The sequence below is a fragment of the Sphingopyxis sp. genome, from assembly GCF_035998905.1.
Lineage (GTDB): Bacteria > Pseudomonadota > Alphaproteobacteria > Sphingomonadales > Sphingomonadaceae > Sphingopyxis.
The window spans coordinates 169,403-277,621 of record NZ_DASYHG010000029.1 but is presented as its reverse complement, the minus strand read 5'-3'; the positions used below and the strand labels follow the sequence as shown (position 1 = coordinate 277,621).

Annotated in this window: 121 protein-coding genes (2 of these 121 only partly in view); 76 read left to right on the top strand and 45 right to left on the bottom strand. The window is 66.0% G+C overall.

The annotated features are described in order from the left end of the window. The 4 genes in view from VGN62_RS18610 to VGN62_RS18595 are tightly spaced (at most 17 nt apart) and all read left to right on the top strand, a layout consistent with a single transcriptional unit that may run on beyond the window. On the top strand, positions 1-154 hold the 3' portion of the coding sequence (locus VGN62_RS18610; protein WP_327456662.1) for a cell wall hydrolase. The gene continues 512 nt to the left of window position 1, outside the view; the window shows 154 of its 666 coding nt (coding positions 513-666); its start codon lies beyond the left edge, outside the window; the stop codon is at positions 152-154. Positions 155-171: 17 nt separating this feature from the next. Continuing rightward, positions 172-858 carry a DUF4136 domain-containing protein gene (locus tag VGN62_RS18605; protein WP_327456660.1) on the top strand — a complete coding sequence of 229 codons (687 nt, stop codon included), beginning with the start codon at positions 172-174 and terminating at the stop codon, positions 856-858. Continuing rightward, complete coding sequence (locus VGN62_RS18600; protein WP_327456658.1) at positions 855-1,964, top strand: M14 family metallopeptidase; 1,110 nt, start codon at positions 855-857, stop codon at positions 1,962-1,964. Before VGN62_RS18605 ends, VGN62_RS18600 begins: the two co-directional genes overlap by 4 nt. Then, on the top strand, positions 1,964-2,437 hold the full coding sequence (locus VGN62_RS18595; protein ID WP_327456656.1) for a GNAT family N-acetyltransferase: 474 nt from the start codon (positions 1,964-1,966) through the stop codon (positions 2,435-2,437). Before VGN62_RS18600 ends, VGN62_RS18595 begins: the two co-directional genes overlap by 1 nt. Before the next feature lie 64 nt (positions 2,438-2,501). Here the strand turns inward: VGN62_RS18595 and VGN62_RS18590 are convergent, their stop codons facing one another. Next, complete coding sequence (locus VGN62_RS18590) at positions 2,502-2,957, bottom strand: Hsp20 family protein (protein WP_327456654.1); 456 nt, start codon at positions 2,955-2,957, stop codon at positions 2,502-2,504. 190 nt (positions 2,958-3,147) lie between these two features. On the opposite strand from VGN62_RS18590, the gene gpmA reads away from it, so the two are divergent. After that, positions 3,148-3,834, top strand: coding sequence for a 2,3-diphosphoglycerate-dependent phosphoglycerate mutase (gene gpmA, locus VGN62_RS18585; RefSeq protein ID WP_327456652.1), 687 nt, complete (start codon positions 3,148-3,150; stop codon positions 3,832-3,834). Positions 3,835-3,858: 24 nt separating this feature from the next. On the opposite strand, the gene VGN62_RS18580 is transcribed toward gpmA, so the two are convergent. Continuing rightward, positions 3,859-5,949: a TonB-dependent receptor gene (locus VGN62_RS18580; protein WP_327456650.1), complete on the bottom strand. Its 2,091-nt coding sequence runs from the start codon at positions 5,947-5,949 to the stop codon at positions 3,859-3,861. A 237-nt stretch (positions 5,950-6,186) separates the two neighbouring features. On the opposite strand from VGN62_RS18580, the gene VGN62_RS18575 reads away from it, so the two are divergent. Continuing rightward, a complete protein-coding gene (locus VGN62_RS18575) occupies positions 6,187-8,196 on the top strand; it encodes a DUF3857 domain-containing protein (RefSeq protein ID WP_414713299.1) in 2,010 nt (669 codons plus the stop codon). Between the two features lie 18 nt (positions 8,197-8,214). Here the strand turns inward: VGN62_RS18575 and dapD are convergent, their stop codons facing one another. Both dapD and VGN62_RS18565 read right to left on the bottom strand, forming a co-directional pair. Then, a complete protein-coding gene (gene dapD, locus VGN62_RS18570) occupies positions 8,215-9,057 on the bottom strand; it encodes a 2,3,4,5-tetrahydropyridine-2,6-dicarboxylate N-succinyltransferase (protein ID WP_327456646.1) in 843 nt (280 codons plus the stop codon). Continuing rightward, entirely contained in the window at positions 9,054-9,731 is a 678-nt protein-coding gene (locus tag VGN62_RS18565; protein ID WP_327456644.1) for a pyrimidine 5'-nucleotidase, read from the bottom strand. Before VGN62_RS18565 ends, dapD begins: the two co-directional genes overlap by 4 nt. Positions 9,732-9,981: 250 nt before the next feature. On the opposite strand from VGN62_RS18565, the gene VGN62_RS18560 reads away from it, so the two are divergent. Both VGN62_RS18560 and VGN62_RS18555 read left to right on the top strand, forming a co-directional pair. Beyond that, entirely contained in the window at positions 9,982-12,366 is a 2,385-nt protein-coding gene (locus tag VGN62_RS18560) for a S8 family peptidase (protein ID WP_327456642.1), read from the top strand. Between the two features lie 42 nt (positions 12,367-12,408). Further along, on the top strand, positions 12,409-13,710 hold the full coding sequence (locus VGN62_RS18555; RefSeq protein ID WP_327456639.1) for a metal-dependent hydrolase family protein: 1,302 nt from the start codon (positions 12,409-12,411) through the stop codon (positions 13,708-13,710). Here VGN62_RS18555 and VGN62_RS18550 read toward each other — a convergent pair whose 3' ends face one another. Continuing rightward, positions 13,711-14,205: a DNA-deoxyinosine glycosylase gene (locus tag VGN62_RS18550; protein WP_327456638.1), complete on the bottom strand. Its 495-nt coding sequence runs from the start codon at positions 14,203-14,205 to the stop codon at positions 13,711-13,713. It lies immediately after the preceding gene. 306 nt (positions 14,206-14,511) lie between these two features. Here VGN62_RS18550 and rpsL point away from each other — a divergent pair, with 306 nt between their 5' ends. The 28 genes from rpsL (at position 14,512) to VGN62_RS18410 (ending at position 32,028) form a co-directional block, all read left to right on the top strand. Continuing rightward, complete coding sequence (gene rpsL, locus VGN62_RS18545) at positions 14,512-14,883, top strand: 30S ribosomal protein S12 (protein ID WP_037515637.1); 372 nt, start codon at positions 14,512-14,514, stop codon at positions 14,881-14,883. A gap of 73 nt (positions 14,884-14,956) precedes the next feature. Beyond that, on the top strand, positions 14,957-15,427 hold the full coding sequence (gene rpsG / locus VGN62_RS18540) for a 30S ribosomal protein S7 (RefSeq protein WP_058818022.1): 471 nt from the start codon (positions 14,957-14,959) through the stop codon (positions 15,425-15,427). A gap of 108 nt (positions 15,428-15,535) precedes the next feature. Next, on the top strand, positions 15,536-17,629 hold the full coding sequence (gene fusA / locus VGN62_RS18535) for an elongation factor G (RefSeq protein WP_327456635.1): 2,094 nt from the start codon (positions 15,536-15,538) through the stop codon (positions 17,627-17,629). A 118-nt stretch (positions 17,630-17,747) separates the two neighbouring features. Beyond that, positions 17,748-18,941, top strand: a complete 1,194-nt coding sequence (tuf, locus tag VGN62_RS18530; RefSeq protein WP_037556362.1) for an elongation factor Tu — start codon at positions 17,748-17,750, stop codon at positions 18,939-18,941. A gap of 147 nt (positions 18,942-19,088) precedes the next feature. After that, positions 19,089-19,400: a 30S ribosomal protein S10 gene (gene rpsJ / locus VGN62_RS18525; protein ID WP_003042199.1), complete on the top strand. Its 312-nt coding sequence runs from the start codon at positions 19,089-19,091 to the stop codon at positions 19,398-19,400. A 299-nt stretch (positions 19,401-19,699) separates the two neighbouring features. Beyond that, a complete protein-coding gene (gene rplC, locus VGN62_RS18520) occupies positions 19,700-20,473 on the top strand; it encodes a 50S ribosomal protein L3 (RefSeq protein ID WP_327456632.1) in 774 nt (257 codons plus the stop codon). Positions 20,474-20,475: 2 nt separating this feature from the next. After that, on the top strand, positions 20,476-21,102 hold the full coding sequence (rplD, locus tag VGN62_RS18515) for a 50S ribosomal protein L4 (RefSeq protein ID WP_062186277.1): 627 nt from the start codon (positions 20,476-20,478) through the stop codon (positions 21,100-21,102). Then, entirely contained in the window at positions 21,095-21,403 is a 309-nt protein-coding gene (locus VGN62_RS18510) for a 50S ribosomal protein L23 (RefSeq protein WP_242772916.1), read from the top strand. Before rplD ends, VGN62_RS18510 begins: the two co-directional genes overlap by 8 nt. Before the next feature lie 22 nt (positions 21,404-21,425). Further along, positions 21,426-22,262, top strand: coding sequence for a 50S ribosomal protein L2 (rplB, locus tag VGN62_RS18505; RefSeq protein ID WP_327456622.1), 837 nt, complete (start codon positions 21,426-21,428; stop codon positions 22,260-22,262). Positions 22,263-22,265: 3 nt separating this feature from the next. Beyond that, complete coding sequence (rpsS, locus tag VGN62_RS18500) at positions 22,266-22,541, top strand: 30S ribosomal protein S19 (RefSeq protein ID WP_037556370.1); 276 nt, start codon at positions 22,266-22,268, stop codon at positions 22,539-22,541. Further along, positions 22,541-22,921 carry a 50S ribosomal protein L22 gene (rplV, locus tag VGN62_RS18495; RefSeq protein ID WP_037515650.1) on the top strand — a complete coding sequence of 127 codons (381 nt, stop codon included), beginning with the start codon at positions 22,541-22,543 and terminating at the stop codon, positions 22,919-22,921. The genes rpsS and rplV overlap by 1 nt, the downstream gene beginning before the upstream one ends. 1 nt (position 22,922) lies before the next feature. Then, positions 22,923-23,630: a 30S ribosomal protein S3 gene (gene rpsC / locus VGN62_RS18490; protein ID WP_054589691.1), complete on the top strand. Its 708-nt coding sequence runs from the start codon at positions 22,923-22,925 to the stop codon at positions 23,628-23,630. A gap of 11 nt (positions 23,631-23,641) precedes the next feature. Further along, positions 23,642-24,073, top strand: a complete 432-nt coding sequence (rplP, locus tag VGN62_RS18485) for a 50S ribosomal protein L16 (protein WP_037515653.1) — start codon at positions 23,642-23,644, stop codon at positions 24,071-24,073. A gap of 4 nt (positions 24,074-24,077) precedes the next feature. Then, complete coding sequence (gene rpmC / locus VGN62_RS18480) at positions 24,078-24,281, top strand: 50S ribosomal protein L29 (protein WP_054589693.1); 204 nt, start codon at positions 24,078-24,080, stop codon at positions 24,279-24,281. An 11-nt stretch (positions 24,282-24,292) separates the two neighbouring features. After that, entirely contained in the window at positions 24,293-24,562 is a 270-nt protein-coding gene (gene rpsQ, locus VGN62_RS18475; protein WP_039578283.1) for a 30S ribosomal protein S17, read from the top strand. 60 nt (positions 24,563-24,622) lie between these two features. Beyond that, positions 24,623-24,991 (top strand): 50S ribosomal protein L14, encoded by a 369-nt coding sequence (gene rplN / locus VGN62_RS18470; protein ID WP_011543078.1) that lies wholly within the window; start codon positions 24,623-24,625, stop codon positions 24,989-24,991. A 2-nt stretch (positions 24,992-24,993) separates the two neighbouring features. Continuing rightward, complete coding sequence (gene rplX, locus VGN62_RS18465; RefSeq protein ID WP_037556376.1) at positions 24,994-25,311, top strand: 50S ribosomal protein L24; 318 nt, start codon at positions 24,994-24,996, stop codon at positions 25,309-25,311. Continuing rightward, positions 25,304-25,882, top strand: coding sequence for a 50S ribosomal protein L5 (rplE, locus tag VGN62_RS18460; protein ID WP_137892237.1), 579 nt, complete (start codon positions 25,304-25,306; stop codon positions 25,880-25,882). The genes rplX and rplE overlap by 8 nt, the downstream gene beginning before the upstream one ends. 50 nt (positions 25,883-25,932) lie before the next feature. Then, positions 25,933-26,238, top strand: a complete 306-nt coding sequence (rpsN, locus tag VGN62_RS18455; protein WP_293645745.1) for a 30S ribosomal protein S14 — start codon at positions 25,933-25,935, stop codon at positions 26,236-26,238. Between the two features lie 12 nt (positions 26,239-26,250). Further along, positions 26,251-26,655, top strand: coding sequence for a 30S ribosomal protein S8 (gene rpsH, locus VGN62_RS18450; RefSeq protein ID WP_054589697.1), 405 nt, complete (start codon positions 26,251-26,253; stop codon positions 26,653-26,655). Continuing rightward, positions 26,655-27,188, top strand: coding sequence for a 50S ribosomal protein L6 (rplF, locus tag VGN62_RS18445; protein WP_327456610.1), 534 nt, complete (start codon positions 26,655-26,657; stop codon positions 27,186-27,188). Before rpsH ends, rplF begins: the two co-directional genes overlap by 1 nt. Positions 27,189-27,191: 3 nt before the next feature. Beyond that, positions 27,192-27,545, top strand: coding sequence for a 50S ribosomal protein L18 (gene rplR, locus VGN62_RS18440; RefSeq protein WP_293645749.1), 354 nt, complete (start codon positions 27,192-27,194; stop codon positions 27,543-27,545). 2 nt (positions 27,546-27,547) lie between these two features. Next, a complete protein-coding gene (rpsE, locus tag VGN62_RS18435) occupies positions 27,548-28,246 on the top strand; it encodes a 30S ribosomal protein S5 (protein WP_327456605.1) in 699 nt (232 codons plus the stop codon). Between the two features lie 4 nt (positions 28,247-28,250). Then, positions 28,251-28,436, top strand: a complete 186-nt coding sequence (gene rpmD, locus VGN62_RS18430) for a 50S ribosomal protein L30 (protein ID WP_037515666.1) — start codon at positions 28,251-28,253, stop codon at positions 28,434-28,436. Positions 28,437-28,491: 55 nt separating this feature from the next. After that, positions 28,492-29,013 carry a 50S ribosomal protein L15 gene (gene rplO, locus VGN62_RS18425; RefSeq protein WP_327456602.1) on the top strand — a complete coding sequence of 174 codons (522 nt, stop codon included), beginning with the start codon at positions 28,492-28,494 and terminating at the stop codon, positions 29,011-29,013. Positions 29,014-29,220: 207 nt separating this feature from the next. Then, a complete protein-coding gene (gene secY / locus VGN62_RS18420) occupies positions 29,221-30,594 on the top strand; it encodes a preprotein translocase subunit SecY (RefSeq protein ID WP_327456600.1) in 1,374 nt (457 codons plus the stop codon). 55 nt (positions 30,595-30,649) lie between these two features. Continuing rightward, positions 30,650-31,297, top strand: coding sequence for an adenylate kinase (locus VGN62_RS18415; protein WP_327457027.1), 648 nt, complete (start codon positions 30,650-30,652; stop codon positions 31,295-31,297). A gap of 53 nt (positions 31,298-31,350) precedes the next feature. Beyond that, positions 31,351-32,028: a hypothetical protein gene (locus tag VGN62_RS18410; RefSeq protein ID WP_327456598.1), complete on the top strand. Its 678-nt coding sequence runs from the start codon at positions 31,351-31,353 to the stop codon at positions 32,026-32,028. Here VGN62_RS18410 and VGN62_RS18405 read toward each other — a convergent pair. Both VGN62_RS18405 and VGN62_RS18400 read right to left on the bottom strand, forming a co-directional pair. After that, positions 32,025-32,552 (bottom strand): DUF177 domain-containing protein, encoded by a 528-nt coding sequence (locus tag VGN62_RS18405; RefSeq protein ID WP_327456596.1) that lies wholly within the window; start codon positions 32,550-32,552, stop codon positions 32,025-32,027. The genes VGN62_RS18410 and VGN62_RS18405 overlap by 4 nt on opposite strands. Beyond that, positions 32,549-33,079, bottom strand: coding sequence for a ubiquinol-cytochrome C chaperone family protein (locus VGN62_RS18400; protein WP_327456594.1), 531 nt, complete (start codon positions 33,077-33,079; stop codon positions 32,549-32,551). Before VGN62_RS18400 ends, VGN62_RS18405 begins: the two co-directional genes overlap by 4 nt. A gap of 195 nt (positions 33,080-33,274) precedes the next feature. Here VGN62_RS18400 and VGN62_RS18395 point away from each other — a divergent pair, with 195 nt between their 5' ends. Then, complete coding sequence (locus VGN62_RS18395) at positions 33,275-33,760, top strand: outer membrane protein assembly factor BamE (RefSeq protein ID WP_327456592.1); 486 nt, start codon at positions 33,275-33,277, stop codon at positions 33,758-33,760. 63 nt (positions 33,761-33,823) lie between these two features. Here the strand turns inward: VGN62_RS18395 and VGN62_RS18390 are convergent, their stop codons facing one another. After that, a complete protein-coding gene (locus VGN62_RS18390) occupies positions 33,824-36,088 on the bottom strand; it encodes an NADP-dependent malic enzyme (protein WP_327456590.1) in 2,265 nt (754 codons plus the stop codon). A 133-nt stretch (positions 36,089-36,221) separates the two neighbouring features. Between VGN62_RS18390 and mutS the strand changes: the two genes are divergently transcribed. Together mutS and VGN62_RS18380 are read left to right on the top strand one after the other, a co-directional pair. Further along, entirely contained in the window at positions 36,222-38,882 is a 2,661-nt protein-coding gene (gene mutS / locus VGN62_RS18385) for a DNA mismatch repair protein MutS (protein ID WP_327456588.1), read from the top strand. A gap of 15 nt (positions 38,883-38,897) precedes the next feature. Further along, the gene (locus VGN62_RS18380) at positions 38,898-41,657 is read left to right on the top strand and encodes a [protein-PII] uridylyltransferase (RefSeq protein ID WP_327456586.1); all 2,760 of its coding nucleotides are present in this window, start codon (positions 38,898-38,900) and stop codon (positions 41,655-41,657) included. On the opposite strand, the gene VGN62_RS18375 is transcribed toward VGN62_RS18380, so the two are convergent. The 5 genes from VGN62_RS18375 to VGN62_RS18355 form a co-directional block, all read right to left on the bottom strand. Continuing rightward, positions 41,654-42,211: a methylated-DNA--[protein]-cysteine S-methyltransferase gene (locus VGN62_RS18375; RefSeq protein ID WP_327456584.1), complete on the bottom strand. Its 558-nt coding sequence runs from the start codon at positions 42,209-42,211 to the stop codon at positions 41,654-41,656. The genes VGN62_RS18380 and VGN62_RS18375 overlap by 4 nt on opposite strands. 71 nt (positions 42,212-42,282) lie before the next feature. Continuing rightward, the gene (locus VGN62_RS18370) at positions 42,283-43,242 is read right to left on the bottom strand and encodes an alpha/beta hydrolase (RefSeq protein WP_327456582.1); all 960 of its coding nucleotides are present in this window, start codon (positions 43,240-43,242) and stop codon (positions 42,283-42,285) included. 36 nt (positions 43,243-43,278) lie between these two features. Continuing rightward, a complete protein-coding gene (gene pheT / locus VGN62_RS18365) occupies positions 43,279-45,666 on the bottom strand; it encodes a phenylalanine--tRNA ligase subunit beta (protein ID WP_327456580.1) in 2,388 nt (795 codons plus the stop codon). Beyond that, positions 45,663-46,763, bottom strand: a complete 1,101-nt coding sequence (gene pheS, locus VGN62_RS18360) for a phenylalanine--tRNA ligase subunit alpha (protein WP_327456577.1) — start codon at positions 46,761-46,763, stop codon at positions 45,663-45,665. The genes pheT and pheS overlap by 4 nt, the downstream gene beginning before the upstream one ends. A gap of 168 nt (positions 46,764-46,931) precedes the next feature. Next, complete coding sequence (locus VGN62_RS18355) at positions 46,932-47,834, bottom strand: helix-turn-helix domain-containing protein (protein WP_327456575.1); 903 nt, start codon at positions 47,832-47,834, stop codon at positions 46,932-46,934. Positions 47,835-48,272: 438 nt separating this feature from the next. Between VGN62_RS18355 and VGN62_RS18350 the strand changes: the two genes are divergently transcribed. After that, the gene (locus VGN62_RS18350) at positions 48,273-48,512 is read left to right on the top strand and encodes a hypothetical protein (protein ID WP_327456573.1); all 240 of its coding nucleotides are present in this window, start codon (positions 48,273-48,275) and stop codon (positions 48,510-48,512) included. A gap of 76 nt (positions 48,513-48,588) precedes the next feature. Here VGN62_RS18350 and rplT read toward each other — a convergent pair whose 3' ends face one another. Together rplT and rpmI are read right to left on the bottom strand one after the other, a co-directional pair. Continuing rightward, on the bottom strand, positions 48,589-48,954 hold the full coding sequence (gene rplT, locus VGN62_RS18345; RefSeq protein ID WP_093509889.1) for a 50S ribosomal protein L20: 366 nt from the start codon (positions 48,952-48,954) through the stop codon (positions 48,589-48,591). Positions 48,955-48,967: 13 nt separating this feature from the next. After that, a complete protein-coding gene (rpmI, locus tag VGN62_RS18340; protein ID WP_106000796.1) occupies positions 48,968-49,171 on the bottom strand; it encodes a 50S ribosomal protein L35 in 204 nt (67 codons plus the stop codon). A gap of 153 nt (positions 49,172-49,324) precedes the next feature. Here rpmI and VGN62_RS18335 point away from each other — a divergent pair, with 153 nt between their 5' ends. Continuing rightward, a complete protein-coding gene (locus VGN62_RS18335; protein ID WP_327456566.1) occupies positions 49,325-49,732 on the top strand; it encodes a VOC family protein in 408 nt (135 codons plus the stop codon). A gap of 28 nt (positions 49,733-49,760) precedes the next feature. Here VGN62_RS18335 and VGN62_RS18330 read toward each other — a convergent pair whose 3' ends face one another. The 5 genes from VGN62_RS18330 to VGN62_RS18310 all read right to left on the bottom strand — a co-directional run bounded on the left by VGN62_RS18330 (position 49,761) and on the right by VGN62_RS18310 (position 54,436). Then, complete coding sequence (locus VGN62_RS18330) at positions 49,761-50,111, bottom strand: GFA family protein (protein WP_327456564.1); 351 nt, start codon at positions 50,109-50,111, stop codon at positions 49,761-49,763. A gap of 16 nt (positions 50,112-50,127) precedes the next feature. Continuing rightward, positions 50,128-50,907, bottom strand: coding sequence for a histidinol-phosphatase (gene hisN, locus VGN62_RS18325; protein ID WP_327456561.1), 780 nt, complete (start codon positions 50,905-50,907; stop codon positions 50,128-50,130). A 54-nt stretch (positions 50,908-50,961) separates the two neighbouring features. After that, on the bottom strand, positions 50,962-52,506 hold the full coding sequence (locus VGN62_RS18320) for a phospholipase D family protein (RefSeq protein ID WP_327456559.1): 1,545 nt from the start codon (positions 52,504-52,506) through the stop codon (positions 50,962-50,964). 153 nt (positions 52,507-52,659) lie between these two features. Continuing rightward, positions 52,660-53,595: a ribose-phosphate pyrophosphokinase gene (locus VGN62_RS18315; RefSeq protein WP_037515690.1), complete on the bottom strand. Its 936-nt coding sequence runs from the start codon at positions 53,593-53,595 to the stop codon at positions 52,660-52,662. A 73-nt stretch (positions 53,596-53,668) separates the two neighbouring features. After that, a complete protein-coding gene (locus tag VGN62_RS18310) occupies positions 53,669-54,436 on the bottom strand; it encodes a LytTR family DNA-binding domain-containing protein (RefSeq protein WP_327456557.1) in 768 nt (255 codons plus the stop codon). Between the two features lie 151 nt (positions 54,437-54,587). Between VGN62_RS18310 and VGN62_RS18305 the strand changes: the two genes are divergently transcribed. From VGN62_RS18305 to rpmG, 7 genes are all read left to right on the top strand, one after another. Next, positions 54,588-55,079 carry a DUF2306 domain-containing protein gene (locus VGN62_RS18305; RefSeq protein ID WP_327456555.1) on the top strand — a complete coding sequence of 164 codons (492 nt, stop codon included), beginning with the start codon at positions 54,588-54,590 and terminating at the stop codon, positions 55,077-55,079. Positions 55,080-55,111: 32 nt separating this feature from the next. Beyond that, complete coding sequence (locus VGN62_RS18300) at positions 55,112-56,785, top strand: NAD+ synthase (RefSeq protein ID WP_327456553.1); 1,674 nt, start codon at positions 55,112-55,114, stop codon at positions 56,783-56,785. A 15-nt stretch (positions 56,786-56,800) separates the two neighbouring features. Beyond that, positions 56,801-57,220, top strand: a complete 420-nt coding sequence (locus tag VGN62_RS18295) for a DoxX family protein (RefSeq protein ID WP_327456551.1) — start codon at positions 56,801-56,803, stop codon at positions 57,218-57,220. 4 nt (positions 57,221-57,224) lie between these two features. Next, the gene (locus VGN62_RS18290) at positions 57,225-57,428 is read left to right on the top strand and encodes a hypothetical protein (RefSeq protein ID WP_327456549.1); all 204 of its coding nucleotides are present in this window, start codon (positions 57,225-57,227) and stop codon (positions 57,426-57,428) included. Between the two features lie 33 nt (positions 57,429-57,461). Continuing rightward, on the top strand, positions 57,462-58,772 hold the full coding sequence (gltX, locus tag VGN62_RS18285; protein ID WP_327456546.1) for a glutamate--tRNA ligase: 1,311 nt from the start codon (positions 57,462-57,464) through the stop codon (positions 58,770-58,772). A 146-nt stretch (positions 58,773-58,918) separates the two neighbouring features. Beyond that, positions 58,919-59,653 (top strand): energy transducer TonB, encoded by a 735-nt coding sequence (locus VGN62_RS18280; RefSeq protein WP_327456544.1) that lies wholly within the window; start codon positions 58,919-58,921, stop codon positions 59,651-59,653. 220 nt (positions 59,654-59,873) lie between these two features. Next, positions 59,874-60,041, top strand: coding sequence for a 50S ribosomal protein L33 (rpmG, locus tag VGN62_RS18275; protein WP_058818055.1), 168 nt, complete (start codon positions 59,874-59,876; stop codon positions 60,039-60,041). 118 nt (positions 60,042-60,159) lie between these two features. On the opposite strand, the gene VGN62_RS18270 is transcribed toward rpmG, so the two are convergent. Next, positions 60,160-60,645, bottom strand: a complete 486-nt coding sequence (locus VGN62_RS18270; RefSeq protein ID WP_327456538.1) for an Lrp/AsnC family transcriptional regulator — start codon at positions 60,643-60,645, stop codon at positions 60,160-60,162. 145 nt (positions 60,646-60,790) lie between these two features. On the opposite strand from VGN62_RS18270, the gene VGN62_RS18265 reads away from it, so the two are divergent. After that, on the top strand, positions 60,791-60,949 hold the full coding sequence (locus VGN62_RS18265; RefSeq protein ID WP_327456536.1) for a hypothetical protein: 159 nt from the start codon (positions 60,791-60,793) through the stop codon (positions 60,947-60,949). A gap of 54 nt (positions 60,950-61,003) precedes the next feature. Here VGN62_RS18265 and VGN62_RS18260 read toward each other — a convergent pair whose 3' ends face one another. Continuing rightward, positions 61,004-61,366 (bottom strand): response regulator, encoded by a 363-nt coding sequence (locus tag VGN62_RS18260; protein WP_327456534.1) that lies wholly within the window; start codon positions 61,364-61,366, stop codon positions 61,004-61,006. Between the two features lie 90 nt (positions 61,367-61,456). Between VGN62_RS18260 and VGN62_RS18255 the strand changes: the two genes are divergently transcribed. The 4 genes from VGN62_RS18255 to VGN62_RS18240 are packed head-to-tail and all read left to right on the top strand — an operon-like array spanning position 61,457 to position 63,998. Continuing rightward, on the top strand, positions 61,457-61,720 hold the full coding sequence (locus VGN62_RS18255) for a DUF3572 domain-containing protein (RefSeq protein ID WP_327456532.1): 264 nt from the start codon (positions 61,457-61,459) through the stop codon (positions 61,718-61,720). Beyond that, the gene (locus tag VGN62_RS18250) at positions 61,717-62,358 is read left to right on the top strand and encodes an HAD family hydrolase (protein WP_327456530.1); all 642 of its coding nucleotides are present in this window, start codon (positions 61,717-61,719) and stop codon (positions 62,356-62,358) included. The genes VGN62_RS18255 and VGN62_RS18250 overlap by 4 nt, the downstream gene beginning before the upstream one ends. Positions 62,359-62,373: 15 nt before the next feature. After that, positions 62,374-62,838 carry a RidA family protein gene (locus VGN62_RS18245; protein WP_327456528.1) on the top strand — a complete coding sequence of 155 codons (465 nt, stop codon included), beginning with the start codon at positions 62,374-62,376 and terminating at the stop codon, positions 62,836-62,838. Between the two features lie 8 nt (positions 62,839-62,846). Next, on the top strand, positions 62,847-63,998 hold the full coding sequence (locus tag VGN62_RS18240) for a GNAT family N-acetyltransferase (RefSeq protein ID WP_327456526.1): 1,152 nt from the start codon (positions 62,847-62,849) through the stop codon (positions 63,996-63,998). Here VGN62_RS18240 and VGN62_RS18235 read toward each other — a convergent pair. Then, entirely contained in the window at positions 63,995-64,309 is a 315-nt protein-coding gene (locus VGN62_RS18235; protein ID WP_037515851.1) for a sel1 repeat family protein, read from the bottom strand. The two genes, VGN62_RS18240 and VGN62_RS18235, sit on opposite strands and share 4 nt — an antisense overlap. 142 nt (positions 64,310-64,451) lie before the next feature. Beyond that, positions 64,452-65,291: a pantoate--beta-alanine ligase gene (gene panC, locus VGN62_RS18230; RefSeq protein ID WP_327456524.1), complete on the bottom strand. Its 840-nt coding sequence runs from the start codon at positions 65,289-65,291 to the stop codon at positions 64,452-64,454. Between the two features lie 87 nt (positions 65,292-65,378). Here panC and VGN62_RS18225 point away from each other — a divergent pair, with 87 nt between their 5' ends. From VGN62_RS18225 to VGN62_RS18200, 6 genes are all read left to right on the top strand, one after another. After that, the gene (locus VGN62_RS18225) at positions 65,379-66,200 is read left to right on the top strand and encodes a division plane positioning ATPase MipZ (RefSeq protein WP_327456522.1); all 822 of its coding nucleotides are present in this window, start codon (positions 65,379-65,381) and stop codon (positions 66,198-66,200) included. A gap of 27 nt (positions 66,201-66,227) precedes the next feature. Then, positions 66,228-67,610, top strand: coding sequence for a phosphoglucomutase/phosphomannomutase PgmG (pgmG, locus tag VGN62_RS18220; protein ID WP_327456520.1), 1,383 nt, complete (start codon positions 66,228-66,230; stop codon positions 67,608-67,610). A gap of 111 nt (positions 67,611-67,721) precedes the next feature. Next, positions 67,722-68,537, top strand: coding sequence for an LPS export ABC transporter ATP-binding protein (lptB, locus tag VGN62_RS18215; protein WP_327456518.1), 816 nt, complete (start codon positions 67,722-67,724; stop codon positions 68,535-68,537). Positions 68,538-68,552: 15 nt separating this feature from the next. Beyond that, positions 68,553-70,019: an RNA polymerase factor sigma-54 gene (gene rpoN, locus VGN62_RS18210; RefSeq protein WP_327456516.1), complete on the top strand. Its 1,467-nt coding sequence runs from the start codon at positions 68,553-68,555 to the stop codon at positions 70,017-70,019. Positions 70,020-70,111: 92 nt separating this feature from the next. Then, positions 70,112-70,237, top strand: coding sequence for a type B 50S ribosomal protein L36 (gene ykgO, locus VGN62_RS18205; protein ID WP_003046794.1), 126 nt, complete (start codon positions 70,112-70,114; stop codon positions 70,235-70,237). 97 nt (positions 70,238-70,334) lie between these two features. Continuing rightward, the gene (locus tag VGN62_RS18200; protein ID WP_327456513.1) at positions 70,335-70,943 is read left to right on the top strand and encodes an HAD family phosphatase; all 609 of its coding nucleotides are present in this window, start codon (positions 70,335-70,337) and stop codon (positions 70,941-70,943) included. On the opposite strand, the gene VGN62_RS18195 is transcribed toward VGN62_RS18200, so the two are convergent. From VGN62_RS18195 to VGN62_RS18185, 3 genes are all read right to left on the bottom strand, one after another. Then, positions 70,931-71,914, bottom strand: coding sequence for a S41 family peptidase (locus VGN62_RS18195; RefSeq protein ID WP_327456511.1), 984 nt, complete (start codon positions 71,912-71,914; stop codon positions 70,931-70,933). The genes VGN62_RS18200 and VGN62_RS18195 overlap by 13 nt on opposite strands. Next, a complete protein-coding gene (locus VGN62_RS18190; RefSeq protein WP_327456509.1) occupies positions 71,911-72,372 on the bottom strand; it encodes a helix-turn-helix domain-containing protein in 462 nt (153 codons plus the stop codon). Before VGN62_RS18190 ends, VGN62_RS18195 begins: the two co-directional genes overlap by 4 nt. Before the next feature lie 98 nt (positions 72,373-72,470). Then, complete coding sequence (locus VGN62_RS18185; RefSeq protein ID WP_414713305.1) at positions 72,471-74,621, bottom strand: S9 family peptidase; 2,151 nt, start codon at positions 74,619-74,621, stop codon at positions 72,471-72,473. Positions 74,622-74,704: 83 nt separating this feature from the next. Between VGN62_RS18185 and VGN62_RS18180 the strand changes: the two genes are divergently transcribed. From VGN62_RS18180 to VGN62_RS18160, 5 genes are all read left to right on the top strand, one after another. Next, positions 74,705-76,543, top strand: a complete 1,839-nt coding sequence (locus tag VGN62_RS18180) for an aminopeptidase P family protein (RefSeq protein ID WP_327456507.1) — start codon at positions 74,705-74,707, stop codon at positions 76,541-76,543. A gap of 7 nt (positions 76,544-76,550) precedes the next feature. Beyond that, on the top strand, positions 76,551-77,012 hold the full coding sequence (locus tag VGN62_RS18175; protein WP_327456505.1) for a thioesterase family protein: 462 nt from the start codon (positions 76,551-76,553) through the stop codon (positions 77,010-77,012). Positions 77,013-77,311: 299 nt separating this feature from the next. After that, positions 77,312-77,773: a hypothetical protein gene (locus VGN62_RS18170; RefSeq protein WP_327456503.1), complete on the top strand. Its 462-nt coding sequence runs from the start codon at positions 77,312-77,314 to the stop codon at positions 77,771-77,773. A 34-nt stretch (positions 77,774-77,807) separates the two neighbouring features. Continuing rightward, on the top strand, positions 77,808-78,752 hold the full coding sequence (gene ribD / locus VGN62_RS18165; RefSeq protein WP_327457023.1) for a bifunctional diaminohydroxyphosphoribosylaminopyrimidine deaminase/5-amino-6-(5-phosphoribosylamino)uracil reductase RibD: 945 nt from the start codon (positions 77,808-77,810) through the stop codon (positions 78,750-78,752). A gap of 9 nt (positions 78,753-78,761) precedes the next feature. After that, a complete protein-coding gene (locus VGN62_RS18160) occupies positions 78,762-79,391 on the top strand; it encodes a riboflavin synthase (protein ID WP_327456501.1) in 630 nt (209 codons plus the stop codon). Here the strand turns inward: VGN62_RS18160 and VGN62_RS18155 are convergent. Genes VGN62_RS18155 through VGN62_RS18130 form a run of 6 tightly spaced genes read right to left on the bottom strand, consistent with a single transcriptional unit; the run spans position 79,388 to position 84,194 of the window. After that, entirely contained in the window at positions 79,388-79,855 is a 468-nt protein-coding gene (locus VGN62_RS18155) for an MmcB family DNA repair protein (protein WP_327456499.1), read from the bottom strand. The genes VGN62_RS18160 and VGN62_RS18155 overlap by 4 nt on opposite strands. 16 nt (positions 79,856-79,871) lie before the next feature. After that, positions 79,872-80,402 (bottom strand): single-stranded DNA-binding protein, encoded by a 531-nt coding sequence (gene ssb, locus VGN62_RS18150; RefSeq protein WP_327456497.1) that lies wholly within the window; start codon positions 80,400-80,402, stop codon positions 79,872-79,874. 32 nt (positions 80,403-80,434) lie between these two features. Beyond that, positions 80,435-82,297, bottom strand: a complete 1,863-nt coding sequence (gene feoB, locus VGN62_RS18145) for a ferrous iron transporter B (RefSeq protein ID WP_327456495.1) — start codon at positions 82,295-82,297, stop codon at positions 80,435-80,437. Next, positions 82,294-82,554, bottom strand: coding sequence for a FeoA family protein (locus VGN62_RS18140; protein ID WP_327456493.1), 261 nt, complete (start codon positions 82,552-82,554; stop codon positions 82,294-82,296). The genes feoB and VGN62_RS18140 overlap by 4 nt, the downstream gene beginning before the upstream one ends. Positions 82,555-82,611: 57 nt before the next feature. Beyond that, the gene (locus tag VGN62_RS18135) at positions 82,612-83,277 is read right to left on the bottom strand and encodes a COQ9 family protein (RefSeq protein ID WP_327456491.1); all 666 of its coding nucleotides are present in this window, start codon (positions 83,275-83,277) and stop codon (positions 82,612-82,614) included. Positions 83,278-83,282: 5 nt separating this feature from the next. Further along, the gene (locus VGN62_RS18130) at positions 83,283-84,194 is read right to left on the bottom strand and encodes a DMT family transporter (protein ID WP_327456489.1); all 912 of its coding nucleotides are present in this window, start codon (positions 84,192-84,194) and stop codon (positions 83,283-83,285) included. Between the two features lie 114 nt (positions 84,195-84,308). On the opposite strand from VGN62_RS18130, the gene VGN62_RS18125 reads away from it, so the two are divergent. After that, positions 84,309-85,394 carry an alkene reductase gene (locus VGN62_RS18125; protein WP_327456487.1) on the top strand — a complete coding sequence of 362 codons (1,086 nt, stop codon included), beginning with the start codon at positions 84,309-84,311 and terminating at the stop codon, positions 85,392-85,394. Positions 85,395-85,429: 35 nt separating this feature from the next. Here the strand turns inward: VGN62_RS18125 and VGN62_RS18120 are convergent, their stop codons facing one another. Genes VGN62_RS18120 through VGN62_RS18105 form a run of 4 tightly spaced genes read right to left on the bottom strand, consistent with a single transcriptional unit; the run spans position 85,430 to position 88,420 of the window. Then, positions 85,430-86,050, bottom strand: coding sequence for a hypothetical protein (locus VGN62_RS18120; RefSeq protein WP_327456485.1), 621 nt, complete (start codon positions 86,048-86,050; stop codon positions 85,430-85,432). Then, positions 86,043-86,468 carry a 6,7-dimethyl-8-ribityllumazine synthase gene (gene ribH, locus VGN62_RS18115; RefSeq protein WP_327456483.1) on the bottom strand — a complete coding sequence of 142 codons (426 nt, stop codon included), beginning with the start codon at positions 86,466-86,468 and terminating at the stop codon, positions 86,043-86,045. Before ribH ends, VGN62_RS18120 begins: the two co-directional genes overlap by 8 nt. After that, the gene (ribB, locus tag VGN62_RS18110) at positions 86,468-87,742 is read right to left on the bottom strand and encodes a 3,4-dihydroxy-2-butanone-4-phosphate synthase (RefSeq protein WP_327456481.1); all 1,275 of its coding nucleotides are present in this window, start codon (positions 87,740-87,742) and stop codon (positions 86,468-86,470) included. The genes ribH and ribB overlap by 1 nt, the downstream gene beginning before the upstream one ends. A 57-nt stretch (positions 87,743-87,799) precedes the next feature. Continuing rightward, positions 87,800-88,420, bottom strand: a complete 621-nt coding sequence (locus VGN62_RS18105) for an ankyrin repeat domain-containing protein (protein WP_327456479.1) — start codon at positions 88,418-88,420, stop codon at positions 87,800-87,802. A gap of 88 nt (positions 88,421-88,508) precedes the next feature. Here VGN62_RS18105 and VGN62_RS18100 point away from each other — a divergent pair, with 88 nt between their 5' ends. The 3 genes from VGN62_RS18100 (at position 88,509) to VGN62_RS18090 (ending at position 90,567) form a co-directional block, all read left to right on the top strand. After that, positions 88,509-89,153 (top strand): SCO family protein, encoded by a 645-nt coding sequence (locus VGN62_RS18100; RefSeq protein ID WP_327456477.1) that lies wholly within the window; start codon positions 88,509-88,511, stop codon positions 89,151-89,153. Between the two features lie 270 nt (positions 89,154-89,423). After that, positions 89,424-89,855, top strand: coding sequence for a YcgN family cysteine cluster protein (locus VGN62_RS18095; RefSeq protein WP_327456475.1), 432 nt, complete (start codon positions 89,424-89,426; stop codon positions 89,853-89,855). Beyond that, on the top strand, positions 89,836-90,567 hold the full coding sequence (locus tag VGN62_RS18090; protein ID WP_327456473.1) for a M48 family metallopeptidase: 732 nt from the start codon (positions 89,836-89,838) through the stop codon (positions 90,565-90,567). Before VGN62_RS18095 ends, VGN62_RS18090 begins: the two co-directional genes overlap by 20 nt. A gap of 6 nt (positions 90,568-90,573) precedes the next feature. Here the strand turns inward: VGN62_RS18090 and VGN62_RS18085 are convergent, their stop codons facing one another. The 5 genes from VGN62_RS18085 to VGN62_RS18065 all read right to left on the bottom strand — a co-directional run bounded on the left by VGN62_RS18085 (position 90,574) and on the right by VGN62_RS18065 (position 96,234). After that, a complete protein-coding gene (locus tag VGN62_RS18085) occupies positions 90,574-92,763 on the bottom strand; it encodes a transglycosylase domain-containing protein (RefSeq protein ID WP_414713298.1) in 2,190 nt (729 codons plus the stop codon). 68 nt (positions 92,764-92,831) lie between these two features. Continuing rightward, on the bottom strand, positions 92,832-93,239 hold the full coding sequence (msrB, locus tag VGN62_RS18080; protein ID WP_327456471.1) for a peptide-methionine (R)-S-oxide reductase MsrB: 408 nt from the start codon (positions 93,237-93,239) through the stop codon (positions 92,832-92,834). A 94-nt stretch (positions 93,240-93,333) separates the two neighbouring features. After that, complete coding sequence (locus tag VGN62_RS18075) at positions 93,334-94,440, bottom strand: NAD(P)/FAD-dependent oxidoreductase (RefSeq protein ID WP_327457019.1); 1,107 nt, start codon at positions 94,438-94,440, stop codon at positions 93,334-93,336. 13 nt (positions 94,441-94,453) lie between these two features. Further along, positions 94,454-95,167 (bottom strand): methyltransferase domain-containing protein, encoded by a 714-nt coding sequence (locus tag VGN62_RS18070; protein ID WP_327456469.1) that lies wholly within the window; start codon positions 95,165-95,167, stop codon positions 94,454-94,456. Beyond that, positions 95,164-96,234 (bottom strand): type III polyketide synthase, encoded by a 1,071-nt coding sequence (locus VGN62_RS18065; protein WP_327456467.1) that lies wholly within the window; start codon positions 96,232-96,234, stop codon positions 95,164-95,166. The genes VGN62_RS18070 and VGN62_RS18065 overlap by 4 nt, the downstream gene beginning before the upstream one ends. A gap of 95 nt (positions 96,235-96,329) precedes the next feature. Here VGN62_RS18065 and VGN62_RS18060 point away from each other — a divergent pair, with 95 nt between their 5' ends. Continuing rightward, on the top strand, positions 96,330-96,845 hold the full coding sequence (locus VGN62_RS18060) for a DUF4402 domain-containing protein (RefSeq protein WP_327456464.1): 516 nt from the start codon (positions 96,330-96,332) through the stop codon (positions 96,843-96,845). Between the two features lie 77 nt (positions 96,846-96,922). After that, entirely contained in the window at positions 96,923-97,288 is a 366-nt protein-coding gene (locus VGN62_RS18055; RefSeq protein ID WP_327456462.1) for a VOC family protein, read from the top strand. Between the two features lie 24 nt (positions 97,289-97,312). Here the strand turns inward: VGN62_RS18055 and VGN62_RS18050 are convergent, their stop codons facing one another. After that, entirely contained in the window at positions 97,313-97,975 is a 663-nt protein-coding gene (locus VGN62_RS18050; RefSeq protein WP_327456460.1) for a YggS family pyridoxal phosphate-dependent enzyme, read from the bottom strand. A 56-nt stretch (positions 97,976-98,031) separates the two neighbouring features. Here VGN62_RS18050 and VGN62_RS18045 point away from each other — a divergent pair, with 56 nt between their 5' ends. After that, positions 98,032-98,673 carry a thiamine phosphate synthase gene (locus VGN62_RS18045; RefSeq protein ID WP_327456458.1) on the top strand — a complete coding sequence of 214 codons (642 nt, stop codon included), beginning with the start codon at positions 98,032-98,034 and terminating at the stop codon, positions 98,671-98,673. On the opposite strand, the gene VGN62_RS18040 is transcribed toward VGN62_RS18045, so the two are convergent. Then, positions 98,646-99,308: a hypothetical protein gene (locus VGN62_RS18040; RefSeq protein WP_327456456.1), complete on the bottom strand. Its 663-nt coding sequence runs from the start codon at positions 99,306-99,308 to the stop codon at positions 98,646-98,648. The two genes, VGN62_RS18045 and VGN62_RS18040, sit on opposite strands and share 28 nt — an antisense overlap. A 332-nt stretch (positions 99,309-99,640) precedes the next feature. On the opposite strand from VGN62_RS18040, the gene VGN62_RS18035 reads away from it, so the two are divergent. From VGN62_RS18035 to holA, 4 genes are read left to right on the top strand one after another with little or no spacing between them, the layout of a single operon-like run. Then, positions 99,641-100,102 carry a DUF3576 domain-containing protein gene (locus VGN62_RS18035; protein ID WP_327456454.1) on the top strand — a complete coding sequence of 154 codons (462 nt, stop codon included), beginning with the start codon at positions 99,641-99,643 and terminating at the stop codon, positions 100,100-100,102. Positions 100,103-100,155: 53 nt separating this feature from the next. Continuing rightward, a complete protein-coding gene (gene leuS, locus VGN62_RS18030; RefSeq protein ID WP_327456452.1) occupies positions 100,156-102,705 on the top strand; it encodes a leucine--tRNA ligase in 2,550 nt (849 codons plus the stop codon). Then, the gene (gene lptE / locus VGN62_RS18025; protein WP_327456450.1) at positions 102,705-103,253 is read left to right on the top strand and encodes an LPS assembly lipoprotein LptE; all 549 of its coding nucleotides are present in this window, start codon (positions 102,705-102,707) and stop codon (positions 103,251-103,253) included. Before leuS ends, lptE begins: the two co-directional genes overlap by 1 nt. Then, positions 103,250-104,281, top strand: coding sequence for a DNA polymerase III subunit delta (gene holA, locus VGN62_RS18020; protein WP_327456448.1), 1,032 nt, complete (start codon positions 103,250-103,252; stop codon positions 104,279-104,281). The genes lptE and holA overlap by 4 nt, the downstream gene beginning before the upstream one ends. 86 nt (positions 104,282-104,367) lie before the next feature. Here holA and VGN62_RS18015 read toward each other — a convergent pair whose 3' ends face one another. Then, on the bottom strand, positions 104,368-107,079 hold the full coding sequence (locus VGN62_RS18015) for a TonB-dependent receptor plug domain-containing protein (protein WP_327456446.1): 2,712 nt from the start codon (positions 107,077-107,079) through the stop codon (positions 104,368-104,370). Positions 107,080-107,485: 406 nt separating this feature from the next. Here VGN62_RS18015 and VGN62_RS18010 point away from each other — a divergent pair, with 406 nt between their 5' ends. Continuing rightward, positions 107,486-108,219: the 5' portion of a DeoR/GlpR family DNA-binding transcription regulator gene (locus VGN62_RS18010; RefSeq protein ID WP_327456444.1), read on the top strand. The gene runs 40 nt beyond the window's last position; only the first 734 of its 774 coding nucleotides appear in the window; its start codon is at positions 107,486-107,488; its stop codon lies off the right edge, out of view.

Here is a 108,219-nt window from a genome sequence, read left to right as displayed (position 1 = left end):
GTGGAACAACGCCGTCGCGATCGCGCAGATCGCGCGCGACGGCAGCTGGAAGAATCACGCCCCGGGCGCGCTTTTCTTCCACGCGCGCTATGTCTCGCCGGGCTGGCGCAAGACGCGTATCGCGCAGATCGACAACCACATCTTCTATCGCTGATCGGCTGATGAGGCGGGATGCGCGCGCGCATCCCGTTCATTGCCAAGCCAGAATTGCTGGCGCATGATGCGCGGATGACGCGTCATCTTTCCGTCGCCCTGCCCTTGGCAGCGGCGCTCGCTCTCGGCGGCTGTGCCACCGCGGTTCCCCCGGTCGAAGTCACGCGCTTCCACACCAATGCGGCGCCGAGCTGGGCGCCGGGGACGCGCTACGCCATCGCCACCGCGCCGCTCGATGCGCCGGGGGCAGGCGTTCCGGGCGCGGCGATGCCGTCGCTCGAATGGAACAGCTATCGCACCGCGGTCGACCAGCAGCTCCAGCGGCAGGGTCTTGTCGCGGCGGGCAGTAATGAACGCGCCCCGCTCCTCGTCCGCATTTCCTTCGACCGCAGCGAACAGCTCGCCGAAGCCCGCCGCTCGCCCGTCTCGGTCGGGGTCGGCGGCTCGACCGGCAGCTATGGGTCGGGGGTCGGACTCGGAATCGGGATCAACCTCGGCGGGGGTCCCAAAAGGATGGCCGATCTCCAGCTTTCGGTGCGCATCGACGATGCCGCGAGCGGCAAGGCGCTCTGGGAAGGCCGCGCGCTGACCGCGGTGCCGGTGAAGGCGCCCGCCAACCAGCCGAGCCTCGCCGCGGCGAAATTGGCCGAGGCGCTATTCAAGGACTTCCCCGGCGAATCCGGACGCACTATCAGCGTCCCATGACCATCACCATCAACGCCGCTTTCGACAGCGGCAATATCGTCGTGGAGGCCATCGACGGCACCTCCGCCCGCTTGTCGATCCGTAAGGATCGCGACTCGGACTTTTTCCAGTGGTTCCATTTCCGCGTGTCGTGCGCGGTGGGCGATGCGCTCGACCTCGCGATCACCGGACTCGCCGATTCGGCCTACCCCGACGGCTGGCCGGGCTATGCCGCGTGTGCGAGCACCGATCGCGAAACCTGGTTCCGCCTCGACACCAGCTATGATGCAGGCACGCTGACGATCCAGCATACCGCCGAAAGCCCGATCCTCTATATCGCCTATTTCGCGCCCTATTCGATGGAGCGCCATCACGACCTCGTCGCGCAGATCGCCGAATGCGAAGGCGTGACCTATCGCTGCCTCGGCACCAGCCTCGAAGGCCAGCCGATCGATTGCCTCGAACTCGGCACCGGCGAGACGCAGGTCTGGCTCTATGCGCGCCAGCATCCGGGTGAGAGCATGGCCGAATGGTGGATGGAGGGCGCGCTCGAAAAGCTCGTCGATCCCGCCGACCCCCACGCGCGCTCGCTGCGCGCCAAATGCCGCTTCCACATCGTGCCGAACATGAATCCCGACGGGTCGTGCCGCGGGCACCTGCGCACCAATTTTGCCGGGGTGAACCTCAACCGCGAATGGCACGAACCGACCGCCGAGCGCAGCCCCGAAGTGCTGTGCGTGCGGAACGCGATGGATGAGACCGGCGTCGACTGGGCCATGGACGTCCATGGCGACGAGGCGATCCCCGCGGTCTTCCTCGCGGGATTCGAGGGCATCCCGTCGCTCAAGGCCGAACAGACCGAAAAATATAAGGCATTCGAGGCGGCGCTCGCCGCGAACACTCCCGATTTCCAGCTCGACCTCGGTTATGAGCAGACCGCGCCAGGGCAGGCAAATCTGTCGATGTCGACAACGCAGCTCGCCGAACGCTTCGGCGCGGTGTCGATGACGCTCGAAATGCCGTTCAAGGACAATCGCGACCTGCCCGATCCCGTCGCCGGCTGGTCGCCCGAACGCTCGAAGCTGCTTGCGCACGCGTGTCTCCAGACGCTGGACCAGCTGCTCTGATGCCCGGCGCGGGCGCCTGGCGGATCGTCGAGGACGATCTGTCGGGCGCCGCGATCCGTGCGCTGCTCGAAGTGCATTTCGCGGGCATGCTCGCAAACTCGCCGGCCGAAAGCTGTCATTTCCTCGATTTTGAAGGATTGCGCGCCGACGGTGTGACCTTCTGGTCGATCCACCGCGGCGACGAGCTTGCGGGCTGCGGCGCGCTCAAGATGCTGGACAGCGCACATGGCGAGATCAAGTCGATGCGCACCGCCGAAGCCTTTCTGCGGCAGGGCGTCGCCGCGCATATGCTCGATCATATCATCGATGAGGCGCGGACCCGCGGGCTCGAACGCCTCAGCCTCGAAACCGGATCGAGCGGCGCTTTCGAACCCGCGGTCGCGCTTTACCAGCGTTATGGCTTCACCGCGTGCGAACCCTTCGCCGATTACCAGCCCGACCCGTTCAGCCGTTTCATGACGCGGGTACTTTAGGTACGAAAACGGGGCCCGGAAGGGACTCCGGACCCCGTGTTCAAATCGGTCAATCGGGCGTCGCTTACGCGGCCTTCTTGTCCTCGATCACCGGCTGTGCGCCGCCGATCGCGATCTTGTGCGGCTTCATCGCCTCGGGCACTTCGCGCACCAGGTCGATGGCGAGCAGCCCGTCGGACAGGTCGGCCTGCTCGACCCGCACGAAATCGGCGAGCTGGAAGCGGCGCTCGAACGCGCGCGTCGCGATACCGCTATACAGGAGCTGGCGCCCCTCGCCTTCGGCGACCGGTGCCTTGCGGCCGCTGACCGTCAGCATATTCTGCTGCGCGGTGATGTCGATCTCGTCGGCCTTGAAGCCCGCGACCGCAACGGTGATGCGGAAATGGTCGTCGGCGAGTTTTTCGATGTCGAAGGGCGGATAATTTTCGGCGCCCGAACCGCCGGTTTCGAGGAAATCGAAGAGCCGGTCGAACCCGACGGTCGAACGGCGATAGGGGGTCCAGTCGAAGCTGTTGCGCATGGTCTTTCTTCCTTTTCAAAAGCGAAGCAAAGGGACCGCGGGGGACGTACCGCGATCGCCGCCCGGCCCCGTGTCGGCGGCCGGACAGGGTCAATCTGGTAGCCCTCGAAACCATTTCAAGAGGGGCGTTGGCCTTTACCGAAAACCCGCGCTAAAGGGCGGCACATCTCCTCCAGCGCAAGGATCCGAAATGCCCCAGCTCATCCTCATCCGTCACGGCCAGTCGCAGTGGAATCTCGAAAACCGCTTCACCGGCTGGTGGGATGTCGATGTCACCGAAAAGGGCGTCGCCGAAGCGGTCGCGGCGGGCGAGCTGATGAAGGCAAAGGGCATCGCCCCCGACACCTGCTTCACCTCGGTCCAGTCGCGCGCAATCAAGACATTGAACCTCGCGCTCGAGGCGATGGGCCGCCTCTGGCTTCCCGTCACCAAGGACTGGCGCCTCAACGAGCGTCACTATGGCGGGCTCACCGGGCTCGACAAGGCCGAGACCGCGGCGAAGCATGGCGACGAACAGGTCAAGATCTGGCGCCGCAGCTTCGACATCCCGCCGCCGCCGCTCGAAGCCGGTTCGCCGTGGGACCTGTCGACCGACCCGCGCTATGCGGGCATCGCGATCCCGTCGGCCGAAAGCCTCAAGGACACGATCGAACGCGTGCTGCCCTATTATGAAGCCGCGATCGTCCCCGAACTCGCCGCGGGCAAGACGGTGCTGATCTCGGCGCACGGCAACAGCCTGCGCGCGCTCGTCAAGCATCTCTCCGGCATCTCGGACGCCGACATCACCGGGCTCGAAATCCCGACGGGCCAGCCGATCGTTTACGAGCTGAACGACGATCTCAGCGCGCGCGAACGCTATTATCTCAGCGAGCGTTGAGGTTCACGCGGCGGCGGTGGGCGCCTAAAGCGTCCCCGTCACCGTCAGCTGGAAAAACCGCCCGAATCTGCGTAGCCTTCGCTCGCTGAACGCGACCGGCCCATCGCGCCGGTCGACGAACACCGTCCGGTTGAACCCGTCCTTCATGTTCGCGAGGTTGCGGTACGACAGTTTCACCGTGAAGCCCGCGACATTCTTATGCTCGATAAAGGCGGTGGCGAACGGCCCGTCGGTATATTCCTTCTCGATCGCACCGAGCCGCAAATTCGGGCTGAATCGCTCGTCGAAATAGCCCGCGCCCCACGCAAGGTTGGTGTGCGGGATGTCGTGGCGCAGGCTGAGGTCGACGACATATTCCTGCCCCTCGCTCTGGTCGCGCCACAGGTCGGTGAGCGGATCGCGTACGCGGTTGCGGCGCCAGGTGACATCGCTGTTGATCCGCGCGCCCTTCCATCCCAGCCGGTCGAGCAGCAGGGTCGCCTTCGAACTGATGCGATACAGGTGCGCGGGCGGCAAATTGCCGCGCCCTTCGGTCGTCGGTGAGAGCGGTACCTGGTCGACGAGGTCCTGCGCATAAGCATAAGCGAAGGCGATCGACGCATTGCCCCACCCGCCCATGTCCTGCACGACCTCCAGCTCGGTGCGGTTGAGGACCGGTGGCACGAGCAGGCCGTTGCCGCCATTGCCCTGCCCGTTCGCGACGTCGACCGAGCTTGCGAAATCGAAGAAGTCGAGCTGGTCGACGCGGCGCTGGACGAACCAGTTGATCGTCGTCTTTTCGCCGACCTTCCACGCCAGCGCCAATTTGCCCTTTGGCCGGACGAAGCGGCGCGTCAGCCCGTCCGGGCCCGACGAGGTGAGCTCGCTATATTCGGCGCCAAGGTTGAGCTGCGCGGTCAGGTTCGAAGCCAGCGAACGCCCCCACGTGAGCGAGGCCTCGCCGCGCTTTTCCTCGACCTTCGTGCGCTCGCCGCCGAAAACGACGGGGCGGAAACTGCCGTCGGGTTGCAGCACCGCAAATTCGGAATCGACGTCGAGCGTGTTGTAAGCGCCTTCGAGCGCGACCTGCCAGTCGGTGCCGCCGGCGGTGCGCCAGCTATATTCGCCGCGCAGGATCGATTCGCCCTCGTCGGCAGTCTGCTTGAACCGCTCGCCGGTGCGTCCGCCAATCTCGCGGTCGACGATGAAGCTGTCGACGAAGGGGCTGTGCTCGAAGCGATAGAGCGTGATCAGCTTCAGCCGCTCCTTGCCCAGCCCCAGCTCATAATCGCCGCCGATGTCGAAATTATATTCGTCTTCGGTGAATTTGAACGTCTCGCGCACCGTGCCGGCGACGGGCCGCTCCGACACGCTGTCGACGCGCTCGTCGAGGAGCTGGAGCTGGCCGCCAAGGTTCAGATTCCATTTGTTGCCGTTCGCGGTCGTGCGCGCGAGCGCCGCCGACAGCCGCGGTCGGTCGCCATTATAGGCGCCGAACTCGTCGCGCGTGAACAGCAGCGCACCGTTTCCGTCATAGACGCGCTCGGGCCCCCAATGGCCCTGCCGGTTCGCCTCATTCTTGAGGCTCAGCGTCAGATTGGTGCCGCCGATCCTGCCCGTCGTCGAAATTTCGCCGTTCAGCCAGTTCTTGTCGAGCCGCGGCCGCCATTCGGGCTGCCAGCGGACCGTCGTCTGGAACCCGCCGCTCCCCGCGCCGGCGACGAGCACGACATTGGCGACCTGTCCGGTCAGTCCCGGCACGTTCAGCCCGGCGCCGTCGACGATATCGATATAGGCGACTTCGGCCGCGGTGATGCGCGCCAGCGCGGTGCGCGCGTCGGTCGACTTGTTCGCGATGCGCTCGCCGTTGATCAGCACATTCTCGGTCGCCGCGCCCAGCCCGCGCTCGCCGCCGTTGGTCCCGGTGACGATCAGGAATCCGGGCACCTTTTCGACCATGTCGAGCGCGGTGCGCGGTGCAAAGCGGGTAAAGTCGACGGGCGCATAACGCTGCGCGCCGTTCGCGGGTGTCGGCACGGCTGGCGGCGCATCGCCCGTCGGCTCCTGCGCTGCAGCCGGCGCGACCGACAGCAGCGCCGCAATGGCAAGCGATGACGCATGAAAAACGGCCGGCATATTTCCCCCTCGCAGCCGCCATGAAACAAGCGCAGCGCACAATCGCGAATAGTTCGCAATAATTATCCGGCGCCATATTGTCTACCAACGGTTGGCGTCATTCGACGAGGGCATGGCGACGCGCTTCGGCCCCGCTTTTGGCGAGGGTCCCGGGTCTCTTCTTGCATCGCGGTGAATTCACGACATTATGCCGCGCAGTTGCGGGGGGTTATAGTGCGCTTTCCAGTTTCGATATTCATGGTGGCTGTGCTCGCGCAGGCGCCGGTTCGTGCCGAAGACAATCGGATACAGCGGGGTCCGGTGCCCGACTGGGCGGTACCATCCGATCTGATGGCGGTTCCCGATGACGCCGGCGGGATGTTCTTCACGCGGCGTCAGGACGTGCTCATTCATCTCGACGAACAGGGACAGGCGCAATATTTGGGCTATCGCATCCGGATCCTCCATCCGAACGCGTTGCAGATCGGCAATGTCTCGACCGCCTGGAATCCCGCGTCGGGCGCTCCCATGGTGCATCTGGTCAAGGTTCATCGGGGCGACGAGACGATCGACGTTCTCGAAAAGACATCGTTCGAAATCCTCCGCCGCGAGGATCAGCTGGAAGCCGCGAAGCTCGACGGCGTCCTCACCGCGGTGCTTCGCGTGCCCGACCTGCGCGTCGGCGACGAGCTCGAGGTCGGGCTGACGACGCGATCGAGCGACCCCACGCTCGGAAAGAATGATTCGGGGCTTCTCTTTCTAGCGCCCAGCCCGGCGCCCGGCCGCTACCGGCTGGGGCTGAGTTGGGACAAGGGGCTGAAGCCCGCGGTCCGGATGACCTCCGACATGACGGCGATCGGCGTATCGCGCGACGGCGGCATCGACTTCCGGTTCGACAATCCGGCGCTGCTGACGCCGCCGAAGGAGGCGCCGGCACGCTTTCAATGGCAGCGGATCGTCGAATTCACCGACTTCGCCGACTGGGCGACGATTTCGCGGCACTTCGCTCCGCTGTACGCAAAGGCCGCGGCGATCGCCGATGGCTCGCCGCTCGACAAGGAGGCGCAGCGCATTGCCGCCGCGCACGCAAAGCCGCTCGACCGTGTCAACGCCGCGCTGAAACTGGTGCAACAGGATGTGCGTTACATCTATGTCGGGCTGGACAGCGGAAACCTGACCCCTGCCACCGCCGAGGAAAGCTGGCAGCGGCGTTACGGCGACTGCAAGGGCAAGACCGCGCTGCTGCTGGGGTTGCTCGGCAGGCTAGGGATCGATGCCGAGGCTGTCCTCGCCAACAACAGCGGCGCCGACGACGGCCTCGATGAACGCCTGCCCAATCCGGGGATGTTCGACCATGTGCTGGTGCGGGCAAAGATCGACGGTTCCGCCTATTGGCTCGACGGCACGCTCCCGCCGGTCGTTCCGGCCGCCGCCACGCCGGCGATTCCCTATCGCTGGGTCTTGCCGGTGACCGCGAAGGGCAGCGCGCTTCAGAAACTCGAATGGCGGATGGCCAGTAAGCCGAACGAAATCACCCTCTATGACATCGACGCGCGCGCGGGCTTCGACCGGCCGGCGCGGGTGACGAACACCAGCATCGTTCGCGGCATCCCGGGGCTGCAACAGCAGGTCGAGCTGTCCGGATTGACCGCCGATCAGTTGCGCGACGGCATGCGCCAGCAGCTGGTGGGGGGAACGTGGGAGACGGTCGACGACGTCAAATGGCGCTACGACCAAAAGGCCGAAGCGAGCATTCTCACGATCACCGGCACATGGACGGTCGACTGGAAGGATGACGGGGACGGCGACAAGTCGGTCGCGCTTCCCGGCGGCGGATTCAGCCCGCCCGAACGGCGCGCGCGCGCGGCGGACCAGAATCAGGATCTGCCCTATTACAGCGCCCCCGAATTCGACTGCCGCGTCACGACGCTGCGGCTGCCGGCGACGACAAACGCCGCGAACTGGTCTTTCAAATCGGGTTATGACACGCGCATTTTCGGCAAGAATTATTATCGCGCCATCGATGTCCGCGACGGCTCGATCCGGATGGTTCGCGGCTTGCGCGTCGAACAACCCGAAATCGATGCAGTCAGCGCACGACGCGACAATGGCCGGATCGCGGGCTTCGACAACAGCATGGCATGGGTCTTTTACAAGCCCGCCGTCGCCAAGCCGCTGGTGCCCGGCAGCCGGGTCGTACCCGCGACCGACGAGATCGACTGGACCGCCGACACCGTCCCGTGCCTGTCGCCCGCCACGATGCGCTGATCGCGGCGCGGGCGGCGATCAGTCGCGCAGCAGCTCGTTGATCCCGGTCTTCGCGCGCGTTTTCGCATCGACGCGCTTGACGATCACCGCGCAATAGAGCGACGGCCCCGGCGTCCCGTCGGGCAAGGGCTTGCCCGGCAGCGCGCCCGGCACGACGACCGAATAAGCGGGAACTTCACCCATGAAGACCTCGCCGGTCGCGCGATCGACGATCTTGGTCGAGGCGCCGAGGTAGACACCCATCGACAGCACCGCGCCCTCGCGCACGATCACGCCCTCGGCGACCTCGGCGCGCGCGCCGATGAAGGCGCCGTCCTCGATCACCACCGGCCCCGCCTGCAGCGGTTCCAATACGCCGCCGATCCCCGCGCCGCCCGACAGATGGACGTTCGCGCCGATCTGCGCGCAGCTGCCGACGGTGGCCCAGGCGTCGACCATCGACCCCTCGCCGACGCGTGCGCCAATATTGACGAAGCTCGGCAGCAGGACCGCGCCCTTGGCGATATGCGCGCCATGGCGGACGATCGCGCCGGGAACGGCGCGGAAGCCCGCGTCGCGGAAACGATTCTCGCCCCAGCCGGCGAATTTCGACGGCACCTTGTCCCACCAGCGCGCGCCGCCGGGGCCGCCTTCGATGAGTTCCATGTCGTTGAGGCGGAAGGACAGCAGCACCGCCTTCTTCAGCCACTGGTTGACCTGCCAGGTCCCGCCCGCGTCCCGCTCGGCAACGCGATAGCTGCCGTCGTCGAGCCCCGCGAGCGCGGTTTCGACCGCCTCGCGCACCGCCCCGGTCGTCGTCAGCCCCAGCGCGTCGCGGTCATCCCAAGCGGCTTCGATCGTCGATATGAGGTCGGTGGTCATGAAATTCCCCAAGGTAAAGGCAGGTTGTCGAGCCAGTCGGCGATGTCGGCTGCGTGAAAATCGACATGTTCCGGCAGGTGGTCGCGATGACCGCTTTCGCTGCCATTGTCCAGCCAGACGGTCGTCATGCCGAGCGCTTTCGCGGGCGTCAGGTTGCGCGCCATATCCTCGACGAAGACGCTCTTCGCCGGATCGACCCCCAGATGCGATATCATCATCGTATAGGCGGCGGGGTCGGGCTTGGGCGTATAGCGCGTGACGCGGATGTCGCAGATGCCGTCGAACAGGTCGGCGATCCCGCGCGCGGCGAGCACGCGCGCCGCATAATCGGCATCGGCGTTGGTAAAGACCAGCTTGCGCCCGGGCAGGCGCTCGAGCCCGGCGCGCAGCCGCGTATCGACGCCCAGCCGGTCGAGCGCGATATCATGGACGTCGACAAGGAAATCCTCGGGCTGCACGCCGTGATGGCGCATCAGCCCCGCCATCGTCGTGCCATGGTCGTGGAAATATTGCTTCTGCACGCGCCGCGCCTCGACCGCGTCGACATTCAGCAGCCGCATGATGAAGGCGCCCATCCGCTCGTCGATCAGATCGAACAGCTTCGCCGACGGCGCATAGAGCGTGTTGTCGAGATCGAAGATCCAGCTGTCGATATGGTCGAGCGGGGCGGACATGCGGGCCGCATAGGGGTTCACGAAGATGTCGGCAACGAAAGATCCTCCCTGCGGCGGAGCCGTGGGGAGGTGGCAGCGCAAAGCGCTGACGGAGGGGCCGCGACGTTTTCGCCCCTCCACCGTCTTTGGCGGTCCCCCTCGCCACCGCTTCGCGGCAGGGAGGATCGGGAACGTGCAATTAACCGCATGATGCTACCCCTCCTTTCTCCGCTGCGCTAAGAGGCGGATATCAGGGCAAAGGGGAACGGCCATGGCCGACGCGAACCGACGCAGCCGCATCCACCGGATGGCTGGACGGTCTTTGTCCCTTTTGCTCGGCTTCGCGGCGCTGTCGCTGGCGGCTTGCGGCGGGGGTGGCGGCGGCGCCCGTCCCTCCCCGACACCTGCACCTCCGCCCGCTCCCGCCCCGACACCGACGCCCGCGCCAACCCCCACGCCGACCCCGCCGCCCACGGGCAATTTCAATACCGCCGAAACCCGCATGTCCGACGGGGTCAATTTCCACGGCGCGATCACCGCCTATCAGGCGGGCGCGACCGGACAGGGCATATTGGCGGGGGTCATCGACGACGGGATCGACGAGGACAGCCCCGAATTTGCCGGCCGCATCTCGCCCCAGTCGGCCGACCTGGCGGGGACGCGCGGGATCAACGGCGAAGGGACGCACGGGACCAACGTCGCGCAGGTTCTGCTCGGCGGAAAAAATGACGCCGGGACCTTCGGCATCGCGTTCAACGCCAACCTCCTCGTGCTGCGCGCCGACCGGCCGGGCAGCTGCGCGACCGAGGATCCGTCGAACGATGAAAGCGGCTGCCGTTATCCCGAAACCGCGATCGCGGCGGGGCTCGACCGCGCGGTCAGCGCGGGCGCGCGCGTCGTCAATATCTCGCTCGGCGGCCAGGATCCGCCGGGTACGACGCTGCGTGCGGCGGTCGCGCGCGCGACGGCTGCGGGGATCATCGTCATCGTCTCGGCGGGTAATGACGGCGATACGACCGCGAACGGCAATGACCCGAACAACCCCGATCGTTTCGCGCAGGGTTTGCGCGATGCGGGCGGCGGACTCATCATCATCGCCGGATCGGTCAATGAAAATGGCGTCAGCTCGGCGTTCAGCAACCGCGCCGGCGCTTATGCCGCTTCCTATTTATCGGCGCTCGGCGAAGGCGTGTGCTGCGCCTATCAAAATGGCGTGCTCAAGACCGAGGGCAATTTTGTCTTCGTGCTCAACGGGACCAGCTTTGCCGCCCCGCAGGTCGCAGGCGCGGTCGCGCTGATCGCGCAAGCCTTTCCCAACCTGTCGAGCCAGCAAATCGTGCAATTGCTCTATCAATCGGCGCGCGATGCGGGGGCGACGGGCGACGATGCGGTCTATGGGCAGGGCATTCTCGATATCGCGCGCGCTTTCCAGCCGATGGGTGCGACCGCGCTCGCCGGCACGTCGACCGCAGTGGCGCTCGATGCGCCGCTCGGGATACTCGGCGGCCCGATGGGCGATGCCGGCCGCGTCGGTACGATGGGGCTGGTCACCGACAGTTTCGGCCGCGCCTTCAACGTCGATTTCGGCCAGTCGCTCGCGCGGCGACGCCCCGACTTCAAGCTGTCGGGGGCGATCGGGGGGCTTGTCCGCCAGCAAAGTGCGGCGAGCCGGGCGACCGCGCTGTCGCTCGTCACCGCGCCGGGCACGGGCGGCAGCGATGCGCTCGCCGGCCTCTCCTTCCACGACGCGCAGCGTGCGCGCACCATCGCCGCCTCGGTCGTCACGCGCCTCGATGCGCACACGCGCATCGGCTTCGCCGCCGGGCGCGGCACCGGCGGCCTGCTCGCGGGCGAGCGCGGCGACAGCGGCCATGCGATGCTCATCGGCGACGGCGCGCATGAGGGGCTGGGCTTTGCATCGAGCCCCGGTATTGGAACCCTAATCCGACATAATATTACTACTAATCAATACGTTAATATATATGCGGAAAGCGGCTGGGTGTCGGGTTCGCGCTGGCAGGACGACCCCCTGCTCCGCTATCGCTCGGGCCGCGACAGCCGCTACCAGCGCTTCGGCGCCGCGTGGGATGCGCGCTTCGGTCCCGTCCGCGCCGCGCTCGGCGCCAGCTGGCTGCGCGAATCGGACAGCCTCCTCGGCGCGCGCCTCGGCCCCGTTTTCGGCGCGGGCGGCGCGACCAGCCTCGTCGGCGACGCCAGCCTCATCCTCGATATGCGCGATGATTGGCAAATTGCAGCCGCCTGGCGCCAGATGCGGACGCGCGCCGACAGCCGCGGCCTCGTCGCTGACGGCCTGCTCTGGTCGTCGGCCTTCTCGTTCGACATCGCGAAGGCGAATCTGGTGCAGCCGGGTGACCGCGCCGCGCTCCGCTTCGCGCAGCCACTGCGCGTCGCGCGCGGTGGCATCGACCTGACGCTTCCCGTCGCGCATGACTATGCGAGCGGCCGCACCGACTTCAGCCGCCGGACCTATCATCTGGCGCCAACGGGACGCGAACTGGTGGTCGAGGCGAGCTATGCGATGGCGCTGTTCGGCGGCGATCTGGTCGCCAACACATGGTGGCGCCGCGATCCCGGCCACATCGCCGCGATGCCCGACGACCAGGGTGCGGCGGTGCGCTTTACGATGGGCTTCTGATCGGCTTTAACGCTCCCCAAATCCAAAACAGGGGATGCCAGAATGAAGCCGATTCACCTTCTTCCGTTCGCGCTTGTCGGTGCGGCGCTCGCGACGCCGCTCGCCGCGCAGGCGCCGGCGCGCACCGTCATCCACGCCGGCCAATTGCTCGCCGAACCCGGCAAGCCTGCGCGCGGCGCCTCGACGATCGTCGTCGAGGGCGGCCGGATCGTCGCGATCGCCGACGGTTTCCAGCCCGCCGACCCTGGCGCGACGCTGATCGACCTCAAGGACAAATATGTCCTCCCCGGCCTCATCGACAGCCACGTCCATCTGACGAGCGACGCCGGCGGCATCGCGGGCCAGCTCGAAGAGGTCACGCTCAGTCCCGCGGCGCAGGCGTTCAATGCCGAGGCGAACGGGATGAAGACGCTCCGTGCGGGTTTCACTACCGTCCGCAACCTCGGCGACGGCGACGGCGCGACATTGGCGCTGCGTGACGCGATCCTCGACGGCAAGGTGCAGGGCCCGCGCATCGTCGATGCGGGCAACAGCATCTCGGGCAGCGCGGGGCATATGGACGGTTCGCTCGGCTATCGCGACGAGCTCCGCCCCTTCTTCGCGGGCGCGGGCAATACCTGCAACGGCGCCGACGATTGTCGGCGTGCGGTGCGGCTCCAGATCGGCCGCGGGGCCGACGTGATCAAATTCGCCTCGACCGGCGGCGTGAACAGCCGCATCGGCGCGGGCCTCGGCAAGCAGATGTTCGACGACGAGGCGCAAGCGATCGTCGATACCGCGCATCTGTTCGGCAAGAAGGTCGCGGTCCACGCGCACGGCGCCGACGGCATCCGCCTCGCGCTGACCGCGGGCGCCGACTCGATCGAACATGGCACGATCCTCGACGAGGCGACGATCAGCCAATGGGCGAAGTCGAAGACCTATTATGTCCCGACGCTGTCGACGGTGAACGGCTACAAGGAACGGCTCGCGGCGAATGCGAACGCGTACGAACCCGACGTGCTGGCCAAGATCAAATGGCGGATCGAAATCACCGGCAAGAGCCTCCAGCAGCTCGTGCCCAGAGGCGTGCGCATCGCGTTCGGCACCGATGCCGGCGTGTCGAAGCACGGCCGCAACGGCGACGAGTTCGAACTGATGGTCCAGAACGGCATGACCCCGGTCGAAGCCCTAAAGGCCGCGACGGTCAACGCCGCCGACCTGCTCGGCCTGTCGAACGAGATCGGCACGATCGCGCCGGGCAAGAGCGCCGACATCATCGCGGTCGCGAGCGATCCGGTCGCCGACGTGCGCGTGCTCAAGAAGGTCGATTTCGTGATGGCGCGCGGCAGCGTCGTCGACTGATCAGAGCGCGCCGCGCAGCGCCAGCCAGCGGTCGCGCTTCTTGTCGAAGCCGATCGTATGCGCGGCGCTGCTCGACGGCAGGTCGACGAGCGTAATGCCTTCGAGCGGCGGCAGTTGCTTTCGCCCGATTGCCGCGGCCTTGCCGCCGTTGAAGGCGATCATGCAGAGGTCGGGCAGATCGGCGATCAGCGCTGCAAGGTCGTGCGCTTCGGCCTCGCGGATCAGCGCGTCGCTGCTCGTGCGCCGCTCGGCGCTGCGGATCACGTCCCACAGCCCGACCTTTGCCGCGCGCAGCGCCGCCAGCCGGTCGTCATAGGGCATATCGGCAAGCGGCCGCTCCGTAACCGCGCCGAGCAGGCGCCAGAACTGGTTCGTCGGATGCGCATAATATTGCCGTTCGGCGAGCGAACGGACGCCAGGCAGGCTTCCCAATATCAGCAACCGTGTGTCGGGCGCGACGTGCGGGGCAAAGCTGGCGTGGCGGACGGCGGGCATCGCCGACCGATAGCCCGCCCCGACCGGCGCAACAATATTGCCCGCCCCTTGACCGCGGAAGGAATCGGGTCTAGGGGCGCGCTCGACCGAAAAGGGCGGTTTGCTGCCTCTTTCGGTTACAACAGCGCTTGAACATTGCTGGCGCGGATGGAGCCTCCGGGAGATCTTGCAGGTCTGCCGGGGTCTTTTGCTGTTATCAGGTCGGCCGTTTTTCGCCATTTCTGGCGGGTTAGCGGCCGGAGCTTCATCCACCGCAGTACAGTAACCGTTCGCTTTGATGGGCGGACATTTAAAGGTGAAGCATTCATGCCCACGATCAACCAGCTGGTCCGCAAGGGCCGGACTCCCCAGAAGGTGAAGTCCAAGGTCCCGGCGATGGACGCAAACCCGCAAAAGCGCGGCGTTTGCACCCGTGTCTACACGACGACCCCGAAAAAGCCGAACTCGGCGCTCCGCAAGGTTGCGAAGGTCCGCCTGACCAACCAGCGCGAAGTCATCACCTACATCCCCGGCGAAGGCCACAACCTCCAGGAACACAGCGTCGTGCTGATCCGCGGCGGTCGTGTCCGCGATCTTCCCGGTGTGCGTTACCACGTCCTGCGCGGCGTGCTCGATACGCAGGGCGTGAAGGACCGCAAGCAGAGCCGTTCGAAGTACGGCGCGAAGCGTCCGAAGTAAGGACCGCTTTTTCGGCTATCTGATCATCCCTGGCTGCGTATGCGCCGGGATGCTGTTGTAAAAGGAATTACCTATGGCTCGTCGTCGTCGTCCTGAACGCCGCGAAATCCTGCCCGATCCCCGTTTCGGTGATACGGTGCTGTCGAAATTCATGAACAGCGTCATGCTGGACGGGAAGAAGTCCGTCGCCGAAAGCATCGTTTACGGTGCGCTCGAGTCGGTCGAAGCCCGCGCCAAGAAGGAACCGCTCGGCGTGTTCCACGAAGCGCTCGCGAACATCCGCCCGAACATCGAAGTCCGCAGCCGCCGCGTCGGCGGTGCGACCTATCAGGTTCCGGTCGAAGTCCGTCCGGACCGTGCGCAGGCGCTCGCGATCCGCTGGCTGATCACCGCGGCGCGCAACCGCAGCGAAACCACGATGGCGGCGCGCCTGTCGGGCGAACTGCTCGATGCGTCGAACAACCGTGGCAACGCCGTGAAGAAGCGCGAAGACACGCACCGCATGGCGGAAGCGAACCGCGCCTTCTCGCACTACCGCTGGTAACCCGCGCGGACGCCCCTGCATCTCGTGGGGCGCGTCTCGCAATCGTAACAATCGTTCCTATATCGGGGGTGGCCGCAAGGGCCGCCCCCCAAATCCAAGGAAAAGACCATGGCACGCAGCCATCCGCTCGATAAATATCGCAACTTTGGGATCATGGCGCACATCGACGCCGGCAAGACCACGACGACCGAGCGCATCCTTTACTACACCGGCAAGTCCTACAAGATCGGCGAAGTCCATGACGGCGCCGCGACGATGGACTGGATGGAGCAGGAACAGGAACGCGGCATCACGATCACGTCCGCCGCGACGACCTGCCTGTGGAAGGCCGACGAAGGCAAGGGTCCCGAGCATCGTCTGAACATCATCGACACCCCCGGACACGTCGACTTCACGATTGAGGTCGAGCGTTCGCTGCGCGTGCTCGACGGCGCGATCACCGCGTTCGACGGCGTGGCCGGCGTCGAGCCGCAGTCGGAAACCGTGTGGCGCCAGGCGGACAAGTATAAAGTTCCGCGCATGTGCTACATCAACAAGCTCGATCGCACCGGTGCGAACTTCTACTACTGCGTCCAGACGATCATCGATCGCCTCGGTGCGACGCCGGCGGTGCTTTATCTGCCCATCGGCGCCGAAAGCGACTTCATCGGCCTCGTCGACCTCGTCAACGAACGCGCGATCATCTGGAAGGACGAAAGCCTCGGCGCCGAATTCTTCTACGAAGAGATTCCGGCGGACATGAAGGACAAGGCTGCCGAATATCGCGAAAAGCTCGTCGAACTCGCCGTCGAACAGGACGACGATGCGATGGAAGCCTATCTCGAAGGCACGGTGCCTGCCGTTCCCGAACTGAAGGCGCTGATCCGCAAGGGTACGCTGGCGCAAGCGTTCGTGCCCGTGCTGTGCGGCTCGTCGTTCAAGAACAAGGGCGTGCAGGCGCTGCTCGACGCGGTCGTCGACTATCTGCCTTCGCCGCTCGACATTCCTGACGTCCAGGGCATCAACCCGTCGAACGACCAGCCCGACTCGCGCGAGACTTCGGACTCGGCGCCGCTGTCGCTGCTCGCCTTCAAGATCATGAACGATCCGTTCGTCGGCTCGCTCACCTTCGCCCGCATCTATTCGGGTACGCTCAACAAGGGCACCTACCTGAACTCGGTGAAGGACAAGAAGGAAAAGGTTGGCCGCATGCTGCTGATGCACGCGAACAGCCGCGAAGACATCGAAGAAGCCTATGCGGGCGACATCGTCGCGCTCGCCGGCCTCAAGGAAACCACCACCGGGGACACGCTCTGCGCGACCAACGCGCCGATCATCCTCGAGCGGATGGAATTCCCCGAGCCGGTCATCGAGCTGTCGGTGGAACCGAAGACCAAGGCCGACCAGGAACGTATGGGCATCGCGCTCAATCGCCTGGCCGCCGAGGATCCCTCGTTCCGCGTGTCGACCGACCATGAATCGGGCCAGACGATCATCAAGGGCATGGGCGAGCTTCACCTCGACATTCTCGTCGATCGCATGAAGCGCGAGTTCAAGGTCGAAGCGAACGTCGGCGCGCCGCAGGTGGCGTACCGCGAATCGCTCGCGAAGGCTGTCGACGTCGACTATACCCACAAGAAGCAGTCGGGCGGCTCGGGCCAGTTCGGCCGCGTCAAGGTCAGCGTCGCCCCCGGCGAACGCGGCGCGGGCATCACCTTCATCGACGAGATCAAGGGCGGTAACATTCCGCGCGAATATATCCCGTCGGTCGAAAAGGGCATGCGCGAGTCGGCCGAAAACGGTCACATGATCGGCTTCCCGATCATCGACTTCGAAATCAAGCTCACGGACGGCGCGTACCACGACGTCGACTCGTCGGCGCTGGCGTTCGAAATCGCAGGCCGTGCGGCGATGCGCGAAGTGGCGGCGAAGGCCGGCATCAAGCTGCTCGAGCCGGTGATGAAGGTCGAAGTCGTTACCCCTGAGGAGTTCATGGGCGACGTGATCGGCGACCTTAACAGCCGCCGCGGCCAGATCCAGGGCACCGACAGCCGGGGCATCGCCCAGGTCGTCGAGGCGATCGTTCCGCTGGCGAACATGTTCGGCTATGTGAACCAGCTGCGCAGCTTCAGCCAGGGTCGCGCGAGCTACTCGATGCAATTCTCGCATTATGAAGAAGTGCCGACCAACGTCGCCGAAGAAGTGAAGGCCAAGATGGCCTGATGGGTCAAAGCCGCGCGGGCTTGCACCGCGCGGCAAGACCCTCTAAGGGCGGCGCCTGATTCAGCAGGCTCGTCCAGGACTGATCAACGCAAACATTGAACAAGAAGGTTATACCATCATGGCCAAGGCTAAATTTGAGCGGACGAAGCCGCACTGCAACATCGGCACCATCGGTCACGTCGACCATGGCAAGACCTCGCTGACCGCAGCGATCACCAAGGTGCTCGCCGAAAACGTCGCCGGCAACGCCGCCGTCGACTTCGCGAACATCGACAAGGCTCCCGAAGAGCGCGAGCGCGGCATCACCATTTCGACCGCCCACGTCGAATATGAAACCGACGGCCGCCACTATGCGCACGTCGACTGCCCGGGTCACGCCGACTATGTTAAGAACATGATCACCGGTGCCGCCCAGATGGACGGCGCGATCCTCGTCGTGTCGGCCGCTGACGGCCCGATGCCGCAGACCAAGGAGCACATCCTGCTCGCGAAGCAGGTCGGCGTTCCCACGATGGTCGTGTTCCTCAACAAGGTCGACCAGCTCGACGATCCCGAACTGCTCGAACTCGTCGAACTCGAAATCCGCGAAGAACTTTCGAAGCGTGACTTCGACGGCGACAATATTCCGATCATCGCCGGTTCGGCGCTCGCCGCGCTGGAAAGCCGCGACGACAACATCGGCAAGGACGCGATCCTGAAGCTGATGGCGGCTGTCGACGAGTGGATCCCGCAGCCGGAACGTCCGCTCGACAAGCCCTTCCTGATGCCGATCGAAGACGTGTTCTCGATCTCGGGTCGTGGTACGGTTGTCACCGGCCGCGTCGAAACCGGCATCGTCAAGGTTGGTGAAGAAGTCGAAATCGTCGGCATCAAGGACACCAAGAAGACCGTCGTCACCGGCGTCGAAATGTTCCGCAAGCTGCTCGACCAGGGCCAGGCTGGCGACAACATCGGTGCGCTGATCCGTGGCGTTGGCCGTGAAGAAGTCGAGCGTGGCCAGGTTCTGGCGAAGCCCGGCTCGATCACGCCGCACACCGAGTTCACCTCGGAAGTGTACGTCCTGTCGAAGGACGAAGGCGGCCGTCACACGCCGTTCTTCGCGAACTATCGTCCGCAGTTCTACTTCCGCACCACGGACGTCACCGGCGAGGTCATCCTCCCCGAGGGCACCGAAATGGTCATGCCGGGCGACAACGTCCAGCTGTCGGTCAAGCTGATCGCCCCGATCGCGATGGACCCGGGTCTCCGCTTCGCAATTCGCGAAGGTGGCCGTACGGTCGGCGCAGGGGTTGTGGCGACGATCACAAAGTAATATAGGGCCGCGAGCCGCGCGATTCGGACTGATTCGCGCGGCTCGTAGCTTAAAGGTTTTTGATGGCCGATCCGGCTTCCCTGCGGAAGTCGGAGCAGGCCATTTCGGCTCTTTCGCATCGTTAGACGGGATTCGACTGGAACAGTCATGGAAACGCAGAATATTCGCATTCGCCTGAAGGCCTTTGATCACCGCGTGCTCGATCAGGCCACCACCGACATTGCCGACACGGCACGTCGTACGGGCGCACTCATTCGCGGTCCGATCCCGCTTCCGACGCGTATTGAAAAATTCACCGTGAACCGCGGTCCGCATGTCGACAAGAAGTCGCGCGAGCAGTTCGAGGTGCGTACCCACAAGCGGCTGCTCGACATCGTGCAGCCCACCCCGCAGACGGTCGACGCGCTGATGAAGCTCGACCTCGCCGCGGGCGTGAACGTCGAAATCAAGTTGGCCTAAGCCAACGCAGCCCCGGCGAAAGCCGGGGTCTCTATCGGCAGGACACTTCGGTGACTGCATTGTCCGGCGCGATCCGGACCGACGATAGGGTGGATACCGCCGGACCTCTTCTTCGGAAGAAACATGGTCCGGGCTGCGTCCCCCGTCTCGCCGCTTCTCCTACGGGGCGCGGCACCTCAGCCCGGACGGGGCGATGCATCGAAATTCTGGGCTGGGAGGGTTCTCGTTGGGGTTCGCCTTGATGAGGTCCCACACGCCGTGCGGAATGGTCCGCCCGGCCTCTGTTGAGGAGTATGATCATGCGTACTGGCGTGATCGCGAAGAAAATGGGGATGACCCGCCTGTTTCAGGACGACGGCCGCCACGTGCCCGTCACCGTTCTGAGCCTCGAAGGCTGCCAGGTCGTCTCTGTGCGCGATAAAGAACGTGACGGCTATGTAGCCGTTCAACTCGGTGCCGGTTCGGCCAAGGCGAAGAACGTCGCCAAGCCGCAGCGCGGCGCCTATGGCAAGGCCGAAGTCGAGCCCAAGGCGAAGCTCGTCGAATTCCGCGTCGCCGACGACGCGACGCTTGACGTCGGCGCCGAACTGTCGGCCGATCACTTCGTTGCCGGCCAGATCGTCGACATCCAGGGCGTGACCCAGGGCAAGGGCTTTGCCGGTGCGATGAAGCGTTGGGGTTTCGGCGGTATGCGCGCGAGCCACGGTGTTTCGATCAGCCACCGTGCGCATGGTTCGACCGGTAACCGCCAGGATCCGGGCCGCGTCTTCAAGAACAAGAAGATGGCCGGCCACATGGGCGCGCGCAACCGCACCCAGCAGAATCTCGAAATCGTCCGCACCGACGTCGAGCGCGGCCTTCTCTTCGTCAAGGGCTCGGTCCCTGGCTCGAAGGGCGGCTGGCTGCTCGTCCGCGATGCGGTGAAGCTGCCGCGTCACCCGGAGGCCCCCTATCCGGCGGGCGTCAAGAGCGCGGCCAATACCAACGATGCCCCGGTCGACGCGCCGGTCGAAACGCCGGTTGAAGAAACCGTCGTCGACACCGCGGCCACCGACGGCGCACAGGAGTCCTGATCATGAAGGTCAAGGTTCAGACCCTCGACGGCAAGGCCGGCACCGACATCGATCTCAACGACGACGTCTTCGGTGTCGACGCGCGCGCCGACATCCTGCATCGCGTCGTTGCATGGCAGCTCGAAAAGCGCCGTGGTCCGGCTCGTGCCGCCCGCGAACGCAGCGATGTGTCGCGCACCGGCAAGAAGTTCGGTCGCCAGAAGGGCGGCGGTACCGCACGTCACGGCGATCGCAAGGCGCCGATCTTCATCGGCGGTGGTAAGGCGCATGGCCCCCGTGCCCGCACCTTCGGCCACTCGCTGAACAAGAAGATCCGCACCCTCGGCCTGAAGATGGCGCTGAGCGACAAGGCGAAGGGCGGCAAGCTCGTCGTTCTCGACACGCTCGAGCTCAAGGACGCGAAGACCAAGGCGCTCGCCGGCAAGCTCGGCAAGCTCGAACTCGGCAATCGCGCGCTCTTCATCGACGGTGACGCGGTGCACGAAAGCTTCGCAATGGCTTCGGCCAACCTCATCGGTGTCGACGCCCTGCCCGCCATCGGTGCCAACGTCTATGACATCATCCGTGCCGACACGCTGGTCCTGACCCGCGCGGCGGTCGAAAAGCTGGAGGCCCGCTGCAATGGCTAAGGCAAAGACCATCGACGCGCGTCACTATGACGTGATCCTCGCTCCGGTGATCACCGAGAAGTCGACGCTGCTCAGCGAAAATAACGCGGTGGTGTTCAAGGTCGCGAACGACGCGACCAAGCCCGCCATCAAGGCCGCCGTCGAGGCGCTGTTCGATGTCAAGGTGATCGGCGTGAACACGCTCGTCACCAAAGGCAAGACCAAGCGCTGGAAGGGCAAGCCCTACACCCGCAGCGACGTGAAGAAGGCGATCGTTCGCCTGGCCGAAGGCCAGTCGATCGACGTCACCACCGGCGTCTGATTGTAGGAAGAGGCGAAAGAAAATGGCACTTAAGTCCTATAATCCGACCAGCCCCGGTTCGCGCGGCCTGATCCTCGTCGACAAGTCGTCGCTGTGGAAGGGCAAGCCCGTCAAGGCGCTGACCGAAGGCAAGCGCAAGACCGGCGGCCGCAACAACAAGGGTCATGTGACCTCGCGCGGCATCGCTGGCGGCCACAAGCAGAAGTACCGCTTCATCGACTTCAAGCGTCGCAAGTGGGACATGCCGGCTGTCGTCGAGCGTCTGGAATATGACCCGAACCGCACCGCGTTCATCGCGCTCGTCAAGTACGAAGACGGTGAAGTGGCTTACATCCTGGCGCCGCAGCGCCTGGCTGTTGGCGACACCGTCGTTGCGGGCAAGAAGACCGACGTGAAGCCGGGCAATGCGATGGAATTGTCGCAGATGCCCGTCGGCACGATCGTCCACAACATCGAGATGAAGCCGGGCAAGGGCGGCCAGATCGCCCGTTCGGCTGGCACCTATGCACAGGTCGTCGGTCGTGACCGCGGTCTCGTCATCGTGCGTCTCGGTTCGGGCGAGCAGCGTTACATTCGCGGCGAGTGCATGGGCACGGTGGGCGCGGTGTCGAACCCCGACAACCAGAACACCAACCTCGGCAAGGCCGGCCGCAATCGCTGGCTCGGCAAGCGTCCGCTGACGCGCGGTGTCGCAAAGAACCCGGTCGATCACCCGCATGGCGGCGGCGAAGGCCGCACCTCGGGCGGCCGTCACCCGGTTACCCCGTGGGGCAAGCCGACGAAGGGTGCGCGTACGCGCCACAACAAGTCGACCGACAAGATGATCATCCGGTCGCGTCACGCGAAGAAGAAGAGGTAAGCCATGGCTCGCTCGGTCTGGAAGGGTCCGTTCGTGGACCTCCATCTGCTCAAGAAAGCCGAAACGGCCCAGGACGGCGGCAGCTCTGCCCCGATCAAGACCTGGTCGCGCCGGTCCACCATCCTGCCGCAGTTCGTGGGGCTGACCTTCAACGTCTACAACGGCCGCAAGTTCGTGCCGGTGTCGGTCAATGAAGACATGGTCGGCATGAAGCTGGGTGAATTTGCGCCGACGCGCTTCTTCCCCGGCCACGCGGCTGACAAGAAGGGCAAACGCTAATGGGCAAGGAAAAGTCCCCCCGCCGCGTTGCCGATAACGAGGCGCTCTCGGTCGGCACGCAGATTCGCGGTTCGGCGCAGAAGCTGAACCTCGTTGCCGCGCTGATCCGCGGCCGCAAGGTCGAAGACGCGATGAACATCCTCACCTTCTCGAAGAAGGCGATGGCTGTCGACGTGCGCAAGGTTCTCGCCAGCGCCGTCGCCAACGCGGAAAACAACCACAACCTCGACGTTGATGCGCTCGTCATCAAGGAAGCGAGCGTGGGCAAGTCGATCTCGATGAAGCGCTGGCACGCACGCGGCCGCGGCAAGTCGACCCGGATCGTCAAGCCGTTCAGCCGCATCCGCATTGTCGTGCGCGAACAGGAAGAAGAGGCGTAAGATGGGCCAGAAGAGCAATCCGATCGGCCTGCGCCTGCAGGTCAACCGCACCTGGGACAGCCGCTGGTTCGCCGAAGGCCAGGACTATGGCCGCATGCTTGTCGAGGATCTCAAGATCCGCAAGTTCGTGTTCAAGCACCTGCCGCAGGCCGCTATCTCGAAGGTCGTGATCGAGCGTCCGGCAAAGCTGTGCCGCGTGTCGATCTATGCCGCCCGTCCGGGCGTCATCATCGGCAAGAAGGGTGCGGACATCGAAAAGCTGCGTAAGCAGCTCGGCGCGATGACGGGCAGCGACGTGTCGCTGAACATCGTCGAAATCCGCAAGCCCGAAGTCGACGCCAAGCTCGTCGGCCAGGGCATTGCCGACCAGCTCGAGCGCCGCGTCGCGTTCCGCCGTGCCATGAAGCGCGCCGTTCAGTCGGCGATGCGTCTTGGCGCCGAGGGCATCCGCATCAACTGCGCGGGCCGTCTTGGCGGCGCGGAAATCGCGCGTACCGAATGGTACCGCGAAGGCCGCGTGCCGCTGCACACGCTGCGCGCCAATGTCGATTATGCCGAGGCCGAAGCCCACACCGCCTATGGCGTGTGCGGAATCAAGGTCTGGATCTTCAAGGGCGAGATCCTTGGTCACGACCCGATGGCAACCGACCGTCTGATGCTCGATGCGCAGACGACCGGTGTCCGTCCGGCTCGTGAAGATCGCCGCTAAGGACTGCTGACATGCTGCAACCGAAAAAAACCAAGTTCCGCAAGGCCTTCAAGGGCCGCATCCATGGCAATGCCAAGGGCGGTACCAGCCTGAACTTCGGCTCGTACGGGCTGAAGGCGATGGAACCCGAGCGGATCACCGCACGCCAGATCGAAGCGGCTCGCCGTGCGATCAGCCGCGCGATCAAGCGTCAGGGCCGTTTGTGGATCCGCATCTTCCCCGACGTCCCCGTGTCGTCGAAGCCTGCCGAAGTCCGTATGGGTAAGGGCAAGGGTTCGCCGGAATTCTGGGCCGCGCGCGTGAAGCCGGGTCGCATCCTGTTCGAACTCGACGGCGTTCCCGGCCCCGTGGCCGCGCTGGCGTTCGAACGCGCCGCGATGAAGCTGCCGATCAAGACGAAGGTTATCGCCCGCCTCGGCGACACCTCGCACCTGGAGGGTTAAGGACATGGCCAAGACCGAAGATTTCAAGGCCAAGACCGACGACCAGCTCGCCGAACAGCTTGGCGAACTGAAGCGCGAGGCGTTCAACCTCCGCTTCCAGGCGGCCACCGGCCAGCTTGAAAAGGCCTCACGCGTCAAGGAAGTGCGCCGTTCGATCGCGCGCATCAAGACGCAGCAGACCGAGCGTTCGCGCTCGGCCGCGAAGTAAGGAGACTATCGATGCCGAAGCGCATTCTGACCGGTACGGTGGTGTCCGACAAGGGCGACAAGACCGTCGTGGTGAAGGTCGAACGGAAGGTGAAGCACCCTCTGTACGGCAAGATCATCCGCCGTTCGAAAAAGTATCACGCCCACGATGAGGACAACGCCATCAAGGCTGGCGAAACCGTCCGCATCGAGGAAACGAAGCCGATTTCGAAGCTGAAGACGTGGAAGGTGCTCGACAAGGTCGACACCCACAGCAAGCCCAAGACGGCTGCTGACGCCTAAGCTGAGTTTCACGGAACCGCCGGGGCATCCCGGTAGGCCAAAAAAGAAGGAAATGCATCGATGATCCAGATGCAGTCACAATTGGAAGTCGCTGACAACAGCGGTGCCAAGCGCGTCCAGTGCATCAAGGTGCTGGGCGGGTCGAAGCGTCGTACTGCCGGCGTCGGCGACGTGATCGTCGTGTCGATCAAGGAAGCCCAGCCGCGCGGCAAGGTGAAGAAGGGCGACGTGCATCGCGCCGTCATCGTCCGCACCGCGAAGGACGTGCGCCGCGCCGATGGCTCGGTCATCCGTTTCGACAGCAACGCCGCCGTGCTCGTCAACAAGAACGAGGAGCCGATCGGCACCCGTATCTTCGGCCCCGTCGTCCGCGAACTGCGCGGCCGCGGCTATATGAAGATCATCAGCCTGGCGCCGGAGGTGCTCTGACCATGGCGAACAAGATCAAGAAGGGCGACACGGTTGTCATCCTGTCCGGCAAGGATAAGGGCAAGACCGGCGAAGTGACGCAGAGCCTGCCCAAGGACGGCAAGGTCGTTGTCGCCGGCGTCAATGTCATCACGCGTCACCGCAAGCCGAGCCAGACCAACCCGCAGGGCGGTTTGGAACGCAAGGAAGCGCCGCTGTTCGCAAGCAAGGTTGCGCTGGCCGATCCCAAGACCGGCAAGCCGACGCGCGTTCGTTTTGAAACCAAGGACGGCAAGAAGGTCCGCGTGGCCGTGAAGTCCGGGGAGACGATCAATGGCTGATAACTACACCCCGCGCATGCGCAAGCGCTACGACGACGTGATCGTCAAGGCGATGACCGAGAAGTTCGGTTACAAGAATGCGATGGAAGTGCCGAAGATCGAAAAGATCACGCTCAACATGGGTGTCGGCGAAGCCACGCAGGACAAGAAGAAGGTCGAATCGGCCGCTGCCGAGATGGAACTCATCGCCGGCCAGAAGCCCGTCGTGACCAAGGCGAAGAAGTCGATCGCACAGTTCAAGCTGCGCGAAGGCATGCCGATCGGCTGCAAGGTGACCCTGCGCCGCGAACGCATGTACGAATTCCTCGATCGTCTGATCACGATCGCCATGCCGCGCATCCGCGACTTTCGCGGCGTGTCGGCGACCAGCTTCGACGGCCGTGGCAACTATGCCATGGGCCTGAAAGAGCAGATCATCTTCCCCGAGATCAACTATGACCGCATCGACCAGGTGCGCGGCATGGACGTGATCGTCACCACCACCGCCCGTACGGACGAAGAAGCCCGCGAACTGCTCAAGCTGTTCGGCTTCCCCTTCCCGATCGAAGCGCAGGAAAAGGAAGCCGCCTGATCCCCTCGGGATCTGGCAGGCTCTTTCAAGAAGGAAAGAGAACTTAAGTCATGGCGAAACTGAGTTCGATGAACAAGAACGAGCGTCGCAAGCAGCTGGTGAAGAAGTACGCCGGCCGTTACGCGAAGCTGAAGGCGATTGCGGCGGACACGTCGCTCGACGAGAGCGAGCGTCTGATCGCGCGCCTCAAGATGGCGGAAATCCCGCGCAATGGTAACCCGACCCGCATCCGCAACCGGTGCGAACTCACGGGCCGCCCGCGCGCCTATTATCGCAAATTCCGGCTTTGCCGTATCCAGCTCCGTGATCTGGCCAACAAGGGCCTGATCCCCGGTGTTGTGAAGTCGAGCTGGTAAGGAAGACGCAAGATGGCAATGACCGATCCTTTGGGTGATATGCTCACCCGCATCCGCAACGGCCAGCAGGCGAAGAAGGACAGCGTCCTGACGCCGGCTTCGACGCTGCGTGTCCGCGTTCTCGATGTTCTCCAGCGCGAAGGCTATATCCGCGGCTACAGCGAAGAAGCGCTGGGCGCGAAGGGCCAGCACAAGGGCATCCGCATCGAGCTGAAATATTTCGAAGGCCAGCCGGCGATCCGCCACGTGGCCCGCGTCTCGAAGCCGGGCCGCCGCGTCTATTCGGGTTCGAAAGAACTGCCGATCGTGCGCAACGGCCTTGGCATCACCATCGTGTCGACCCCGCGCGGCGTCCTTTCGGATGCCGAAGCCCGCGAGCATAATGTCGGCGGCGAAGTGCTGGCGGAGGTGTTCTGATGTCGCGCATTGGTAAAAAGGCAGTTTCGATTCCCAGCGGCGTCACCGCCGCGATCGACGGCGGTCAGCTGTCGGTCAAGGGGCCGAAGGGCACGCTCGCGATGCCGCTTTCCGACAACATCAAATATGAAGTCGCCGAAGGCAGCATCTCGGTCCAGCCCGCGAACGCAACCCGCGAAGCACGCGCTTTCTGGGGCATGCAGCGGACGCTGGTCCAGAACCTGATCACGGGCGTGACCGAAGGCTTCACCAAGGTCCTCGAAATCACCGGTGTCGGCTATCGCGCCAACGCCCAGGGCAAGAATCTGAAGCTGCAGCTCGGCTACAGCCACGATGTCGATTACGCGGTGCCCGAAGGCATCGAGATCAAGACGCCGGACAACACGACGATCGAGATCAGCGGTATCGACAAGCAGAAGGTCGGCCAGGTCGCGGCGGAAATCCGCCGTTGGCGTAAGCCCGAACCCTATAAGGGCAAGGGCATCAAATATCGCGGCGAGTACATCTTCCGCAAAGAAGGCAAGAAGAAGTAAGCCATGGCACATCTTACCCCTTTCCAAAAACGCCGCCAGCGCGTTCGTACCGCTCTCCGTCAGCGCGCTGCCGGGCGTCCGCGCCTTTCGGTGCACCGTTCGGGCCGTCACATCTATGCGCAGCTCATCGATGACGCTGCCGGCGCGACGCTGGCTTCGGCCTCGACGCTCGACAAGGATGTCCGCGGCAAGACCGGCGCGACGACTGCGGCTGCTGCCGACGTCGGCAAGCGCCTCGCCGCTGCCGCCAAGAAGGCGGGCGTGACGCAGGTCGTGTTCGACCGCGGCGGTTTCCTGTTCCACGGGCGCATCAAGGCGCTGGCCGACGCGGCTCGCGAAGGCGGATTGGAGTTCTGATTATGGCAGACGAAGTACAGAACGTCGAAGGCGCTCCCGAAGCAGCCCCCACCGATGGCCAGGCCCCGCGCCGCGGCCGTGGCGGCGGCCGCGACGGTGGCCGTGGCGGTCGTGACGGTGGCCGTGGCCGCCGCGACGATCGTCGCCCGCGCGACGAAGAGGGTGGCGAAGAGCTGATCGAAAAGCTCGTCCACATCAACCGCGTCTCGAAGACCGTGAAGGGCGGTAAGCGCTTCGGTTTCGCCGCGCTCGTGGTCGTTGGCGACGGCAAGGGCCGCGCCGGTTTCGGTCATGGCAAGGCGCGCGAAGTGCCCGAAGCCATCTCGAAAGCCACGGCTGCCGCAAAGAAGGCGATGATCCGCGTTCCGCTGCGCGACGGCCGCACGCTGCATCATGATGGCCGCGGTCATTTCGGTGCCGGCAATGTGACGCTGCGTTCGGCACCCGCCGGTACCGGCATCATCGCCGGTGGCCCGATGCGCGCCGTGTTCGAATCGCTGGGCGTGGCCGACGTGGTGACCAAGTCGGTCGGCACCTCGAACCCCTACAACATGATCCGTGCGACCTTCGAAGCGCTCGGCGAACAGACCAGCCCGAAGTCGGTTGCGCAGCGTCGCGGCAAGAAGGTTTCGGACCTGATCAAGCGTGGCGGTTCGTCCGACCGCGCAGCCGAGGCGGAAGCCGCGGCGGTGACGGAGTAAGACGATGGCCGACAAGAAGATCAAGATCCGCCAGATCGGTTCGCCGATCCGTCGTCCCAAAAGCCAGCGTGCGATCCTGACCGGCCTCGGCCTGGGCAAGATGCACCGCGAGGTCGAACTGGTCGACACCCCCGAAGTGCGCGGCATGATCCGCAAGCTTCCGCACATGGTCGAAGTCGTCGAGGGCTGAGCCCCTCGCGACCCGACCCCAATCTATCAGCGCGATAAAAGCGAAAGCGAGTGCAATGACTATCAAGCTTAACGAACTTCGTGACAACAATGGCGCCCGCAAGGGCCGTATGCGCGTCGGACGCGGCATCGGTTCGGGCAAGGGCAAGACCGCCGGCCGCGGCCAGAAGGGCCAGAAGGCCCGCAGCGGCGTCGCGATCAACGGCTTCGAGGGCGGCCAGATGCCGCTCCACATGCGCATCCCGAAGCGCGGCTTCAACAACATCTTCGCGAAGGACTTCGCGATCGTGAACCTCGGTCAGGTGCAGAAGCTGATCGACGAGAAGAAGCTCGACGCCAAGGCGGTTGTCGATCACGCCGCGCTCAAGGCTGCCGGCGTTGCTCGTGGCGGCAAGGACGGCGTCCGCCTCCTCGCCAAGGGCGAACTCACCGCGAAGCTGAACTTCGCCGTTGCCGGCGCGTCGAAGGGCGCGATCGAAGCGGTGGAAAAGGCTGGCGGCAAGGTCGAACTGCCCGAAGCGAAGCCCGAAGGCGACGGCAAGAAGGCCCAGCGCCGCGCCAAAGCCAAGGCGGAATAATCAAGGCAAAGGGGCGGTTCGGAATACGATCCGCCCCTTCGTCGTTTGACGATCCCTTATTTCCCGTTCGATGCGAACGGATGAAGCAGCCGGTATCGACGAGCTGCGTTGCAAAATAGGCCTTTCCCCTTGCGCTTCGCCACCGCCGAACGCACATAGGCGCCGGGTCGCGGGGGGCGCGGTCCGGACTATCCGAGGAATACACCCATGGCCTCTCGCGCCGACCAGCTTGCTTCCAACCTCAATTTTTCGAAGTTCGGTCAGGCGACCGAACTCAAGAACCGCATCTGGTTCACGATCGGCGCGCTGATCGTCTTCCGTTTCCTGTCGTTCGTGCCGCTGCCGGGGGTCGACCCCGTTGCGCTGGCGTCGCTCTACAGCCAGGCCGCATCGGGCGGCGTCCTCGACATCTTCAACACCTTTTCGGGCGGCAGCCTGGAGCGCATGAGCATCATCGCGCTCGGCGTCATGCCCTATATCACGGCGTCGATCGTCGTGCAGCTGGCGGCCGCGCTGTCGCCCAGCCTCGCCGCGCTCAAGAAAGAGGGCGAAAGCGGACGCAAGAAGCTCAATCAATATACGCGCTACGGCACCGTCGCGCTGACCGCGATCCAGGGCTATTTCATTGCCGTCGGGCTTGAATCGCTCGGCGCGAGCCAGGGTATCGCCGCGGTCGTCGACCCCGGCATGATGTTCCGCATCGGTGCGGTGATCAGCATCGTCGGCGGTACGCTCTTCCTGATGTGGCTTGGCGAACAGATCACCAGCCGCGGGATCGGCAACGGCGTGTCGCTGATCATCATGGCGGGCATCCTCGCCCAGCTCCCGCGCAGCTTTGCGCAGATGTTCACACAGGTCCGCGAAGGATCGATGGGCGGCGGCACGATCCTCGCGGTTCTTGGCGGCGCGATCGTCATCATCGCCTTCATCAGCTTCATGGAACGCGCGCAGCGCCGCGTCCTCGTCCAGTATCCGAAGCGCGCGACGCAGCGCGGCGTGATGCAGGCCGACCGCAGCCACCTGCCGCTGAAGATCAACACCGCGGGTGTGATCCCGCCGATCTTCGCCTCCTCGCTGTTGCTGATGCCGCTGACAATCACGCAGATGATGGGGCAGAATGTCCAGGGCGACACCGCGACGGGCGATTTCCTGATCACGCTCAACCAGTATCTCGCGCACGGCCAGCCGCTCTATATGGCGCTCTATGCCGCAGGCATCATCTTCTTCTGCTTCTTCTACGTCGCGGTCGTCTTCAATCCCGAAGAAACCGCCGACAATCTGAAGCGCCAGAATGGTTTCATCCCCGGCATCCGCCCGGGCAAGAACACCGCCGCCTATCTCGACTTCGTGCTCACGCGCATCACGGTGCTGGGCGCGGCCTATCTGGCGGCGATCTGTCTGGTCCCCGAATATTTCATCGCCGGATCGGGGCTGCCGTTCCAGCTCGGCGGCACCAGCCTGCTGATCATCGTCAACGTGACGATCGACACGATCAGCCAGATCCAGAGCCACATGCTCGCGCATCAATATGGCGACCTCATCAAGAAGGCCAAATTGAAGGGCGGCGTTGCGCGGCGCTGATAGCGCCGCTAGGCGATTCTCTCACAGGGCAGGGGAAACAGGGGTCTTCATGACGCTGAATATCATTTTGCTTGGGCCGCCGGGAGCGGGCAAGGGAACGCAGGCGGTGCGCCTCGAGGATGAGCATGGCATGGTCCAGCTCTCGACCGGTGACATGCTGCGCGCGGCGGTCAAGGCGAGCACACCGATCGGGCTGCAGGCGAAAGCGGTGATGGACGCGGGCGAACTCGTCTCGGACGAAATCGTCTCGGGGCTGATCGGCGAACGGCTCGATCAGCTCGGCGCCGATGTCTCGGTCATCTTCGACGGCTATCCGCGCACCGCGGCGCAGGCCGAGGCGCTCGACACGATCCTGTCGGCACGCGGCCGCAAGCTCGACCATGTGATCGAGCTGCAGGTCGAGGAAGACGCTCTCGTCGACCGCATCACCGGCCGCTTCAGCTGCGCTAAATGCGGTGCGGGCTATCATGACCGTTACAAGCTGCCCAAGGTGGACAATGTTTGCGACGTTTGCGGCAGCGACGAATTCAAGCGCCGTCCGGACGACAATGAGGAAACCGTGCGCACGCGCATGGCCGAATATCGCGCCAAGACCGCACCGATCCTTCCGATCTACGAAGCGCGCGGTATTGTGACGCACGTCGACGGGATGGCGCCGATCGATCAGGTCAACGACGCGATCGAAACGATCCTCGCGAGCTGAGGCTAGTCAGTGCCCCCGGCGCCGGTTATTGAGGCGTCAGGGGGAACAGGCTGATGGCAATTTCCAGATATCTTGCGGTCGCCGCCGTCATCGGGGCGCTCGCGTTCGCGCCGATAGCGGCCGCGAAAGTCGTCGACCAGAGCGAGGCGGGCTTTGCCGTCGCACACACGGCGCAGGTCGCAGCGACGCCCGCCGACGTGTGGAAAATGCTCCGCATGCCGCAAAGCTGGTGGTCGAAGGACCATAGCTGGTCGGGCGACGCCGCGAACTTCTGGCTCGACCAGCAGGCCGGCGGCTGTTTCTGCGAGAAATTGCCCGATACGGGGGGCGGTGTCGGCAGCGTCCAGCACGCGCGCATCCTCTTTGCGAAACCGAACCAACTCCTTCGTCTCTCCGGCGCCTTTGGCCCGCTACAGGGCGAGGCGCTGAACGGCACACTGACGATCCAGATCAAGGAGACGCCGACGGGCAGCGCGCTGCGCTTCGATTATGTCGTCGGCGGTTATATGCGCTTTAAGGTTGCCGATATCGCACCGGCGGTCGACAAGGTGATCGGCGAGCAGCTTCTCGGCCTTGCCAACGCGCTCGGCGGCGCGCTGCCGCCGACGCGCGACGAAAAGGCGGCTGAAAAGCCGAAGGCCGACGCGCAGCCAAAGGACGAACCGGGGCTCGATGCGGCGGTTGCCGACTTGGTCGACAAAGAGCCGAAACCGGCTCCCGAAGAACGTTAGGCGTCTGGCTTTCCGCGCAATTTTGCGAGCGCCGCAAACGGGCCGGCCGCCTCTTCGCTGAGGACCCCCTTTTCGGCGAGAATGCGCGCCGCGTCGGGGTGGCGGGGGAAAGGATCGAGCGCCAATGAAAGCGTCTGCACCGCGACTTCGCCGAGGTCAATCCGGTCGCCCTCGAGCGGCAGCAGGTCGAGATCCTCGCTGCCGATCTCTATTTCGTCATCTTCGCTCGCGGGCGCATCCACATCGCGCAGGAAACGGAGATCGAAGGCTTCGGCGAGCGTCGCGGGGACGGGCAGGTCGGTCGCGGCGCAGGCCTGCACGACTTCGGCGCCGACCTCGCCCTTCGCCGCGATGCCGCCGGCAATCGCGTGGACTTCGGCGGTGAGCGAGAAGCGGTCGAGCGCGACGAGGCCGAGCCGGCGCGCGATAGCCTTGCGCGCATCGGCGTCGGCCTCGACCGCGATGGCGCGGCCATGCGCGGCATCGGCGAGCGTCACGATCAGCGGGAATTCGGATGCGGTCATGGCCGCGCTCCATCCAGCCGATCGGCGGCGATGAGTTCGGACACCGGGGTCGCCGCCAGCCGGCTCCGCAGCGCCGCGACCTCGGTCATCACATGTGCGATTCCCGCTTCGGTGGGTTCCGCCCCGCGCCACAGGTTGCGGACTAGCGCGCCGCGCAATTCGTTCGACCCGTCGGCGGCGCGATAGGCGCCGAGCCGACCCCCGAGCGCGCTCATCATCCGGCCGACCTGCTTGCCGACCACCATGTCGCCAAAGCCGATCTGGCGCATCTGGCCGTCCATGTCGTTGACGAACAATTCGGTGAGCTGGACGCCGGCAATTCCCTGCGCCGGATCTTCGTCGATCCGGTGGAGGACGAGCGCCAGCACAAGGCTGATCATGTCGAAACGTCCGTCGAGCGTGTCGGGAACGGTGCCTTCGGCATACCAGTGCGGGGCGCGTGCGGTGGCGACGACCGCGTTCCACAGCGGACGGCGTGCCTCGCGCGGATCGGGCTGCGGACGAAAGATGTTGCGGAGCGAGAACATGGGTTCCGCTTAGGCGCATTCGTGCCGCCGGAAAAGAGGCGCAAACGCACCGGCTGGCTCGATGCTCCGGTCAGCTTGTGGCAAGCTTTGCCGCGGCACAAGCGGCTTGTGCGCGCTATCCGCTTGCGGTTAAGAGGCGCGAGAGCCAGCGCCGACCGCCGGAGATGCGGCGGACAGGCGCAACGGAGATATTTGATGCCGAATTCGATCCTTTCGTTTCCTGCCCGGCGCACGCGCCTCGTCGTGCTCGGCCTCGCCGTCGCCCTGACTGTTAGCGGCTGCGCGCAGCTCAAGGGACGACAGGGCTATGTCGTCGACCCGCTGCTGACCGAAGCGATCACGCCCGGTGTCGACAACCGCGAATCGGTGGAAAAGACGCTCGGCCGCCCGACCTTCGTCGGCCAGTTCAGCAACAATGAATATTATTATGTGTCGCGCGAAACGCGCCAGCTCGCTTTCGCCAAGCCGCGCCCGGTCGAACAGCAGGTGTTGCGCGTCCGTTTCGATGCCGCCGGCAACGTCGCCGCGGTCGATCGCACCGGCCTCGAACTGGTGAGCAAGATCAGCCCCGAAGGCGACAAGACGCCGACGCTCGGCCGTCACCGCAGCTTCTTCGAAGATATCTTCGGCAATATCGGCGCGGTTGGCGCGCCGGGTGCGGGCGCACCGGCAGGCCGGTAAAGCCCGAAGGCACGGCAACGGACAAAAAAGCGGCGGTGCCCCCAGGGCGCCGCCGCTTTTTTCTTATTGCGCGATTCCGCCCGCCGCGAGCACCGCGAGCGTCACGAGATCCGATGCGGTCGACGCCATCGTTGCGACCTGCACCGGCTTTTCCATGCCGACGAGCATCGGGCCGATCACCGCGCCGCCGCCGAGCTCGCGAAGCAGCTTGGCCGACAGGTTCGCCGATTGGAGTCCCGGCATGACGAGCACGTTCGCCGGTCCCGACAGGCGGCAGAAGGGATAATTCTTCATCACCTTTTCGTTGAGCGCGACGTCGGGCGCCATTTCGCCTTCATATTCGAACGCGGGTTTGCGCTGGTCGAGGATCGACACCGCCTCGCGGATGCTTTCGAGCCAACTTCCTTCGGGGTTGCCGAAGGTCGAATAGGAGAGGAAGGCGACGCGCGGTTCGTGGCCCATGCGCCGCGCGACCTGCGCGGTGCGTTCGGCGATATCGGCAAGCATTTCGGCGGTCGGCCGCTCGTTGACCGTCGTGTCGGCCATGAAGATGGTGTGATGCTGGTCGACGAGGACGTGGATGCCGAAGGGCGTCTTGCCCTCGGCATGGTCGATCACGCGCCGGATCTCGCGCATCGTCTGCGAATAGGTGCGCGTCGTGCCGGTGATCATCGCATCGCCGAGCCCCATTTTGAGCAGCAGCGAGCCGAAGATGTTGCGATCGCGGTTGACCATGCGCTCGACGTCGCGGCGGAGATATCCGCGGCGCTGCAGCCGCTCGTAGAGCAAGTCGACCATCTGCGGCACATGCGGCGAATTGACGCTGTTGTGGACCTCGAAGCTTTCGGCGTCGGCGACGCCCATCGCGCGCAGCTTGTCGTGCAGCCCCTCGCGTCCGACGAGCACCGGGATGCCGTAACCGCCGTCGCGGAACTGGATTGCGGCGCGCAACACGGTTTCTTCTTCGCCCTCGGCAAAGACGACGCGCTTCGGATTGTTGCGCGCGGCTTCATAGGCGAGCGTGAGGACCGAGGTCGTCGGGTTGAGCCGGGCACGGAGTTGGGTGCGATACTCATCGACATTCTCGATCGGCCGCTGTGCGACGCCGGTCTTCATCGCAGCTTCGGCGACCGCCGCGGGTACGATTTCCATCAGGCGGGGATCGAAGGGCGAGGGGATGATATATTCGGGGCCGAAACTCGATGCCCGCCCGCCATAGGCCGCGGCGACTTCCTCGGGCACCTGTTGGCGCGCGAGGTCGGCGATCGCATAGGCTGCGGCGATCTTCATCTCTTCGTTGATCGCGGTCGCATGGACGTCGAGCGCGCCGCGGAAGATGAAGGGGAAGCAGAGCACATTGTTGACCTGATTCGGATAGTCCGAGCGTCCGGTCGCGATGATCGCGTCGGGCCGCGCCGCGCGGGCGTCGGGCGGCGAGATTTCGGGATCGGGGTTCGCCATCGCGAAGATGATCGGCGCCGGCGCCATATCCTTCACCATCTCGGGCTTCAGCGCGCCGGCGGCCGAAAGGCCGAGGAACACGTCGGCGCCGACGAGTGCTTCGGTCAGGTCGCGGGCTTCGGTCGGCACCGCATGCGCCGATTTCCACTGGTCCATGCCGTCGGTGCGGCCCTGATAGATGGTACCCTTGCGGTCACACATGATGACATTCTCATGTTTGACGCCCATCGCCTTGATCAGCGCGGTGCATGCGATCGCCGCCGCGCCGGCGCCGTTGACGACGACCTTCACCGTCGAAAGGTCGCGTCCCGTCAGGTAACAGGCGTTGATCAGCCCCGCGGCGGTGATGATCGCGGTGCCGTGCTGGTCGTCATGGAATACGGGGATGTTCATGCGTTCTTTGAGCGCGGCTTCGATGATGAAGCAGTTGGGTGCGGCGATATCCTCGAGGTTGATGCCGCCGAAACTCGGCGCGAGCAGTTCGACCGCCTCGATGAAGCGTTGCGGATCTTCGGTGTCGACCTCGAGGTCGATCGAATCGACGTCGGCAAAGCGCTTGAACAGCACCGCCTTGCCTTCCATCACCGGCTTCGATGCAAGCGCGCCGAGGTTGCCGAGCCCGAGGATCGCGGTGCCGTTCGAGATCACCGCGACGAGGTTACCCTTGACCGTATAGTCATAGGCGGCCGCCGGATTTTCGGCGATCGCCTTTACAGGGACCGCGACACCGGGCGAATAGGCAAGGCTGAGGTCGCGCTGCGTCGCCATCGGTTTCGACGCGACGATCTCGATTTTCCCGGGACGGCCATATTCGTGGTAAAGCAGGGCCTCGCGATCCGAAAACTGCACCTTGCTGCCGCTGTCCATCATCAATCCCCTAACAAAACTCTACTCAGACGCGCGCCCGAGCCCATTCCCTAGCGTCGCCAAGCGGAAATGGAACCCGCGAATCGCGCGGCGTCGCTTGCCACGGGCCCATATCCGTCCCTAAGCATGTCCTATGCCTGCTACCGCCCGCTCCGCCGCCAATTCAAACAGTCCCGCGCCCGCCGCAACGCCGATGATGGCGCAATATTGGTCGCTCAAGGCCAAAGCGGGCGATTGTCTGCTCTTTTATCGTATGGGCGACTTTTTCGAACTGTTCTTCGACGATGCGAAGGCTGCTGCGTCGACGCTCGACATCGCGCTGACGTCGCGCGGCGAACATGATGGGCAGCCGGTGGCGATGTGCGGCGTGCCGGTGCACGCTGCCGAATCCTATCTTGCGCGGCTGATCCGCGCGGGTCACCGCGTCGCGATCGCCGAACAGGTCGAGACCCCGGCTGAGGCGAAAGCGCGCGGCGGGTCGAAGGCGCTCGTCGCGCGCGACATCGTGCGCTTCGTCACCGCAGGCACGCTGACCGAGGAGAGCTTGCTCGAAGGGCGGAGCGCAAACCGGCTCGCGGCGCTGGCGCAGATCGGCAGTGACGGCGAGGTCGCGATTGCCGCCGCCGATATCTCGACCGGGCGTTTCGAGGTCGTCGCGGTGCCGGCACTGGCGGTCGATGCCGAACTCGCCCGGCTCGCACCATCGGAGCTGCTGCTCAGCGAGGCGGCCGATGAGTTACCGATTTCGTCGGCGCGCCAGATCGTCCGCCGTCCGGCATCGGATTTTTCGAGCACGAGCGCGCAGAAACGCCTCGAAAGCTTCTTCGGCGTCCAGACGCTCGACGGTTTTGGTCAGTTTTCGCGTGGCGAGGTTGCGGCGATGGGCGCGCTTGTCGCCTATCTGGACCATGTCGGGACCGGCGGGCCGACCTTCCTCCAGCCCCCGTTACGCCACCTCGCGTCGGGACGGATGGCGATCGACGCCGCGACGCGCGAGAGCCTCGAGCTTGTTCGCACGATGGCGGGCGCGCGCGACGGCAGCCTGCTTGGTACGATTGATCGCACCGTCACCGCGGCGGGCGCGAGGCTGCTCGCCGACGATATCGCCAGCCCGCTCACCGACAAGGGCGCGATTCTTGACCGGCTCGATCTTGTCGATGGGCTCGCACGCGACGCCTTGTGGCGCGGCGAGCTGCGCGCGGCGCTGCGGGCGCTGCCCGATGCCGGGCGCGCGCTCGGCCGCCTCGTCGCTGGACGCGGCGGTCCGCGCGACTTGGCGCAGCTTCGCGACGCGCTCGGCGGCGCGCGGCTCTTGCGCGAACATCTGGCGCGCCGTGCCGACCTGCCGCCATTGCTCGCACGGTTGCTTCCCGGGCTCGACGGGCATGGTGCGCTCGTCGACGAACTGACGCGCGCGCTGATCGAAACCCCGCCGGTCGACGCCGCACAGGGCGGTTATGTCGCCGAGGGCTATGATCATGCGCTCGACGCGCTGCGCGAAACCGCGCGCGACGGGCGCAAGGCGATCGCCGCGCTCGAGGCCGGTTATCGCGACCGTACCGGCATCGCCTCGCTCAAGATCCGCCACAACGGCGTGCTCGGCTATCATGTCGAAGTGCCCGCGAAGCATGCCGATGCGCTGATGGCGCCCGAATCGGGCTTCACCCACCGCCAGACGCTCGCGGGTGTTGTGCGCTTCAACTCGTCGGACCTTCACGAGGCCGCGAGTCGCGTGACCCAGGCCGGCGTCCACGCGGTCGCTGCCGAAGCCGCGCATCTCGAATCGCTCACCGACGCAGCGATCGCGCGGCGCGAGGCAATCGCGGCATCGTGCGACGTGCTCGCGCGGATCGACGTTTCCGCCGCGCTTGCCGACCATGCCATGAGCCATAACTGGTGCCGTCCCGACCTTGTCGACACACCCTGCCTCGACGTGACCGGCGGGCGCCATCCGGTGGTCGAGGCAGCCCTCGCGAAATCGGGCGAACGCTTCGTCCCCAACGATGTGGCCTTGTCCGAACGCGATCGGCTCTGGCTCGTCACCGGCCCGAACATGGGTGGTAAATCGACTTTCCTGCGCCAGAATGCGCTGATCGTCGTGCTCGCGCAGGCGGGCGGGTTCGTGCCCGCCGCGGCAGCGAAACTCGGGCTCGTCGACCGGTTGTTCAGCCGCGTCGGGGCGAGCGACAATCTCGCGCGCGGACGCTCGACCTTCATGGTCGAGATGGTCGAGACCGCAGCGATCCTTGCACAGGCAACGCCGCAAAGCTTCGTGATTCTCGACGAGGTCGGGCGCGGTACTTCGACCTATGACGGGCTCGCGCTCGCCTGGTCGGTGGTCGAGGCGGTGCATGAGGTGAACAAGTGCCGCTGCCTGTTCGCGACACATTATCACGAGCTAACGCGGCTCGCCGAAACGCTGAATGCGCTCTCGCTCCACCATGTGCGCGCGCGCGAATGGCAGGGGGATCTCGTCCTGCTCCACGAAGTCGCCGAAGGCCCTGCCGACCGCAGCTACGGCCTCGCGGTTGCGCGCCTCGCGGGGGTTCCCGCGGGCGTCGTCAAGCGCGCCGAGGCGGTGCTCGCCAAGCTCGAAGCGGGGCGCGAGGCGACCGGCGGGCTCGCCGCCGGGCTCGACGACCTGCCACTTTTCGCAGCCACGCTTGCCGAAGCGCCCGCGGCGGTGAAGGACGCGCTGCGCGAAGCGCTGGGCCAGATCGATCCCGATGCGCTTGCGCCGCGCGAAGCGCTCGATGCGCTTTATGCGCTGAAGCGGTTGATGGCGGACGAATAGGGTGGGGATCGGGCGATGAGCGACCTGTTCGATAATCTCGATCATCGCCGGGCGATCATCGACCGGCGCGACCTCGCGGCCCGGCTCGACGCGATCGCCGCCGAAAGCAGTGATTCGGCGGTGCGGCGTCGCGCGATGGTGGCGCTGCTCAAGGCGGCGCTCGATGATGGACGTGCAGAGATCGAGCGACGGCTGCTCGAACGGCCGTCGTCGGGGCGGGTCGCGGCGAATGCGACGGCGTTCCTGATCGACCAGCTCATCCGGCTCAGCCATGATTTCACCGTCGGCCATCTCTATCCGTCGCCGAACCGTTCGGCGGGCGAGCGCATCACGCTGATCGCGGTCGGCGGTTATGGACGCGGCGAAATGGCGCCGCACAGCGACATCGACATCGGCTTCCTGACCCCGTTCAAGCAGACGAGCTGGACCGAGCAGGTGATCGAGGCGCAGCTTTATACATTGTGGGACCTTGGGCTGAAGGTCGGGCATTCGAGCCGGTCGCTCGACGAGATGATCCGCGCCGCGAAGGACGATCTGACGATCCGCACCGCGCTTCTCGAAGGACGCTTCATCTGGGGCGACCGCGACCTTTACGACCAGGCGTCGGCGCGTTTCGATGCCGAGGTCGTCGCGGGCAATGCCCGTGCCTTCGTCGCCGAAAAGCTTGCTGAACGCGACGAGCGGCACAAGCGCATGGGCGATTCGCGCTATGTCGTCGAGCCCAATGTGAAGGAAGGGAAGGGCGGTCTGCGCGACCTCCACACGCTCTTCTGGATTGGCAAGTTCATCCACCGTGTGCGCACCGTCCCCGAACTCGTCGATGCGGGGCTGATGTCGGCGCGCGAGCTTCGCCAGTTCGAGCGCGCCGAAAATTTCCTGCTCGCGGTGCGCTGCCACCTCCATATCCTCGCGGGCCGCGCCGAGGATCGGCTGACCTTCGATTTCCAGCCCGAAATCGCGCGGCGGATGCATTTCGCCGACCGGCCAGGGAAGAGCGCGGTCGAACGCTTCATGCAGCTCTATTTCCTCCACGCCAAAAGCGTCGGCGACGTCACCGGCACCTTCCTTGCACATCTCGACGACCAGATGGCGGCGCGCGGACGGCGCTTCCTGCCAACGATCCGGCGGCGGCCAGGCAAGCTCCACGGCTTCGTGCTCGACCGCGGGCGGCTCGCGCTGCCGTCGGACGACTTTTTCCAGCAGGATCCGGTGCGGCTGGTCGAGATTTTTGCGCTCGCCGACAAGCACGGACTCGAAATCCATCCGCAGGCGATGCGGCAGGCGCGCCACGACGCCAAGCTGATCGAGACGCAGGGCGTGCGCCGCATCGCGCGCGCGAACGAGCTGTTCCTCGACGTTCTGACGTCCCCGCGCGATCCCGAAACGGTGCTGCGCTGGATGAACGAGGCCGGGGTTTTCGGCCGCTTCGTTCCCGATTTCGGGCGCGTCGTCGCGCAGATGCAGTTCGACATGTACCATCATTATACGGTCGACGAGCACACGATCCGCGCGATCGGGTTGCTGGCGGATATCGAACAGGACCGGCTGAAGGACGATCACCCGCTGTCGACCGCGATCATGGACCAGATCCATTCGCGGCGTGTCATCTATGTCGCGGTGCTCCTCCACGACATCGCCAAGGGGCGCGGCGGCGATCACAGTGTGCTCGGCGCCGAACTTGCGTTGCGCGTCTGCCCGCGATTGGGGCTGAGCGCAGCCGAGACCGAGACGGTGTCGTGGCTCGTGCGCTACCACCTGCTGATGTCGGCGACCGCTTTCAAGCGCGACCTTGCCGACTTCAAGACGATCCTCGATTTCGCGCAGATCGTGCAAAGCCCCGAACGCCTCCGCCTGCTTCTCGTGCTGACCGTCGTCGACATTCGCGCGGTCGGGCCGGGTGTCTGGAACAGTTGGAAACGGCAATTGCTCACCGAACTGTTCGACGCCGCCGAAGAGGTGCTGCGCCTCGGCCACAAGCAGAAGGGGCGCGAGACGCGGATCGCGGCCAAGAAAGAAGCCGCTGCGGCACTCCTCGGCCTCGATGCCAAAGCTTTTTCCAGGCTGATCCGGCCGCTTCCCGAGAGCTACTGGATCGCCGAGCCGGTCGAGGTGATCGCGGCAAACCTGCGTCACATCCAGGAAGCGGGCGACGCGCCGCTCCATATCGCCGCGGTGCCCGACGAGGATCGCGGCGCGACGCTCGTCATGGTATTGGCTGCCGACCATCCGGGGCTCTTCTATCGCATGGCGGGGGGCATCCACCTCGCTGGCGGTAATATCATCGACGCGCGAATCCACACGACGCGCGATGGGCTCGCGCTCGACAATTTCCTCGTCCAGGACCCGCTCGGGCGACCGTTCGCCGAGAGCGGCCAGATCGCGCGCTTGACGCGTGCGATCGAAGATGCGCTCGCAAACCGGCAGAAATTGCTGCCGAAACTCGAGGCGCGCGCGCTGCCACGCGCGCGTGCCGAGGCCTTTCGTGTCGCGCCCAATGTCTTTGTCGACAATAAGGCGTCGAACCGCTTCACTGTGATCGAGGTCAATGCGCAGGACCGGCCGGCACTACTCAACCAGCTCGCCTATGCGCTGTTCCAGTCGAAGGTGACGGTGCATTCGGCGCATGTCGCGACTTATGGCGAGCGCGCGGTCGATACATTTTACGTTACCGACCTGATCGGCGACAAGATCGACAGCGCGACGCGCGTGAAAAGCCTTGAGAAACGCTTGCTCGAAGCCGCGGCGAGCCACAGCGAGGATGCGGTCGCGGCCTAGAAGTCGAAGCCGTGCTGAACCGGGGCGACGGCGACCGCGACACCTTCGAGTTCGAGCATCCGGGCCTTGGACGTCGAACCGCCCGACGCAGAGAAGCCCCCGATCTTGCCGCCTGCCGCCAAGACGCGGTGGCAGGGGATGATCAGCGGGATGGGGTTGGTCGCCATCGCCTGCCCGACGGCGCGGGCATGTTCGGGACCCGCGTCCAGCGCCCGTGCGACGGCACCATAGGTGGTGGTCTCGCCCCAACCGAGCTTGCGTACCAAGGCATAGACCTGAGCAAAGAACGGCGGCTGCTGGCCCGGATCGATCGGTATGTCGAAAAACTCGATCCGCTCGCCGTCGAAATAGCGGATCGTGTCGTTGATCACCGCCCGCATTTCGGCCGGGGGCTCGGCACGCATCGCGTCGGGCAGGCGGCGCAAAACGGCGCGCTCGGTTTCGCCCGCGCTCGGCGCAGGCAGACGAAAGCTGGAAATGCCGGTGTTTGTCCAACCGATGGCCGCGATCCCGGCGGCGGTTTCGAAAAGCTGGTAGCGGTTATGACCGGGCATGTTCGTCCCTCATCTTCGGTTCGATATAGGGAAATATTCTGTCCCAACCATATCGCCGGGGATGTTTGCCTTTAGCTGCTCGCTGGACCCGCCATCGCCGCCGCTGCGGCGAGAAGCCCGCCGTTGAAACGCTGCGACAGCGCGGCGTCGGGGATCGCGTTGAACGCATGGATCGCGCCAGCATAGCTGTGCAGGTCGACCGGCACCCCTGCCGCGACAAGGCGGCGCGCATAGTCGAGATTCTCGTCGAAGAAGAGGTCGAGGCTGCCGGTCGCAATATAGGCTGGGGGCAGGTTCGACAGATCCTCGGCAAGGCTCGGCGAAAACCAGCCGCGCCGCGCGTCTGCGGCCTTGTAGTCGCCTTGCAGCGCCGCCCAGCCGAACCGGTTGCTTGCGCGCGTCCAGATGAATTCGCCGGTCGTGGGGTTATTATACGGACAGGCCTCGCTGCCGGTGCGGTGGTCGAGCATCGGATAGGTCAGGAGCTGTCCCGCGACCGCTGGCCCGCCGAGGTCGCGCGCCATGATGGTGAGTGCGGCGGCGAGCCCGCCGCCCGCGCTCTCGCCCGCAACCACGATCCGGTTTGCATTGAAGCCGAACGCATCGGCCTGCGCCGCGAGCCAGCTCAACGCCGAATGGCAATCCTCTTGCGGCGCGGGAAAGGGGTGTTCGGGGGCGAGGCGATATTCGACCGATACGACCGGCACGCCCGCCGCTGCAGCCAGCGCTGCAGGTCCCGCCTGCATCTGCTCGACCGATCCCATCACCATGCCGCCGCCATGGATGTGGAGGATCGCACCACCATCCGGATGCGTTGTGGCCGGGCGATAGAGGAAGACCATGATGTCGGGCCCGCCATGGATCGACGGCACGACCAGTTTTTCGGGCGCGATCACCGGTGGCGGCAGTATTGCATAGGTCTCCGCCGCGCGCGCACGAATCTGCGCGATCGGCGCCGCGTCGAGATCGACGCGCGGAAACAGGTCGATGATCGGCGCGATCTCGCGGTCGACGAGGTGGCGGGTGTCCATATCAAACTCTCCCCTTTGTCGTCGGCGATGCGAAGATCAGCCGCGCAGCGTCGCTCCGACCTTCGCCGCGGCGGCAACGACCTTGTCGGCGATCGCTTTCAGATCGGCATCGGTGAAACTTTTTTCCAGCGGCTGCAACTCGACCTCGACCGCGAGGCTGACCTGGCCCTCGGGGACGCCCGTGCCTGCGAAGCGGTCGAACAGCCGCGCCTCCGTGATGTTCGCCTTGTCGGCGCCGCGGATCGCGCGCACCAGTTCGGCGGCGGTCAGGCTCGTCGGAGCGAGGAAAGCGAAGTCGCGGCGCACCGATTGCAGCGCGGGCGGGGTGAAGGCTGCGCGCGCCGGGCCGCTCGCACGCTTCGCCGGGATTGCGTCGAGGAAAATCTGCACGGCCATTACGGGGCCGTCGACGTCGAAGGCGCGCGTGAGTAGCGGGTGCAGCGCGCCGAATTCGGCGAGAACTGCCTTGGGGCCGAGGCGCAGCGTTGCCGACTGGCCGGGATGCCAGATGCTGCCGGTCGTCACCGCTTCCATCACCTGCAAGCGGTCGACGGGGGCGCCGGCGGCTTCGAGCAGGGCAAGCGCGGCGGCCTTGGCGTCGAACGCATCGAACGGTGCGGCCTTGCCTGCCTGCCAGCCGCGCGCGCGCTTGTCGCCCGCCATCAGGACGGCGAGAGTCGGATGCTCGGCATCCGACAGGTAACGCCGTCCGATCTCGAACAGGCGGATGCTGCCGGCGCCGCGATTCTGATTGCGCTGCGCCGCGGCGAGCAGGCCGGGCAGCAGCGACGGGCGCATGACCTTCAGATCTTCGCTGATCGGGTTGGCGAGGCTCCAGGTGCCGCCGCCGAAGGGCGCAGCGTCGGCCTCGCTGATGAACGACCATGTCACGGCCTCGTCGAATCCCGCCGCAGCAGCGGCACGGCGCAGGCGGCGTTCGATCATCTGTTCGGCCGTCGCGGTCGGTTTGGCGACGCCATCGGTGCGCGGCAGCGGGACCGACGCGATTGCGTCGAAGCCGGTGATGCGCGTGACTTCTTCGACCACGTCGGGGGCGGCGTCCATGTCGCGGCGCCAGCTCGGCACCGATACCTGCCAACGGCCGCCCTGTTCGATCACGCCGAAACCGAGCGCGGCGAGGATGTCCTTCTGCCGGTCGGGTGCGATTTCGATCCCGCCGAGCGTGGCCGACAGCGACGGATCATAATCGATCGTCTTCACTTCGGCCGGCGGCGTGCCAGCGCGCGCGACCGCCGAGGGCGTGCCGCCACAGATCGCGAGCACATGCGCGGTGACGATCGCGGTCGCGTCGTCGAGGAAGGCCGGATCCACCCCGCGTTCGAAGCGGCTGCGCGCGTCGCTCGAGAGGCTGAGTGCCTGCCCGGTGAGCGCGATGCGTTCGGGGGTGAAATAGGCGATTTCGAGCAGCACGTCGGTCGTCGTCTCGCTGCACCCGCTATGCTCGCCGCCCATGATGCCCGCGATGTCGTGGACGCCGGTGTCGTCGGCGAGCACGGTCATCGTATCGGTGAGGCTGTATTCCTTGCCGTTGAGGGCAACGGCGGTTTCGCCGTTCTTCGCGCGCCGTGCGACGAGAGCGCCGGTGAGCGTCGCGCGATCATAAATGTGGCTCGGGCGGCCGAGGTCGAACATCACATAATTGCTGATATCGACAAGCGCCGATATCGAACGCTGACCGACCGCTTCGAGGCGGCGGCGCATCCATTCGGGGGCGGTGCCGTTCGTGACGCCCGAAATTGTCCGGCCATAGAAGGCGGGGCAGCCCTCGGGGTCGTCGGTCCGGATTTCGGTCGTGGGCGCACCCTCGCCGGCGATCGTCGGGATATCGAGCGGCTTCAGCCTGCCGAGCCCGGCGGCGGCCAGGTCGCGTGCGATCCCGCGAACGCCCATACAGTCCTGCCGGTTCGGGGTGATCGAAATGTCGATCACCGGATCGCCCGCGCCGCTGTAGTCGGCGAAGGGCGTCCCGACCGGGGCGTCGGCGGGCAATTCGATGATCCCGTCATGATCGTCGCCGAGTTCGAGCTCGCGCGTCGAGCACATCATGCCGTTCGATTCGACTCCGCGCACCGCTGCCACCTTCAGTTCCATGCCATTGGCAGGGACGACCGCGCCGGGCAGGCCGAGCACGCCAACCAGACCCGCGCGCGCGTTGGGTGCGCCGCACACGACGGTCAGCGGCGCGCCGCGGTCGCCGGTGTCGACGGTCAGCACCTGCAGCTTGTCGGCCTGCGGATGTTTTTCGGCGGTCAGTACCTTCGCGACGCGGAAGCCGGCAAGTTTCTCCGCCGGATTCTCGACGCCTTCGACCTCGTGGCCGATGCGGTTGAGCGTCGCGACGACATCGGCGACCGAATAGTCGCCATCCAGATGTTCGCGGAGCCAGTCGAGGGTGATCTTCATGCCGATACTCCTCCGCTCAGCGTCGGGACCGACAGCGCGCCGAACCCATAGTGCGACAGCCAGCGCAGGTCGCCGTCGAAGAAAGCACGTAGGTCATCCATCCCATATTTCAGCATAGCCAGCCGGTCGACGCCGACCCCGAAAGCAAAGCCCTGCCATTCGTCGGGATTGAGTCCGCAATTGGCGATCACGCGGCGGTTGACCATGCCGCTGCCTAGGAGTTCCATCCAGGCATGGCCTTCGTCGTCGCCATTGCCACCGACGATCCGGCGGCCTTTCTCTTGCTTATAGCCGACGTCGACCTCGGCCGAGGGCTCGGTGAAGGGGAAATAGGAGGGGCGCAGGCGCAGCACGATGTCGTCGCGTTCGAAATAGGCCTTGAGGAAGGTTTCGAGCGTCCATTTGAGGTGCCCCATATGGATGCCGCGATCGATCACCAGCCCCTCGACCTGATGGAACATCGGCGTGTGCGTCGCGTCGCTGTCGCTGCGATAGACGCGGCCGGGCGCGATGATGCGGATCGGGGGTTCCTGCGACATCATCGTGCGGATCTGCACCGGCGACGTGTGCGTGCGCAGCAGCATCGCGCGCCCTTCGGCGTCGTTCATCTGCGGCGGGAAGTAGAAGGTGTCGTGCATCGCGCGCGCGGGGTGCGTTTCGGGAATGTTGAGCGCGGTGAAATTGCGCCAGTCGTCCTCGATCTCGGGACCCGTCGCGACGGCAAAGCCCATGTCGGCGAAGATTTCGGCGAGTTCGTCCATCACCTGGCTGACCGGGTGGACGCTGCCGCGCGGCGATGCGTCGGCGGGCAGCGACATGTCGATCGTGTCGGCCGCGAGTTTGACGTCGAGTTCGGCGGCGTCGAGCGCGGCCTTGCGCGCGCCGAGCGCGGCGGTGACCGTTTCGCGCAGGGCGTGGATCCGCGGACCCTGCGCCTGCCGTTCCTCGGGGGTCATGCCGCCCAGCGTCTTGAGCAGCGCGGTGATGCTGCCCGCTTTGCCGAGCGCGGCGACGCGCAGTGCCTCGACCGCGCCTGCGTCGGCCGCTGCTTCAATCTCGCTCACCAGCTGGGCCCGGATGGCCTCGATATCGCTCATCGTCGTTTGTCCTGTTCCGGCGGCGCCGTCGCTGCCGGCCTTATGTTTCGTGCGTCATGTGGGTCAGGCGGCTGCCCGCGCGTCCGTTGCCAGCCGCTTGCACCGAAGGCGCGGCGCGGGTCAAGTCTTGCGGTGCGACGGGCGGCGGAAAACCGGGCTATGCGGCGGTTATTCCCCGGGCTGGTGCAGCCCCTGGACCGCGGCCCCCGCAGCGGCGGCGCGCGCAACGGCGGCGGCGCCCAATATCGGCTTGGGGCGTGCGGCATAGTCGCGCGGGCTCATCCCCATGAAACGCTGGAAATCGCGGGTGAACTGCGCCTGATCGTAATAATGATGATCCATCGTGTCGATCCACGCCATCGACGGGTCGAGCATGAACCGGCCGAGCGAACGCAGGAAGCGCTGGCGGCGCAGGAGCAGCTTGGGCGAGAAGCCGAAGGCGCGGTGGCTGAGCCGTTCGATCGAGCGTTCGGACAGCGCGAGCTTGGCCGAGAGGTCGGCAACGCTCGACAGCTCATCGTCGACCAACGCCCGGTGCGCGGCGAGGATAGCCGGATCGTCGGGCGGCGCATGGGAGAGAAGCGCGCAGAAATGGGCGTCGATCAGCGCGACGGCAGCGTCGATGTCATTGACCTGCCGCAGCGCAGCGGCGAGCGGCGCGAAAGGCGCGAAGGCCGGGTGTGCGGCGCCGTCGCACGACCTGTCGGCCAGCTCGTCGGCGGGCAGGGAGAGGAATTTGGCCCAGCCCATCGGGAGGACGCCGATGCCCCAGAGGCGCATGTTGCCCGCCGCGAAATAGGTCGCGTGGCTGGTCGGGCCGGTCACGACGAAGCGCGGGGCGAGTTCGGCCGGGCGGCCGCCGACCGCCGCGAGCGGGGCCTCGCCCTCGATAAACCGAATATTCGCCCATTCGGGGTGCAAATGGTCTTCGACGCGATCGTCGCCGGGAACTGCGACTTCGGTGAGGTAGATGGTGCTGAGGTAGGGGCGCAGTACCGGCGACAGGGGGAAGAAGCGCGTCGCGACCCGCGCGCTGGCCGGAAGGTGGGGAGATGCGTCGCTGTGCGGCATGCTGTCCCATTTTAGCCACCGAAGTGCATGAAAAACAATGTCCCGGTGCCGATATTTGTCGGGTTCTTACAATTTTACTCGCAGCGGCTGCGGCATAGTTGCGTGGTCTGCTTCGAAAGGGGCGTGCGAGGAGAATCGCGGCGTGACGCCAGGGGATGGGGCTTGGCGGGGACCTGAAATAAACGACTGATTTTCCGAGCTTCGTTCCGGCCGTCAGCTTTCTGCGACCCACGGCTATTCGGATCGGACGGGGGGCGATGGTTTCCACTGGAACCATTGTCGGGGCGGTGCAGGGCGGAAGCCCGGCGCCGCCTCTTCCTTTTCAGCGCTTTCGCGGGATTGGCCCGTGTCTGGGCGATCGACGGGGGGCTTGCAACCAGCCGGATCGGGGATCACCATTGCGAAACCCGGCAGGGGCCGGGTCGAAGGGGAGTTGCCATGAAACTTTCTGCACTATCGGCTATTGGTTTTGTCACGGTCTTCCTCACAACCGGATGTGTGGAAGACATGCCGCGTCCGGAACGTCCGCGTCCCGAAAGGCCGATGGCCTGCACGCAGGAATATGCGCCGGTCTGCGCGGTGAAGCGTGGAAAGCGCAAGACGTTCAGCAATGCCTGCATGGCACGGGCCGAGCGATATACGGTCGTCAGCGGACAGGCGTGCAACAGCACGCAGTAAGGACGCGTGAAGTCCCAAAGAAAAAGGGCGGCCCCGCCGGGACCGCCCTTGTTTCGTTCGATTGGCTGAAAAAGCGTCAGGCTGCCTTGGGCAGCGCCGCCTTCGCCTGTGCGATGATCGCGGTGAACACGCCGCCTTCGTTCATCGCGAGGTCGGCCATGACCTTGCGGTCGAGCTCGATCCCGGCCAGCTTCACGCCGTGCATGAACTGCGAATAGGTCAGGCCCTCGGCGCGAACCGCGGCGTTGATGCGCTGGATCCACAGACCGCGGAACGACCGCTTCTTAACCTTACGGTCGCGATAGGCGTATTGGCCGGCCTTTTCGACCGCCTGCTTGGCGACACGAATGGTGTTCTTGCGACGGCCATAATAGCCCTTCGCCTGTTCCAATACGCGTTTGTGCTTGGCGCGCGTGGTGACGCCGCGTTTGATGCGTGACATGCCTTAGCGCTCCTTACTTCAGGCCGTAGGGCGCCCAGAGGCGCACATGGGCCACATCCGAATCGCTGAGCACGCTGGTGCCGCGGTTGGTGCGGATATATTTCGAATTGTGCGAAATCAGGCGGTGGCGCTTGCCGGCGACGCCGTGCTTCACCTTGCCCGAGGCGGTGAATTTGAAGCGTTTCTTCACACCGCTCTTGGTCTTCAACTTGGGCATTTTGGTCTCCTTTGGAAGTCCGTTTGCGTATCGGCCTGGCAGCCCTTTCAGCCAGCCGACACAATCGGAAGGCGCGCGCCTAGACGGATTCGCTTAGGAATGCAAGCGCAGCAGGCTAAATTGCGGCTCCACCTTCGAAAGGGAGCGAGTCGCATGAGCGAGGAATATTGTGCCATGAAAGGCGTCGTCCCGCACTTGACGATCCGGGACAATCGCGCGGCCGAGGCGATCGATTTCTACGCCCGCGCCTTCGGCGCCACCGAAAGCGGGTGCCATATGGCCGACGACGGCAAGCGTGTCATGCATGCGCATCTCGATCTGAACGGCGGGTCGCTGATGCTCAATGACGATTTCCCGGAGATGATGGGCGGCGCGGCACCGCCGCCAGCGGGGGTCGGGCTGCATCTCGACGTGGCCGATGCCGATGCCGCATGGGCAAAGGCGCTTGCGGCGGGCGCGACGGTGCGTTTCCCGCTCGACAACCAGTTCTGGGGCCAGCGTTACGGGCAGGTCACCGACCCGTTCGGCCATATCTGGTCGATCGGCGGGCCGGTCACCTAAAATCCCGACGCCGGACTCGCCCGCGATTCTAGAAGCTCGCGCCGTCGACCTTTTGGATATTCAAAGCGTCGAGGTCGGCGGCGGGGACGCAGCGCAGATTGACCGCCGCCATCTTCGACCCGTCGGGACCCGTGCCGACCGAAAAGCTCTGGCAGCCGCATGTCGCGCAGAACTGATGGTCGATATTATGCTTGTTGAAGCGGTATGATGCGAGCTGGTCGGCGCCGCTCTCCAGCCGGAACCGGTCGATCGGCACGAAGGTCAGGAGGAAGCCCTTGCGCCGGCAGTGCGAGCAATTGCAGCTCATGGCGGTATCGGGAATTTCGCCCTCGACGCTATAGCTCACCGCGCCGCAGTGGCAGCTTCCTTCAAAAGCCATGTCGGTTCCTCTCCGTTCAGTGGTGGCAGGCCAAGCCTTCGATAACATCCTCGAGCCGTGCGGGGTCGCCGAGCGCGATGACATGGCCTTCGCTCTCGGCGCTCAGCGGGTCGCCGTTCCAGTCGCACATCGTCCCGCCCGCGCCCTCGACGATCGGTGCGAGCGCGGCGAAATCGTGCAGCTTCAGCCCTGCTTCGACGACGAGGTCGATGTGCCCGCTGGCGAGCAGGCCGTAATTGTAGCAATCGCCGCCGAAGACCATCCGCTTGTGCGACGTTTTCGCTGCCAGCGCCATGAAATGCTCGCCGTCATGGTCGCTGAAATATTGCGGCCCGGTCGTCGCGAGCACCGCGTCGGCGAGATTGCGGCAGGGGCGCGTGCGGGCGGGCTTGCCGTTGAACAGCGTGGGCTGTCCCATCGCGCCGACCCAGCGTTCGCCGGCGATCGGCTGGTCGATGATACCGAGCACGGGCCAACCGTCCTGGAGCAGCGCGATCAGGGTGCCGAAGATCGGCCGGCCGGCCATGAAGCTGACGGTGCCGTCGATCGGGTCGAGCACCCACTGGCGCGACGCATCGGGGCGTTCGGCGCCATATTCCTCGCCGATAATCCCGTCGCGGGGCGCTTCGGCGTCGAGCAGGCGGCGCATCGCGGCTTCGGCGGCGCGATCGGCTTCGGTCACCGGCGAGGCGTCGTCCTTGGCTTCGTGCTGATAGGCGGAACGGAACAGCGGGCGAATGGCGGCGCCGGCGGCGTCGGCAAGGCGGTTGGCGAGGGCGATGTCTTCGGCGCGCATGGGGGCTCCAATGGGTGGCAATCAAAGGCCAATGCCATGCCTGCCGGCGCGAGGCTAGAGGAGCCAGTCGATCGGCAGGTGCGAGAGCAGCCACACGGTCGTGCGGTTCCAGGCGGTGGTTCCGGGTTCGACGGTGAGGACGCCTTGCCTTCCATCGGCCGTATCGCCCCATTGCAGCTTGCCCTTTGGCGACAGGGTCACGGCATAGCTGTGATCGGGGAGGCGTTCGCGTAGTCCGTCGGCGACGAGGCCCGACAGATAGGGGCTGTCGATCAGGAAGCCCATCTCGCAATTGAGTTCGGCGGAGCGCGGGTCGAAGTTGAACGAGCCGACGAACAGCTTGCGCCGGTCGATGACAAAGGTCTTGGCGTGCAGGCTTTCGCCGCCGCCGCTGAAACGGGTGGCATTATGCGCGGTCTCCGCGCCCCGCCCTTTCGGCCCCGGGCGCACTTCGAACAGATGGACCCCCGCAGCGAGCAGGGGCTGGCGCTTCTTGACATAGCCGGCGTGAACCAGCGGCACGTCGGTCACCGCGAAACTGTTGGTCACGACAAGCGTGTCGACCCCGCGCCGCGCGAGGCCGGTCAGCAAACTGGTGCCCGATTTGGCCGGAACGAAATAGCCCGACACGAGGTCGAAGCTGCTGCGGGCATCGGCGATCACCGGTTTCAGCCGGTTGATGAGCAGCGATTCGGGCGGCTCGGCACCCAGCGCCTTCGCCGGATCGTCGCTGAACAGCTGGACGTCGGTCCATTGCCAGTTGAGCGTTTGCGCCATCGCATCGCGGATGAAGGCGGTCGCGGCGATCGCTTCGCGATATTGCTGCCCGCGCACGCTGCTCGATTCGGGCGGATCGCGTAGCATCGCCATCGGCTTCGCGCGATCGGCGGCGATCAACAATTCGGCGGGATAGGCCGAACGGCTATTCCAATATCGGTCGAACTGCGCCGATACCTCGGGCAGCACCGCGCCGATCGCGAGCGCGTCCATGTCGATGAACAGCCCGTCCTGTTCGGCGCCGAAATATTCGTCGCCGACGTTGCGCCCGCCGACGATCGTCACCGCGCCGTCGATGGTCAGCGATTTGTTGTGCATCCGCCGGTTGAGGCGCGGAAAGGCGAAGAGATAATTCGCCGCGCGGACGCGCCGCAGGGTCAGCGGGTTGAACAGGCGCACCTCTATTCGCGGATGCGCGTTGGCGCCCGCCAGCATCGGGTCGAGCCCGGCGGTGGTATTGTCGTCGATCAGCAGGCGGACGTGCACGCCGCGGTCGGCGGCGCGCACGAGTTCGGCGAGCAGGATGCGCCCCGACAGGTCGTTGTTCCAGATATAATATTGCAGGTCGACCGACCGCTGGGCGGCGCGGATCATCTCGACCCGCGCGGCAAAGGCGTCGAGCGCGTCGGGGAGGAGATAGATGCCGCTCATCCCCGGGTGCCGCGCTGCGACCGGCGCGATCGCCGCGGCGATCGGGGTGTCCTGCCCGTCGAGGGCTGCACTGGCGCGCCGGCCGTCGAGCGACGGCAGCGGGAACGCCGCCCACAGCGCGATGGCGAGCAGCGCGAAGCTTCCGGTCAGGAAGATCAGCGACCCGATCATGCGCCGGACGATCCGCCGCCGGCGCCGTGGATTCCGTTCAGGCAACCGCATTCGCCATTGTCGTGCATCGCCCCCGCCGCGTCTCCAAGCCTCGCCTGCGCCAAGACTGGGCGCAAAGCGGCGCCAAGGCAATGTGTCGATTGGGCGCGGGGCTTAGTCGAAGAGCGAGGAGACGCTCGATTCGTCGGCGATGCGCTTGATCGCTTCGCCGAGCAGCGGCGCGACGGTGAGCGCGCGGACCTTGCTGCTGTCGTTCACCGCGTCGGTCGGCTGGATCGAATCGGTGATGACGAGTTCGGTGAGTTCGCTCGCGTCGACGCGCGCGACCGCGCCGCCCGACAGCACGCCATGGGTGCAATAAGCGACGACGCCTTCGGCGCCCGCGGCCTTGAGCGCGGCGGCGGCGTTGCACAGCGTGCCCGCCGAATCGACGATATCGTCGATCAGGATGCAGAAGCGGCCCTTCACGTCGCCGATGATATTCATCACTTCGGATTCGCCGGCACGTTCGCGGCGCTTGTCGACGATCGCCAGCGGGGCGTTGTCGAGGCGCTTGGCGAGCGCGCGCGCGCGGACCACGCCGCCGACGTCGGGCGACACGACCATCAGATTCTTGCCCGCAAAGCGCGCCTGGATGTCGGCGCTCATCACCGGCGCGGCGTAGAGATTGTCGGTCGGGATATCGAAGAAGCCCTGAATCTGTCCGGCGTGCAGATCGATCGCGAGCACGCGGTCGGCGCCCGAGGTCGTGATCAGGTTCGCGACGAGCTTCGCAGAGATCGGGGTGCGCGGGCCGGGCTTCCGGTCCTGGCGGGCATAGCCGAAATAGGGAACGACCGCGGTGATGCGCTTTGCCGAGGCGCGGCGCAGCGCGTCGTTGATGATCAGCAATTCCATCAGATTGTCGTTCGCGGGGAAATTCGTCGGCTGGACGACGAAGACATCCTGACCGCGGACATTCTCATGGATTTCGACGAAGACCTCTTCGTCGGCGAAGCGGCGCACGCTGGTGTCGGTCAGCGGCAGTTCGAGATAGTCCGCGATCGCACGGGCCAGCGGCAGGTTGCTGTTGCCGGAGATGAGTTTCATGGCGTGCAAGGCCCTTTCGCGCGGGGTGGGATTGCGCGCCCCCTTAGCCAGCGTGGGCGGATAGGGGAAGGGCTTAAAGCCATCCCGCAGCGCGCAGCTGCGGCATCATGTCGCGCGCGACGGGCGCTTCATGGCCGGAACGGAGCGTGAGGATGGCGGTGCGGCCGTCGCGGCGCACCGAAGCGACCGCCTCTTTCCCCACCCACCAGCTGCGATGCACGCGCAGGCCATTGGCATTGCCGAGCCGCTCGATCGCATCGCGCATCCGCATCAGGATCAATTCCTCGCGGGCTTCGCCGATGACGCGGACGTAGTGATCCTCGCCCTTCAGGGCGCAGACGGGACCGAATCCTGGCGGCAGGGGCAGCGACGGCGACGACGAATCGGGAGGCGGCGATGCGGCGGGTTCGTCCGATTGCGTTCCGGATACCACAGCCGCCCTGCGATCGTCTTTTCGACCAAAGACCGCCGCCATCACGACCGACGCCAGGACCGATATGACGCAGATGTAGAGATACATAGTCCAGAAGCCCGGCCAGCGCAGCGTGTCGGCGAATCCCGTCTGTGTCACCATCATCGTGACGAGCAGCGTCAGCGGCACGCTGGCGACGACAAGGGCGAGGAGCCTTCCCGCAGTGTGCGGCAGTCCGGTGGCCTCGCACAGCCAGCCGGCCGCGATATTGATCGGACGAAACAGCGCATAGCCCGCGAGCAGCCAGATCACCCAGCTGAGCATCCGCTGCGCGGGCGGGGCGGCGAAGGTCCCGAACGGCCCGAGCAGGCCAACCAGCAGGCCAAGCGCCACCATCACCAATATTTCGATCGTCAGCCGTTTCGCCATGTCGCGCCTTTTGCGTGCCATTTCACGAAGCGTCAATTGGCCGGGCGGCCGGTCTGGCGAAGAAATTCGCCGCTTTTGCGAAGGACGGATTGCCGGCGAACGGCGGGCAGGCAGGGGAGAATGCATGACTTGCAACCGACAGGATTTTGCCATGACCGCCGCACCGTCCCGCACTGCCCCTCTTCGCCGCGCCGGGCTGATCGCCCTGCTCGTCCTCGCTGCCATCATCCTGGCGGTCCTTATCCGCTCGTTCGGCGGCGCGTCGGATTATCGCACGCCGGCGTGGGCGATCTGGATCCATCTGGCGACGGTCGTCCCCGCGCTGCCGCTCGGCGCCTGGCTGCTCCGACGGCAGCGCAAGGGCGACGCCGCGCACCGGATCGGCGGGCGCATCTGGGTCCTGCTGATGATCGTTACCGCGATCGACAGCTTCTGGATCCGCACGATCACCGGCGGCATCGGTCCGATCCACATCTTTTCGGCGGTGACGATCGTCCAGTTGCCGCGCGCGATCTGGTTCGCGAGGACGGGGCAGGTCGAGCGCCACATGAAGATCATGCGCGGCGTGTTTTTCGGACTGATCGCCGCCGGGTTTTTCGCGATGGCGCCCGGGCGCACGCTGTGGGGGCTTCTCTTCGGTTGAATGCGCAGGGCGGTTGCGCCTAAATCGCCCGCATGACGCAAAAGCTCTCCATCGTCCTTTCGCAGATGACGCAGGTCGTCGGCGACCTTGCCGCCAACGCCGACGCGATGCGCGCGGTGCGCGCGCGGCATGCGGATGCCGACCTGATTCTCTATCCCGAGTTTCAGCTGATCGGCTATCCGCCCGAGGACCTTGTGCTGAAGCCCGCGCTGGCGGACCGCGCCACGACGCTCCTCGCCGAACTCGCCGCGGAGACCGGCGATGGCGGCCCGGCGATGCTCGTCGGATCGGTCGAGCGCGCCAAGGACGAATATGGGAACAACGTGCTCTACAACATCGTCGCCTTGCTCGATGGCGGGCAAATCGTCGCGACGCGAAGGAAGCATGAACTACCCAATTACGGGACCTTCGACGAGAAGCGCGTCTTCGTCCCCGGCCCGCTCCCCGATATCGTCGAATGGCGCGGTGTAAAGCTGGGCCTGCCGATCTGCGAGGACGGATGGTTGCCGAAGGTTTGCCGGCATCTGGCGGGGCAGGGCGCCGAACTGCTGATTTCGGTCAACGGCAGTCCGTATGAGATCGACAAGGACGAGCGGCGCCTGACGCAGGTGTTCGCGAGCCGTGTCGCCGAAACCGCGCTGCCGGTGATTTTCCTCAACCGCATCGGCGGGCAGGACGAGATCGTGTTCGACGGCTGCTCGTTCGTGCTGAACGGCGACGGGACCACCGCGCACCGGCTGACCGACTGGGAGCCCGAGGAACGCGTAACGCACTGGACGAAAGGCGCCGGAGGCTGGCGCTGCGAGACGGGTGCGATCGCCGAATGGGAAGCGCATCCCGCCGACATCTACAGCGCGATGATCCTGTCCTTGCGCGACTATGTCGAACGCAACCGCTTCCCGGGCGTCGTGCTCGGCCTCTCGGGCGGGATCGATTCGGCAATCTGCGCCGCGATCGCCGCCGACGCGCTAGGCCCCGACAAGGTCTGGTGCGTGATGCTGCCGAGCCGCTTCACGAGCCAGGAAAGCCTCGACGATGCCGCGGGTTGCGCCGAAATGATCGGATGCCGGCTCGATGCGATCCCGATCGCTGCGGCGGTCGACGCGTTCGACGCGATGCTCGCGGGCAGCTTCGCCGACAAGGACGTCGACATCACCGAAGAGAATGTCCAGTCGCGCATCCGCGGCGTCACGCTGATGGCGCTCAGCAACAAATTCGGCCCGATGCTGCTGACGACGGGCAACAAGAGCGAGATGAGCGTCGGTTATGCGACAATCTATGGCGACATGGCGGGCGGCTATAATCCGCTGAAGGACGCGTACAAGATGACGGTGTTCGCGCTCGCCGCGTGGCGCAACGGACATGTCCCGCGCCTGTCGCGCAACCCGGTGACCCCGGTGATGCCCGCGAATATCGTCACCAAGCCGCCGAGCGCCGAGCTGCGCCCCGACCAGAAGGACGAGGACAGCCTGCCGCCCTACGCCGACCTCGACCGGATGCTTCACATGCTCGTCGAGGAAGAAGCGAGCGTCGACGATGTCGTCCAGCGCTACGGCTTCGACCGCGACGCGGTGGTGCGGATCGAGCGTTTGCTGATGCTCGCCGAATATAAGCGCCGGCAGGCGCCGCCGGGGGTCAAATTGTCGACCCGCAATTTCGGGCGCGACCGGCGCTATCCGATTACCCACGGGTTCCGCACGGGATAAAGGCAGGGGGGAGCTATGGCTTTGATCGGACCCGCGGCCCCGGCGCCACGCGCCGCAATGGCACTGGAGACGCTGCGCGTCACCGTCGCGACCCTCATCCTCATCCATGGTGCCTATCGGCTCGCAGCGGGGCTGGTCGAACCGTTCGGAACCTGGCTCGACAGCCTCGGCTTTCCCTTCGGCTATGGCTGGGCGATGGCGGTGACGCTGTACGAACTCGTCGGCCCCGCGCTGATGCTCGCGCGCCGCTGGACGAGCCTTGCCGCGCTCGGTCATGCGGGCATCCTCACGCTGGGCATGATCCTCGTCCACCTGCCCGCAGGCTGGTTCGTCGTCGGCGGCGGGCGTAATGGAATGGAGTATAGCGTTCTGCTGATCGTCGCGCTGCTCGCGATTGCCTGGGCCTATTGGCCGCGGCGCCGCGGGCAAGGCTGAGGGCGTGGCGAACTGGCTCACCGGGATCGGCTATGCGCTGTCGATCGTCAGCGTGGCGTTGCTGGCGTGGGCCGCCTGGCCGGCGCCCGGCGAGGACAGGTTGTGGGCGTGGGTGATCGTCGCGGGCGCGGTCCTGTCGGTGATCGGCATGGGGCTGCGCTGGGCGGCGCACATCGTCCAGAACCGCAAGATCGCGGAAGACAACTGACGGCGGGCGATTATGCGGTTATAGGCGCCGCGCATGACCGTCGTAACCCGCTTCGCCCCCTCGCCGACCGGCACCCTGCATGTCGGCAATGTCCGCACCGCGCTGCACAACTGGCTGTGGGCGCGCAAGCATGGCGGCCGTTTCCTGCTGCGGATCGACGACACCGACCTCGAGCGGTCGAAAGAGGAATATGTCGAGGCGATTCGCGCCGACCTCGGCTGGCTCGGATTCGATATCGACGGCGAGGAACGGCAGTCTGCGCGTTTTGCGCTGTACGAGGCTGAGTTTGAAAAGCTGAAGACGGCGGGACGCGTCTATGCCTGTTACGAAACCCCCGAAGAACTCGATATCCGCCGCAAGGTCCTGCTCTCGCGCGGGCTTCCCCCCGTATACGAACGCAAGTCCGCGGACGCGCCGGTGCCCGAAGGGGTCGCGCCGCACTGGCGCTTTCGCCTCGACCATGACGCACCGATCGAGTGGACCGATATGGTTCGTGGACAGCAGCATTTCGAACCCAAAACCATGTCCGACCCGGTGGTACGTCGCGCCGACGGCAGCTGGCTCTACCTGCTGCCCAGCGTGATCGACGATATTGCGATGGGAATTACACATGTCGTGCGCGGCGAGGACCATGTGTCGAACACGGCGGCACAGATCCAGATGTTCGACGCGCTCGGCGCGGCGCCGCCCGCTTTTGCGCACGAAGCGCTGCTCGTCGGGACCGAAGGGAAATTGTCGAAACGACTGGGCTCGCTCGGCATGGCGAGCCTGCGCGAGGCGGGGATCGAGCCTATTGCGCTCGCCGCCTTGCTCGCGCGGCTTGGGACGAGCGATCCGGTCGAGCCGGTGACCTCGCTCGCGCCGCTGATCGAAAGCATTGATTTCGCGCGCTTCGGCCGCGCGCCAGCGCGCTTCGATGAGGCCGAACTGGCGCTGATCAATCAGAAGATATTGCACCACACCGATCATGAAGCGGTTGCCGACCGCCTGCCGGCCGCGATCACCGCGGCGCGTTGGCACGCGATTCGGCCGAACCTGATGACGGTTGCCGAGGCGGCCGACTGGGTGGCGGTGTTCGACGGCCCGTTCGTGCCGCCGCCCGCCGATCCGGCCGACCGGACGGTGATCGCCGCCGCCGCCGCCGCCGCGCCCGGTGTCGACTGGAGCGCCGATCCCTGGCACGCGCTGACCGGCGCGGTGAAGGAGGCGACGGGTGCGAAAGGGCGCGCACTCTTCCTGCCGCTGCGCCGCGCGCTCACGGGGCGCGACCATGGTCCCGACATGGGCGAGCTGTTGCCGCTGGTCGCGAAGGACGAGGCGATCGCGCGGCTGTCCGCCGCCTGAATCCTTGCCGCGACAATCGAGGCAAAACTTGCCTACCGATCCGCTTGACAAGATAAGTTATGTTATAATATCACTTATTCCTGACCTGGCCGATAGCGACGGTCAGAACGCCGCGGGGCCGGGTCATCAAGGCAAGGAGAGATGCCATGACCCTGATACCTTTGATTTCGGCCATCATGGCCGCCCCCGAAACGACGACGGCGCCCGCCGGGGCTTCCGCGCTGCTGCCGCGCAACAGCTATGGTACCGGCAACCGCCACCGCCCGGTCGCCGCGCTGCTCGCAGTGGGATTGCCCGTCGCGCTCGTTGTCGCCGTCGCGCTGTCGCCGATGGTCATGGAGTCCAAGCCGCGGACCACCCCGCTGATCGGCACGATCATCGAACTGCCCAAGCCGCCCCCGCCGCCGCCCGATGTGGTCGAGGATGCCAAGCCGATGCCGAAGGCGTCGTCGGCGACCGACAGCGTCGATCCGCTGGTCAAGACAACCCCGCTCACCAATGATTTTGTGGAAAAGGGACCCGTGATCGTCGACCTGCCGCCGATCGATCCGGGCCCGCCCGCCCGCCCGGCCGATCCGCCGCCGCTTCCCAAGCTGGTGTTCGCCGAGCTCGATCCGCGCTTTGCGGGCGCCTTCCAGCCTGACTATCCGGCGAGCGAGCAGCGCCGCGAGGTCGAGGGGGTGGCGAAGGTGCGCGTGCTCATCGGCACCGACGGACGCGTGAAGGCGGTCGAGCTGGTCAGCACCGACAGCCCCGGCTTTTTCGAGGAGACGAAGCGCAGGGCGCTTGCCAAATGGCGCTTCAAGCCCGCGACGCGCGGCGGGGTGGCCGAGGAAAGCTGGAAGGTGATGACGGTGCGCTTCGAGATCAAGAACGCCTGACGGCGCGAGGAGACCCCTCCCGGGCGGGCGGCCGATATTGCCGTCCGCCCGTTCCTTTCGCTTGACAGAAAGGCCGAATCCCGCCAAAGGCGCCCGGATATTGGAGGGCGGCGCGGCGTCGCGCGGCCCTTTCATGTTTTTCACACCAACGTCGGGGCCCTAGTCCCGCCGCATCCATCGGACCTCCGGCGGATGTGCAGTTACTTCGAGGAACAGGGCCATGGCCAAGCCGACGACCGTCAAGATCAAGCTGGTGAGCACCGCCGACACGGGCTTTTTCTATGTCACGAAAAAGAACCCGCGCACGATGACCGAAAAGATGTCGGTGCGGAAATACGACCCGCGTGTCCGCAAGCACGTCGAGTTCAAGGAATCCAAGATCAAGTAATGGCTTTTCCCGTGCGGCATTGCCGTGCGGTTTGAAAATGCGTCATTCCTGCGGAAGCGGGGATCCAAAGGGCGGCCGCGTGCCGCCCTTTTTCGTGCGCGGCTGGCCGGGCGGTCCGCTAGCGGTCGCGCAGCGGGCGCCGCGCGACGTCATTCTCGATGATGTTGCGGATCGTGATGAGCGTCTTGAACGAATGGACGCCCTTGTCCTCGCCGAGCGCACGGCGCGTGAAGACGTCATATTCTTCCATCGAGCCGACCTGGACCTTGAGCAGGAAATCATCGTCGCCGGTGACGTCCCACGCGCCGGTGATTTCGGGGTGGCGGACGATGTCGCGGGCGAAGCTGTCCATCGTCTGCGGACCCGCCTGCTGCATCTGAACGAGCACGTGCATCGTCAGCGCCGATCCGGTCAGCGCCGGATTGACCACCGCGATATCGGCGACGATCACCTTTTCGGCGCGCAGCCGCCGCAACCGCCGGAGCACTGCCGACAGCGACAGCCCGACCTTTTCCGCCAGCACGCGCGCAGGCTCGAGGTTATTGGCGCGTGCCAGCTCGAGCAGCCGCCGGTCGAAATCGTCGAGATCGATCATTTTTCGCATATATAGGTCTATAGCGCTAAAATTGGTCGCTCGCACGGCCAATTTGGGCGACAATCGCCATCGGCTCGGACGTAAAAGGCAGGTGACGCAGCGGCATGGCCTCCGGCCCGCTCCCTCCCCGCCGCCTGCGTCGAGGAGACTGAAAATGACCCAGCATCGCGAATCGAACCCGATCAGCCGCCTCTGGAATATCGTGGCCGGGGCCTCCGCCGCTGCGGTGGCGATCCATTATGCCGCGCCGTGGAAGTCCGCGGCGGCATCGGATACGGTGCTCCGGACCAATCGGGGCGGCTGCGCGGCCTGACCCGCGGCGGCCACCATCCCCGGCGCTGGCCGGGGATGGCGTTCGTCGGGTTCGTCAGGCGAAGGCGCCGACGCTTTCGATGAACTTGATCACCGAAATCGGCTTCGACACATAGGCTTCGGCTCCGGCGGCGCGGATCTGTTCCTCGTCGCCCTTCCCCGCATAGGCGGTTACCGCCATGATCGGCACCGCGCGCAAGGTGAGGTCGGCCTTCATCTGGCCGATCAATTCGAGTCCGCTGACGTGCGGCAGCTGGATATCCATGATGATCAGGTCGGGCGCAATTTCGCGCGCCTTCGCCAGCGCGTCGCGCCCGTCGCGGACGGGATGCGCGCTATAGCCATGGGCGTTGAGCAGGTCGCAGAACAGGCGGAGGTTAAGCTCGTTATCCTCGACGACCAGGATGGTCTTGCCCATGTTGCTTGTGTTCCCCACCTTGCGTCCGCGGCCCGTTTAGGCGAATCGGCCGCACGACACAATTGCATCGCGACGAAGGGATAGCGGGTTTTGCATGAGGGTGACGAGGCGCTGGCGCTGCACGCGCTCGGCTGGATATTGGGCGACGAACCACGCGCAGAGCGGCTGCTCGGGCTGACCGGGCTGGCGCCCGATGAGCTGCGCGCTTCGCTGGGCGAGCGCGCGACGCTCGCGGCGATCCTTGCTTTTCTTGCCGGTCATGAAAATGACCTTGTCGCCTGCGCCGATGCGTTGCAGGTGCCGCCAGCGAGCCTTGCCGCCGCCGCCCAAAGACTCGAAGGAACCGCCACATGAACCGCCCGCTCGTCATCACCGATTGCGACGAGGTGCTGATGCACATGGTCGTTCCTTTCGCCGAATGGGTCGACGCCGAGCATGGCGTGATCTTTCGCATCGAGGATGCGAGCTTCGCGAACGCGTTGAAGCGCAAGGAATGCGGCACGCCGCTCGAGGCGGCCGAAGTGTGGCCGCTGCTCGACGGCTTTTTCCGCCGGGAAATGACGCGGCAATATCCAATCCCCGGTGCGCTCGCTGCGATGGCGGCGATCGGCGCCGAGGCCGATATCGTCGTGCTCACCAACGTCGGGCCCGAACATCAGCAGCGCCGCGTCGACCAGCTTGCGCTGCATGATTTTCATGCACCGGTCATCGGCAGCCGAGGCGGCAAGGGCGAACCGGTGCGGCGCCTGATCGAGGAATATCAGCCCTCGGTCGCGGTGTTCATCGACGATCTGGCCGGCCATCACCAGTCGGTGGCGGAGGTCGCGCCCGACGTGTGGCGGCTCCACCTCGTCGGTGAGCCGGCGATCGCCGACAAGATCAGACCGGCGAAATATGCCCATGCGCGCATCGACGACTGGACGGCGGCGCGCGACTGGATCCTGGCGCGCCTCGCCGAAAACATCCCCGCCCCGACCCCCGAACCGGTTTAAGACAAGGACATAAGCATGGATATCGCCGCCAAGATCGCCGAACTCGGCCTCGAACTCCCCAAACCCGCCGCGCCGGTCGCGGCCTATGTGCCCGTCGTCGAGCATAATGGCTTGCTCCATATCAGCGGCCAGCTGCCCTTCCGCGACGGGCAGGTCGTGACCGGACGGCTTGGCGAGGATGTCGATGTTGCGGGCGGACAGGATGCCGCGCAGCGCGTCGCGCTGATGCTCGTCGCGCAGATCGGACAGGCGCTCGGCGGCGACTGGTCGCGTGTCGAACGGATCGTCAAGCTCGGCGTGTTCGTCAACAGCGCCCCCGATTTTACCGACCAGGCGAAGGTCGCCAATGGTGCGTCGGACCTGTTCGAGGCGCTGTTCGGCGAGGCCGGCCGCCACGCGCGCGCCGCAGTCGGCGTCGCGGTGCTGCCGCTCGGCGCCGCGGTTGAGGCCGATGCGATCGTCGCGGTGAAGCCCGCCTAAGGAATCCGGTGGCCGAAGCCGACCCGCCTGCCCGGACGATCTCGCTCGGAACCGGCATCGCCGCGATCGACGCGGCGGCGTGGGATGCGCTCCACGATGGCGGCAATCCGTTCGCCGGCCACGCCTTCCTGACGCTTCTCGAAGAATCGGGCAGCGTGGGGGCGGGGACTGGCTGGCAGGCGGCGCCCTTGCTTGTCGAGGATGCGGCGGGTGCGCTGGTCGCCGCCGCCCCCGCCTATCTCAAGTCGCACAGTCAGGGCGAGTATGTTTTCGACCACGCCTGGGCCGACGCCTGGGCGCGCGCGGGCGGCGACTATTATCCGAAGCTGCAGATTGCGGTGCCCTTCACCCCCGTTCCGGGGCCGCGGTTGCTGGCGCCGGACAAGGCCGACGCACTGCTGTTGCTTCGCGCCGCCGAGGCGGTGGTGCGGCAGAATCAGTTGTCGTCGGCGCACGCAACCTTCGTCGCCCCCGACCAGATGCCGCTGTTCGAGGAAGCGGGGTGGCTCGTCCGCCGCGATATCCAGTTTCATTTCGCGAATGCCGGTTATGCGAGCTTCGACGACTTCCTTGGCACGCTGAACTCGCAAAAGCGCAAGCAGCTTCGCAAGGAACGGCAACGCGCCGTCCACGGCCTGCGCATCGAGGAGCTGACGGGCGACGCGATCCGTCCCGAACATTGGGACGCGATGTGGCTTTTCTATCAGGACACGGGCGCGCGCAAATGGGGGCATCCCTATCTGACGCGCGCAGCCTTCGACCTGATGGGTGCGCGGATGGCGGACAAGATCGTCCTGCTCATCGCCTATGACGCCGAAGAGCGGCCGGTGGCGGGCGCGCTGCATTTCCTCGGCGCCGATACGCTGTACGGCCGTTACTGGGGATGCCTTGTCGAGATCCCCTATCTGCATTTCGAATTATGCTATTACCGCGCGATCGACATTGCGATTGCACGCGGTCTCGCCCGCGTCGAGGCGGGCGCGCAGGGCGGACACAAGCTCGCGCGCGGCTATGGCCCCGTTGCGACCTGGTCGGCGCACTTCATCGCCGATCCGGGTTTTCGCCGAGCGGTTGCCGATTATCTCGAACAGGAACGCCGCGCCGAAGAAAGTGAAATGGAATGGCTGGAAGGGCATACGCCCTTCAAGCGGACGGATTAGGCCGCGAAGCGGCGCGCGGCGGGACGGCGCGCCGTCTCGTCGAGCCAGGCGCGCGCCTGGCGCTGCGCTTCGGCGATTTCATCGCGCGACATTTCGTCGGACAGGTCGGCGCGGCACTGCTGGCCTTCGATATTGCCGCCGAGCGCGGCAAGGTTGAACCATTTATGCGCTTGGATCAGGTCGACATCGACCCCGCCGGTGCCGGTCGAAAAAGCGATACCGAGATCGAAATAGGCATTGGCGTCGCCGCGTGCGGCGTCGAGCAGACGGCTCTCGATCAGATATTGGGCAGACTTCAGACTGTTCGCCATGATAACCCCCTTTTGCCTCCACCCCACATGGAGACCTCGGGGTCCAAAGTTGCGACTTATGGTCAACAAAGCGTTAACGACGATCGCAGTTTTTTGTGGATATCGTGCGAGCGCCCCAGAAATCCTAGGATTTTTCGGTCAATCAGCCGACCGGCAAATTGTCGATCAGCCGTGTTTTCCCGATCCGCGCGGCCGCCAGTAGGCGCGCGGGGGCGCGAAAATCGCCTAATCGTTCGAGGCTGTCGGCATCGGCGAGCGCGACATAATCGACGCTGTCAAAGCCTCCCGCGACGATCGCCGCTTCGGCTTTGACGAGCGCCCCGGCGACGTCGCTGCCGCCCGCGATCGCTCTCGCCGCAGCGTTCAGCGCGCGCGGAAAGGCGGTCGCCGCCGCGCGCTGGTCGGTCGAAAGATAGGCGTTGCGGGAAGACAGCGCGAGGCCGTCGGCATCACGCGCGATCGGCGCGCCCAGGATGTCGATCGCGAAATCGAGGTCGCGCGCCATGCGGCGGATGATCGCGAGCTGCTGCCAGTCCTTTTCGCCGAAGATCGCGACGTCGGGGCGGACCTGGTTGAACAGTTTCGCGACGACGGTGGCGACACCGTCGAAATGGCCGGGGCGCGCGGCGCCGCAATAATCGGCGCCGAGTTCGGCGACCTCGATATGCGTGCTGTGGCCGCCGGGGTACATGGTGCGGACATCGGGCGCCCACAGCAGGCTGGTGCCTTCCTCGACCAGCATTGCCGCATCGCGCGCCTCGTCGCGCGGATAGGCGTCGAAATCCTCATTCGGGCCGAATTGCGTCGGATTGACGAAGATCGACACGACGGCATGGTCGGCGACGCGTTTTGCCATGCGGACGAGCGAGAGATGGCCGTCGTGCAGCGACCCCATTGTCGGGACCAAGGCTACGCTCTTGCCGCCCTGCTTCAGTGCCGTAACGGCACGGTGCAGCATCGCGATGTCACGGATGATTTGCACGCCCGATCGCCCTCCGATATTGGCGCGACTATATCACTTCGCGCGCCGGCCGCCCATGCCGCGCAAACAGGAAAATCGCAACGCCCCATGACTAACCTCGCGACGAAGCCCGCACCGCACCGCATCATCTTTGCCAATGAAAAGGGCGGGACGGGCAAATCGACCTGCGCCGTGCATTTCGCGGTCGCACTCGCCAGTCAGGGGTGGCGCGTCGCCGGGATCGATCTCGACCCGCGCCAGCGTACCTTCCACCGCTATCTCGAAAATCGCCAGAATACCGAAAAGCGCCGCGACATCACGCTGCCGACGCCGCGCTTCGAGGTGTTCGAGGGTACGACGATCGAGGAACTCGACGAGCAGGTCGCGCGGCTCTCCGAAGACGCCGACTATCTGATCGCCGACACCCCGGGGCGCGACGATGTCTTTGCGCGTCATCTGGCGACGAGCGCCGACACGCTTGTCACCCCGATCAACGACAGCTTCATCGATTTCGACCTGATCGGGCAGGTCGATCCCGAAACATTCCAGGTCACCCGCCCCAGCTTCTATTCGGAGCTGATCTGGGACACGCGCAAGACGCGCGCCAAGACCGACGGGCGGACGATCGACTGGATCATCCTCAGGAACCGCCTCCAGCATGTCGATGCGCACAATATGCGCCGCGTCGGCGAAGCGCTGACCCAATTGTCGCGCCGCGTGGGTTTCCGCGTCATCCCCGGACTTGGCGAGCGCGTCATCTATCGCGAGCTGTTCCCGGCGGGCCTCACCCTGCTCGACAAGGCGCATCTCGGCGGCATGGGTATCGGCCATGTCGTCGCGCGGCAGGAATTGCGCGAAGCGATGGGGGGACTGAACCTTCCCGCGCGCGAGCGGTTCCATCCCGACGGCGACCTGTTCGCCGCTGCCTGACGCTGCTGCTTCCCCAAAGGACCTACCATGACTCACGCTTTCCACCCCACCATGCTGCGCGAATATGACATTCGCGGCGTTGTCGGCGACACGCTGTCGGCGGCCGACGCCAACGCGATCGGACGCAGCTTTGCGACGCTGATCCGCCGCGCGGGGGGCAAGCGCATCGCAGTCGGTTACGACGGGCGGCTGTCGTCGCCGATGCTCGCCGACGCGCTGATCGCCGGGATCAATGCCGCGGGCATCGACGCGCTGAACGTCGGGCTGGGGCCGACGCCGATGCTCTATTATGCCGCGTCAACCGAGGATGTGGACGGCGGCATACAGATAACCGGCAGCCACAATCCCCCCGACTATAATGGTTTCAAGATGGTGTTTCAGGGGCGTCCCTTCTTCGGCGCCGACATTCAGCGGATCGGCGAAATGGCCGCCGTCGGCGACTGGGAAAGCGGCGAAGGCACGGCGGAGAGCATCGATATCGTCGACGCCTATGTCGACCGGCTGGTCGAAGGTTTCGCGGGCGGGGCGTTCCGCATCGGCTGGGACGCCGGAAACGGCGCCGCGGGTACCGTCATCGAGAAACTGACCGCGCGCCTGCCGGGCGAGCATCATCTTCTTTTCACCGATATCGACGGCCATTTCCCGAACCACCATCCCGATCCCACCGAGGAAAAGAATCTGGCGGACCTCCGGAAGCTCGTCGCCGAGAAGAGCCTCGATTTCGGCGTCGCTTTCGATGGAGACGGCGACCGCATCGGCGCGATCGACGGGCAGGGGCGCGTGATCTGGGGCGACCAGCTCCTGCAAATCTATGCCGCCGCGGCGCTGCGGGATTTGCCGGGCGCGACGGTGATCGCCGATGTGAAGGCGAGTCAGGCGCTGTTTGATCGCGTCGCCGAGCTCGGCGGCAAGCCGCTGATGTGGAAGACCGGGCACAGCCTGATCAAGGCGAAGATGAAGGAAACCGGCAGCCCGCTCGCGGGCGAGATGAGCGGGCACATCTTTTTCGCCGATCGCTATTATGGCTATGACGACGCGCCTTATGCCGCGGTGCGGCTGATCGAGGCGGCGACGAAACTCGGGCAGAGCGTCACGCAGCTTCGCGGGGATATGGCGCCGATGGTCAACACGCCCGAATTGCGTTTTCAGGTCGACGAGGTGCGCAAGTTCGCCATTGTGGACGAAGTTCTCGACCGGCTTGCCGAATCGGGTGCACAGGTCGACCGCACCGACGGTGCGCGCGTGCTGACCGACGACGGCTGGTGGCTGCTGCGCGCGTCGAACACGCAGGACGTGCTCGTCGCGCGCGCGGAGGCGAAGGACGAGGCGGCGCTGGCGCGCCTGCTCGCCGCGATCGACGAACAGCTCGCCCTGTCGGGGATCGTGCGCGGACCGCAGGCGGGGCATTAAGCGCCGCTGCCTGCGCCGCTTTCGTTGCCCTGCAAAAATCTTGCCAGATTGACGTTCGCCGCGTCGCTGGGGTAACGCCGCTCGTGCGCTAGAAACGGAACCGACCGACCTATGACCGATGACGAATCCACTGCGGGCACGATGACCGAGGGCGATCATGGCGTCACCGAGCATAAGGCGCATGTCCGCGAGGAGGCCGCCGCCGGCAACGGCCTCGCGGTGATTTCGATCGCCAAAAGCTATGACAAGCGCGTCGTCCTGTCCGACGTGTCGCTGTCGGTCGGCAAGGGCGAGGTCGTCGGCCTGCTCGGCCCGAACGGCGCGGGCAAGACGACCTGCTTCTATTCGATCATGGGGCTGGTGAAGCCCGATGCCGGGCGCATCATGCTCGACGGCGCCGACATCACCGCGCTGCCGATGTACCGCCGCGCGATCCTCGGCCTCGGTTACCTGCCGCAGGAAACCTCGATTTTTCGCGGCATGACCGTCGAACAGAATATCAGCGCGGTGCTTGAACTCAGCGAGCCCGACAAGGTGTCGCGCGAGCGGCGGCTGGAGGAATTGCTCGACGAATTCGGGCTGACGCGGCTTCGTTCGTCGGCGGCGATGGCGCTGTCGGGCGGCGAACGGCGCCGCGCCGAAATCGCGCGCGCGCTCGCCGCCAACCCGTCGATCATGCTGCTCGACGAACCCTTTGCGGGCATCGACCCGCTGTCGATCAGCGACATTCGCGACCTCGTCGCCGATCTGAAGACGCGCGGCATCGGCGTGCTGATCACCGACCATAATGTGCGCGAAACGCTCGACCTCGTCGACCGCGCGTGCATCATCTATGACGGCAAGGTGCTGCTTGCCGGCTCGCCGGCCGAACTCGTCGCCGACCCCGAGGTGCGCCGCCTCTATCTCGGCGAGGGTTTCTCCTTGTGACGATGTGAGCCGCTGATGGCGTTGGGTCCGCGCCTCGATCTCCGCCAGTCGCAATCGCTGGTGATGACGCCGCAGCTTCAGCAAGCGATCAAGCTGCTGGCGTTGTCGAACCTCGAACTCGAAGCCTATCTGGCCGAGGCGCTCGAGGGCAACCCGCTGCTCGATGCCGCCGCGGCGGACAGCGACGGAAGCGCGGGCGATCCCGAATTCACGCCCGGCGGCGACGTGTCGCCGACCGAAGCCGCGTCGCTCGACGCCGATCAGGCGCTGTCTTCGGACAGCGGCACCGCGAACGATCTCGACGTCGACTTGGCAGCCGACAGCTTCCACCACGATAGTGCCAGCGACAATGTCGGGCTGTCGGGATCGGGCGAGGACATCGATTTCGACAGCTTTGCGGAAGCCGAGGGCACACTCCACGACCATCTGCTCGCGCAGGTCGGCGAGCGGTTCGGCGGGATCGAGGCGATTGTCGCGGGGCAGCTTGTCGCGCTGATCGACGAGACAGGGTATCTGCGCGCCGACCTTGCGGAGCTCGCGGCGCAGCTCGGGGTGCCGCTCGCGCTGGTCGAGGAAATCCTCGCCGCCATCCAGTGCTTCGACCCGTCGGGGGTCGGTGCGCGTGACCTCGCCGAATGTATCGCGATCCAGGCGCGCGAGGCCGATCGTTACGACCCCGCCATGGCGACGATGATCGCGCACCTCGACCTTGTCGCGAAAGGCGCCTTTCCGCAGCTCAAGCGCATCTGCGGGGTCGACGACGAGGATCTCGCCGACATGATTCGCGAGCTGCGCGGCTATGACCCGAGGCCCGGGTTGAAATTCGGCGGTGGCGGCGCGCAGGCGGTCGTTCCCGACCTCTATATCCGCCAGACGACGAAAGGCTGGGCGGTCGAGATCAACAGCGGCACCTTGCCGCGGCTGCTCGTCAATCGCCGCTATTATGCCGAGCTGGCGCAGGGCGCCGCGGCGAAGAGCAAGGCGTGGCTGTCCGAGCAGCTCGCGGGCGCCAACTGGCTGGTACGTGCGCTCGATCAGCGCCAGCGCACGATCGTCAAGGTCGCGAGCGAAATCGTCAAGCAGCAGGAAGGCTTTTTCCTCCACGGCGTCGCGCATATGCGCCCGCTGACCTTGCGCCAGGTCGCCGAGGCGATCGGCATGCACGAATCGACCGTCAGCCGCGTCACCAGCAACAAATATCTGAGCTGCCCGCGCGGGTTGTTCGAGCTCAAATATTTCTTCTCGAGCGGCATTTCGGCGACCGAAGGCGATGGTGCGGTGTCGGCCGAGGCGGTGAAGAGCCGGATCAAGGCGATGATCGAGGGCGAGGATGCGAAGGCGATCCTGTCCGACGAGACCATCGCGCAGAAACTTTCGGCCGAGGGGCACGACATCGCGCGGCGCACCGTCGTCAAATATCGCGAGGCGATGGGATATGGCTCGTCAGTGCAAAGGCGGCGGCAGAAAGCGCTGGCCGGGTGACGAAATATGGCTGCAGAGCGGTTGACTTTTCGGCCGCTTCCCCATAGTTGCGCCGCTTCGCGTAGCAACGCCAAGATTTACGGACACAGATCATGAAGATTCGCAACAGCCTGAAGTCGCTGAAGGACCGTCACCGGGATAACCGCGTTATCCGCCGCCGTGGCCGCACCTATGTGATCAACAAGACCAACCGCCGCTTCAAGGCGCGCCAGGGCTAATGCCCCTGCGCGGGGCAGGATTGCCCCGTTTGCTTTTGGTGAATAGCGTTACGCCGTCGGATGCTTCCGGCGGCGCTTTCGCGTGTCTGGAGCAGTTATGATTCGCCGGAGCGTGATCTTCGACGTCGGCCGCGTCCTCTTCGACTGGGACCTGCGCTATCTGTTCGCCAAGCTGATCGCCGACAAGGACGAGCTTGAGTGGTTCGTGACCAACGTCGTCACGCCGGGGTGGCATTTCCAGCACGATGCGGGCCGTCCGCTCGCCGAGATGGTGCCCGAACGGAAAGCCGAATTTCCCGATCATGCGCCACTGATCGACGCCTATGCGACGCGCTTCAACGAGACGATCCCCGGTCCGATGCCGGGCAGCCTCGAACTCGTCGAACGGCTCGACAATGCGGGCGTGCCGGTCTTCGCGATCACCAATTTCGGGCATGAATTCTGGGAAGGCTTCCGCCCTACCCAGTCGGTCTTCGACCGCTTCCGCGATATTATCGTGTCGGGGACCGAGAAGCTGATGAAGCCCGATCCTGCGATCTACGCCCTTGCGATCGAACGATTCGGCATCGACCCCGCAGGGGCTCTGTTCATCGACGATGTTGCGGCGAATGTCGCGGGCGGCGAATCGGTGGGCATTGCGGGGCATCATTTTCGCGGCGCGACGGAGCTGGAGCGCGACCTCGTCGCGCGTGGCTATTTGCCCTGATCGCCGACGGGCGTTTTGGCGAGCGCCTCCTTCGCGAGCGATAGCGCGGTTGCGAGCGCCTGGTCCGCGGGGACCGCAACGTCGGGCTGGACCCCGACATCCTGCCAGTTGGTTCCGGTGATCGGGTTGACCGACCGTTTCTCGGGCAGGCTCAGGGCGAAATGCGCGTGCACGCGGCGATATTCGAACGGGTTGGCCCCGCCCCCCGTGACTTCGCCGACGATCGTCGCGCGTTTCAGGGCCTGAAGATCGTAAGTGAGCGCCTCGGCCGCCGAGAAGGTGCGCTTGCTGGTCAGGATATAGACGGGCTTCGTGTCGCCGAACCGGCGACCGTCGGGCGGCGCAGGCGAGACACGGGCCGTCGTCTTGCCGCTCGGGCGGTCGAAACTGCCGCTGAGCGGCGACCCCGTGGGGACGAGCTGGCTGACGATCGTGTCGACCGTTTCCATACCGCCGCCATTCTTGCGCAGGTCGATGATCAGCGCGTCGCCCTGCGCCGCGACGGTCATCATCGCGGCAATGACATCGCCGCCGAGCGCCGGGGGCGGGAAGACGCGAAGGTCGATCAGCATGATATTGCCGTCGAGACGTTCGATCTTCTGCACGCCATGATTGACGTGCGCGCCATAATAACGCTCGATCTCCGCGTCGAGGAAGGCCTTGTCGCCGCCGTCGGCGGGGATCGGGCTGGCGCTGTAATCGACTGCGAAATGCCCGTCGCCCGAAGCCTGCCGTAGCCAGCCGGTCAGCGCTTTAGCGAAGGCGGGGCCGTCGGCGATGTCCCTCCATTTCGCCTTCGCCCGATGCAACTCGGCGGCCATCCGCTGCCCCTTGTCGGCATCGACATAGCGTGCCTGAAGCAGCCGGGCTATTTCGTCTACCGTCTGCCTGCGGTCGGCGGCGCTGATCGGTTGCGCCGCGGCGGGCAGCGCGAGGCAAGCGAGCGCCAGCAAAAGCAGGGCACGTATCATCGCGCGCGTTCCTTCCTGATGAGATCACCAAATGATTGGCGTTCGAGTTGTTCGAGGGCGGCATCGACCGTCGCGCCCAAAGGCTGCGGGAGCGCCGCATCGAGGGCGCGCGCGGCGCCGGCCGTTGCGGCCCATGCCGCTTCGAGATCGGGGATCATGGCGCGCGCCGGGGTCGTGAGCGCAAAACGGCGCTCGCGTCTGTCGCGGCCGGACACCGGTTCGATCAAGCCTTCGCGCACCATCGTCTGCAGCGTCTGGGTGGCGGCCGGCTGCGTGAAACCGAGCGCGGCGACGCATTCGCCGACCGACGCCGACTCGCAGGCCATGAGCAGCCGGAAATAGGGGTAGAAGCGCGGCCGGAAATTCAGTCCGGCGTCACGATAGGCCTGCTCGACAGCGTCGTCGAGCGCCGCCACCAGCAGGCGCAACCGTGTTCCCAGTCCCGATCGATAGTCCATATATAAGCGCTTATATATATCCTGCCGCCGAAGCAACCCGTGAAGGCCCGCAGCATGCCCGCGCCCCGGCGATCAGTCGTCGATGCGGGTAATTGCGGCTACTTTTCCACTCCGAGCTGCGTCAGCACGAAGGCGAACTCCTCGGCGTCCTCGCGCAGCGCGCCCCAGCGGCCCGACTTGCCGGCGTGGCCCGCGCCCATGTTGGTACGCAGCAGCAAGGTCGCATCATTGGTCCGCGTCGCGCGGAGCTTTGCGACCCACTTGGCGGGTTCCCAATAGGTCACGCGCGGGTCGTTGAGCCCGGCCGATACGAGCATCGGCGGATAGGCTTTGGCGGCCACATTGTCGTAGGGGCTGTAGCTCAGCATATAGTCGAACGCCGCCTTGTCGGTGATCGGATTGCCCCATTCGGGCCATTCGCCGGGGGTCAGCGGTAGCGTTTCGTCGACCATTGTGTTGATCACGTCGACGAAGGGCACGCCCGCGAGCACCGCGCCCCACAGTTCGGGCGCCTGGTTATAGACCGCGCCCATCACCTGACCGCCCGCCGAGCGGCCCTCGATCGAGATCTTGCCTGCGCTTGTATATTTGGCGGCGATCAGACCCTTGGCGACGTCGATGAAGTCGTTGAACGTGTTCTTGCGCTCGGTCGTCTTGCCCGCGAGATACCAGGCGCGACCGAGGTCGTCGCCGCCGCGGACATGCGCGATCGCATAGATCATGCCGCGATCGACGAGGCTCAAACGCGTCGTCGAAAAGCCCGGCGGGACGCGGTAGCCGTAAGAGCCATAGACATAGAGGTGCATCGGCGCGCTGCCGTCGCGCGGCATGCCCTTTTTATAGACGAGCGACACCGGAACCGGGGTGCCGTCGCGCGACGGCATGTTTACCAATTCGGTGACATAGTCGTCATGATTATAACCAGACGGAATCTCCTGCACCTTGAGCGTTTCGAGCTTTCCGCTTGTGAGGTCGTAATCGAACACGGTGTCGGGGGTGACCATCGATTCATAATCGAGGCGCAGCTTGTCCTGATGATATTCGGGATTGTCGCCAAGCCCTGCGACATAGGTGGCTTCGGGGAATTGGATCCGGCCGGGGGTCAGCGGGGCGTCATATTTGCGTATATCGACCTGATCGACGCCCTTTTCGCGCGTTTCGAGCACGAAATAGTCGCGGAAGACCGAGAGGCCGGTGATGTAGCTTCCGTCCGATCCGGGGATGAGGGTTTTCCACTCGTCGGGCTTCTTGACGCTCGCGGTCGCGACGCGGAAATTCGGATGCTCGTCGTTGGTGTAGACATAAAGCGTCCCGTCGCGCTCATCGACGCTATATTCGCGGCCCTTTTTGCGCGCCGATACGAGCTGCATCTTCGCTTCGGGATTGTCGGCGGGGAGGAGATAGACCTCGCTCGTCTCGTTATCGCCCGTCGCGATGACGATATAATTGTCGGCCGCCGTCTTGCCGATCCCCACCCCGAAACCGATGTCGGCTTCCTTGTAGAGCAATTTGTCCTCGGACACGGGACGTCCGAGCTTGTGCAGCCGGACATTGTCGGTGCGCCAATTCTCGTTCGCGAGGCCATAGAGGATCGCGTCGTTGCCCGACGTCCAGACGAGCGACGAGAGCGTGCCGGGGATCGTATCGGGCAGCAGTTCGCCCGTTTCGAGATTGCGGATGCGCGCTTCGAACCGCTCGGAGCCATTGTCGTCGAACGAATAGGCCATCAGCTTGCCGTTCGGGCTGACAGACACTTCGGCGAGGCGGAAATAATCCTTGCCCGCGGCCATCGCGACTTCGTCGAGGATCAGGACCGCATCGCCGGAGCCTGACGCCGGCTTCCGATACCATTTCTTATATTCGGCGCCTTCCTCATATTCGACCCAGTAGATCCAGTCGCCGTCCTTCTGCGGTACACTCGAATCGGCTTCCTTGATCCGGCCCTTCATCTCCTGAAACAGGGTTTCGACGAGCGCGGCGTGCGGCTTCATCGCCGCGTCGAAATACGCATTTTCGGCCTTCACATAATCGAGCACATCCTTGTCATCGATCGTCGGATAGCTCTCGTCCTTCAGCCAGTGATAGGGGTCGGAGAGCGTCTTGCCGTGCAGCGTCATTTCGTGCGGACGCTTTTCCGCGACGGGGGCGGCGGGCAGGGCCGGGGTGGTGCTGGTCAATGCTGGGTCTTTCTCTTGGGCGAGCAGTGGGGGCGATACGACAAGCGGGGTGGCAATTGCCGCCAGAAACATCCAAATAGCGCGCATCACAAAATCCCCCGCGGTGTCGCCCCTATGGGCGGGATCGTCCGCGATGTAGGAACAAGGAAGCGACCATGTCCAGCCCCGTCCCCGCAACTGTTTATGCAGAGCGCCTCGCCCGCGTCCGTGCCGAACTCGCCGCGCGCGGTCTCGACGGTTTCGTCGTGCCGATCAGCGACGAACATATGAGCGAATATGTCGGCGACTATGCGCAGCGCATGGCGTGGCTGACGGGCTTTGGCGGATCGGCGGGGACCGCGGCGGTGCTGCCCGAAAAGGCGGCGGTGTTCGTCGACGGGCGCTATACGGTGCAGGTGCGCGATCAGGTCGACGGGTCGCTCTTCGACTATGTCGGCGTGCCGCAGTCGAGCGTCGCCGAATGGCTCGGCGCGAATGTCAGCGCGGGGCAGAAGGTCGGTTACGATCCCTGGCTCCACGGCATCGACTGGGCGCGCGGCCTCGATAAGGCGCTGGCGGCGAAGGGCGCGCGCCTTGTCGCGGTCGACACGAACCCGATCGACGCGGCGTGGGACGACCAGCCCGCGCCGAGCGCCGCGGTGGTGACGGTCCACGATGCCGCGCTCGCCGGGCAGGGCGCGGTCGAGAAGCGCGAGATTATTGCCGACTGGCTGAAGGCGAAGGGACTCGACACGACGGTGATGACCGCGCTCGATTCGATCGCCTGGACCTTCAATATCCGCGGCACCGACGTCAGCCATACGCCGGTGGGGCTCGCCTTCGCACTGCTCCACGCCGACGCGACCGCCGACCTGTTCATCGCGCCCGAGAAGGTGACCGACGCGGTGCGTTCGCATCTGGGCAACAGCGTGCGGATCCACGACCGCGACGCGTTCGAGGCGGCGCTTGCCGATCTCAAGGACAAGAAGGTGGCGGTCGACCCCGACCGCGCAGTCGCTGCGATCTTTACCGCGCTCGAAGGCGCGGGGGCCGCGATCGCGCGCTGGCGCGACCCCGCGGTGCTCCCCAAGGCGATCAAGAATGCGACCGAACTCGACGGCACGCGCGCCGCGCATGTTCGCGATGGCGTCGCGGTGTCGCGCTTCCTCAAATGGATGGAAGAGGTCGCGCCCGAGGGCTGCCTCGACGAGCTTGGCGCGGCGGCGAAGCTGCGCGCGTTCCGCGACGAGAATGGCGCGCTCAAGGACCTGTCGTTCGATACCATCTCGGCCGCCGGGCCGAACGGCGCTTTGCCGCATTACAAAGTCGACGAAACGACGAACCGCGCGATCGAGACCGGCACGCTCTACCTCGTCGATTCGGGCGGGCAATATGCCGACGGCACGACCGACATCACGCGCACGATCGCGATCGGCACGCCGACCGCCGAGATGCGCCGACGCTTCACGCAGGTACTGAAGGGCCATATCGCGCTCGCGACCGCGCGCTTCCCGAAGGGGACGCGCGGCAGCCAGCTCGACATCCTTGCGCGCCAATATCTGTGGGCCGACGGGGTCGATTATGCGCATGGCACCGGGCACGGCGTCGGCACCTATCTCGCGGTGCACGAGGGGCCGCAGCGCATCGCCAAGCCGTCGGGCGGGCAAGCGGGAACCGAGGAGCCGCTCCACGCGGGCATGATCCTTTCGAACGAGCCCGGCTATTACAAGGCGGGCAGCTTCGGCATCCGCATCGAAAATCTGGTGATCGTCGTGCCGCAGAGCATCGCCGGCGCCGAGGAGGATATGCTGGGGTTCGAGACGATCACCTTCGCGCCGATCGCGCAGAATCTCGTCGACGTCGCGCTGCTGTCGGGGGCTGAGGCCGACTGGCTCGACGCCTATCATGCCGAGGTGTTCGCGAAACTGTCGGCCGGGACAGAGGGCGAGGAGCGCGAATGGCTTGCGGCGGCGTGCGCGCCGCTCGACCGTACGCCCGCCGCGCTTGCCGCCTGACGCTGCCATGACTGCGACCCGCAGCGACGTGCCGCTCGCCGATTTCCGGGTGCAGGAACGCGTCCGCGTCCGCTTCAACGAGATCGACGGGCAGAATATCGTCTTCAACGCCAATTATCTGGTCTACGCGGATATCGGCGTCACCGAATATTTCCGCGCGCTCGGCGAAGGGCAGCCCGGGCCCTATTTTCACCAATATGGTACAGATATTCGCGAAACGCATTGCGAGATCGACTATCATGCGCCGGCGCGGCTCGACGAACTGATCACGATCGCAGCGCGGATCAGCGCCTTCGGCCGGACGAGCTTCACGCTTCATTGCGGGATTTTTCGCGGGAATGAGCGGCTGACCGACATCGAGATCAGCTATGCGCATATCGACAGCGATAGCGGACAACCGACGTCGCTACCCGGAAGCTTCATCGCCGAGGTGCGGCGATTCGAAACGCGCACCCCGGTTCAGGGCTGATTCGCCCACCCCTGATTCGAACCGGATCGTATTTCTCGACCAAAAAAGTCAGGTTTTGAGCCGAAAAAGGCCAAAAAAAAGGGCCACCCGAAGGTGGCCCGTGAAAGTTTTGGGAGAGGATGCCTAAAAGGCAAGTGTGATATTGCACTGCACAATGAATGTTGCAACTGCGAAAAGAGCATCTGCTATTGCATTTTTTGCAATCGAGAACGTTATCAGCGATCGTCCGGCGCAATCGTCCGCGCACGTTGCAGCCCCTCGCAAATTGCCGCGACATCGCCTAAATTGCGCCGATGGGAATGTTCAACAATATGGATGTCGGCGGCGGCCTGTCCGATTTCTGGTCCTATATCCGCGAACCGCGACCGCATCGCTGGGCGATCTGGGGCGTCGCGCTCGCGCTGACCTGGCTGATTTTCACCGGGGTCGAGAAATATCTGATCCCGTATGAAAAGCCGAAGGAACAGATCATCTATTTCGAAAACTGGACCGCGAACCGCAGCGCCGAGGAAATCCGCGCCGACTGGGTCGCGCGCGCGAAGGAAACGACGCTGCACAACGCGCAGAAGCGCGCCGAATATCAGCGCTTCGCCGACAGCCTCGGCATCGAATATGATTCGACGGAGGCCGACAAGGTGACCCGCGAAACGCTAGGCGACGAAGCCGCGGCTGAGGCGAAAAAGAAGCCCGCGCCGGTGCAGGTGCGCTCGACGCTCGCCGAACGCGCGGCGCGCGGCGCGCAACCCAAAGCCGCAGACTGACCCAATGCAGCGGGGGCCCGCCGACGCCGACTGGATGGCGGCCGCCATCGCGCTGTCGCGGCGCGGCCGGCCCGGCTCGGCGCCCAACCCCAATGTCGGCTGCCTGATCGTCAGCCAAGGCACGGTCGTCGCGCGCGGCTGGACGCAGGCGGGCGGGCGTCCGCATGCCGAAGCGATGGCGCTCGCGGCGGCGGGCGACGCGGCGCGCGGTGCGACCGCGTATGTCACGCTCGAACCCTGCGCCCACGCCAGCGCGCGTGGACCGGCGTGCAGCGATGCACTGATCGCTGCAGGTATCGCGCGCGTCGTGATCGCGGCGCAGGACCCCGACCCGCGCACCGATGGCAAGGGAATCGCGCGGTTGCAGGCCGCGGGGATCGAGGTCGTCTTCAATGTCCTTCCCGCCGAAGCGCGCGCCGCGATGGCGCCGTGGTGGACGCGGCATACGGAGGGACGGCCGTTCGTTACCCTCAAGCTCGCGACCTCGCTCGACGGCGCGATCGCGATGGCCGACGGGACGAGCCGTTGGATCACCGGCGACCGTGCGCGCGCGCACGGGCATCTCGAGCGCGCGCAGCATCAGGCGATCCTCGTCGGACGCGGGACGCTCGACGCCGATGCTCCGAAGCTCGATGTGCGGCTGCCGGGGCTGGAGGATCGCAGCCCGAAGAAACTGGTGCTGACGTCGGGCACCGCGCCCGACGGATGGACCGCGGTCGCCTCGCCCGACGCTATCGACGACGTCGATTCGGTGCTGGTCGAGGGCGGCGCGGGTGCGGCATCGGCGTTCCTCGCCGCCGACGGCGTCGACCGGCTTCTGCTTTATCGCGCACCTATCCTGATCGGCGGCGGCCGGCCCGCGCTCGGCGACATCGGCCTCGCCGACCTCGCGCAGGCGCACGGTCGTTGGCGCCTTTCCGACAGCCGCCTGCTTGGCAGCGACCGGCTTGACGTCTACGAGCGCGTCAGAGAAGGATAAGAGGACTCCATGTTCACCGGCATCATCACCGACATTGGCACCATTCGCAGCCGCGAGGATCGCGGCGACACGCGGCTCGTCATCGACACCGCCTATGATGTCGGCACCGTCGACATCGGCGCGTCGATCGCCTGCTCGGGCGCCTGCCTGACGGTCGTCGACAAGGGTGTGTACGAGGGGAGCAACGGCCCCGCGGGTTGGTTCGCGATCGACGCGAGCGGCGAAACGCTGGCGCGCACCGCGCCCGGCATGTGGGACCAGGGACGCCGGCTCAACCTCGAACGCGCGCTGAAGATCGGCGACGAGCTGGGCGGGCATATCGTCACCGGCCATGTCGACGACATCGGCCGCATCGTGTCGGTCGAACCCGCCGGCGACAGCGTGACGGTCACCGTCGCGGCGCCCGCATCGCTCGCCCCGCATATCGCGCCGAAAGGCTCGATCACCGTCGACGGCGTCTCGCTGACGGTGAACGAGGTGACCGACCAGCCGAATGGCGAGGCGCATTTTACGCTCAACATCATCCCGCACACGCAGGAGATGACGACGCTCGACGAAGCTGCCGCGAACCGCCCCGTCAATCTCGAGATCGATATCCTCGCGCGCTATCTCGCGCGGATGCAGGCGCGGAGCGCCTAACCCTCCAGCCAGCCGGCCGCCAGTTCGGGGTCGGCGGCGATCATCGACCGCCGCATTGCGAGCCGCCCGATGCGCAGCAGCTCGGCCTTGCGGCGTGCGGGGGCGAGGTTGCAGCTTGCGGCCTCGCGCACCACCGCCGCGCCATAGCGGTCGGCGACGATCAGCCCCGATGTCTCGCGGCGATAGCCCTCGGTTTCGAGGATCGCAGGGTCGAGGCCTGACGCCAGCGCCCAATAGAAGCGGTCGCACCAGTCGCAATAGTCGGGCCATTTGCCGTCGCCGTGGAGGTCGGCGCGGCTGACCTTGATCTCGACGATGGTGATATTGCCCCTGGCGTCGATCGCAGTGAGGTCGGTGCGCCGCCCGTTGGGCAGCGGCACTTCGGGGATAGCGACCAGCCCTTGCTGCGCGAACAGCCGGCACACGCCGCGCGCGACATCCGCGGCGGTGATCATATCCGTCATCGCTTAAAGTCCGTCCTCAGAACGGGACGTCGTCGTCCAGATCGTCGTCGAAGGGCGGACGGCCACCGCCGCCCGAGCTGCCGCCGCCGAAGCCGCCGCCCGACGAGCCGCCACCGCCCTGGTTCCAGCCGCCGCCCGACGAACCGCCACTCCAATCGTCACCGCCGCCGCGCGAACCGCCGCCACCGCCGCCCGGGGCGCCGTCGAGCATGGTCAGCGTGCCGCCCATGCCCGCGATCACGACCTCGGTCGTGTAGCGGTCATTGCCGTCGCGGTCCTGCCACTTGCGGGTGCGGAGGCTGCCTTCGATATAGACTTTGCTGCCCTTTTTCAGGAAGCGTTCGACCACCCCGACCAGCCCCTCGCCGTTGATCACGACCTGGTGCCATTCGGTGCGCTCCTTGCGCTCGCCGGTCATCCGGTCCTTCCACTGTTCGGACGTCGCGATGCGGAGATTCGCGATCTTGCCGCCGTTCTGGAACGACTTGATTTCGGGGTCGGCGCCGAGGTTGCCGATCAAAATTACCTTGTTGACGCTGCCAGCCATTGCCGCTCCGCTCCGCTAGAAAATGTGGAGGATCAGCCTAGTCCAAAGGCGACGGCTGTCCAGTAAGTGATTCCGGCAGCGGCATAGGCGAGCAGGAACAAATAGCCAACCATGAACATGGGCCATTTCCATCCATTGGTCTCGCGCCTTGTGATCGCGATCGTCGAAATACACTGCGGAGCGAAGACGAACCAGGCGAGGAAAGCGAGCGCGGTGGCAAGGCTCCACTTGCCCTGCAGTCGTTCGCCCAGCGACTGAGCCATCGCCTCTTCGTCGTCGCCCGCGTCGATCGCGTTCGCGGTCGCCATCGCCGACACCGCAACTTCGCGCGCCGCCATTGCGGGGATCAGCGCGAGCGCGATGTCGTGGTTGAAGCCGATCGGTTTGACGACGACTTCCAGCCCGCTCGCGATGCGGCCGGCGACGCTATATTCGACCTGGCTTTCGCCCTCGGGTGCCTGCGGGAAGGTCAGCAGCAGCCAGAGGACAACGGTGGTCATCGCGATGATCGTGCCCGCGCGGCGCAGGAAGATCCACGCGCGCTGCCACAGGCCGATCGCGATGTCGCGCCAGCGCGGCATCTGGTATCGCGGCATTTCCATCATGAAGCCCGCGCCGGCGCCCTTCGCCACCGTGCGGCGCAGGACATAGGCGACGACGAGCGCGCCTACGATCCCCGACAGATAGAGGCCGAAGAGCACGAGCCCCTGCAGTCCGACCGGGGTTCCGCCGACATTGGTGTTGGGGATGAAGGCTGCGATGATCAGCGCGTAGACGGGAAGCCGCGCCGAGCAGGTCATCAGCGGCGCGATCAATATCGTCGTCAGCCGGTCCTTTTCGTCGGGGATCGCGCGCGTCGCCATGATCCCGGGGACCGCGCAGGCAAAGCTCGACAGCAACGGGATGAAACCGCGTCCCGACAGGCCGACCTTGCCCATCAGCCCGTCCATCAGGAAGGCGGCGCGCGTCATATAGCCCGACGCTTCCAGAAGCAGGATGAAGAGGAAGAGGATCAGGATCTGCGGCAGGAAGACGACCACCGCGCCAACCCCCGCGAGCAGGCCTTCGACGACGAGCCCGCGCAGGAAATTGTCGGGGAAGGTGGCGACGACCCATTGCTGGATCACGCCGATCCCGCCTTCGAGGAAGTCGGCAGGTGCCTCGGCGGCGGCATAGACCGCCTGGAACATCACGAACATCAGCGCGAGCAGGATGATCATGCCGGCGACCGGATGCAGCACGACATTATCGACGCGCTGCGTCCAGCGGCGCACCGGCGTTTCGCTGAGGATGGCGGCGCGCGCGATCGTCCGCGCCCGCTTGTGCAGCGACGCGTCGTTCGCTTCGGCGGGCGCAGCGATTTCGCCCGCGCCGTGCGACCGGATCGCGTCATCGACCGCGGCGAGCAGCTCGGCCATCCCGCGCTTGCGCACGGCGACGGTGGGGACGACGGGAACGCCGAGCTCCTTCGACAGGCGTTCGGCGTCGAGCGTCAGCCCGTCGCGTGCCGCGAGATCGACCATGTTGAGCGCGACCACGGTGGGCAGATTCAGCGCGAGCAATTCGAGCGCGAAGCTGAGGTGATTGTCGAGGTTCGCGGCGTCGAGCACAACGATCAGCGCGTCGGGGCGCTTCTCGCCGTCCTGTTTGCCGAGCACGACGTCGCGTGTCACCGCCTCGTCGAGGCTCGCGGGGGTCAGGCTGTAGGTGCCGGGAAGGTCGATCAGCGAGATCGGGCGGCCGTCGGCAAAGCTCGCATGCCCCGCCTTCCGCTCGACGGTGACGCCCGGGTAATTGGCGATTTTCTGTCGCGCGCCGGTCAGCGCGTTGAACAGGCTCGATTTGCCTGCGTTCGGATTGCCGACGAGCGCGATCGAGGGGACGGCGCCGGTCATGCCGCGGGCTCGACGGTGATCGCCGCGGCCTGCCGCGCGCGGATGATCACCTTCATGCGGCCGACGGTCAGTGCGAGCGGATCGCGCGAGAAAATGCTGCCGCGATGGAGCGGGGTGACTTCGCACCCTTCCATCAGGCCGAATTCGCGCAGGCGGCGGCCCTCGTCTTCGGACATCGCGGTCCAGTCGATGCGGGCAATTCGCACCATCACGCCGAGCGGCGCCCGATCGAGCAGATTTTCGAGCAAAGCAGTCATTTGCGAGCGATTATCAATAACAGCAAGGGAGCGCCACCCCTCCTTTGTAATTTATGATTACCGCCCCGGATAACGCAGCCGCCCGACGAAGCGGGCGAGGCTGGGCCGTTCGATGCTGCGCGACGCGCGGCGATGCTTCCAGCTTTCGAAGCGCATCACCTGATCGATGCGGCGCGCGAGGAAGGCGCGTGTATCGGCGAAACCCTCGCTCTCGTCGTTCAGGAACACCGCCATCGTCGAACCATAGACGGCGCCGAGGATCGCGCGCTTGCTGTAATGATTATAGTCGGTCGCGGTGTCGCCCGCGAGCCGCCACATATGGTCGGCGGCGCGCCAGCCGAGCTTCGCGGCGTGCGGTGCGTTGGTCGGCAGCGCGAGCAGCGCGAGCGCGCGGCGCAGCGATTCGCGGTTCGGTGCGAGCAGCGCGATGCGCGTTTCGACGAGCGTGGTGATGCGCTCGCGGATTTTGAGCGTCGCGAGCTTTTCGGCGGGCCAGCGCCGTTCCATTTCGGCATCGATATCGGCGAACCACGCGTCGACCATGTCGCGTCCGCCGCCGGGAAAGGCGAGGCGCGCGACATCGGGGTCGACCGCGGCGCGGCGCGCGGCGTCATCGAGCGCCGCGGGGCTGAAGCCGTCGAATGCCGCCGACGCGGCAATCAGCGGAGCGAGGGCGGCGCGAATCTCGTCGAGCGTCGGGTCGGCGGGCAGGATGGAAGCCATGGTCTTCAGATAGGCGCCGCGCGGCGGCTCGGCAACCTTATCAGGACGAGCGCTGCGCCGACCATCAGCCCGCCGACAATATCGATCGCCGACAGCGTCTCGCCGAAGCCGATCCACCCGGTGAACGCAGCGAAGGCGGGCTGGATCAGCAAGGTCAGCCCGATCACCAGCGGCGAAAAGCGCGGCAGCGACCAGATCATCAGCCCCTGACCGACGACCTGGCTCAACAGCGCGAGCAGGATCAGCGGGGTCCAGTCGTGCGGCATCACGGTCTCGCCGAGCGCGAGCGCGGTGCCGAGCAGGATGGGGACGCACACCGCCGAAGCGATGGCGAGCGCGGCCCATGGGCCAAGCTCGCCGCGCACGCGCTGCATCAGGATGACATAACCCGTGTAGAGCACGCCCGCGAGCACGCTCAGCAGGTCGCCAACGAGATAGTCGGGTGACAATTCATAGCTTTGCCCCATCAGCAGCGCCGATCCGGCGAAGGCGAGCAGGATTGCGGCGGCCTGCCAGCCGCGCGGTAGCGAGCGGGTCAGGAAGATCGTCCAGAGGACGAGCAGCAGGCTGGCGCAATTGCCGAACAGGGTCGCGTTGGCGACTTTGGTCTGGAGGATGCCGAGGTGCCACGCGACGAGGTCGAGTGCGAAGAAGATGCCCGCGGCCGCCGCGACGGCCAGTGCAGGGCGCGGCGGCATCCGCCCACCCGTCTCGCGCCATGCGAAGATCAGGAGCAGCGGCAGCGCGAGCGTCATCCGCCAGAAGGCCGAGGCGGTGGGGCCGGTATCGGCCATGCGGACGAGCATCGCGCCGAGCGACAGCGCGATATTGCCACCCAGCAGCGCGGCGAATGCCCAGCGCCCGGCGCCTGCGCCGGCGGCCGAATCGCTGTCGATGCTGTCCATCTTCGCTGTCATTTAGATTTTCTTTTGATACTTAACCATTGTGCCGGCGCCGCGGCGTCCATAGCTTCGCGGGCCATAGCGACGACCGATGGGGCCGTCGCGAAGAAAGTGCGACGTGGAGGAAAGATGACTCTATCCCTGTTCGATCCGATCAAATTGGGCGCCATCGAGGCGCCGAACCGCATCATCATGGCGCCGCTGACGCGCGGCCGCGCCGGGCCGGGTTTCGTGCCGAACGAGCTTGCGCGCGACTATTACCGCCAGCGCGCCTCGGCGGGGCTGATCATCTCCGAAGCCACGGGAATTTCGCAGGAAGGCCTTGGCTGGCCCAGCGCGCCCGGGCTGTGGACCGATGCGCAGGTCGAAGGCTGGAAGCCCGTGACCGACGCGGTGCACGAAACCGGCGGGCGCATCGTCGCGCAGCTCTGGCACATGGGCCGCGTCGTCCATTCGGTGTTCAACGACGGCAAGCCGCCCGTTTCGGCGTCGGCGACGCAGGCGCCCGGCAAGGCGCACACCCCCGTCGGCCGGATGGATTATGAGGTCGCACGTCCGCTCGAACTCGGCGAAATCCCGCGCGTGATCGCCGATTATGTGAAGGCGGCCGAAAATGCGAAGCGGGCCGGTTTCGACGGTGTGCAGCTCCACGGCGCGAATGGCTATCTGATCGACCAGTTCCTGCGCGACAACAGCAACCTGCGCGATGATGATTATGGCGGCCCGGTCGAGAACCGCATCCGCTTGCTCCGCGAAGTGACCGAAGCGTTGATCAGCGTGTGGGGTGCCGACCGCGTGTCGGTGCGCCTGTCGCCCAACGGCGACACGCAGGGGGTCGACGACAGCGCCCCCGAACGCCTGTTCCCGATTGCCGCGGCGGCGCTCGACGCGCTCGGCATCGCTTTCCTCGAATTGCGCGAACCGGGCCCCGACGGAACCTTCGGGCGCACCGACGTTCCGAAGCAGTCGCCGTCGATCCGTGCCGCGTTCAAGGGGCCGCTGATCCTCAACAGCGACTATGACGTCGCGCTCGCCGAAGCGGCAATCGCGAGCGGCACCGCCGACGCGATCGCCTTCGGCCGCCCCTTCATCGGCAATCCCGACCTGGTCGAGCGGATCCGGAACGGCGCCGAATGGGCGGCGGACAATCCGCAGACCTGGTATTCGCCGGGTCCGGTGGGCTACACCGACTATCCCGCGCTGGTTACGGCGTAGGTGAAGGATGGCCCGGGCGGTGTGTGCCGTCCGGGTCAGCCCCTTTCGGCGATCGCCTTGTCGATGATACGGGCGCCGACGGGCGCCAGAAAATTGCCGCCGAAGCGGAACAGGACGAAGGCGCCGACGAAGAGCAGCAACGGCTCGACGAAGAAGGCGAAGATCGCCGCGATGACGAGCCCGAAGACCAGCGCCATGAAGCCGCCGGTCAATTCGCTCTGACCCTTGGGTCCCAATTCGATCGTGCGGGGGCCCTTGCTGTCCCACCATTTCCCCGTGACGATCGTCTTTCGGCCGCCCGCTTGCGGCTGGGGGCGCGGGGGATGGCGCGCGGGTTGCGGTTGGGCCGCGCTTCGCGGGCTTTCCTGCCAGGGCCGCTTGCGGTTGAGTTCGGCGACGGCGGCCGCCATCCGGTCGTTCGGCGGGCGCGGCGGATTGCGCTGAGGCGCCGCAGCTGCCGCGGCGATGTCGGCGGCGGGTTCGGGCGGCGTGTGCCGCGCCGCCGGCCGGATCGGTTCAACCCCCATCTTGCGATCGTGCATGTCCATCCGCTCGGCGGCGGTCGGCGGGGTCTGGCCGGTTTCCTTGTCGATCACCACCAGCCGCCCGCCGCGTTCGACGACGGAAAAGCGGCTGGGAGGTGGGCGATCAACCAATGCCGAATTGTTCCTTGAGCGCGAGCATGGCGAGCGCGGCCTTCGCCGCTTCGCCGCCCTTATCCTTGCGCGTCTTGTCGGCGCGCGCAAGCGCCTGTTCCTCATCCTCGACGGTGAGGATGCCGTTGCCGATCGCGAGTCCGTCGAGCGTCAGCGCCATGATGCCGCGCGCGCTTTCGTTCGACACGACTTCGAAATGATAGGTTTCGCCGCGGATCACGACGCCGAGCGCGACATAGGCGTCGTAGCGGCCGCTGTCGGCGGCGAGCGAGATCGCCGCGGGAACCTCGAGCGCGCCGGGTACGGTCACCGTCTCGTGGCTATGCCCTTCGGCCTCGAGCGCGCTGCGCACGCCGTCGAGCAGCATGTCGTTGAGGTGCGAATAAAAGCGGGCTTCGACGATCAGGACATGCGCCATCAGGCTTCTCCGGGAATGGGGCGTTCGCCGACAACCGACAGGCCATAGCCTTCGAGCCCGACGATATTGCTGTGGGTGGGCGTGAGCAGTTCCATCGCATGGACGCCGAGGTCGGCGAGGATCTGCGCGCCGATACCATAAGTGCGAAGGTCCATCCCGCCGCTCGGCGGCGGGAGCGCGTCGGCATCGGCCGAACCGGGGAGCGGACGCATCAGCATGACGATCACGCCCGCGCCGGCCTCGCCGATCGCGTCCATCGAACGCTGGAGGCGGCGCTTCTTGGGGCCCGGGCGGCCCATGATGTCGTCGAAAAGCGAAACCGCGTGCATCCGCACCAAGGTCACGCCGTCGGGATCGACCGGTCCCTTCTGCAGGACCAGATTGACGCTGCCGTCGACCTTGTTGCGATAGGATTTGAGGCGCCAGTCGCCGCCATAATCCGATTCGAACGGTTCGTCGGACACGCATTCGACCAGCCGGTCGGTACGGTTGCGATAGGCGATCAGGTCGGCGATCGTGCCGATCTTCAGCCCGTGGCGCCGCGCGAAGGGAATGAGGTCGTCGAGCCGCGCCATCGTGCCGTCGTCGTTCATGATCTCGCAGATCACGCCCGAGGGATTAAGCCCCGCGAGCCGCGCGATATCGACCGAAGCCTCGGTATGGCCGGCGCGCACGAGCACGCCGCCGTCGCGCGCGATCAGCGGGAAGATATGCCCCGGGGTGACGATATCGTCGCGGCTCTTTCCCGCGTCGATCGCGACCGCGACGGTTCGCGCGCGGTCGCCCGCCGAAATGCCCGTGGTGACGCCTTCGCGCGCTTCGATCGAGGTGGTGAAGGCGGTTTCGTGCCGCGTGCCGTTGTTGCGGCTCATCAGTTCGAGCCCGAGCGTGTCGACGCGCGCTTTGGTCAGCGTCAGGCAGACGAGGCCGCGGCCGTGGGTGACCATGAAATTGATCGCGTCGGGGGTCGCCATCTGCGCGGGAATGACGAGGTCGCCTTCATTCTCGCGATCCTCGTCGTCGACGAGGATGAACATGCGGCCGTTGCGCGCCTCGGCGATAATCTCTTCGGGCGTCGCCATCGGCGACAGCTCGCTGCCGTTCGCGAGCCAGTTTTCGAGCTTGCGGAGCGTCTCGGCGGTGGGGTTCCAGCCGGGCGAATCGAGGTCGCGCAGGCTATTGGCGTGGAGGCCCGCGGCGCGGGCGAGGCCCGAGCGCGACATGCTTCCGTCGTCGACGATGGATCGGATGCGATCGATGAGCTGTGTTGACATGCAGATCATGTCTCACACTGAAATGTGATAGTCAATCCATATATCACATTGAGCTGGCTATTTGGGGCCGAAGCTCGGGCCGAATTCGCGAGCCGGCGCATCGCTCTTCGCATCGAGCAGCGCGACGATCTGCCCGCTGCGGTCGTCGCGCTTGGCATAGTCGCGCGCCGACATGCCGGCGACATGGTCGGCCTTGTCGGGATTGGCGCCGCGTTTGACGAGCAGGCGGACCATCGCGCTATTTTTCGCCTGCACCGCGAGGATCAGCGCCGTTTCGCCGCGCCGGTTCGCCTGGTCGACGGGGGCCCGGCGATTGAGCAACTCCTCGGCGCCGTCGGCAAAATTGATGAGTGCGGCGTGCATCAACGGGGTCATGCCCTGCCGATCGGCGATCGACGGATCGGCATCCTTCGCGAGCAGGAAGCGCAGCCAGCTCGCGTCGCGCCGCTTGGTAACGATGGCCAGCGCGGTTTCACCCGATTCGGGATGCCGCGTGTTGATCAGCGAGGCATCGCCTTTCAGCGCGTCGGTCGCCTTGGTCCCGTCGCGGCTTTCGACCGCTTGCAGGAAGGCATAGCCACCGCGGAACTGCGCCTGCGCGGGCGCATGGAACAAGCCTGCCGCCGCGACCAGTGCGAGGAGGAAGGAGGCGAGGCGGAACTCCGCGCGTCGAGACATGATCTGGGCGACCCCTGGGGCAATATGTCCGCCGCTCGCGCGACGACAAAGGTTGATTTTCGGCGGCTAGCCGACCAAGGCTGGCCACATGATGAATATCGCAAATATGGGACAAAGGTTCGTCCGTGCAAGCCTGATCCTCGCTTTCGGTGCGGCGCTCGCCGGATGCAATGGCGCGGCCGACAGCGCGCCCGCGCGGCCGCCGCTCGAAGGCGCGCGCATTGGCGGCGCCTTCACGCTCACCGACCAGGATGGCAAGACGGTCCGCGACAGCGATTTTGCGGGGCAATATCGCCTCGTCTATTTCGGCTACAGCTTCTGCCCCGACATCTGCCCGGTCGACCTCCAGAAACTGATGCGCGGTCTGTCGCAGTTCGAAAAGGCCGACGCCGCGCGCGGCGCCAAGGTCGCGCCGCTCTTCATTACTGTCGATCCCGCGCGCGATACTCCCGAAGCGCTTAAGCCCTTCGTCGCGCGCTATCATCCGCGCCTGCTCGGCCTCACCGGCACGCCCGAACAGATCGCCGCGGTCGCGAAAGCCTTTGTCGTCACATACAACAAGGTGCCGGGCTCGGCGCCCGACCGCTATCTGATGGCGCACAGCCAGCTCGCTTTCCTGATGGATCCCGACGGCAAGCCGCTCGCGCTGCTGCCGCTCGACGATCCGTCGACCGACGCCGACGAGGGTACGCCCGACAAGGTCGCCGCCGAACTGGCGAAGTGGGTCAAGTGACGCAGGGGTCAGAGTTCGGGATTTGCACGTTCGAGGTTTGAAGCGATTTTGTTCAGCGCGAGGAAGCGGGCCGAAGGCATATAGGCATATTCCAAGGCTCGCTGACGCGGCGATGGACAAAATCGGTCAAATCCCGCAGGGACACCGAAATGGCTTCGATCTCGTCTCCGCGCGGCCTTGCCGCTAGAACCACTAGCCGCGGCGGCCCCGCGAAGTCGATATCTTTGCCATTTCGGTGCCTCGAACGTGCAAATCCCGAACTCTGACCCTGTGAGGCGCCCCTTCTGGGAAGCGCCGCTTGCCACTCTCGACGCGGGGCAATGGGAAGCCTTGTGCGACGGCTGCGGCAAATGCTGCCTCCACAAGCTGGAAGATGAGGACACGGGCCGCATCTATCCGACCAATGTCGCGTGCCGCCTGCTCGACCTTTCGACCGCGCGCTGCGGCGATTACAAGCATCGCCGCCGCCATGTCCCCGACTGCCTGACGCTGACCAAGGCGAAGGTCGCCGACATCGAATGGCTGCCGCAGACCTGCGCCTATCGCCTGCGCGCCGAGGGCGAGGCGCTGCCCGACTGGCATTATCTGGTCTGCGGTGACCGCGATGCCGTGCACCGCGCGGGCGAGTCGATCGTCGGCTGGACGGTCGGCGAAGACATGGCCGGGCCGCTCGAGAATCATCTTGTCGAACGCGCCGTCTGATTTCCTTGCCGAGGGGCCGCACATCCGGGTGGGCGACGAGGCCTGGCCGGTGCGTGTCGTGCGCCATGCGCAGTCGCGCCGCTATCGTCTCGTTTTCGATGGCGCGCGCGGCGAACTCCGGCTGACGGTACCGCGGCGCACGAACGAACGCGCCGCCTTGAAATGGGCGAGCGAGCAGCAGGCGTGGCTTGTCGAACAGGTCGGCAAGGCGGCGTTGCCCGTGATCGTCGGGCCGGGCGCATCGCTGCCTTTCCGCGGCACCTTGCGGCACATCGACTGGACGCCGACGGCGCCGCGGGCGATCCGGCTCGACGACATGACATTGCGCGTGGGCGGTCCCGCCGAAAGCGTCGGGCGGCGCATCGAACGCTGGCTGAAGGCGGAAGCGCTCGACCTGATGGAGCGCGAGAGCCGCGACATCGCGGGCGCGGCGGGGTTATCGGTCGGCCGTGTCGGGGTTGGCGACCCGCGCAGCCGCTGGGGCAGCTGCACGCACGATGGCGACCTGCGCTACAGCTGGCGGCTCGTGATGGCGCCCGACCATGTCCGGCGCGCGACGGTCGCGCACGAGGTCGCGCACCTGCGCCATATGGATCACAGCGCCGCGTTCCACGCGCTCGTCGACGAATTGCACGACGGCGACGTCGCGGCGGCGCGCGGCTGGCTGCGCCGCGAAGGGCGCGCACTCCACCGGTATCGTTTTACCGCCTGAGCGCGCTCATTCGGAGGTTTCGGACGGCGGCCGCGGCTGCGACCCCTTGGCCGGGGGCGGCGCGACCTTCGGCACCGTCACCATCTTGGGCTGTCCGCCGTTTTTCGGCGCCGCGCCATTGTCGGCCGGCGGGCGGCGGCCGGTCTGTTCCTCGATCCATTGCTGGTCGAGCACGGGGCCGTCCTCGGTCGGCGGGGGCGGCGCCGCGCCTTCGGGCGGCCGGCTGTCATAGGGCAGCTCGATCGGCATGCCATTCTCGTCGACGAGCGCGCCTTCGCCGGGCTCGCCCATATAGGCTTCGCCCTCATCCTCGAGCTGCCATTCGGGCAGCACGACTTCGGTGTCGAACTGTTCGACCGGGCGGCGCGCCACCGCGACGCGCATATAATCGGCAAAGGCCTTGGCGGGTGCACGGCCGCCCTGCAGCCCGCCGACGGGCTTCGCATCGTCGCGGCCCATCCAGACGCCCGTGGTGATCCCGCTCGAAAAGCCGAGGAACCAGCCGTCCTTGTTGCTCGACGTCGTCCCGGTCTTGCCCGCGACGGGGCGGCCGATCTGTGCCGCCTTGCCCGTGCCGGTGTTCACCGCGGTCTGGAGCAGGTCGGTGATCCCCGCGGCGACCCAATGATCGACCAGCGTCTGCCCGCGCTCGGCAGGGCGTTGATAGAGAAGGTTGCCGCTCGCGGTCGTCACCTTGGTGATGCCATAGGGCTGCACCGACACGCCGCCGCGCGCGACCGCGGCGAAGGCGGCGGTCATGTCGATCACGCGGACCTCGGCGCTGCCAAGCACCATCGATGGGTGGGTGTTGACCGGGGTGGTGATGCCGAAACGGCGCGCCATGTTGGCGACCGCCGAAAAGCCGACCTCGTCGCCAAGCTTCGCCGCGACGGTGTTGACCGAATAAGCGAAGGCGCTGCGCAGGTCCATCGTGCCCGAGAAGCGCCCCGACGAGTTGCGCGGGCTCCAGCCGTTGATCGTCACGGGTTCGTCGACGACGGCGTCGCCGACCTTATAGCCCGCTTCGAGCGCCGCCATATAGACGAACAGCTTCCACGCCGACCCCGGCTGGCGCAGCGCCTGCGTCGCACGGTTATAGTTCGACGCGACATAATCGGTGCCGCCGACCATCGCGCGCACCGCGCCGTCGCGGTCGAGCGAGACGAGCGCGCCCTGCACGCCTTTGGGGGTGTTCGCCTGGATCGATGCGGTCGCGGCGCGCTGCATACCCAGATCGATCGTCGTATAGACGTCGAGCGCCTCGCTGCCCTCATCGATCAGCATGTCGAGCTGCGGCAGTGCCCAGTCGCTGAAATAGCGCGCGCTGTTCTGCCCGGTTTCCTTCGCGAGCTGGACGTTGGCGGGTTCGGCGCTGTCGGCCTGTGCCTGCGTGATCACGCCGGCGTCGACCATGACGTCGAGCACGACGCCCGCACGGCCGAGCGCCGCCTGCGCGTCGGCGGTCGGCGAATAGCGCGACGGCGCCTTGACCAGCCCGGCGACGACCGCGGCTTCCGACAGCGACATTTCGGTCGCGCTGTGGCCGAAGAAGCTGTTCGACGCGGCGTCGATGCCATAGCTGCCGCCGCCGAAATACACCTTGTTGAGGTAAAGCTCGAGGATCTCGTCCTTCGAGAATTTCCATTCGAGCGCGAGCGCGAGGATCATCTCGCGCGCCTTGCGCTTGAAATCATAGCTGTTCGACAGGAAGATGTTGCGCGCGAGCTGCTGCGTGATCGTCGATGCGCCCTGCAGGCGCCGGCCGCTGCCGCGATTCTGGAGCGCGACGACCGCGGCGCGCGCCATGCCGACGGGGTCGAGCCCGGGATGATAGCGAAAACGCCGGTCCTCGACCGCGACCATCGCATCCTGCATGACCTGCGGCGTTTCGCGCAGGGTCAGCCAGCGGCCGTAGTTCGGCCCCAAGGACAGGAAGACGGTGCCGTCGGCGGCGCGGACGCGGATCGTCTGGCCCGCGGGCGATTTCTTGAGCTCCTCGAAGCTCGGCATACGCTGGACGGCAATGCCGACCGCGACGGCGAGCGCGACAAGCCCGACGACCGCGAGGCCGAGGCCCCAGCGAAAGGCGCGGCGCAGCCACACGCGCCAGCGCGGCGGCTCGCCGCCGGGCGTGCCGCTGCCTTTGCTGGACGATGACGATTGTTTCGACGAAGCCTGCTGTCTTTCGCGGCGCAAAGCCCGATTTCCTTCCTTGGGTTCTGACCCTTGCTGCGCCCCTGATGCGTCAGTCCGGGAAGGAGGTTTCAGCCTTCGCCGGTCTGCGCCTCATCCGGCGAGCGGTCGGCGAAGTCAAGCGCCGCGCTGTTGATGCAATAGCGCAAGCCCGTCGGTCCGGGGCCGTCGGGGAAGACATGGCCAAGGTGGCCTTCGCATTTCGCACAGCGCACTTCGGTGCGAACCATGCCGTGGCTGGTGTCGGTCAGTTCCCTGACCGCGGCATCGCCCGCGGGCGCGGTATAGCTCGGCCAGCCCGACCCGCTGTCATATTTGGTGCGGCTGTCGAACAAGGGTTCGCCGCAGCTCGCGCAGCGATACATGCCATCGCCCTTATGGTCGGTATATTTGCCGGTGAAGGCGCGTTCGGTGCCGCCTTCGCGCAGCACGTGATAGGCCATCGGGTCGAGGTCGGCGTCGGATTTTCTGTCGGTCATGGCGGCTCGGCTCCTGAAGGGGACGCCCGGCCCGGGCGTCCCCGCGTTGTCTCCTATATCGGTCCGGACGCGCCGCGCTGCAAGGCCGCGCCGCTCAGTCGCCGCGAATGCGTGTCGCGGACATCGCCCAGCGGACGAGGGGCGGGAGGCCCGACGCCAGCGACACCAGCGCGCGCGCCGTCCGCGGATTCTCGCCTGTCCGCCAGGCGAGGTTCGCGATAGCGAAGGGCTGCGCCATGCGGGCGGCGAGCATGTGTTGATATGCGGGTGCTGCGCCGCCACCGCCGTGACGCCACGCCGCCACCGCGGCGTCGGCGCTCGCGAGGGCGAGGCCCATGCCCTCGCCCGCGAGGCTCGGGATCACGCCCGCCTGATCGCCGAGCCGGAACAGCCCCGGCGCCGTATTGCGCGCGCGCCACCCGTAGGGAACGTGCCCGATCGCATCGATAGTCTGTGTCCAGTCGGCATGCGCGAGCCGATCGCCGAGCCGGGGGGCCGCATCGCCGAGCGCACGCAGCAATGCCGCCGGGTCGCCCCCGGCCTCGTCGAGCCGCGATTTATGCACCGCGAGGCACAGGTTGGCGGTGCCGTCCTCCTGCCGCACCAGCCCCGCATAGCCGCGGTCGAACAGGTGGAGCTCGACCGCGTCGCCGACCAGCCGGTCGAGCGCGGCGTGGTGCGGCAGCCGCAGCCGGAGGCCCATTACCGGATCGGCGCGCTGCCATGCCGCGGGCTCGCGCGGAAAGCCGCGAAAGCCATGCTTGCCGGCGGCGAGGAAGAGCGAGGGGGCCGAAAGCGTGGCGCCGTCGCGTGTCTGTACCGAGCCATTCTCGATCATCGTCGCATGAACGCCGCGATCGAGGCCCGCGCCCGTTGCCCCCGCCGCGGCCTGCAAGGCGCTGTCGAGGCGGCGGCGCGATACGCCCATCGCGGGAGCGGGGAGCGCGGTTTCGCTGCATTGGCGGCCCGCGAACAGCCGCACGCATGTCACCCGCTGGCCGCCGAGTGCCGCGCGGTCGATGCCGAGCGCGTCGAGCCGCGCGAGCGACCGCCAGCTCAGGAACCCGCCGCACAGCGCGTCGCCGGTTTCGCGCGCGCGTTCGAGTAGCAGGACCTTTGCGCCGCCGTGTGCGAGTCCGATCGCCGCGGCCGCCCCGGCGGGTCCGGCGCCGACGACGATCGCGTCGGTCCCGGTCCCCATCCCCGTCACGGCGTCACCGCAGGCGCTCGACGCAGAGGCGGTAGGGAAAGCTGCGAAAGATGCGGCATTCGCTCGCCGTATCGGGCAGCGCTTCGGCCAGCATCGCCCGCCATTCGGCGCGGCGAAAGCTGCGCCCGACCGATAGCTGCCCGTCGCGCCGCACGATCGGATCGACCCACGCCAGTGCCGCGACGAGCGGATAGCCGGCAAAGGGCAGCCGTCGGCGGTGGAGGTCGTTGACGAGCCAGCCGCGCCCCGCCTCTCGCTCCATGAAATGCAGGAATTCGGTGCGCTGTGCGGGTGTCATATGATGGGTGACGAGGCTGGAGAGGATGATGTCCCACCCCTGCCCCGCGAGCGCCCGATAATCGCCCGTGATCAGCCGCGCGCGTCCGCCGAGCCGCGTCGCCGCTACCACTTCGCTCTTGCGATTGAGGTCGACGCCGACAAGGTCGAGCGCGACCCCGCGCCGGTCGCCCCAGCGCGCGATCCGCGCGAGCATGTCGCCCGCGCCGAACCCGACATCGAGGATGCGCCACGGGCGCTCGCCAGCGCCGCGCGTGCGCACCCGGTCGAGGAAGCCGAGAGTCGGCCGCGGTGCCATCGTCAGGCCGTTGATGCGCGAGAGATCGGCGAGCACCCTTGCATAGCGTTCGGGTGCCAGCTCGGCGGCGTCCATCTCCTCTTCTGCCTCGATCGGGACACGAAGGCTGGCGAAGGGGTTCATGACGCGGTGAAGCGGATCGCTTCGGCGGCGAGGCCGGGGCCGAAGGCAATGGCAATCCCCTCCCCGCTTGCGCCGCGCGCCATCATGTCGGCGAGCACGAACAAGATTGTCGCCGAGGACATATTGCCGAAACGCGCGAGCACCGCGCGGCTGTCGGCGAGCGCATCGGGACCGACGCCGAGCGCATGTTCGACCGCGTCGAGCACCGAGCGGCCGCCCGCATGGACCGCGAGCAAAGCCGGCGGTTCGTCGCTACCGAACAATTGGTGCCGTACCGCGGGCGCGGCCAGCGCTTCGCGCAGCCGTCCGGGCACTTCACCCGACAGCTGCATCTCGAACCCCCTGTCGCCGATGTCCCAACGGATCAGGTCGGCGCTGTCCTCGAGCGCGAGGCTGCGCCCTTCGCCGAGCGCCAGCCCGTGCGGCGCGGCCGACACGACGCCCGCCGCGGCACCATCGCTGAACTGCAGCATCATCAGCAGCGGTTCTGCCGCGTCGGCGGGCGACAGGTGCAGGCTCGACAGTTCGACGCTGACCACCAGCACGACAGCGCCGGGTTCGGACCGCACTATATGCCGCGCGGTGCGCAGCGCGGTGACCCCCGCATAGCAGCCCATGAAGCCGATCAGCACGCGCTCGACCGTCGCGGACAGGCCCAGCCGCTGCGCGATGATCTGATCGATCCCGGGCGCAACGAAGCCGGTGCAACTCGCAACGACGATATGGGTGACGCGCGCCGGGTCGAGCGCGTCGCCGAGCGTCGCGACCGCTTCCATCGCGAGATCGGGCGCATATTGCGCATAGGCCGCCATCCGCGCCGAGGTCGGCGGCAGCCCCGGGACGTCGTAGAATCCGCCCGCGCCGACAGGCGATCCGCCGTCGGCGGTGGGCGGCAGCACCGACCAGCGGTGGTCGATTCCCGATCGCGCCGCCATGCGCGCAAAGAGCGCGCGCATCCGCGGGTCGGCCAGTCGCGGCGTCGCCCAGTCGATGAACGCCTGATGGATGTCGTGGTCGGGCACCGCGGTGGCGAGGGCATTGAGCCAAACGGCCGGGGGACTGCTCATGCCGCGGGTTTGACCGAAAAGCGGGCGGCTGGCCAGCGGATAAGCGAGGGTGCCATTTTACCGCGGATTAACCATGAGGCGGGTAGGGTGCCTGCGTGAAACTGCGCCTTTTTCTTTTGTCGGGTCTGCTTGTTGCCGCGGTTCCCCCCGCTGCGGCGCAATGCCAGCTTTGCGCGCCCGATACGACGGCCAGTGGGGCCGCGGCGCGTCAGGCTGCAACGCCGTTGCGCGTCGACGTCGAAACGCGGCTCGACATGGGGCGCATCGCGGTCGGCGCGATGGGCGGCGAGGTCGAGATCGATCCCGCGTCGGGCGCGCGGCGCCTGCGCGGCGACGTCGTCGACCTTGGCGGCTTCGCGCTGACGGGCACCGTCACGGTGCGCGGGGAGCCCGGCGCCGAAGTGCGCGTGATCCTGCCCGCGAGCGTCGATCTCGAAAGCGGCCACGGGCGGACCGCACGCGTCACCGGGCTCGCGACCGACCTTTCGGCCGCGCCGCGCCTTGGCCTCGACGGCCGCCTCGTTTTCCGCTTCGGCGGACGGCTCCAGATCGCCGGCCTCGACGACGGCGATTATCGCGGTCGGATCCCGGTTACGGTCGAATATCAATAGAAGATCGGTCGAACACGCTTTCCATCGACACGAAGCAAAGCGATGGTCCGTCCCCCAACTGGCCGGTAAAATTTGTCATGAACCTGATCGCGCACGTCGAAATCCCCGTCACCGACCTCGAGCGCGCGATGCGTTTCTACGGCCGGCTATTCGACATCGGCTTTGGAGAGGTCGTCACCATCCACGACAACCGGATGGCGTATTTTCCTTTCGGGGAGGGACAGGACGGCGCCAGCGGCGCGCTTGTGCAAGGCGAGGTGTATGTGCCGACGCGCGAGGGCGCGATCGTCTATTTGCGCGTTCCCGACATCGATCGCACCATCGCGCGGGCGGTCGCCGAGGGCAGCGTGCTCCTGTTCCCGAAAACACCGGCCGGCGAAAACCTGTTCGTCGCGGAGATTACCGACAGCGAGGGAAACCGCATCGCGTTGCAGAGCGATTGACGGGCTACCGCCGACCGGGCGTGCTCATTCGCGCGCGCCGAACAGCGCCGTTCCGACGCGCACATGCGTCGCGCCGAGCATGACGGCACTCTCGTAATCGCCGCTCATTCCCATCGAACGCAGCGGCAAGCCGTGGCGCTCGGCGAGTTCGTCGAGCAACGCGAAATAGGGGGCGGGATCGACGTCGGCGGGCGGGATCGCCATCAGCCCGTCGATCGCGAGGCCGGCGTCCTTCGCTTCGGCGAGCAGTGCGGGCAGGTCGGCGACCGTGCAGCCGCCCTTTTGTTCCTCGTCGCCGATATTGACCTGCACGAAGAGCTGCGGCTGCTTGCCCGCTTTCTCGCACGCCTTGGCGAGTGCGTGCACCAGCGACGAGCGGTCGACCGAGTGGATCGCGTCGAACAGCGCCACCGCCTCGTCGGCCTTGTTCGACTGCAACTGGCCGATCAGGTGGAGGACGATACCCGGCGTTTCGCCTTGCAGCTCGGGCCATTTCGCTGCGGCTTCCTGCACGCGGTTCTCGCCGAAGTGGCGCTGACCCGCAGCGATCAGCGGGCGGATCGCGTCGGCTCCGTGCGTCTTCGACACCGCGATCAGCTCGATCTCAGCTGCGCGCCGCTGCGCGCGCTGCGCTGCTCCCGCGATATCGGCCTGTACCTGCGCCAGCCGCTCTGCTGCTTCGCTCATCATATCGTCCCGTTCCGCGCGTTGCGTGCGCTCGCGACGCGCCTATAGAAAGGGCGATGCGCCCGCGCCACCCCCTGCCCCGCAAATTGCCCCCGACGCGATTGCCCAACAGCTGGCTGTTCAGCGACACGCGGGCACATACCGATGTGATTGCGCTCGCCGCGTTGCTTCCGCCGGGCAGCGGTGTCGTCCTTCGGCACGACAGCCTGGCGTCCGGCGCGCGGTGGCGCCTGCTGCGCCGCCTGATGCGGCTGGCGCGCGCGCGCGGGCTCACCGTCCTGCTCGCCGGAACACCCGCGGCGGCGGCGCGCTGGCACGCCCACGGCGTGCATCTTCGCCAGCACGACGCGTGCCGCGCGGCGCAGGCGCGCCGCGCCGGGCTGCTCGTGACGATGCCCGTCCACGACGCGCAAGAGGCGCGCCGCGCGTACCGCGCATGCGCCGACGGCGTGTTCGTCTCGCCGCTTTATCCGACGCGCTCGCACCCTGGTGCTCCCGCGCTCGGCAGTGCGGCATGGCTGCGACTGGCACGGCTCGCCGGTGGGCAGGCGTTCGCGCTCGGCGGGATGACCCCGGCGCGGGCGCGGGCGCTGCGGCGCGCGAGCGGAATCAGCGTCGGCTGGGCGGCGATCGATGCGTGGGAAGCAAAGGCGTCGAAACGCCGGGCGCGTCAGAAGCGGAACGCGGTTCCGACATAGACCGCCTGACTGTCGCGGCGCGAATCGGTCAGCGGCTCGACACGGTCGTCGGCGCGATAACGAACGCCCGCGGTCACATCGATATTCTTGGTCAGGCGATAGCTGCTGACGACATCGACGGCGGGCGCTTCGCCGGGAGCGGTGACGCGGTCGGTCGCGCCGCTAGGGTCGCTGGAGCGGTTGACCATCCGCGTGGCGAAGCGCGACTTTTTCTCGTCCTGCTCGGGGGCCTTCGCGACCGGCAGGTTACGCAGGTCGGTGCCGCGCGGAAGCGACGGGGTGACGAATTTCTCGAACCCGACCGACGCGCCGAGATTATATTTGACCGGGGCGATCGCGATCGGCGCGGTGCGGCCTGCCGCCAGCGCCGAGGTGCGCGCCGCACTCGAGGCGTCGTCGCGGGCGCGGATCACGACGGTGATCGCGCGGTTCTTGCGGCTGCTGTCGGTCAGCGCGGGGGTGAAGCTGAAGCTGCGGCGCGCTTCGGCCGACATCTTGTTGTAGCGGGCGATCAGCCGTTCGTCGCCCGACGCGGGGGTGAACTGGCCAAGCAGGGTTTCGGAAAGCGAGGTGTCGCGGATACGGTCGGCACGCGACATCGCGGCCAGCGCCGGGGGAAGCGCAAGCGAAGCCACCGCGAAAGCGGTGACACTGACTTTCCAAAAATGTCGCGATGTCCGCGCCATTGCTCTGCGACTCCAACCCCAATCGATTCGTCAAATAAGACTCCCGGAGCGAGATTGCCAGTGAATCCCGCCAGATTATTGCAATGATTCTGCTTTTTGCCCGAATTGTTGCGGGATCGTCACAGTGGCCCGCCAATCTGACCAGAATCTGAACGGCGGGCCGGGCGGAATTGCCGCGCTTGCGGGGCGGCGACAAGGGCGATAGAGACGCTGGCAATTCCGTTATGCGCGGCGCGGTTTTCCCTGATTCCGGCGGCGCTCAAGAGATAAGGTGTATCGGCATGTCCAAGCTTTCCGTCCTTGCCACGCTCGGCCGTCGTCCGGCTACGCTCGCGCTGCTCGGACTCACCGCGCTCGGCCTTTCGGCATGCGCGAGCAAGGACCGGCCGCGTGCCGACCTCGCGGCCAGCCAGGTCACGACGATCGGCGTGAACAGCTATTTGTGGCGCGCGTCGCTCGATGCGCTGTCGTTCATGCCGCTGCTGCAGGCCGATTCGTCGGGCGGCGTCATCATCACCGACTGGTATGCGAATCCGGGCAATCCGGGCGAGCGGATGAAAGTCACCGTGTCGATCCTCGACCAGGACCTGCGTGCCGACGCGCTTCGCATCGCGGCCTCGCGCCAGGTAGCGCAGGGCGGCACCTGGGTCGACGCGCCGGTGCAGGCCGCCACGGTGCAGAAGCTTGAGGAAATCATCCTCACCCGCGCCCGCGACCTGCGTCGCTCGGCCATCAAGGGCTAATCCGGCGACGCGGCTTGCGCGTCCCTTAGACAGACAAACGGGGTAACCGACGAATGACCCGCGAACCGCGCTTTGGCGCCCTCGCCGCCGACGCCCGCTGGCAAAAGGCGTGGGAGGCGGCGAACAGCTTTGCCACGACCGATACGGCGGACCGGCCCAAGGCCTATATCCTGGAGATGTTCCCCTATCCGTCGGGGCGTATCCATATGGGGCATGTCCGCAACTATGCGATGGGCGACGTCCTCGCGCGCTTCAAGCGGATGACCGGCCACGACGTGCTCCACCCGATGGGCTGGGACGCCTTCGGCATGCCCGCCGAAAATGCGGCGATGGAAAAGGGGGTCCACCCCGGCGGCTGGACGCGCGACAATATCGCGTCGATGCGCGCGCAGCTGAAGCGCCTCGGCCTCGCGATCGACTGGAGCCGCGAACTCGCGACGTGCGAGCCCGATTATTATGGGCAGGAACAGGCGCTTTTCCTCGATCTGTTCGCGCACGGCCTCGTCACGCGCAAGCACAGCTATGTCAATTGGGACCCTGTCGACATGACCGTGCTCGCGAACGAGCAGGTGATCGACGGCCGCGGCTGGCGCTCGGGCGCGCTCGTCGAAAAGAAGAAATTGTCGCAGTGGTTCCTCAAGATCACCGACTTCGCCGACGAGTTGCTCGAAGGCCTCGATGCCCTGGACAAATGGCCCGACAAGGTGCGGCTGATGCAGGAAAACTGGATCGGCAAGTCGCAGGGGCTGGAGTTCGGCTTCAAGCTCGCGGGCGGCGCGGTCGGTTTCGATGTCTTCACGACGCGCCCCGACACGCTCTACGGCGCGAGCTTCGCGGCGATTTCGCCCGACCATCCGCTCGCCGAACGCCTTGCCAAGGATTCGCCCGAGCTCGCGGCGTTCATCGAGGAATGCCGCCGCCAGGGCACCGCCGCCGAACAGCTCGACACGGGCGAGAAGATGGGCTTCGACACCGGGCTTTCGGTCGAGCATCCGCTCGACGCCAATTGGCACCTGCCCGTCTGGGTCGTGAACTATGTGCTGATGGACTATGGCACCGGCGCGATCTTCGGCTGCCCGGCGCACGACCAGCGCGACCTCGATTTCGCGCATAAATATGAGCTGCCCGTCTATCGCGTGATCGCGGACGGCGACGCGACCGACCAGCATTTCACCGGGACCGAGGCCTACACCGGCCCCGGCCGCCTCGTGAACAGCCACTTCCTCGACGGCATGACGATCGACGAAGCCAAGGCCGCTGTCATCACGCGGGCCGAACATGAAGGCTGGGGCAAGGGCACGACCGTGTGGCGCCTGCGCGACTGGGGCGTTTCGCGCCAGCGTTACTGGGGCACGCCGATCCCGTTCATCCATTGCGATGCGTGCGGCACGGTGCCGGTTCCCAAGGGCCAGCTTCCCGTCGTGCTGCCCGAGGATGTCGATTTCTCGGTCCCCGGCAACCCGCTCGACCGCCATCCGACGTGGAAGCATGTCGCCTGCCCGAGCTGCGGCGGCGAAGCGGTGCGCGAAACCGACACGCTCGATACCTTCGTCGACTCGAGCTGGTATTTCCTGCGTTTTGCGAGCTCGCCGGCCGACAAGCCGTTCGATCCCGAGGTGATCCGCCGCTGGCTGCCCGTCGACCAGTATATCGGCGGGATCGAGCATGCGATCCTCCACCTTCTCTACGCACGCTTCTGGACGCGCGCGCTGCAGAAGATGGGCATGATCGACATCGCCGAGCCCTTTGCGAGCCTGTTCACGCAAGGTATGGTGACGCACGAAACCTATAGCCGCGCGCAGGGCGAAGGCCTGCCGCCGCTTTTCTTCACGCCCGACGAGATCGAACGCGGCGCCGATAGCGCGACGCTGACCGCCGATGGCGCGCCGGTCGATATCGGCCGCGTGATCAAGATGTCGAAGTCGAAGAAGAATGTCGTCGATCCCGACGCCATCCTCGACCAATATGGCGCCGACGCCGCGCGCTGGTTCATGCTGTCCGACAGTCCGCCTGAGCGCGACCTGCCGTGGAGCGAGGCGGGGATCGAGGGCGCGTGGCGCTTCGTCCAGCGCCTGTGGCGCCTGTTCGGCGATACCGAAAATGTCGGCGACGGCAGCGAAGACTTGGGCCTTGCGCGCAAGCTGCACCAGGCGATCGCCGGGGTCGCGGCCGATATCGAGGCGCTCGGCTTCAACAAGGCGGTCGCCAAGATCCATGCGCTCGCGAACGAGGTCGAGAAAGCGAAACCCTCGGCAACGCGCGCCGAGGCGTGCCGCACCTTGATCCTGCTCGTCGCGCCGATGCTGCCGCACCTCGCCGAAGAGGCGTGGGCGGCGCTGCCGACAAGCCAGCGCACGACGCCGATGATCGCCGATGCCGCCTGGCCCGCCGCCGATCCGGCACTGCTCGTCGATGATGAGGTGACAATCGCGATCCAGATGGCGGGTAAGCTGCGCGATACGATGACGCTCGCCAAAGGCCTCGACAAGGATGCAGTGGAAGCCGCCGCTCTCGCGCGCCCGCGCATCGTCGAGCTGCTCGCCGGCGCCGCGCCGAAGAAGGTGATTGTGGTCCCCGACCGTTTGGTGAATATCGTTCCCTGATGCGCTTGCTTCTCGTCTCCTGCCTCGCGGCCGCCTCGCTGACCATCGGCGGTTGCGGGCTGCGTCCGCTCTACGCGAACGGCAGCAAGGGGGCGGTGGCGCAGGTGCTGGCCGATGTCGATGTCGCGCCGATCGAGGGGCACAACGGCTGGCTCGTCCGCAACGCGCTGCGCGATCGGCTGCAGGCGACGCAGGGCGGCGAGGGCGCGGGCAAGCGTCTCCGCCTCGACGTCCGGCTCGAGGATTCGATCACCGGCTTCGGCGTCCGTGCCGACGATGCGGTGACGCGCGAACGCCGCACCCTGCGCGCGCGCTACCAGCTCGTCGATGCGGCGTCGGGCGAGGTTCTGCTCGACGCGACCGCGGCGCAGGACGCCGGGATCGACGTCGTCGGCAGCGAATATGCGACGATCGCCGCCGAATCGACCGCGCTCGAACGCCTCGCCTCGGGGGTCGCCGACCAGATCGTCGCGCGGCTCGCGGTTTATGCGAACCGTGGCGGCGGCCAGCCGGCGGTCGCGCCCGCCCCGGCTCCCGCAGGGCAATGAAGAGCGTCAAGCCGGCCGAACTCGAACGTCTCTCGCGCCTCGACCCCGCGGTTCGTTTCACCCTCCTGACCGGCCCCGACGAGGCGACGATGGAAGCCGTCGCGGGCCATTTGATCGGGCTCGCGGGCAAGGATGCCGAGCGGCTCGACCTGACCGGATCGCAGTTGTCGCAGGACCCGTCGCTGCTCGCGGCCGAGGCGGCGTCGATGTCGCTCTTTTCACCCTCTCGCGTGATCCGGCTCGAACTGTCGGGCAGCGGCGACGACAGCCTTGCGGCGGTCGAGGCGCTGCTCTCCGTCGACACCGCGATCAATCCGGTGATCGCGACCGGCGCGTCGGTCACCGCGAAATCGAAACTCGTCAAGCTCGTCGAAGGCGCCGACCATGCCGTCGCCGCGATCTGCTACCAGCCAGACCGGCGCCAGCTCGTCGGCATCGCGATGGCGGCGGCCGAGGAACAGGGGCTGCGGATCGCCAACGCCGATGCGCAATTGTTCGTCGACCTGGTGTCGGGCGATCAGGCGCTGATGCGGCGCGAGATCGAGAAGATGGCGCTCTATCTCGACGCCGGTCCCGACCGCCAGCGACAGGTGACCGCCGCCGACATCGCGGCATTGGGCGCCGCGACGCATGAAGAGGATGTCAGCGAGTGCATCAATGTCGCATTGGGCGGCAAGGTGCGCGAGCTTCCCGCGATGCTTGCGAAAGCGGCGGCGATCGGCGTCGCCGAAATCCGCATCATCCGTGCGCTGGCGATCCGCGCGCTGGCGCTCGCGCGGCTGCGGGCCGAGGTCGACGGCGGCGCGCACCCCGCGACCGTCGTGTCGGCGCGCACCAGCGGTATTTTCTGGAAGGAACGCGACGCGGTGACGGCGCAGCTCCATATCTGGGATTCGGTGCGTATCGCGCGGCTGATGAGCCGGCTCATCGACTGCGAACGCGCGCTCAAATCGTCGGGCACGCCGGGGGCGGTGCTGTTCCGCAAGCTGATGACCGACATCGCGCATCAGGCCGCGCGCGCGCGATAACGACGCGCCGCCTGCGACCGCCGCAAAAGAAAAGGGCAGCGGTATCGTCGATACCGCTGCCCCCCGGGACTACCCTGTAACGAGGGTTAGAAGTTCAGTTTCACGCCCCCCGAAATATAACGCCCGATCACGTCGAAGTTGGGGCTGGTATAGGGCGTGATCGGCGGGTCGCGGTCGAACAGGTTGTTGACGTTGCCGAACAGGGTGAACGGGCCGGCTTTGAACTGGGCGCCGAGGTCGATGTAGGTGCGGCTACCGACCTTGTTGTTCACGATCGGCACCGGGACATTGTTCACCACCGTCAGCGGGCGGTCGAGGCCGCCGTCGACGTAACGGACACGCAGGTTCGCACCGAAGCTGTCGTTGTCGAACGCGATCGTGCCCGTCCCGCGCCATTTCGGGGTCGAGAAGGCGGTATCGCCGCCGACGTAGCCCGAAACGTCGGCGCCGTTGATCTTCAGGTTGAAGACATGGTTGGCCAGTGCGCGGAACGACAGGTTTCCGTCGCCGAGCGGCATGCGATACGATGCCTCGATGTCGAGCCCCTGCGTCGCGTAGTTGGCGAGGTTGCGGAAACCGTTCGTGATCGACCCGATGGTGCCATTGGCTTCGCGGACGATCGTGCCCTTGCACGTCGGATCGTTCGGCGCGGCCGCGAAACATTGCTTGAGGATGTCGTTCGCGGTGACCGTCGTGATCACATTGTCGATGTCGATATCATAATAATCGACCGACAGGCGGAAGCCCGGAACGAAGGAAGGTGAATAGGATCCGCCGAGCGTGAGCGTATGGGCGATTTCGGGCGTCAGATTGGCGTTGCCGCCGCCGTACACGACGACATTGTTCTGGACCGCGCCGTTCTGACCCTGGAACGGATCGAAGACCGTGCCGATGTTCGTCGAGCGGCTGAGATAATATTCGGTGATGCTCGGCGACCGGATATCGCGCGAATAGACGGCGCGGAAGAGCAGGTCATTGACGACGCGCAGCGTGCCGCCGGTTTTCCACGACCAGATGCCGCCGCTGGTGCTGTAATCCGAATAGCGCGCGGCGCCGTTGACTTCGAGCTTCAGCGTGTCGGCGATGTCGAGCAGCGGTACGTTCACTTCGGCGAAGGCTTCCTTGACGTTGAAGCTGCCGTTCGTCGCGGACGAATTGAGCGTGCCGAGCGCGTTGGCGAGCGACAGCGGGTCGACATAGTTGGTGACCTGTTTTTCCCAGCGGACGTCGGTGCCGAACGCGATGTCGACGGCGCCGGCCCAGGTCGAGAAAGGCTGGCCCGACACGCTGGCGCCTGCGGCGTCGAGCTTGATCGTATAGATCAGGTGCGAACCACCAAAGGCCCACGCGGCGGCCGCGTCGGAAATGCTGCCGTTGCCGAACAGGTTGATCGGCACACAGCTGGCGTCGTCGTTCGTCGTCGACGCGTCGGCGTTGATGCGGCACGTAGGCGTGCCGTTCACGAGCACCGAATCGACACCATTGGTGAAACGCGACTTGATCCGCTGGTTGTTGAGCCGCTGGTTGAGCCGGATTTCGCCGTGATTATAATAGGCGTCATATTTCCAGCCGTCGCCGAAGCTGCCTTCGAGGCCGATCGAGCCTTCGAGATTGCGGCGGCTGTATTTGAACGTCATCACCCCGTCGGGGCCGACGTCGTCGAGCACACGGCCGAGCAGGAAGGGACCCGTGACGCCTGCGGCAGCGAGCTGGTTGCGGTTCGCCTGCGTCAGGAAGGCGTTGTCGGGCATGATGACCGCAGCAGGCGTTTCGGGGAAGAAGCTGTAGTTCGCCGACATGCGGTGATAGCTGAAATTGGCCCAGACCTTCAGCGAGTCGGTGAGGTCATAGCTGGCGCGCGCGAAAAGGTTAGCGCGCTCATAGGGCGTGCTGACCGCGACATAGTCGAAGATATTCTGGCCGCCGCCACCGATCGTCGTGACGCCGTTCGTGACGCTGCCAAGCGGGAAGGCGCCGATATTGCCGTCGGAATTGAAGACCAGATTGCGGGGGGCGCCAGCGAGGGTGAGGATCGAGCCACCGTTGTAAAGCTGCGTCGAATTGGGGTCGCGCACCAGTTCGAGCTTGTTGTCGGGGCGCTGGAACAGGCCGGCGACGAGATTGGGGCGATCGTCGCGGCTGAGCGCGCCGCGCTCGTTCATATATTCGCCCGCGACCATGAAATGCCCGCGCCCGCCGGCGAAGTCGGTACCCCATGCGATGTCGGCGCCGTAACGCGCCATATCGCCGCGCGACGAGATCCCCGACTGCACGCCCATGCGCCAGCCGTTGAAATCATCGTCGAGGATGATGTTGACCACGCCCGCGACCGCGCCCGAACCCCAGGCAGCCGATGCGCCGCCGGTGACGACGTCGATCCGCTTGACCAGGCTCTGCGGTACGATGTTGAGGTCGTTGGCACCCGCAAAGCGATGGCCGTTGAGCAGGGTGAGGGTGCGGACCGATCCGAGGCCGCGCATGTCGGCGGTCGACACGCCGCTGTTTGTATTGCCCGGCGTCGTCGACGGCGTCGAGCTCGCGCGGAACTGGGGTGCATCGTTCAGGACCTGCGCGATGCTGGGGCGGTTGCCGAGCGCGAGTTCGGCCTCGCCGATCACGGTCGTCGGCGTCGGCGCGTCGAAGCCCGAACGCTGGATGCGCGAACCGGTAACGATGATTTCGCTGTCCGAAGCGGCGGCTTCGGGGGCAGCATCGGCCGACTGGGCGTAGGCCGGGCTGATGCCGGCCAGCATCGAGAGCGCGGTACCGGCGTACCAGCAGGATTGAACGAGCTTCATAGATATCCCCTTTGCCAAAACGGACGGCGAGACCTGCTCCCTGCCCGGTGATCGTCTTCTATTTTCACTAAGAGGCCCGTACGGCCTTCGCCTTTGCGGATTTCTATAAAGTCGGGCTGAATGGAAAAAGCAACCCTGATATGGACAAAATTTTCAATTGTGGAAAATTTGTCACGGCGTATTTCGCCGCGCCGGTGTCATCGCTCTGGAAACCATAGATTTTCGACGAAGTCGATCTTGCAAAATTTGTTGGCCACCGGCGCAAATCGATCGCGGAGCCGGATTTGGAGGCCGGATTTCGGCGCTCCGCCGGGCAGGGCTACGATGAAGAGTCCTGCGATGAGAAAGTAGATCGTGCACAATCGTGTAAATTGAAGTGCACGATTGTGCACGTTATGGCGCCGCCATGATGAATGACCATCCGACCATCCGGCGCGACACGATTGCCGCCCGACTCGCGAACCAGCAGCCAGTCTCGGCGACCGCGCTGGCGGCCGAATTCGATGTTTCCGAAGATGCGATCCGCCGCGACCTGCGCGCGCTCGCTGCCGAGGGCCGGTGCCGCCGCGTCTATGGCGGCGCGCTGCCGATCCTGCCCGACGCGGCGCCCCTCGCGGCGCGGCTGGGCGAGGGGCGCGAGGAGAAGCATCGTCTGGCGCGTGCTGCTGCGCTGGCCGTCGGGCCGGGCGAGTTCTTGTTCCTCGACAGCGGTAGCACCAACCTCGCGCTCGTCGAATTCCTGCCCGAAGACGCCGACCTGACCGTCGCGACCAATTCGGTCGACATCGCCGCGGCGGTGCTGCGGCGGCAGGACCTGCGCCTGATCGTCGTCGGCGGGGTGGCCGATTCGCTGGTGGGGGGGTGCATCGATGCGGTGGCGGTGCAGGCGATCGTCCAGATGCGGTTCGACCGTGCCTTTATCGGCGCCTGCGCGATCTCCGAAGACGGCGCGGCGGCGGATCATTTCGAGGACGCGACCTTCAAGCGCGCGGTCGTCGCATCGGCGCGGCGCACCGTCGTCCTTGCGACCGATGACAAGCTCGGACGCCGCGCGGTCCATCATATCGCGTCGCTTCGCCAGATCGACATGCTCGTCGTCGGTCCCGGCGTGTCCGACGATCAGCGCGCATCGCTCGATGC

Excerpts from the sequence above, each read along its gene's own strand:
- VGN62_RS18605 (WP_327456660.1), top strand. The coding sequence starts at position 172 with ATGCGCGCGCGCATCCCGTTCATTGCCAAGCCAGAATTGCTGGCGCAT.
- VGN62_RS18600 (WP_327456658.1), top strand. The coding sequence starts at position 855 with ATGACCATCACCATCAACGCCGCTTTCGACAGCGGCAATATCGTCGTG.
- VGN62_RS18595 (WP_327456656.1), top strand. The coding sequence starts at position 1,964 with ATGCCCGGCGCGGGCGCCTGGCGGATCGTCGAGGACGATCTGTCGGGC.
- VGN62_RS18590 (WP_327456654.1), bottom strand. The coding sequence starts at position 2,957 with ATGCGCAACAGCTTCGACTGGACCCCCTATCGCCGTTCGACCGTCGGG.
- gpmA (WP_327456652.1), top strand. The coding sequence starts at position 3,148 with ATGCCCCAGCTCATCCTCATCCGTCACGGCCAGTCGCAGTGGAATCTC.
- VGN62_RS18580 (WP_327456650.1), bottom strand. The coding sequence starts at position 5,949 with ATGCCGGCCGTTTTTCATGCGTCATCGCTTGCCATTGCGGCGCTGCTG.
- VGN62_RS18575 (WP_414713299.1), top strand. The coding sequence starts at position 6,187 with ATGGTGGCTGTGCTCGCGCAGGCGCCGGTTCGTGCCGAAGACAATCGG.
- dapD (WP_327456646.1), bottom strand. The coding sequence starts at position 9,057 with ATGACCACCGACCTCATATCGACGATCGAAGCCGCTTGGGATGACCGC.
- VGN62_RS18565 (WP_327456644.1), bottom strand. The coding sequence starts at position 9,731 with ATGTCCGCCCCGCTCGACCATATCGACAGCTGGATCTTCGATCTCGAC.
- VGN62_RS18560 (WP_327456642.1), top strand. The coding sequence starts at position 9,982 with ATGGCCGACGCGAACCGACGCAGCCGCATCCACCGGATGGCTGGACGG.
- VGN62_RS18555 (WP_327456639.1), top strand. The coding sequence starts at position 12,409 with ATGAAGCCGATTCACCTTCTTCCGTTCGCGCTTGTCGGTGCGGCGCTC.
- VGN62_RS18550 (WP_327456638.1), bottom strand. The coding sequence starts at position 14,205 with ATGCCCGCCGTCCGCCACGCCAGCTTTGCCCCGCACGTCGCGCCCGAC.
- rpsL (WP_037515637.1), top strand. The coding sequence starts at position 14,512 with ATGCCCACGATCAACCAGCTGGTCCGCAAGGGCCGGACTCCCCAGAAG.
- rpsG (WP_058818022.1), top strand. The coding sequence starts at position 14,957 with ATGGCTCGTCGTCGTCGTCCTGAACGCCGCGAAATCCTGCCCGATCCC.
- fusA (WP_327456635.1), top strand. The coding sequence starts at position 15,536 with ATGGCACGCAGCCATCCGCTCGATAAATATCGCAACTTTGGGATCATG.
- tuf (WP_037556362.1), top strand. The coding sequence starts at position 17,748 with ATGGCCAAGGCTAAATTTGAGCGGACGAAGCCGCACTGCAACATCGGC.
- rpsJ (WP_003042199.1), top strand. The coding sequence starts at position 19,089 with ATGGAAACGCAGAATATTCGCATTCGCCTGAAGGCCTTTGATCACCGC.
- rplC (WP_327456632.1), top strand. The coding sequence starts at position 19,700 with ATGCGTACTGGCGTGATCGCGAAGAAAATGGGGATGACCCGCCTGTTT.
- rplD (WP_062186277.1), top strand. The coding sequence starts at position 20,476 with ATGAAGGTCAAGGTTCAGACCCTCGACGGCAAGGCCGGCACCGACATC.
- VGN62_RS18510 (WP_242772916.1), top strand. The coding sequence starts at position 21,095 with ATGGCTAAGGCAAAGACCATCGACGCGCGTCACTATGACGTGATCCTC.
- rplB (WP_327456622.1), top strand. The coding sequence starts at position 21,426 with ATGGCACTTAAGTCCTATAATCCGACCAGCCCCGGTTCGCGCGGCCTG.
- rpsS (WP_037556370.1), top strand. The coding sequence starts at position 22,266 with ATGGCTCGCTCGGTCTGGAAGGGTCCGTTCGTGGACCTCCATCTGCTC.
- rplV (WP_037515650.1), top strand. The coding sequence starts at position 22,541 with ATGGGCAAGGAAAAGTCCCCCCGCCGCGTTGCCGATAACGAGGCGCTC.
- rpsC (WP_054589691.1), top strand. The coding sequence starts at position 22,923 with ATGGGCCAGAAGAGCAATCCGATCGGCCTGCGCCTGCAGGTCAACCGC.
- rplP (WP_037515653.1), top strand. The coding sequence starts at position 23,642 with ATGCTGCAACCGAAAAAAACCAAGTTCCGCAAGGCCTTCAAGGGCCGC.
- rpmC (WP_054589693.1), top strand. The coding sequence starts at position 24,078 with ATGGCCAAGACCGAAGATTTCAAGGCCAAGACCGACGACCAGCTCGCC.
- rpsQ (WP_039578283.1), top strand. The coding sequence starts at position 24,293 with ATGCCGAAGCGCATTCTGACCGGTACGGTGGTGTCCGACAAGGGCGAC.
- rplN (WP_011543078.1), top strand. The coding sequence starts at position 24,623 with ATGATCCAGATGCAGTCACAATTGGAAGTCGCTGACAACAGCGGTGCC.
- rplX (WP_037556376.1), top strand. The coding sequence starts at position 24,994 with ATGGCGAACAAGATCAAGAAGGGCGACACGGTTGTCATCCTGTCCGGC.
- rplE (WP_137892237.1), top strand. The coding sequence starts at position 25,304 with ATGGCTGATAACTACACCCCGCGCATGCGCAAGCGCTACGACGACGTG.
- rpsN (WP_293645745.1), top strand. The coding sequence starts at position 25,933 with ATGGCGAAACTGAGTTCGATGAACAAGAACGAGCGTCGCAAGCAGCTG.
- rpsH (WP_054589697.1), top strand. The coding sequence starts at position 26,251 with ATGGCAATGACCGATCCTTTGGGTGATATGCTCACCCGCATCCGCAAC.
- rplF (WP_327456610.1), top strand. The coding sequence starts at position 26,655 with ATGTCGCGCATTGGTAAAAAGGCAGTTTCGATTCCCAGCGGCGTCACC.
- rplR (WP_293645749.1), top strand. The coding sequence starts at position 27,192 with ATGGCACATCTTACCCCTTTCCAAAAACGCCGCCAGCGCGTTCGTACC.
- rpsE (WP_327456605.1), top strand. The coding sequence starts at position 27,548 with ATGGCAGACGAAGTACAGAACGTCGAAGGCGCTCCCGAAGCAGCCCCC.
- rpmD (WP_037515666.1), top strand. The coding sequence starts at position 28,251 with ATGGCCGACAAGAAGATCAAGATCCGCCAGATCGGTTCGCCGATCCGT.
- rplO (WP_327456602.1), top strand. The coding sequence starts at position 28,492 with ATGACTATCAAGCTTAACGAACTTCGTGACAACAATGGCGCCCGCAAG.
- secY (WP_327456600.1), top strand. The coding sequence starts at position 29,221 with ATGGCCTCTCGCGCCGACCAGCTTGCTTCCAACCTCAATTTTTCGAAG.
- VGN62_RS18410 (WP_327456598.1), top strand. The coding sequence starts at position 31,351 with ATGGCAATTTCCAGATATCTTGCGGTCGCCGCCGTCATCGGGGCGCTC.
- VGN62_RS18405 (WP_327456596.1), bottom strand. The coding sequence starts at position 32,552 with ATGACCGCATCCGAATTCCCGCTGATCGTGACGCTCGCCGATGCCGCG.
- VGN62_RS18400 (WP_327456594.1), bottom strand. The coding sequence starts at position 33,079 with ATGTTCTCGCTCCGCAACATCTTTCGTCCGCAGCCCGATCCGCGCGAG.
- VGN62_RS18395 (WP_327456592.1), top strand. The coding sequence starts at position 33,275 with ATGCCGAATTCGATCCTTTCGTTTCCTGCCCGGCGCACGCGCCTCGTC.
- VGN62_RS18390 (WP_327456590.1), bottom strand. The coding sequence starts at position 36,088 with ATGGACAGCGGCAGCAAGGTGCAGTTTTCGGATCGCGAGGCCCTGCTT.
- mutS (WP_327456588.1), top strand. The coding sequence starts at position 36,222 with ATGCCTGCTACCGCCCGCTCCGCCGCCAATTCAAACAGTCCCGCGCCC.
- VGN62_RS18380 (WP_327456586.1), top strand. The coding sequence starts at position 38,898 with ATGAGCGACCTGTTCGATAATCTCGATCATCGCCGGGCGATCATCGAC.
- VGN62_RS18375 (WP_327456584.1), bottom strand. The coding sequence starts at position 42,211 with ATGCCCGGTCATAACCGCTACCAGCTTTTCGAAACCGCCGCCGGGATC.
- VGN62_RS18370 (WP_327456582.1), bottom strand. The coding sequence starts at position 43,242 with ATGGACACCCGCCACCTCGTCGACCGCGAGATCGCGCCGATCATCGAC.
- pheT (WP_327456580.1), bottom strand. The coding sequence starts at position 45,666 with ATGAAGATCACCCTCGACTGGCTCCGCGAACATCTGGATGGCGACTAT.
- pheS (WP_327456577.1), bottom strand. The coding sequence starts at position 46,763 with ATGAGCGATATCGAGGCCATCCGGGCCCAGCTGGTGAGCGAGATTGAA.
- VGN62_RS18355 (WP_327456575.1), bottom strand. The coding sequence starts at position 47,834 with ATGCCGCACAGCGACGCATCTCCCCACCTTCCGGCCAGCGCGCGGGTC.
- VGN62_RS18350 (WP_327456573.1), top strand. The coding sequence starts at position 48,273 with ATGAAACTTTCTGCACTATCGGCTATTGGTTTTGTCACGGTCTTCCTC.
- rplT (WP_093509889.1), bottom strand. The coding sequence starts at position 48,954 with ATGTCACGCATCAAACGCGGCGTCACCACGCGCGCCAAGCACAAACGC.
- rpmI (WP_106000796.1), bottom strand. The coding sequence starts at position 49,171 with ATGCCCAAGTTGAAGACCAAGAGCGGTGTGAAGAAACGCTTCAAATTC.
- VGN62_RS18335 (WP_327456566.1), top strand. The coding sequence starts at position 49,325 with ATGAGCGAGGAATATTGTGCCATGAAAGGCGTCGTCCCGCACTTGACG.
- VGN62_RS18330 (WP_327456564.1), bottom strand. The coding sequence starts at position 50,111 with ATGGCTTTTGAAGGAAGCTGCCACTGCGGCGCGGTGAGCTATAGCGTC.
- hisN (WP_327456561.1), bottom strand. The coding sequence starts at position 50,907 with ATGCGCGCCGAAGACATCGCCCTCGCCAACCGCCTTGCCGACGCCGCC.
- VGN62_RS18320 (WP_327456559.1), bottom strand. The coding sequence starts at position 52,506 with ATGATCGGGTCGCTGATCTTCCTGACCGGAAGCTTCGCGCTGCTCGCC.
- VGN62_RS18315 (WP_037515690.1), bottom strand. The coding sequence starts at position 53,595 with ATGAAACTCATCTCCGGCAACAGCAACCTGCCGCTGGCCCGTGCGATC.
- VGN62_RS18310 (WP_327456557.1), bottom strand. The coding sequence starts at position 54,436 with ATGGCGAAACGGCTGACGATCGAAATATTGGTGATGGTGGCGCTTGGC.
- VGN62_RS18305 (WP_327456555.1), top strand. The coding sequence starts at position 54,588 with ATGACCGCCGCACCGTCCCGCACTGCCCCTCTTCGCCGCGCCGGGCTG.
- VGN62_RS18300 (WP_327456553.1), top strand. The coding sequence starts at position 55,112 with ATGACGCAAAAGCTCTCCATCGTCCTTTCGCAGATGACGCAGGTCGTC.
- VGN62_RS18295 (WP_327456551.1), top strand. The coding sequence starts at position 56,801 with ATGGCTTTGATCGGACCCGCGGCCCCGGCGCCACGCGCCGCAATGGCA.
- gltX (WP_327456546.1), top strand. The coding sequence starts at position 57,462 with ATGACCGTCGTAACCCGCTTCGCCCCCTCGCCGACCGGCACCCTGCAT.
- VGN62_RS18280 (WP_327456544.1), top strand. The coding sequence starts at position 58,919 with ATGACCCTGATACCTTTGATTTCGGCCATCATGGCCGCCCCCGAAACG.
- rpmG (WP_058818055.1), top strand. The coding sequence starts at position 59,874 with ATGGCCAAGCCGACGACCGTCAAGATCAAGCTGGTGAGCACCGCCGAC.
- VGN62_RS18270 (WP_327456538.1), bottom strand. The coding sequence starts at position 60,645 with ATGCGAAAAATGATCGATCTCGACGATTTCGACCGGCGGCTGCTCGAG.
- VGN62_RS18265 (WP_327456536.1), top strand. The coding sequence starts at position 60,791 with ATGACCCAGCATCGCGAATCGAACCCGATCAGCCGCCTCTGGAATATC.
- VGN62_RS18260 (WP_327456534.1), bottom strand. The coding sequence starts at position 61,366 with ATGGGCAAGACCATCCTGGTCGTCGAGGATAACGAGCTTAACCTCCGC.
- VGN62_RS18250 (WP_327456530.1), top strand. The coding sequence starts at position 61,717 with ATGAACCGCCCGCTCGTCATCACCGATTGCGACGAGGTGCTGATGCAC.
- VGN62_RS18245 (WP_327456528.1), top strand. The coding sequence starts at position 62,374 with ATGGATATCGCCGCCAAGATCGCCGAACTCGGCCTCGAACTCCCCAAA.
- VGN62_RS18235 (WP_037515851.1), bottom strand. The coding sequence starts at position 64,309 with ATGGCGAACAGTCTGAAGTCTGCCCAATATCTGATCGAGAGCCGTCTG.
- VGN62_RS18225 (WP_327456522.1), top strand. The coding sequence starts at position 65,379 with ATGACTAACCTCGCGACGAAGCCCGCACCGCACCGCATCATCTTTGCC.
- pgmG (WP_327456520.1), top strand. The coding sequence starts at position 66,228 with ATGACTCACGCTTTCCACCCCACCATGCTGCGCGAATATGACATTCGC.
- lptB (WP_327456518.1), top strand. The coding sequence starts at position 67,722 with ATGACCGATGACGAATCCACTGCGGGCACGATGACCGAGGGCGATCAT.
- rpoN (WP_327456516.1), top strand. The coding sequence starts at position 68,553 with ATGGCGTTGGGTCCGCGCCTCGATCTCCGCCAGTCGCAATCGCTGGTG.
- ykgO (WP_003046794.1), top strand. The coding sequence starts at position 70,112 with ATGAAGATTCGCAACAGCCTGAAGTCGCTGAAGGACCGTCACCGGGAT.
- VGN62_RS18200 (WP_327456513.1), top strand. The coding sequence starts at position 70,335 with ATGATTCGCCGGAGCGTGATCTTCGACGTCGGCCGCGTCCTCTTCGAC.
- VGN62_RS18195 (WP_327456511.1), bottom strand. The coding sequence starts at position 71,914 with ATGATACGTGCCCTGCTTTTGCTGGCGCTCGCTTGCCTCGCGCTGCCC.
- VGN62_RS18190 (WP_327456509.1), bottom strand. The coding sequence starts at position 72,372 with ATGGACTATCGATCGGGACTGGGAACACGGTTGCGCCTGCTGGTGGCG.
- VGN62_RS18185 (WP_414713305.1), bottom strand. The coding sequence starts at position 74,621 with ATGTTTCTGGCGGCAATTGCCACCCCGCTTGTCGTATCGCCCCCACTG.
- VGN62_RS18180 (WP_327456507.1), top strand. The coding sequence starts at position 74,705 with ATGTCCAGCCCCGTCCCCGCAACTGTTTATGCAGAGCGCCTCGCCCGC.
- VGN62_RS18175 (WP_327456505.1), top strand. The coding sequence starts at position 76,551 with ATGACTGCGACCCGCAGCGACGTGCCGCTCGCCGATTTCCGGGTGCAG.
- VGN62_RS18170 (WP_327456503.1), top strand. The coding sequence starts at position 77,312 with ATGTTCAACAATATGGATGTCGGCGGCGGCCTGTCCGATTTCTGGTCC.
- ribD (WP_327457023.1), top strand. The coding sequence starts at position 77,808 with ATGGCGGCCGCCATCGCGCTGTCGCGGCGCGGCCGGCCCGGCTCGGCG.
- VGN62_RS18160 (WP_327456501.1), top strand. The coding sequence starts at position 78,762 with ATGTTCACCGGCATCATCACCGACATTGGCACCATTCGCAGCCGCGAG.
- VGN62_RS18155 (WP_327456499.1), bottom strand. The coding sequence starts at position 79,855 with ATGACGGATATGATCACCGCCGCGGATGTCGCGCGCGGCGTGTGCCGG.
- ssb (WP_327456497.1), bottom strand. The coding sequence starts at position 80,402 with ATGGCTGGCAGCGTCAACAAGGTAATTTTGATCGGCAACCTCGGCGCC.
- feoB (WP_327456495.1), bottom strand. The coding sequence starts at position 82,297 with ATGACCGGCGCCGTCCCCTCGATCGCGCTCGTCGGCAATCCGAACGCA.
- VGN62_RS18140 (WP_327456493.1), bottom strand. The coding sequence starts at position 82,554 with ATGACTGCTTTGCTCGAAAATCTGCTCGATCGGGCGCCGCTCGGCGTG.
- VGN62_RS18135 (WP_327456491.1), bottom strand. The coding sequence starts at position 83,277 with ATGGCTTCCATCCTGCCCGCCGACCCGACGCTCGACGAGATTCGCGCC.
- VGN62_RS18130 (WP_327456489.1), bottom strand. The coding sequence starts at position 84,194 with ATGACAGCGAAGATGGACAGCATCGACAGCGATTCGGCCGCCGGCGCA.
- VGN62_RS18125 (WP_327456487.1), top strand. The coding sequence starts at position 84,309 with ATGACTCTATCCCTGTTCGATCCGATCAAATTGGGCGCCATCGAGGCG.
- ribH (WP_327456483.1), bottom strand. The coding sequence starts at position 86,468 with ATGGCGCATGTCCTGATCGTCGAAGCCCGCTTTTATTCGCACCTCAAC.
- ribB (WP_327456481.1), bottom strand. The coding sequence starts at position 87,742 with ATGTCAACACAGCTCATCGATCGCATCCGATCCATCGTCGACGACGGA.
- VGN62_RS18105 (WP_327456479.1), bottom strand. The coding sequence starts at position 88,420 with ATGTCTCGACGCGCGGAGTTCCGCCTCGCCTCCTTCCTCCTCGCACTG.
- VGN62_RS18100 (WP_327456477.1), top strand. The coding sequence starts at position 88,509 with ATGATGAATATCGCAAATATGGGACAAAGGTTCGTCCGTGCAAGCCTG.
- msrB (WP_327456471.1), bottom strand. The coding sequence starts at position 93,239 with ATGACCGACAGAAAATCCGACGCCGACCTCGACCCGATGGCCTATCAC.
- VGN62_RS18075 (WP_327457019.1), bottom strand. The coding sequence starts at position 94,440 with ATGGGGACCGGGACCGACGCGATCGTCGTCGGCGCCGGACCCGCCGGG.
- VGN62_RS18070 (WP_327456469.1), bottom strand. The coding sequence starts at position 95,167 with ATGAACCCCTTCGCCAGCCTTCGTGTCCCGATCGAGGCAGAAGAGGAG.
- VGN62_RS18065 (WP_327456467.1), bottom strand. The coding sequence starts at position 96,234 with ATGAGCAGTCCCCCGGCCGTTTGGCTCAATGCCCTCGCCACCGCGGTG.
- VGN62_RS18055 (WP_327456462.1), top strand. The coding sequence starts at position 96,923 with ATGAACCTGATCGCGCACGTCGAAATCCCCGTCACCGACCTCGAGCGC.
- VGN62_RS18050 (WP_327456460.1), bottom strand. The coding sequence starts at position 97,975 with ATGAGCGAAGCAGCAGAGCGGCTGGCGCAGGTACAGGCCGATATCGCG.
- VGN62_RS18045 (WP_327456458.1), top strand. The coding sequence starts at position 98,032 with ATGCGCCCGCGCCACCCCCTGCCCCGCAAATTGCCCCCGACGCGATTG.
- VGN62_RS18035 (WP_327456454.1), top strand. The coding sequence starts at position 99,641 with ATGTCCAAGCTTTCCGTCCTTGCCACGCTCGGCCGTCGTCCGGCTACG.
- leuS (WP_327456452.1), top strand. The coding sequence starts at position 100,156 with ATGACCCGCGAACCGCGCTTTGGCGCCCTCGCCGCCGACGCCCGCTGG.
- lptE (WP_327456450.1), top strand. The coding sequence starts at position 102,705 with ATGCGCTTGCTTCTCGTCTCCTGCCTCGCGGCCGCCTCGCTGACCATC.
- holA (WP_327456448.1), top strand. The coding sequence starts at position 103,250 with ATGAAGAGCGTCAAGCCGGCCGAACTCGAACGTCTCTCGCGCCTCGAC.
- VGN62_RS18015 (WP_327456446.1), bottom strand. The coding sequence starts at position 107,079 with ATGAAGCTCGTTCAATCCTGCTGGTACGCCGGTACCGCGCTCTCGATG.